Origin of the sequence: Myroides sp. WP-1, from assembly GCF_014145635.1 — a bacterium.
In the GTDB taxonomy this organism is placed as follows: Bacteria; Bacteroidota; Bacteroidia; order Flavobacteriales; family Flavobacteriaceae; genus Flavobacterium.
In genome coordinates, this window is sequence record NZ_JACHTC010000001.1 from 230687 (window position 1) to 346029 (window position 115343).

The 115343-nt window shown below is 35.2% G+C and carries 110 protein-coding genes and 1 other RNA gene (2 of these 111 running past the window's edge); 59 read left to right on the forward strand and 52 right to left on the reverse strand.

What is annotated here, in order from left to right:
• The 6 genes from H4K33_RS00995 to H4K33_RS01020 all read left to right on the forward strand — a co-directional run.
• Positions 1–9: the 3' portion of a bifunctional 2-methylcitrate dehydratase/aconitate hydratase gene (locus tag H4K33_RS00995; protein WP_182646641.1), read on the forward strand. It extends 1443 nt beyond the left edge of the window; only the last 9 of its 1452 coding nucleotides appear in the window; its start codon lies off the left edge, out of view; it ends in the stop codon at positions 7–9.
• A gap of 80 nt (positions 10–89) precedes the next feature.
• Positions 90–1586 carry a CoA-acylating methylmalonate-semialdehyde dehydrogenase gene (locus H4K33_RS01000; RefSeq protein ID WP_182646642.1) on the forward strand — a complete coding sequence of 499 codons (1497 nt, stop codon included), beginning with the start codon at positions 90–92 and terminating at the stop codon, positions 1584–1586.
• Positions 1587–1601: 15 nt separating this feature from the next.
• Positions 1602–2762, forward strand: coding sequence for an acyl-CoA dehydrogenase family protein (locus H4K33_RS01005; RefSeq protein ID WP_182646643.1), 1161 nt, complete (start codon positions 1602–1604; stop codon positions 2760–2762).
• Between the two features lie 11 nt (positions 2763–2773).
• Positions 2774–3880, forward strand: a complete 1107-nt coding sequence (locus H4K33_RS01010) for an enoyl-CoA hydratase/isomerase family protein (RefSeq protein WP_182646644.1) — start codon at positions 2774–2776, stop codon at positions 3878–3880.
• Positions 3881–3886: 6 nt separating this feature from the next.
• Complete coding sequence (gene mmsB, locus H4K33_RS01015) at positions 3887–4768, forward strand: 3-hydroxyisobutyrate dehydrogenase (RefSeq protein ID WP_182646645.1); 882 nt, start codon at positions 3887–3889, stop codon at positions 4766–4768.
• Entirely contained in the window at positions 4768–5553 is a 786-nt protein-coding gene (locus H4K33_RS01020) for an enoyl-CoA hydratase/isomerase family protein (protein WP_255493511.1), read from the forward strand. Before mmsB ends, H4K33_RS01020 begins: the two co-directional genes overlap by 1 nt.
• Before the next feature lie 68 nt (positions 5554–5621).
• Here H4K33_RS01020 and H4K33_RS01025 read toward each other — a convergent pair whose 3' ends face one another.
• Both H4K33_RS01025 and H4K33_RS01030 read right to left on the reverse strand, forming a co-directional pair.
• Complete coding sequence (locus tag H4K33_RS01025) at positions 5622–6608, reverse strand: diaminopimelate dehydrogenase (RefSeq protein WP_182646646.1); 987 nt, start codon at positions 6606–6608, stop codon at positions 5622–5624.
• 140 nt (positions 6609–6748) lie between these two features.
• Complete coding sequence (locus tag H4K33_RS01030; RefSeq protein ID WP_182646647.1) at positions 6749–7117, reverse strand: hypothetical protein; 369 nt, start codon at positions 7115–7117, stop codon at positions 6749–6751.
• Between the two features lie 354 nt (positions 7118–7471).
• Here H4K33_RS01030 and H4K33_RS01035 point away from each other — a divergent pair, with 354 nt between their 5' ends.
• The 3 genes from H4K33_RS01035 to H4K33_RS01045 all read left to right on the forward strand — a co-directional run bounded on the left by H4K33_RS01035 (position 7472) and on the right by H4K33_RS01045 (position 10272).
• Complete coding sequence (locus H4K33_RS01035) at positions 7472–8932, forward strand: S41 family peptidase (RefSeq protein WP_182646648.1); 1461 nt, start codon at positions 7472–7474, stop codon at positions 8930–8932.
• A 113-nt stretch (positions 8933–9045) separates the two neighbouring features.
• Complete coding sequence (locus H4K33_RS01040; RefSeq protein WP_182646649.1) at positions 9046–9612, forward strand: Crp/Fnr family transcriptional regulator; 567 nt, start codon at positions 9046–9048, stop codon at positions 9610–9612.
• Between the two features lie 87 nt (positions 9613–9699).
• On the forward strand, positions 9700–10272 hold the full coding sequence (locus H4K33_RS01045; protein ID WP_182646650.1) for an NAD(P)H-dependent oxidoreductase: 573 nt from the start codon (positions 9700–9702) through the stop codon (positions 10270–10272).
• 66 nt (positions 10273–10338) lie between these two features.
• On the opposite strand, the gene H4K33_RS01050 is transcribed toward H4K33_RS01045, so the two are convergent.
• The 5 genes from H4K33_RS01050 to H4K33_RS01070 form a co-directional block, all read right to left on the reverse strand.
• Positions 10339–11103 (reverse strand): M15 family metallopeptidase, encoded by a 765-nt coding sequence (locus H4K33_RS01050; protein WP_182646651.1) that lies wholly within the window; start codon positions 11101–11103, stop codon positions 10339–10341.
• A gap of 14 nt (positions 11104–11117) precedes the next feature.
• Positions 11118–11633: a DUF2589 domain-containing protein gene (locus H4K33_RS01055; protein WP_182646652.1), complete on the reverse strand. Its 516-nt coding sequence runs from the start codon at positions 11631–11633 to the stop codon at positions 11118–11120.
• A gap of 2 nt (positions 11634–11635) precedes the next feature.
• Positions 11636–11833 carry a hypothetical protein gene (locus tag H4K33_RS01060; protein ID WP_182646653.1) on the reverse strand — a complete coding sequence of 66 codons (198 nt, stop codon included), beginning with the start codon at positions 11831–11833 and terminating at the stop codon, positions 11636–11638.
• Between the two features lie 2 nt (positions 11834–11835).
• A complete protein-coding gene (locus H4K33_RS01065) occupies positions 11836–12432 on the reverse strand; it encodes a DUF2589 domain-containing protein (protein ID WP_255493512.1) in 597 nt (198 codons plus the stop codon).
• Between the two features lie 88 nt (positions 12433–12520).
• Positions 12521–13147 carry a DUF2589 domain-containing protein gene (locus H4K33_RS01070; protein WP_182646654.1) on the reverse strand — a complete coding sequence of 209 codons (627 nt, stop codon included), beginning with the start codon at positions 13145–13147 and terminating at the stop codon, positions 12521–12523.
• Between the two features lie 514 nt (positions 13148–13661).
• Here H4K33_RS01070 and H4K33_RS01075 point away from each other — a divergent pair.
• The 7 genes from H4K33_RS01075 (at position 13662) to H4K33_RS01105 (ending at position 19226) form a co-directional block, all read left to right on the forward strand.
• On the forward strand, positions 13662–14465 hold the full coding sequence (locus H4K33_RS01075) for a sensor histidine kinase (protein ID WP_182646655.1): 804 nt from the start codon (positions 13662–13664) through the stop codon (positions 14463–14465).
• Complete coding sequence (locus H4K33_RS01080) at positions 14440–15108, forward strand: response regulator transcription factor (protein WP_182646656.1); 669 nt, start codon at positions 14440–14442, stop codon at positions 15106–15108. Before H4K33_RS01075 ends, H4K33_RS01080 begins: the two co-directional genes overlap by 26 nt.
• Positions 15109–15241: 133 nt before the next feature.
• Positions 15242–16054: a helix-turn-helix domain-containing protein gene (locus tag H4K33_RS01085; protein ID WP_182646657.1), complete on the forward strand. Its 813-nt coding sequence runs from the start codon at positions 15242–15244 to the stop codon at positions 16052–16054.
• An 86-nt stretch (positions 16055–16140) separates the two neighbouring features.
• A complete protein-coding gene (locus H4K33_RS01090) occupies positions 16141–17361 on the forward strand; it encodes an NADH:flavin oxidoreductase (protein WP_182646658.1) in 1221 nt (406 codons plus the stop codon).
• A 238-nt stretch (positions 17362–17599) separates the two neighbouring features.
• Positions 17600–18127, forward strand: coding sequence for a GNAT family N-acetyltransferase (locus H4K33_RS01095; protein ID WP_220485274.1), 528 nt, complete (start codon positions 17600–17602; stop codon positions 18125–18127).
• A gap of 31 nt (positions 18128–18158) precedes the next feature.
• The gene (locus H4K33_RS01100; RefSeq protein ID WP_182646659.1) at positions 18159–18734 is read left to right on the forward strand and encodes a Crp/Fnr family transcriptional regulator; all 576 of its coding nucleotides are present in this window, start codon (positions 18159–18161) and stop codon (positions 18732–18734) included.
• Positions 18735–18797: 63 nt separating this feature from the next.
• Positions 18798–19226: an acetyltransferase gene (locus tag H4K33_RS01105; protein WP_182646660.1), complete on the forward strand. Its 429-nt coding sequence runs from the start codon at positions 18798–18800 to the stop codon at positions 19224–19226.
• Positions 19227–19273: 47 nt separating this feature from the next.
• Here H4K33_RS01105 and H4K33_RS01110 read toward each other — a convergent pair whose 3' ends face one another.
• Positions 19274–19996, reverse strand: coding sequence for an FAD-binding oxidoreductase (locus tag H4K33_RS01110; RefSeq protein ID WP_182646661.1), 723 nt, complete (start codon positions 19994–19996; stop codon positions 19274–19276).
• 366 nt (positions 19997–20362) lie between these two features.
• Between H4K33_RS01110 and H4K33_RS01115 the strand changes: the two genes are divergently transcribed.
• The 6 genes from H4K33_RS01115 (at position 20363) to H4K33_RS01140 (ending at position 30065) form a co-directional block, all read left to right on the forward strand.
• The gene (locus H4K33_RS01115; RefSeq protein WP_220485275.1) at positions 20363–26083 is read left to right on the forward strand and encodes an MBG domain-containing protein; all 5721 of its coding nucleotides are present in this window, start codon (positions 20363–20365) and stop codon (positions 26081–26083) included.
• Positions 26084–26170: 87 nt separating this feature from the next.
• Positions 26171–27034 (forward strand): outer membrane beta-barrel protein, encoded by an 864-nt coding sequence (locus H4K33_RS01120; protein WP_182646663.1) that lies wholly within the window; start codon positions 26171–26173, stop codon positions 27032–27034.
• Between the two features lie 284 nt (positions 27035–27318).
• Positions 27319–27579, forward strand: coding sequence for a hypothetical protein (locus H4K33_RS01125; protein WP_182646664.1), 261 nt, complete (start codon positions 27319–27321; stop codon positions 27577–27579).
• A 118-nt stretch (positions 27580–27697) separates the two neighbouring features.
• Positions 27698–28549, forward strand: a complete 852-nt coding sequence (locus H4K33_RS01130) for a helix-turn-helix transcriptional regulator (RefSeq protein WP_182646665.1) — start codon at positions 27698–27700, stop codon at positions 28547–28549.
• Positions 28550–28643: 94 nt separating this feature from the next.
• Positions 28644–29294: an NAD(P)-dependent oxidoreductase gene (locus H4K33_RS01135; RefSeq protein ID WP_182646666.1), complete on the forward strand. Its 651-nt coding sequence runs from the start codon at positions 28644–28646 to the stop codon at positions 29292–29294.
• Positions 29295–29555: 261 nt separating this feature from the next.
• Positions 29556–30065 carry a DUF2199 domain-containing protein gene (locus H4K33_RS01140; RefSeq protein WP_255493513.1) on the forward strand — a complete coding sequence of 170 codons (510 nt, stop codon included), beginning with the start codon at positions 29556–29558 and terminating at the stop codon, positions 30063–30065.
• 62 nt (positions 30066–30127) lie between these two features.
• Here H4K33_RS01140 and H4K33_RS01145 read toward each other — a convergent pair whose 3' ends face one another.
• The 6 genes from H4K33_RS01145 to H4K33_RS01170 all read right to left on the reverse strand — a co-directional run bounded on the left by H4K33_RS01145 (position 30128) and on the right by H4K33_RS01170 (position 36798).
• On the reverse strand, positions 30128–30952 hold the full coding sequence (locus H4K33_RS01145) for a hypothetical protein (RefSeq protein WP_182646667.1): 825 nt from the start codon (positions 30950–30952) through the stop codon (positions 30128–30130).
• Between the two features lie 249 nt (positions 30953–31201).
• On the reverse strand, positions 31202–32776 hold the full coding sequence (locus H4K33_RS01150) for a DHA2 family efflux MFS transporter permease subunit (RefSeq protein ID WP_182646668.1): 1575 nt from the start codon (positions 32774–32776) through the stop codon (positions 31202–31204).
• 11 nt (positions 32777–32787) lie between these two features.
• Positions 32788–33933, reverse strand: coding sequence for an HlyD family secretion protein (locus tag H4K33_RS01155; protein WP_182646669.1), 1146 nt, complete (start codon positions 33931–33933; stop codon positions 32788–32790).
• Between the two features lies 1 nt (position 33934).
• Entirely contained in the window at positions 33935–35254 is a 1320-nt protein-coding gene (locus H4K33_RS01160; protein WP_182646670.1) for a TolC family protein, read from the reverse strand.
• Positions 35241–35873, reverse strand: a complete 633-nt coding sequence (locus tag H4K33_RS01165) for a TetR/AcrR family transcriptional regulator (protein ID WP_182646671.1) — start codon at positions 35871–35873, stop codon at positions 35241–35243. Before H4K33_RS01165 ends, H4K33_RS01160 begins: the two co-directional genes overlap by 14 nt.
• A 553-nt stretch (positions 35874–36426) precedes the next feature.
• The gene (locus H4K33_RS01170; RefSeq protein ID WP_220485276.1) at positions 36427–36798 is read right to left on the reverse strand and encodes a hypothetical protein; all 372 of its coding nucleotides are present in this window, start codon (positions 36796–36798) and stop codon (positions 36427–36429) included.
• A gap of 254 nt (positions 36799–37052) precedes the next feature.
• Between H4K33_RS01170 and H4K33_RS01175 the strand changes: the two genes are divergently transcribed.
• From H4K33_RS01175 to H4K33_RS01290, 24 genes are all read left to right on the forward strand, one after another.
• Positions 37053–38168 carry an SPFH domain-containing protein gene (locus tag H4K33_RS01175; RefSeq protein WP_182646673.1) on the forward strand — a complete coding sequence of 372 codons (1116 nt, stop codon included), beginning with the start codon at positions 37053–37055 and terminating at the stop codon, positions 38166–38168.
• Between the two features lie 73 nt (positions 38169–38241).
• A complete protein-coding gene (locus tag H4K33_RS01180) occupies positions 38242–39330 on the forward strand; it encodes a hypothetical protein (protein ID WP_182646674.1) in 1089 nt (362 codons plus the stop codon).
• A gap of 95 nt (positions 39331–39425) precedes the next feature.
• Positions 39426–40058: a hypothetical protein gene (locus tag H4K33_RS01185; protein WP_182646675.1), complete on the forward strand. Its 633-nt coding sequence runs from the start codon at positions 39426–39428 to the stop codon at positions 40056–40058.
• Between the two features lie 101 nt (positions 40059–40159).
• A complete protein-coding gene (locus H4K33_RS01190; protein WP_220485277.1) occupies positions 40160–40741 on the forward strand; it encodes an HPP family protein in 582 nt (193 codons plus the stop codon).
• Between the two features lie 494 nt (positions 40742–41235).
• Positions 41236–41580, forward strand: a complete 345-nt coding sequence (locus tag H4K33_RS01195; protein ID WP_182646676.1) for a hydrogenase maturation nickel metallochaperone HypA — start codon at positions 41236–41238, stop codon at positions 41578–41580.
• Between the two features lie 10 nt (positions 41581–41590).
• Positions 41591–42298, forward strand: a complete 708-nt coding sequence (gene hypB, locus H4K33_RS01200) for a hydrogenase nickel incorporation protein HypB (RefSeq protein ID WP_182646677.1) — start codon at positions 41591–41593, stop codon at positions 42296–42298.
• A gap of 6 nt (positions 42299–42304) precedes the next feature.
• Positions 42305–42763, forward strand: a complete 459-nt coding sequence (locus tag H4K33_RS01205; RefSeq protein WP_182646678.1) for an urease accessory protein UreE — start codon at positions 42305–42307, stop codon at positions 42761–42763.
• Positions 42764–42773: 10 nt separating this feature from the next.
• Positions 42774–43772: an ABC transporter substrate-binding protein gene (locus tag H4K33_RS01210; RefSeq protein WP_182646679.1), complete on the forward strand. Its 999-nt coding sequence runs from the start codon at positions 42774–42776 to the stop codon at positions 43770–43772.
• A gap of 2 nt (positions 43773–43774) precedes the next feature.
• Complete coding sequence (locus tag H4K33_RS01215) at positions 43775–44785, forward strand: iron ABC transporter permease (RefSeq protein ID WP_182646680.1); 1011 nt, start codon at positions 43775–43777, stop codon at positions 44783–44785.
• Positions 44773–45564, forward strand: a complete 792-nt coding sequence (locus H4K33_RS01220; protein WP_182646681.1) for an ABC transporter ATP-binding protein — start codon at positions 44773–44775, stop codon at positions 45562–45564. Before H4K33_RS01215 ends, H4K33_RS01220 begins: the two co-directional genes overlap by 13 nt.
• Positions 45557–46063, forward strand: a complete 507-nt coding sequence (locus tag H4K33_RS01225) for a GNAT family N-acetyltransferase (RefSeq protein ID WP_182646682.1) — start codon at positions 45557–45559, stop codon at positions 46061–46063. Before H4K33_RS01220 ends, H4K33_RS01225 begins: the two co-directional genes overlap by 8 nt.
• 106 nt (positions 46064–46169) lie before the next feature.
• Entirely contained in the window at positions 46170–48311 is a 2142-nt protein-coding gene (locus H4K33_RS01230; RefSeq protein WP_370576648.1) for a TonB-dependent siderophore receptor, read from the forward strand.
• A 138-nt stretch (positions 48312–48449) separates the two neighbouring features.
• Positions 48450–49031 (forward strand): hypothetical protein, encoded by a 582-nt coding sequence (locus tag H4K33_RS01235; RefSeq protein WP_182646684.1) that lies wholly within the window; start codon positions 48450–48452, stop codon positions 49029–49031.
• A 98-nt stretch (positions 49032–49129) separates the two neighbouring features.
• Positions 49130–49333: a hypothetical protein gene (locus H4K33_RS01240; protein ID WP_182646685.1), complete on the forward strand. Its 204-nt coding sequence runs from the start codon at positions 49130–49132 to the stop codon at positions 49331–49333.
• A gap of 96 nt (positions 49334–49429) precedes the next feature.
• A complete protein-coding gene (ureA, locus tag H4K33_RS01245; RefSeq protein WP_182646686.1) occupies positions 49430–49732 on the forward strand; it encodes an urease subunit gamma in 303 nt (100 codons plus the stop codon).
• Between the two features lie 30 nt (positions 49733–49762).
• A complete protein-coding gene (ureB, locus tag H4K33_RS01250; protein WP_182646687.1) occupies positions 49763–50137 on the forward strand; it encodes an urease subunit beta in 375 nt (124 codons plus the stop codon).
• Entirely contained in the window at positions 50134–51855 is a 1722-nt protein-coding gene (gene ureC / locus H4K33_RS01255) for an urease subunit alpha (protein WP_182646688.1), read from the forward strand. Before ureB ends, ureC begins: the two co-directional genes overlap by 4 nt.
• An 88-nt stretch (positions 51856–51943) precedes the next feature.
• On the forward strand, positions 51944–52441 hold the full coding sequence (locus H4K33_RS01260) for an urease accessory protein UreE (protein WP_182646689.1): 498 nt from the start codon (positions 51944–51946) through the stop codon (positions 52439–52441).
• Positions 52442–52444: 3 nt separating this feature from the next.
• Complete coding sequence (locus H4K33_RS01265) at positions 52445–53137, forward strand: urease accessory protein UreF (RefSeq protein ID WP_182646690.1); 693 nt, start codon at positions 52445–52447, stop codon at positions 53135–53137.
• An 18-nt stretch (positions 53138–53155) separates the two neighbouring features.
• Complete coding sequence (gene ureG / locus H4K33_RS01270; protein ID WP_182646790.1) at positions 53156–53794, forward strand: urease accessory protein UreG; 639 nt, start codon at positions 53156–53158, stop codon at positions 53792–53794.
• A gap of 1 nt (position 53795) precedes the next feature.
• Positions 53796–54587 carry an urease accessory protein UreD gene (locus H4K33_RS01275; RefSeq protein WP_182646691.1) on the forward strand — a complete coding sequence of 264 codons (792 nt, stop codon included), beginning with the start codon at positions 53796–53798 and terminating at the stop codon, positions 54585–54587.
• A gap of 28 nt (positions 54588–54615) precedes the next feature.
• Positions 54616–55539: an urea transporter gene (locus tag H4K33_RS01280; protein WP_182646692.1), complete on the forward strand. Its 924-nt coding sequence runs from the start codon at positions 54616–54618 to the stop codon at positions 55537–55539.
• Positions 55540–55602: 63 nt separating this feature from the next.
• Positions 55603–56490 carry an AraC family transcriptional regulator gene (locus H4K33_RS01285; protein ID WP_182646693.1) on the forward strand — a complete coding sequence of 296 codons (888 nt, stop codon included), beginning with the start codon at positions 55603–55605 and terminating at the stop codon, positions 56488–56490.
• 395 nt (positions 56491–56885) lie between these two features.
• On the forward strand, positions 56886–57341 hold the full coding sequence (locus H4K33_RS01290; protein WP_182646694.1) for a DUF1801 domain-containing protein: 456 nt from the start codon (positions 56886–56888) through the stop codon (positions 57339–57341).
• 135 nt (positions 57342–57476) lie between these two features.
• On the opposite strand, the gene H4K33_RS01295 is transcribed toward H4K33_RS01290, so the two are convergent.
• The 3 genes from H4K33_RS01295 to H4K33_RS01305 form a co-directional block, all read right to left on the reverse strand.
• A complete protein-coding gene (locus H4K33_RS01295; RefSeq protein WP_182646695.1) occupies positions 57477–59417 on the reverse strand; it encodes an oleate hydratase in 1941 nt (646 codons plus the stop codon).
• Positions 59418–59879: 462 nt separating this feature from the next.
• Complete coding sequence (locus tag H4K33_RS01300) at positions 59880–61037, reverse strand: hypothetical protein (RefSeq protein ID WP_182646696.1); 1158 nt, start codon at positions 61035–61037, stop codon at positions 59880–59882.
• A gap of 30 nt (positions 61038–61067) precedes the next feature.
• Positions 61068–61721, reverse strand: a complete 654-nt coding sequence (locus H4K33_RS01305; RefSeq protein ID WP_182646697.1) for a hypothetical protein — start codon at positions 61719–61721, stop codon at positions 61068–61070.
• Between the two features lie 218 nt (positions 61722–61939).
• Here H4K33_RS01305 and H4K33_RS01310 point away from each other — a divergent pair, with 218 nt between their 5' ends.
• From H4K33_RS01310 to H4K33_RS01325, 4 genes are read left to right on the forward strand one after another with little or no spacing between them, the layout of a single operon-like run.
• Positions 61940–62269, forward strand: coding sequence for a DUF4870 domain-containing protein (locus H4K33_RS01310; protein WP_182646698.1), 330 nt, complete (start codon positions 61940–61942; stop codon positions 62267–62269).
• A 24-nt stretch (positions 62270–62293) separates the two neighbouring features.
• A complete protein-coding gene (locus H4K33_RS01315; protein WP_182646699.1) occupies positions 62294–62773 on the forward strand; it encodes a hypothetical protein in 480 nt (159 codons plus the stop codon).
• 12 nt (positions 62774–62785) lie between these two features.
• Positions 62786–63361 carry a hypothetical protein gene (locus H4K33_RS01320; protein WP_255493514.1) on the forward strand — a complete coding sequence of 192 codons (576 nt, stop codon included), beginning with the start codon at positions 62786–62788 and terminating at the stop codon, positions 63359–63361.
• 1 nt (position 63362) lies between these two features.
• Positions 63363–63812 (forward strand): hypothetical protein, encoded by a 450-nt coding sequence (locus H4K33_RS01325; protein WP_182646700.1) that lies wholly within the window; start codon positions 63363–63365, stop codon positions 63810–63812.
• Positions 63813–63904: 92 nt separating this feature from the next.
• Here the strand turns inward: H4K33_RS01325 and H4K33_RS01330 are convergent, their stop codons facing one another.
• Together H4K33_RS01330 and H4K33_RS01335 are read right to left on the reverse strand one after the other, a co-directional pair.
• Positions 63905–64264 carry a DUF6713 family protein gene (locus tag H4K33_RS01330; protein ID WP_182646701.1) on the reverse strand — a complete coding sequence of 120 codons (360 nt, stop codon included), beginning with the start codon at positions 64262–64264 and terminating at the stop codon, positions 63905–63907.
• A gap of 132 nt (positions 64265–64396) precedes the next feature.
• Positions 64397–64849 (reverse strand): META domain-containing protein, encoded by a 453-nt coding sequence (locus H4K33_RS01335; protein ID WP_255493515.1) that lies wholly within the window; start codon positions 64847–64849, stop codon positions 64397–64399.
• Between the two features lie 232 nt (positions 64850–65081).
• On the opposite strand from H4K33_RS01335, the gene H4K33_RS01340 reads away from it, so the two are divergent.
• Positions 65082–65954 carry an AraC family transcriptional regulator gene (locus H4K33_RS01340; RefSeq protein WP_182646703.1) on the forward strand — a complete coding sequence of 291 codons (873 nt, stop codon included), beginning with the start codon at positions 65082–65084 and terminating at the stop codon, positions 65952–65954.
• Between the two features lie 544 nt (positions 65955–66498).
• Here the strand turns inward: H4K33_RS01340 and H4K33_RS01345 are convergent.
• The 7 genes from H4K33_RS01345 to H4K33_RS01375 form a co-directional block, all read right to left on the reverse strand.
• On the reverse strand, positions 66499–67761 hold the full coding sequence (locus tag H4K33_RS01345) for a chloride channel protein (RefSeq protein ID WP_182646704.1): 1263 nt from the start codon (positions 67759–67761) through the stop codon (positions 66499–66501).
• Between the two features lie 404 nt (positions 67762–68165).
• Positions 68166–68801, reverse strand: coding sequence for an NAD(P)H-binding protein (locus H4K33_RS01350; protein WP_182646705.1), 636 nt, complete (start codon positions 68799–68801; stop codon positions 68166–68168).
• Positions 68802–68856: 55 nt separating this feature from the next.
• Entirely contained in the window at positions 68857–69768 is a 912-nt protein-coding gene (locus H4K33_RS01355) for an alpha/beta hydrolase (protein WP_182646706.1), read from the reverse strand.
• 33 nt (positions 69769–69801) lie between these two features.
• Positions 69802–70728, reverse strand: a complete 927-nt coding sequence (locus H4K33_RS01360; RefSeq protein ID WP_182646707.1) for an alpha/beta hydrolase — start codon at positions 70726–70728, stop codon at positions 69802–69804.
• 266 nt (positions 70729–70994) lie between these two features.
• Positions 70995–71504, reverse strand: a complete 510-nt coding sequence (locus H4K33_RS01365) for a dihydrofolate reductase family protein (protein ID WP_182646708.1) — start codon at positions 71502–71504, stop codon at positions 70995–70997.
• Between the two features lie 54 nt (positions 71505–71558).
• A complete protein-coding gene (locus tag H4K33_RS01370; protein WP_182646709.1) occupies positions 71559–72476 on the reverse strand; it encodes an alpha/beta hydrolase in 918 nt (305 codons plus the stop codon).
• Between the two features lie 155 nt (positions 72477–72631).
• Positions 72632–73480, reverse strand: coding sequence for an AraC family transcriptional regulator (locus H4K33_RS01375; protein WP_182646710.1), 849 nt, complete (start codon positions 73478–73480; stop codon positions 72632–72634).
• 514 nt (positions 73481–73994) lie between these two features.
• Between H4K33_RS01375 and H4K33_RS01380 the strand changes: the two genes are divergently transcribed.
• From H4K33_RS01380 to H4K33_RS01390, 3 genes are all read left to right on the forward strand, one after another.
• Positions 73995–74234, forward strand: coding sequence for an alpha/beta hydrolase (locus tag H4K33_RS01380; RefSeq protein ID WP_182646711.1), 240 nt, complete (start codon positions 73995–73997; stop codon positions 74232–74234).
• A 198-nt stretch (positions 74235–74432) separates the two neighbouring features.
• Entirely contained in the window at positions 74433–75008 is a 576-nt protein-coding gene (locus H4K33_RS01385) for a Crp/Fnr family transcriptional regulator (protein WP_182646712.1), read from the forward strand.
• A 73-nt stretch (positions 75009–75081) separates the two neighbouring features.
• Positions 75082–75945: an SDR family oxidoreductase gene (locus H4K33_RS01390; protein WP_182646713.1), complete on the forward strand. Its 864-nt coding sequence runs from the start codon at positions 75082–75084 to the stop codon at positions 75943–75945.
• A 148-nt stretch (positions 75946–76093) separates the two neighbouring features.
• Here H4K33_RS01390 and H4K33_RS01395 read toward each other — a convergent pair whose 3' ends face one another.
• The 3 genes from H4K33_RS01395 to ssrA all read right to left on the reverse strand — a co-directional run bounded on the left by H4K33_RS01395 (position 76094) and on the right by ssrA (position 77987).
• The gene (locus H4K33_RS01395) at positions 76094–76585 is read right to left on the reverse strand and encodes a GNAT family N-acetyltransferase (protein WP_182646714.1); all 492 of its coding nucleotides are present in this window, start codon (positions 76583–76585) and stop codon (positions 76094–76096) included.
• Positions 76582–77121 carry an NADPH-dependent FMN reductase gene (locus tag H4K33_RS01400; protein ID WP_182646715.1) on the reverse strand — a complete coding sequence of 180 codons (540 nt, stop codon included), beginning with the start codon at positions 77119–77121 and terminating at the stop codon, positions 76582–76584. The genes H4K33_RS01395 and H4K33_RS01400 overlap by 4 nt, the downstream gene beginning before the upstream one ends.
• 469 nt (positions 77122–77590) lie before the next feature.
• Positions 77591–77987, reverse strand: a transfer-messenger RNA (tmRNA) gene (gene ssrA / locus H4K33_RS01405).
• Between the two features lie 163 nt (positions 77988–78150).
• Between ssrA and H4K33_RS01410 the strand changes: the two genes are divergently transcribed.
• Positions 78151–79356, forward strand: a complete 1206-nt coding sequence (locus H4K33_RS01410; RefSeq protein ID WP_182646716.1) for an NAD(P)-dependent oxidoreductase — start codon at positions 78151–78153, stop codon at positions 79354–79356.
• Between the two features lie 377 nt (positions 79357–79733).
• The gene (locus H4K33_RS01415) at positions 79734–80162 is read left to right on the forward strand and encodes an acyl-CoA thioesterase (protein ID WP_002992508.1); all 429 of its coding nucleotides are present in this window, start codon (positions 79734–79736) and stop codon (positions 80160–80162) included.
• Between the two features lie 214 nt (positions 80163–80376).
• Here the strand turns inward: H4K33_RS01415 and H4K33_RS01420 are convergent, their stop codons facing one another.
• Positions 80377–80868 (reverse strand): hypothetical protein, encoded by a 492-nt coding sequence (locus tag H4K33_RS01420; protein ID WP_182646717.1) that lies wholly within the window; start codon positions 80866–80868, stop codon positions 80377–80379.
• A gap of 346 nt (positions 80869–81214) precedes the next feature.
• Here H4K33_RS01420 and H4K33_RS01425 point away from each other — a divergent pair, with 346 nt between their 5' ends.
• Complete coding sequence (locus H4K33_RS01425; protein WP_182646718.1) at positions 81215–82111, forward strand: 3-hydroxyacyl-CoA dehydrogenase; 897 nt, start codon at positions 81215–81217, stop codon at positions 82109–82111.
• A 119-nt stretch (positions 82112–82230) separates the two neighbouring features.
• Here the strand turns inward: H4K33_RS01425 and prmC are convergent, their stop codons facing one another.
• A complete protein-coding gene (gene prmC / locus H4K33_RS01430) occupies positions 82231–83070 on the reverse strand; it encodes a peptide chain release factor N(5)-glutamine methyltransferase (protein WP_182646719.1) in 840 nt (279 codons plus the stop codon).
• A gap of 47 nt (positions 83071–83117) precedes the next feature.
• Here prmC and ribD point away from each other — a divergent pair, with 47 nt between their 5' ends.
• Both ribD and H4K33_RS01440 read left to right on the forward strand, forming a co-directional pair.
• The gene (ribD, locus tag H4K33_RS01435) at positions 83118–84188 is read left to right on the forward strand and encodes a bifunctional diaminohydroxyphosphoribosylaminopyrimidine deaminase/5-amino-6-(5-phosphoribosylamino)uracil reductase RibD (RefSeq protein WP_182646720.1); all 1071 of its coding nucleotides are present in this window, start codon (positions 83118–83120) and stop codon (positions 84186–84188) included.
• Positions 84188–84820: a YigZ family protein gene (locus tag H4K33_RS01440; RefSeq protein ID WP_182646721.1), complete on the forward strand. Its 633-nt coding sequence runs from the start codon at positions 84188–84190 to the stop codon at positions 84818–84820. The genes ribD and H4K33_RS01440 overlap by 1 nt, the downstream gene beginning before the upstream one ends.
• 147 nt (positions 84821–84967) lie before the next feature.
• Here H4K33_RS01440 and H4K33_RS01445 read toward each other — a convergent pair whose 3' ends face one another.
• The 21 genes from H4K33_RS01445 to H4K33_RS01545 form a co-directional block, all read right to left on the reverse strand.
• Positions 84968–85831: an EamA/RhaT family transporter gene (locus H4K33_RS01445; RefSeq protein ID WP_182646722.1), complete on the reverse strand. Its 864-nt coding sequence runs from the start codon at positions 85829–85831 to the stop codon at positions 84968–84970.
• Between the two features lie 228 nt (positions 85832–86059).
• Positions 86060–86623, reverse strand: coding sequence for a hypothetical protein (locus H4K33_RS01450; protein ID WP_182646723.1), 564 nt, complete (start codon positions 86621–86623; stop codon positions 86060–86062).
• Between the two features lie 106 nt (positions 86624–86729).
• Entirely contained in the window at positions 86730–87761 is a 1032-nt protein-coding gene (locus H4K33_RS01455; protein WP_182646724.1) for a cytochrome-c peroxidase, read from the reverse strand.
• Positions 87762–87805: 44 nt separating this feature from the next.
• The gene (locus H4K33_RS01460) at positions 87806–88675 is read right to left on the reverse strand and encodes an MbnP family protein (RefSeq protein WP_182646725.1); all 870 of its coding nucleotides are present in this window, start codon (positions 88673–88675) and stop codon (positions 87806–87808) included.
• Positions 88676–88701: 26 nt separating this feature from the next.
• Positions 88702–90687: a TonB-dependent siderophore receptor gene (locus tag H4K33_RS01465; RefSeq protein ID WP_182646726.1), complete on the reverse strand. Its 1986-nt coding sequence runs from the start codon at positions 90685–90687 to the stop codon at positions 88702–88704.
• Between the two features lie 4 nt (positions 90688–90691).
• Positions 90692–91609, reverse strand: a complete 918-nt coding sequence (locus H4K33_RS01470; protein ID WP_182646727.1) for a hypothetical protein — start codon at positions 91607–91609, stop codon at positions 90692–90694.
• 261 nt (positions 91610–91870) lie between these two features.
• Entirely contained in the window at positions 91871–92200 is a 330-nt protein-coding gene (locus H4K33_RS01475) for a hypothetical protein (RefSeq protein ID WP_182646728.1), read from the reverse strand.
• Between the two features lie 261 nt (positions 92201–92461).
• On the reverse strand, positions 92462–94426 hold the full coding sequence (locus H4K33_RS01480) for an OmpA family protein (protein ID WP_182646729.1): 1965 nt from the start codon (positions 94424–94426) through the stop codon (positions 92462–92464).
• 11 nt (positions 94427–94437) lie between these two features.
• Positions 94438–95370: a type IX secretion system membrane protein PorP/SprF gene (locus H4K33_RS01485; RefSeq protein ID WP_182646792.1), complete on the reverse strand. Its 933-nt coding sequence runs from the start codon at positions 95368–95370 to the stop codon at positions 94438–94440.
• An 11-nt stretch (positions 95371–95381) separates the two neighbouring features.
• Positions 95382–96686, reverse strand: coding sequence for a gliding motility-associated C-terminal domain-containing protein (locus H4K33_RS01490; RefSeq protein WP_182646793.1), 1305 nt, complete (start codon positions 96684–96686; stop codon positions 95382–95384).
• Positions 96687–96791: 105 nt separating this feature from the next.
• Positions 96792–99194, reverse strand: coding sequence for a hypothetical protein (locus H4K33_RS01495; protein WP_220485278.1), 2403 nt, complete (start codon positions 99192–99194; stop codon positions 96792–96794).
• Positions 99195–99213: 19 nt separating this feature from the next.
• On the reverse strand, positions 99214–103476 hold the full coding sequence (locus tag H4K33_RS16500; protein ID WP_255493516.1) for a hypothetical protein: 4263 nt from the start codon (positions 103474–103476) through the stop codon (positions 99214–99216).
• Between the two features lie 633 nt (positions 103477–104109).
• On the reverse strand, positions 104110–105369 hold the full coding sequence (locus H4K33_RS01505) for a tetratricopeptide repeat protein (RefSeq protein WP_182646730.1): 1260 nt from the start codon (positions 105367–105369) through the stop codon (positions 104110–104112).
• Between the two features lie 21 nt (positions 105370–105390).
• Positions 105391–107934: a DNA gyrase subunit A gene (gene gyrA / locus H4K33_RS01510; RefSeq protein WP_182646731.1), complete on the reverse strand. Its 2544-nt coding sequence runs from the start codon at positions 107932–107934 to the stop codon at positions 105391–105393.
• A gap of 194 nt (positions 107935–108128) precedes the next feature.
• Complete coding sequence (locus H4K33_RS01515) at positions 108129–108926, reverse strand: ABC transporter substrate-binding protein (protein WP_182646732.1); 798 nt, start codon at positions 108924–108926, stop codon at positions 108129–108131.
• Positions 108920–109744, reverse strand: coding sequence for an orotidine-5'-phosphate decarboxylase (gene pyrF / locus H4K33_RS01520; RefSeq protein ID WP_182646733.1), 825 nt, complete (start codon positions 109742–109744; stop codon positions 108920–108922). Before pyrF ends, H4K33_RS01515 begins: the two co-directional genes overlap by 7 nt.
• A gap of 57 nt (positions 109745–109801) precedes the next feature.
• Positions 109802–110875 carry a peptide chain release factor 1 gene (prfA, locus tag H4K33_RS01525; RefSeq protein WP_182646734.1) on the reverse strand — a complete coding sequence of 358 codons (1074 nt, stop codon included), beginning with the start codon at positions 110873–110875 and terminating at the stop codon, positions 109802–109804.
• 94 nt (positions 110876–110969) lie between these two features.
• The gene (locus tag H4K33_RS01530) at positions 110970–111578 is read right to left on the reverse strand and encodes a YceI family protein (protein ID WP_182646735.1); all 609 of its coding nucleotides are present in this window, start codon (positions 111576–111578) and stop codon (positions 110970–110972) included.
• Positions 111579–111846: 268 nt separating this feature from the next.
• Positions 111847–113319: an aminoacyl-histidine dipeptidase gene (locus H4K33_RS01535; protein ID WP_182646736.1), complete on the reverse strand. Its 1473-nt coding sequence runs from the start codon at positions 113317–113319 to the stop codon at positions 111847–111849.
• Between the two features lie 142 nt (positions 113320–113461).
• The gene (locus tag H4K33_RS01540; RefSeq protein ID WP_182646737.1) at positions 113462–114304 is read right to left on the reverse strand and encodes a DMT family transporter; all 843 of its coding nucleotides are present in this window, start codon (positions 114302–114304) and stop codon (positions 113462–113464) included.
• Positions 114305–114445: 141 nt separating this feature from the next.
• Positions 114446–115343: the 3' portion of a hypothetical protein gene (locus H4K33_RS01545; protein WP_182646738.1), read on the reverse strand. The gene runs 110 nt beyond the window's last position; the window shows 898 of its 1008 coding nt (coding positions 111–1008); its start codon lies off the right edge, out of view; the stop codon is at positions 114446–114448.

A 115343-nucleotide genomic window follows, 5' to 3' on the forward strand; every position in this document is an offset into this window, starting at 1 on the left:
GTTATCTAAGCTTATAAAACAAGAGTTGATTGAAAAATCAACTCTTGTTCCTTACAAGCAACCACCAAACCAAATAAATGATGAATATTATGACACAAAAAATAAAACTATTTGTAAACGGAGCTTTTACAGAGAGTAAAACAACTGCGTACCTACCTGTAGAGAATCCAGCAACACAAGATATATTAGCAGAAGTTCCTCTAACTCAAATTGAGGAAATTGATGAAGCAATTGCCTTAGCAGGCGAAGCATTTAAAACGTGGAAAGAAGTAGCAACACCAGAGCGTGCACGTTTATTTTTAAAATACCAACATTTATTAAAAGAACATCAACAGGAAATTGCGGAAATTTTAGCCACAGAAAATGGAAAGACATTAGCCGATGCGATGGGAGATGTTTGGAGAGGAATCGAAGTAGTAGAACACGCTTGTTCTATTCCGACCTTGATGATGGGAGAAACAGTTGAAAATGTAGCTCGTGCAGTAGATACGTATAGTTACATTCAACCGTTGGGTGTTTGTGCGGGAATTACTCCGTTTAACTTTCCGGCAATGATTCCTTTATGGATGTTCCCAATGGCTATTGCATGTGGAAATACATTTATCCTAAAACCATCTGAGCAAGCGCCAATGACGGCAATGAAATTAGCCGAATTGTTTCAACAAGCAGGATTCCCTAAAGGAGTTTTAAATGTTGTACACGGATCTAAAGATCAAGTGAATCACATCTTAAATCACGAAGATATCCGTGCGATTTCATTCGTAGGATCGGTACCTGTAGCAGAACATGTGTATCGAACAGGAACACACAACTTAAAACGCGTTCAAGCATTTGGTGGAGCAAAAAACCATATGGTTGTAATGCCGGATGCAAATAAACAACAGGTAATCAATAATTTAGTTGGTGCTTCTTGTGGTGCAGCAGGGCAACGTTGTATGGCGATTAGTGTGGCTGTATTAGTAGGAGAAGCTCAAAACTGGGTGAATGAGATTAAAGAGGCATTGAGCACAATCAAACCTGGTGTTTGGTCTGACGATGCGGCAGCTTACGGACCATTAATCAACAAACAAGCCAAAGAAAAAGTATTGCGTTTGATTAAAAGTGGATACGATCAAGGAGCTGAAGTACTATTAGATGGAAGCGACTGCGTTGTACCTGGTTACGAGAAAGGATATTTTGTAGGACCAACGTTGTTCAATAAAGTAACAACAGATATGGATATCTACAAAGAAGAAATCTTTGGACCTGCTTTGTTATTAGTAACAGCAGATACACTAGATGAGGCTATCCAAATTATAAACAACAACCCTTATGGAAATGGGACGTCTATTTTTACCAATTCAGGGGCAGCAGCGCGTAAATTCCAACATGAAATCCAAGTAGGGCAAATTGGGGTAAACCTTCCAATTCCAGTGCCATTGCCGTTTTTCTCATTCACAGGATGGCGAAAATCATTTTTTGGAGATTTACATTCTTACGGAAAACAAGGCGTTCGCTTCTATACAGAGACCAAAACGATCACCGCTCGTTGGTTTGAGGAGGATGTACCTGGAGGAAAAGTAAATATGACTATTAATCTTAAATAAGGGGAAGTTCATATTATGCAATTTAATTTAGATGAAAATCAATTAGCATTTCAAGATGCGGCAAGGAGTTTTGCAGAGAAAGAGTTAGCTCCTTATGCCTCAGATTGGGATGCAAATAAAATATTCCCACGTGAAGCGATTCAGAAAGCCGGAGAACAAGGTTTTTGTGGCGTTTACACAAGAGAAGATGTAGGTGGATTGGGATTCACAAGGTTAGATGCCGCTATTATTTTTGAAGAATTAGCTGCAGCTTGTCCCTCTACAACTGCGTATATTACCATTCACAATATGGTGACTTGGATGATTGACGAATTTGCAACTGAAGCAGTTCGTCAAGCTGTCTGTCCACCATTAGCAGCGGGTATCAAATTAGGTTCCTACTGTTTGACAGAGCCTGATTCAGGATCTGATGCAGCTAGTTTAAAAACTACTGCAGTAAAACAAGGAGATAGCTACATCCTAAACGGTACAAAAGCGTTTATTTCTGGAGCAGGAGAAAGTGATTTCTTAGTTGTTATGGCTCGTACAGGAGAAGCTGGTCCTAAGGGAGTCAGTGCTTTTGTTGTTCCAGCAGATGCTAAGGGAATTAGCTTTGGTGAAAAAGAGAAAAAACTAGGTTGGAATACGCAACCCACGCGTTTTGTATTCTTTGATCAGGTAGAAATACCTGCGGAGAATTTATTGGGTAAAGAAGGCGATGGATTTAAAATAGCTTTAAAAGGGTTAGATGGAGGTCGTATCAACGTTGGTATTTGTTCTGTTGGAGCCGCACAAGGAGCTTTAAACCTAGCACAACGTTATATGCATGAACGCATGCAGTTTGGCAAATCGCTGGCTCAATTTCAGGCCCTCCAGTTTAAAATTGCCGATATGGTAACTGAACTTGTAGCCGCACGTCAAATGGTGTACTTAGCTGCTTTTAAATTGGATTCTAAAGATACCAATGCAACGACGTATTGTGCCATGGCCAAGCGTTTCGCTACAGATAATAGCTTTACTGTTTGTAATGAAGCTTTACAGTTATTAGGTGGTTACGGCTGTACGCAAGATTTTCCCGTAGAACGATTGATGCGCGATGCTCGTGTACACCAAATTGTAGAGGGAACCAATGAAATTATGAAATTGGTTATTTCAAGAAGAATACTAGAAGAAGGCGCAACAGCTGAAATCCGATAATACCAAATAAAATGAGTTTAATACTAACAGAAATAAAGAATAAAGTAGGTTTCATAACGTTGAATTCAGAAGCAACGTTGAATTCACTGAATCTGGAAATGATAGAAGCTTTAACAGCTACTATGGCTTCTTGGAAAAATTCGAGTGAGGTTGCTTGCATCTTTATTCAAGGAGCTGGAGAAAAAGCGCTTTGTGCTGGTGGAGACGTTAGACAATTGTACGATAATATTATCGAGCAACGCAAAGTTGATGCGACACAAGTACCTGCGGGTTGTTTTGATTTTTTCTCCAAAGAGTACGCTTTAAATTACGACATTCAAACCTATCCGAAACCTATTGTTGTATGGGGACACGGAATCGTAATGGGTGGTGGAATTGGCGTAATGGTAGGGGCTTCTCATCGCATTGTTACAGAGCGAAGTAAATTAGCTATGCCAGAGATTACCATTGGTTTATTTCCAGATGTAGGAGCAACGTGGTTTCTAAATCGCATGCCTTCCGCTTATGGGATGTACCTAGGATTGACAGGTGCTCGTTTAGATGCTGCAGATTGTCGTTTCTTGGGATTGGCAGATTACTATATCGAATCAACGGCCAAACAAGAGGTAGTAGATGCTTTATTACAAGCTAGTTGGACAACAGAAGTAGCCAATCAAATCGATGAAATCTTAGTAAATCTTGCTAAAAAGTATACCCTTGGTGTTTCTCAAGCAGAGGCTCACCAATCGTTTATCAAGCAGTTTGAACAGGTAAAAACGGTAGATGAATTTCACGCTATTTTAGAAAACTGTTCTGAAAAAGACAGTTGGATTGAAACAGGGGTGCAAAGTTTCATCAAAGGATCTCCTAGTTCGGCACATATAATCTTTAAACAACTACAAGATGGAAAATCATATAGCTTAGAGCAAGTATTCCAGACGGAATTAAACCTTGCTTGTCAGTGTTGTATTCATCCTGATTTTGCTGAAGGTGTACGTGCATTATTAGTAGATAAAGATCAATCTCCTAAGTGGCAACCTGCTACTTTAGAAGATGTTACGTCTGATTGGGTGGAGGGTTACTTTAAGCCACTTTGGACGAAAGAGAATTGCGTTTTAAAGAATTTAGGTAAAAACTAAAAGAGTATGGCAAAAATAGCTTTTATAGGCTTAGGAAATATGGGTGGCCCAATGGCTGCTAACCTAATAAAAAAAGGACATCAAGTAACGGGATTTGATTTAAGTGAAGTTGCTTTAAATCAGTTGGTTGCTCAAGGTGGTAAAGTTGCTAAATCGGCATTAGAAGTTGCGAAAGGAGCAGAAGTAGTTGTTTCTATGTTGCCTTCTGGAAAGCATGTATCCGATTTATATAGCCTGGAATTTATGGCTCAATTACAACCTAATGCTGTTATCATTGACAGTAGTACAATCGATGCGGTTACTGCTCGTACTGTTGCAGCTCTAGCAGCTACACAAGGACATGCAATGATCGATGCTCCAGTATCTGGAGGCACAGCTGGTGCACAAGCGGGTACCTTGACTTTTATCGTGGGTGGTGCAGCCTCAGATTTTGAGCGAGCAAAACCAATCTTAGAAGGTATGGGACAGAATATTTTTTACGCTGGTGAATCTGGAGCTGGACAAGTAGCTAAGATTTGTAATAATATGTTGTTAGCCATTCATATGATTGGTACTTCGGAAGCAATCAATTTAGGTGTACGCCATGGATTAGATCCCAAAGTACTGAGTGAGATTATGCAAAAGAGCTCAGGTAGAAACTGGTCGTTAGAGGTGTATAATCCCTATCCAGGAGTGGCAGAAAATACACCCGCATCTAAAGGATATGCAGGTGGTTTCGCTGTTGATTTAATGGCTAAAGATCTTGGACTTGCTGCAGAAGCGAGTTTAGATACAAAAAGTTCAACACCTTTGGGAAATGCTGCACTTAATTTATACAGAATGTGGAGTGAAGCAGGGAACGGGAAGTTTGACTTTTCGAGTATTATCAAATTTTTAAACCAGCAATAATGATGAATTTTGAAACTTTAATTTACCAACAAGAGGGGTATATTGGCACATTGACGATTAATCGTCCTGATGCGCTAAATGCGTTGAATGCAACGGTATTGGCGGAATTGAAATCATTTGCAGATCAAGTGAAAGAACAAGGTGATATTCGCGTTTTAATTATTACCGGTTCTGGAGAGAAAGCGTTTGTTGCAGGTGCAGATATCAAAGCGATGCAAAGTATGACTCCAGAAGAAGCAACAGCTTTTTCTTATACAGCGCAGGCTGCATTCAACGCAATCGAAGCATTGCCTATTGCGGTTATCGCAGCCGTAAATGGATTTGCCTTAGGCGGTGGATGTGAGTTAGCTTTATCTTGTGATATTATACTTGCGAGTGAAAAAGCAAAGTTTGGCTTACCTGAAGCAACTCTAGGTTTATTGCCTTGTTTTGGTGGAACACAACGTCTGCCTAGAGCCATAGGTCTTTATAAGGCAAAAGAAATGGTCTTTACAGGAGATTTTTATACAGCAGCAGCTTGTGAAGCAATGGGATTTGTAAATCGCGTTATTCCAGCTGATGAGTTGTTGAATCAAGCAAATGCAATGGCTCAAAAAATTGCTTCAAGAGGACCAATTGCTGTTGCAAAAGCAAAAGATTCTATGCATACAGGATTCGACCTTTCACTTGCTGAAGGATTGAAGCAAGAAGGTGCTTTATTTGGTACTTTGTTTCATACCGAAGATCAAAAAGAAGGAATTGGGGCTTTTGTAGAAAAAAGAACACCTGATTTTAAAGGAAAATAATAGCTTTTAGCTCAAACTAAAAGGGCATACTAGAAATAGTATGCCCTTTTTTATTGTTAATCAAATCCTTATAAGAGTTCTTTGCGCAACTGTTCGGCTGATTTTGGCGATAGATAACCTAACGGAATGTCAAATACTGTTTTTGCTCCAATGTGTCCCTCTTTAGCCATTTTTGCAATTGCACGACTAAAAGCTACTAAAACAGAGGATGTAAACTCTGGATTACTGTCTAGTTTCAAACCAAATTCTATATGTTGCTGATTGCCATTTCCCGTTTCTCCAGAACGCAAAACAAATCCACCATGTGGCATAGCGCTATGATTTCGCTTTAATTCATCTTCTGATATGAAGTGAACTGTTGTATGGTATGGTTCGAAATAATCAGGCATTGTTTTGATTGCTTGCTCAATTTCTTCCTTATTAGCTTGATCTTCAGCAACAACATAACAAACTCTTTCATGCTTTTCTGCAGCTGTAAAAGAAGGACTCTTCCCTGAACGAACTTCTTCTAATGCTTTTTCAATCGGCAAAGTATATTGCACTCCATTTTTAACTCCATCAAGACGGCGAATAGCATCCGAATGTCCTTGGCTTAATCCTTTGCCCCAAAAGGTATACGTATCTCCTTGCGGTAAAATGCTCTCGCCTAATAAACGCAACATAGAGAATAAACCAGGATCCCAACCCGTTGAAATTAAACTCAACGTTTGATTCGCTTTTGCACATTGATCTACTTGCGCAAAATAAGTCGGAATTTTGGCATGTGTATCAAAGCTATCTACTGTATTGAAGTGTGTTGATAGTTGAATAACTTGCTCTGGTAAATCAGTAGAAGATCCTCCACAAAGAATCATCACGTCAATTTTTGATTTATAATCAAGTACTTGATCTAAAGCAATAACGCGTGAAGTTGTTACTATACTTTCAGGTGAGCGTCTGGTGAAAATACCTATTAACTCTAAATCAGAATTTTGCAAAATAGCGCGTTCTACGCCTTTTCCTAAATTGCCGTAACCTACAATACCTATGCGAATAAGGGATGTTGAATGTGTCATACTCGAATTTGTTTTTACAATACGATTTGTATTGCATTCAAAGCTGCCAAAAGTAGTCAAAACTTAGGTAGATCTAAAATCTCTGCTCCACTTTATTAGGACGAGAACTAGAATTGTAAGACTGAAGTAAAATACTCAATCTATAAATAAGGTTTTTTAAATGCTGGTTCTTGGTCTTTGTGACGTATAATGCGATAACTTTTAATGTAATGGTCAAAAGTTGTAACTCCTTCCTTTTTGATTAAAATTTCCTTCTTTTCTCCCTTCCCTAAGGAAAATTGGTCTGAAACTAACTTTTCATTAAAAACAGTAACAGCTTCCAATCTGACCATTAGAAGTTTTTCATAATCGGATGACTCAATAAACTTAAAGTCTGTGTTTTTATCCATTTGTTGGGCTCCAAGATAATCCACCTGTGTTTTTTTTGTATCAACTTCTAAAGAATCTTTACTACAACTCAGTAGGGTAGTAGAAAAAATAAAGATTAAAAATAAAAGATTGTATTTCATAATAACTAATTTTAAAGAGTAAAATTAGTTGGATTAGGTTTTTTTTGAGCTGTTTTACCGCTATTTAACCGTTGTTTGTGATATATTCGACTAATGAGATCATGGAGTATTCTAACTTAATTAGAACGTTCTAGTGGTTCAATTAACTATACTAAATAGGGGTTTTAATTCTTCTTCTCATTTTCAAGTAAAACAAAAAATTTAAAAAAAGAGAAATAGGCTAATAGTGCGGCATTTTCACCTAGTGACCCATTTTAGTTTTTATTAAAGAAAAAAATAATAGAATATTATAATTCCCTGTTTTATCTAAATGATATATTTGTTTTCTTTTAATTAAAATAAATATATATCTTTATGAAATTAAATAAAACATTTTGTTTTATGGCTTTGTTTTCTTGTTTTGATGCATTATCTCAAAATGCAATTAAAAAGATAACAAAAAAAGAATACCTCGCTGATTTTGATTTTATGGTGCGAATTATAAAAGAGCAACATCCAAATCCATTTCGATTTATTCAAGAAGAAACTTTCGACAAGGAGGTAGCTGTATTGAGAAAAAAATTAGAGAAAGAACCTACTTATCCTAATTTTTGTATTGTAAATCCGATTTCTCTAATTCGCGATACTCATACCGATGTAATGCCAGACGCATTAATTTTAGATGAATTAACCAAAACGATTAGATTTTTTCCTTTTGCAACTAGTGTATATAACAATCGTGTTTTTGTTAATCAGTATACCAATGAAATTCCAATTGGAGCTGAAATTCTAACAGTGAATCAACAAAAAGTAGGGGATATCATCGCCAAGATAGCAAACAAAGTGGACGGTGATATTGAAGCAAGTACGAATAAAGACTTTAGTCAAGCTGTATCGTTGCAATTTCCGAATACGGAAGTTTATACGATCACCTATAGCGTAGACGGGGGAACAGGAATACAAAGTGTAACAACAAAATCTTTAAACTATGAAAGGTTCAATTACAACAGAAACAAAACAGTGCTTCCTTTTACACTTATAGCTTATAATTCTGGTATTTATGGATATGAAGTAGATGCAGATACCTTTGTTTTAAGTATTAAATCATTTGATTTGTCTGAAGAATATAGCTATTATATTTTGAGCAACTTATTTACAACAATAAAAGAAAAGGGCATTAAAAATCTGGTATTGGATATTCGAGATAATGACGGAGGTGCGTTATCTAATATTCCCCTGTTTTATTCTTTCATTAGCCAGGAAAAGAATTTCAAAAACATTTATAAGTACGCGACTAAAGTGCCTACAATTAATGTGAAAGAGAATTTAGTAGACGAGAATAATAAGCTTGCCAATTCAACTGATATCATCAGTCTGGATAATTTTATGAAGCAGCGATTTGATCTAAATGAGGCAGATGGGTTTTATTATGGAAATACTCGTTTGGATGAATATTATATTGAAAACTATCCTCAGGATAAAAATGCATTTACAGGCAATGTTATTCTATTACAAAACAACAATACAATATCAGCTGCGGCTTATTTTGCTTATTTATTTCAATCAAATAAACGCGGAAAAATAGTAGGACAAGAGACAAGAAGCTGTAGTAATTTTACAACAGCGGCATGGTTTGTAAATTACAAATTACCTCATACAGAGTCTGTTGTTGTTTTGCCAAGAAGTGAAATATTTTTTAATACAACGGCTAATAAAGATCGTACCTGTAGAGGTGTAATACCAGACTTTACTATTACGGCAGATCAATTTCAAAAAGGGTTACAAGATTTGCAAGATGCAGAGATGAACTTAGCACTTAGCTTAATTAAAAAATAAGACGGAGAGCAGTATAAAACCGACTAAGGGGCAAGATTTCTTGCCCCTTAGTGTGTATAAAAAAGAATATTTAGATAGATTAAATGTATTTTTACATTTTAAAAAGGATTGCTATGCTAGTTGCTTTTTTTGAGCGTTTTAATTTATTTACTGCAGATGAAATAGCAGCTATTGTTGCTTTATTTCACCCTCGATCGTTGTTTAAAAATGATTTTTTAATACGAGAAGGGGAATATTGTGAAGAAATTGGCTTTGTTGAGTCAGGTTTGTTTCGCTCTTTTTACTCCACCGACGGAGGAAGTGAATTGACCTATTGCTTTCGCTTTCCTGGTGACTTAATTGGCGCTTATTCTGCGTTTATTACGCAAGGAAAGAGTATAGAGCATATTCAGGCAATTGCACCCGCTAGGCTATGGGTGATTCAGAAAAAAGATTTAGATTATTTAGCTTGTCAATTACCGCAATGGAATACCTTTTTAAAGGTAATAGCCGAAGAACAGTATTTGGAATTAGAGCAACGCGTCATGCAATTGCAAAGAGAAACAGCACAGCATCGTTATAAAAATTTACTCCTCAATCACCCTAATTTTATTCAGACAATTCCTTTGCAATACTTAGCCTCTTATTTGGGAATTACTCAGCGTCATTTAAGCAGAATTAGAAAGGAGATTTCGTTTTAGACATTTGTCTGCTATTTCTGCGCTTGGACTCTTGTAACTTTGATCTTCTATTTAGGAAATGAAGGAATGTTCAAACAAAGTGCTACAATGAGAAAGATAGTTATTCTTAATGGTCATCCCAATCCAACTTCATTCAATGTTGGTTTAGTGGAGGCTTATGCTAAAGGTGCTCAAGCAAACGGAGCGAGTGTAAAAATAATAACAATAGGTCATTTGGTTTTTGATCCCAATTTGCGTTTTGGTTATCAAAAACGCATGGAATTAGAACCCGATTTAGTACAAGCAATTGACGATATTAAATGGGCAGATCACCTAGTTTGGATTCATCCCGTATGGTGGGGCGGTTTACCTGCTTTGATGAAAGGATTTATTGATCGTACGTTTTTGCCTGGTATCACGTACCAGTATAGAGAGAATAGCATGTTATGGGATAAGTTACTCACAGGAAAAACAGCACATATTATTACAACGCTGGATCAACCCGGTTGGTATTATCGTTTGATGTATGGCAGACCTAGTGTGAATCAATTAAAAAAAGCCACACTTCAATTTTGTGGAATTTCGAAAGTAGAGGTAACCTATATCGGAATTGTAAGACAATCTACATTACTACAACGAGAAAAGTGGTTGAAACGAGTGGAGAAACTTGCTATGCGTTGAGCAAACATCTTGCTCTATAAAACAACGCGTGGTTTGACAGCAATTGTTGTCAAACCGCGCGTTGTTTTATAATAACTGGGCAAGTTCAAAATGCATACCATCTTGGCGTGAAAAGTGGCCTCCCCAGTAAAAACCAAATTGATGAGCTAAAGGAACTATTTCGCGTAACGAACCTCTATTTCCCAGCAAAGCGGGGTTTTGGTTTAATGCATTCCATTGCATATTGAGATCAAAGGCTATTCCAAAAGCGTGATTAGAAAGTGTCGTCTTTGAACCTCGAACTAATCTTGGGGTGTAACTTCCTCCATAAGTAAGTAAAAGCGGTAATAGTTTCTTTTCTTCTATAGCCGCAAAGAAAGCGAGTAATTGTTTTACTCCTTTGCGATGAAAACGCACAGTGTGGTATTGGTTGCCAAACAATTTTTTAAATTGAGGAATTTCAACTGTTACGATGTTTTTTTGCTCGAAATCATTGAGAACAACAATATTTTCAGGATTGTTTGCATTGGGATCACTTTGGAATGTCAACAGACCAAAAAGCTCAAACTTTGTTTCTTGTTTGGTGATGGGCATGAAATTTGGTTTAAATGGAAACTCTTCCTGCTGATTTGGTGAAAACTTCATCCCATCAAGGTAGGCAGAAAGCCAAGTTTGATTGCCAATAAAGCCATCGGGGACTAACTTTTTTTGCTTTTGATAATTTTTAATAGCCTCTTCAAAAAAGGAATCATAATGATCATCAATAGGAAAAGAGTATTGACCGATTTGCTGTAAAAATTGTTTCCATTGTGCGATATCAGCCTCTTGCATGTTTGGTTTTAATACATTCATAAGGGTACTGTTGTTTAAGTTATTTGCCTTTTTAAATAATTCTCATATCCCTCACTGAGTAGTCTTAATCCTTCAGTAGTTTCTTGTGGACTAAGAGTCAGTTCTAGTTTACCAAAATTGGTATGAGGTGCTTTTTTAACGATAGATCCTGTTGGCTTACCAAAGTGAATTTGCAATTCGTCTTCAATGACTTCCATTTGAAATGCTGTGGTAAATGTTGCTTTTTTTACACCACATACCCCTAAGGGGATCATGGAAATAAGCGGAACTTCAACAGGTTCCATAAGCAGTGTAAACGAATCTTCATTTGCTGTACTTTGTTGTACTTTTTGTGGATAACTGAGTGTAACTGTTTTGGGAACTAATGTTTTTTTGTAGGTAGTTTGCCCATTAAGATCTATAGAAGGAACTTCCTTCTCCTCAAAATAGCGATCCAGCAACGTTAAGTTTTGATCTACTATTTGTTCATTAGACATTTGAATAGCTGAATGTATGGCTTGAATGAATTTTTTTAAACTTATTGATGTCATTTTTATTTTTTTACTGATTTCTTAGTTGATTCATAATCATTTATGGCCTGTGATACAGTGTCTGTACTGTCAGAAGAAAGTCCGATAAGAGCAGAACATTGACCACAGCTAAACTTAGTGCCTAATATAAGCTGAGTTACTTCTAAAGTAACAGGGGCATTACAATTGGGGCAGGATATAAGTACTGTTTTTGCTTGCATATTTATTTCATTTTAAGAGGTTGAAGATTCTTACTATAAACTTCTAAAATATTTAAAATCCCTAACGGCAAAGGCAGAGAACCTGCTTTTAAATCGATTTTTAATGCGCGTTGACTAGCTTTAGTATAGTTTTCCTGCATCGGATTTTCACTGCTATTATTAGAAATTTTACCGTTCAATTGAGCTTTTCGCTCAATAATATCATTCGTATTATTGATATAACTTGTTGTTGATGTTATATCTAAATTAAAAATAACACGCATTTTCTGTAGCGCTATTGTATTTAGTGGGACAAGAGAAATTAAAGGAATCTGAAAAATGACTTCTTGAGACGTGATTTCACCGTCTATTTTTCGATTTGAGGTCAGTATCATATTGATCATTTTTGGTCGATAGATTGTTTGAACAGATGTTGAATAGTCCTTTTTTTTCTTTTTAGTTTTAATAAAATACTGATTTAGAATAGATAAGGCTTGTCCGTTTAACATCATACTATTGGCTTTAGAAAGCGCAATTAGAGGAGCTGAAATAATCGATTCGATATTGAGTTCTGACTCTTGCTCTCTACTGTATTTGGGTAAATTGTTGTTTTGATTCATCTTTTTCTACTTTTTTATGGATTCCCTAAAAAAGGGAATCCATTTGTTACTAGATATTTTACTAAACCTGTACTGCCTTGCGCATTACTTAAGCACTTTTAGTACTAGTAATTGGGTCAATTGACTTCGAGAAGACATCAATAATAGTAGCTACGCCAGGAGGTAAAGGCAGCTGCCCTGCATGTACTTTAACATTGTACTTCGCTGAGTTGCTTTTTGAATAGTGTTGACTTTCTTTGCTCGAATCATTACTGTCATAACTGACTTTACCTGTAATTGTTGCAGAGAAAAAACCAAAGCCGATTTTGGCTTCAATCGCTGCTTCACCAGCTCTTTTTTCGCTCTTTTCCTTGCTGTTCTCTTCAGCATAGCTTGAGTTAACCTCCATATTAAACTCTACATCAACATTGTCAATACCGAGTGAATTAATGGGCATAATGGTCAACAAAGGCAAGTTAAACGTTGTCTTAACAGCTTCAATTGTTTCATCTTCTTTAATCAAAGCTCTGCTTAATTCCATCTTGATCATAATAGGTTGATAAGAAGGATCTTCTTCTGTGCCCGTTTTGCTAAAACAAGTGTCCAAAATAAATTTGGTTTGAGAGATTGACATTTTAGCGTTGGCATCTGCTGCTGCATTTAATGGCCCTCCAATTAAAGAGTCCATTGGTAATCCCAAGAATTGTTGGGAAATGTTTACTAAATTTTTACTCATGACTTATACTTTTAAAGTTCAAGATCAAAACTAATAAAGCAAAATCTGTGATTATAGAGTAAAATTACCTTCTTTTGTAGTATAATTACCTTTTTATTTTCTGTAATTTAACAATTAATATAATTATTCAATAACTGCTTTTTAAATATATTTGTTGTAGGTAAGAATTCCTTTTTTACAAAAACTAGAAGGCTGATAGGGTACTAGATGTTGGTTTGTTTGGCTTTTTTATTGGCTATATCTAACTAAAGGTTAGGTTGTTATAATATATAATATTTCATTCAACAGAACCAACGGCATTACGGTTTCTTTTTTGTGTAAGAAAAGGCACATATTGTGAAATTTTTTTCAGTGGTTATGGCTTACTATTTGTTTGCTTATAGATGGTAGTTATGCGAAGTAAGTACAAGTCTTTTGATGTTTCAATATGATTTAAAACAGAAGAACACACTGGTTTTGAGGCTATTTGATTTACTTCATTTTTAATACTCACTTAAGTTAATTTAGAATTACTATGAAAATATTATTACTAGATGCGAATTTGTCTTTGGCTAGTATTAGATGTGTTTTTTATCTCGAGTTTTGGGATGTTAAGTGGATTTTTTTCCTCTTGTTAGGTTTAAATTTAATAGCAGTAGGGTTGTTTTGTTTGCTCATGAAACTCGCATTTAATAAAAGAGTGTTTGAGAAACAAAGAGCTAGTCAGCACAGAAACATTTTATTTCAACTGCAAATTGTAACACAGGAAATCGAACGTAGACGTATAGGAAGAGATTTACACGATCGCATATCAAACAAATTGAGTTTGATCTTATTGAAGCTTAATAACGAGTATCCGACAGATCAACTCGAAACGGATATGATTCAAATTTTAGTGGCTATTCGCAACATGGCACACGATCTGAATCCGCCTTTTCAAAGTGATTCCCCCTTACATCTCATGATTATTTATCAAATTGAGAAGCTAAAACCTGCTTATAGTATTCATAAAACAATTCGAATTTATTGCAATGGAGGAGAATCAGGTAATTTTAAAATTCAGATTATAAGAATTGTACAAGAATTGATGACCAATATAGTAAAGCACGCTAAAGCAACAGAAGTTGGTGTAGATATTCGCATCAGTCCAAAAGGAATTTATTTGTCAATTGAAGATAATGGCATTGGTCAAATTCGATTGAAAGAGGGACAAGGTTACTACAATATAAAAAACAGGCTTTTTTTCTTAAAAGGAGTCTTTAAAATTAAGAAGAACAGACAATGTGGAACAAAAATAATTCTATTGATACCCCATGAAACACAGGATAACTCTAGTTGAAGATGACACCTTAATTCTTGAACTCATCAAGGACTTTTTAAATGCTTCTGAAAACTTTGAAGTGAGTTATTCCTTTGTAAATGGAACAAGTTTTTACGAATCTTTTTCGAGCATTATCCACACAACTGATCTTATCATAATGGATTTTCAATTGGGAGATACTACAGCGGAGAAATTGTTAGAGTTAATTCAACTAGAACAAATGAACATTCCTGTGCTTATCCTAACAGCGCATTACAATCAATCCCTTATTGGTTATATGCTAAAATTAGGAGTATCCTGTTATCTACCAAAATATATCAAGTTAACGGAATTTTTAATCATCTTAAAAGAAGTATTACTCAAAGGACATTATATAAGTAGTGAGCAATTTCCTTATTTAAAAGAGTCTGTTTATGATAGTTCGGGCGATTTATCTGTAAAAAAGTATAATATTTCTAAAAGAGAGGTCGATATTATTTATCTCTTAGCGAAGCAATGTACAGCGAAAGAAATTGGAAATCGCTTGTTTTTAGCGCCTAAAACTGTAGAAAATTACAAAAATACGCTTTTTACAAAAACAGGAACAAAAAGCATTGTTGGTTTAGTACTTTGGGCTATAAACAAACGCATTTTTACACTTGATCAGTTTAGTGATCTATAGCTTACTATTATGTTTGTATTTTTAAAAAAAATAGTTTTTTTATTTTTTTTGAATAATTAAATCTGTTATTATTTAAAAAATAAGTAACTTAGATTAGTTTTTAACTAATTTTAATAAATGCAACAAAAGCATTATGCAGGAAGTAATTGTTTTTAAAACCAAGAGTACATCTAAATTAGTTTTAGACAAAGGATATTTCTCGATTCTATTTATTGAAAAGGGATATTTAACCTTGCAATTAGGTGCTCAAGAGAAAACGTTAACGCAAGGCCAGATTCTAATTAGCTCACCTATTAGCACCATCAAATTAGTACATTTAAGTTCTAATTTAGAAATTATAGGATTAAAGTATACCATAGATTACTTGAAAGAGATTAAAGCACTCAATGATTTTCACCAAACATTCTCCTACTTTCAACATCAGTATCTTCCAATTTGGACTTTGTCATTTGAAGAGCAAGAAAGAATTGTAAACTTACTGATCAAGCTTAAAAATAGGAAAACACCGCTCAATCAACATATTTTTGCTCCTCAACTTTTTAATTTAACTTTTACAGAATTGTTATTGGAATTAGTTGAAATTGGAAGTAAACAAGATAAAAATATCTTCCAAAATTACAACAGAGCCGAATATCTAGCCCTGCAGTTTATGATTTTGGCTAGAGATTCCTATAAAGAACAAACGCAACTGGATTACTATGCAGAGCGATTGAATGTTACAACAAAATATCTTTCGGAGACAGTAAAAAATTTAACGAACAAAACAGCAAAAGAAATCTTGGTTGATTTGCGAATTGCCCAAGCTCGTCTTTTATTGGGAACAAGTGATCTTTCTATTACGGAAATTGCCTATGAATTATCCTATGATTCTCCCTCTTCATTTTCAAAATCTTTCAAACAAGTAGTTGGTATTTCACCTAAAGCGTATAAAGAACAATACATATAAGTGTTTTTGACATGTATTGTGGTAGTTTATCTATTCTCTAAAAGAAATTTAGATCATACCTTCATATAACTAAAAAATCAGAGATTATGTACAAAGAAAATAAGCAAGTAACAACGCCTTTTTTTAATCCCGTTCAATTAGGACCAATAACATTGCGAAATCCTGTTATTAAAGCAGCTACCAGTGAAGGACGAAGTCCTGATGGAAAAGTAACTCAAGCCTTAATAGATTTTCACAGGGGTTTTATTGAGGGGGGAATTGCAATGACAACGTTAGCTTATTGTGCTATATCTAAGGCAGGTTTTGCTGCTCCTGGAGAAATTCTAATGGTTCGAGACAATATAGAAGGCTTAAAGAAATTTACTCAAGCAATGCATGAGGCAGGCGGACTAGCTTCTGCGCAATTAGGACATGCTGGGCCAGTTGCAACAAAGCAAATTACAGGGTTTCGTCCTGTGGCCCCGTCTCGATTTTTTAACTTAACAAGTTTACAAACTTGTCGTGCAATTACGCAAAAGGAGATGCAAGAGGTGATAGAACAATTTGCTGATTCGGCAGAAGTAGCCGCAGATGCAGGGTTTGATGCTATTGAATTGCACTTCGGACATTTGTATTTAGTTTCGGCTTTCTTTAGTCCTTGGATAAACAAACGAAAAGACCAATACGGAGGGTCTATTGAAAATAGAACGCGTTTTGCAAAGGAAATTTTGATTCGCGTAAAAGAAAGCGTGAAAGATCGTTTGGCTATTATTGTAAAACTTTCTATGGATGATGGGATTAAAGGATCTATCTGGTTGGATGATTCAACGCAAACAGCTCGAATTTTGGATGAAACTGGTGCCGTAGATGCATTTGAACTAACGATGGGGTCATCTGTATCAAATCAGATGTATTTATTTCGAGGAGAAACAGATATTGAAGGGATGGCTGCTACGCAAAAAGGAATAATGAAACTAGGAGTAAAGTGGTTTGGGCGAAAGATTTTGGGAGAATACCCTTATAAGGATCTTTATATGCTTGAATCTGCACGCCAATTTAAGCCTGTTGTAAAACATGCAAAACTTATTCTCCTAGGTGGCATTAACAATTACGATCATATTAATCAAGCCTTAATGGAAGGATTTCCCTTAGTGGCTATGGGAAGAGCACTTCTTCGCGAGCCGGATATAATCAATAAAATTGAGGCAGACACCAATACAGTGGGGCTATGTATCCACTGCAACAAATGTATGTTCTCTGTATTTACCACAACAAATTGTGTGTTTACAAAAGAATATGCGATTACATCTCATGCAGCTATCAACTAGTTGTGGAGTAACTTTTCTTATCTTAGAGCTATAATGCAAATTATAGCTCTTTTTTTGTTTGCCAGTCTATCTACATAGGAAGATTTAAAACCAATAAACCGTTGTGTATACGCAACAGGGAAAAGGATAAAATCAATTAAAAAAGAAAAAATGCAAGGGTTTAAAACAAAAATAAGAAATTTACATTTCCTTACAGAAAGGAAGATCAATATAAGATTTACATCTAAAAAAGATTGAAATGATACTTAGAACAGAAAGACCGGAAGATTATGATCAAGTAGAGGAGTTGATCCGATTAGCTTTTGAAAAAGAAGAAATGAGTGATCACCAAGAACATGATTTAGTTAGACGCTTGCGTGAAGCACCCGATTTTATACCGGAGTTATCGCTGGTATGCGAAGTTGATGACCAACTAGTAGGGCATATACTATTTACAAAAATAAAAATAGTAGCTGACCACCAAACAACAGCTTCACTAGCATTGGCTCCTGTTTCTGTTTTGCCAAAGTATCAAAACAGAGGTATCGGATCAAAACTTATTGAAGAAGGACACCGTCGAGCTTTAGCGTTAGGATTTAATTCTATAGTTGTTTTAGGACATGCCGCTTATTACCCAAAATTTGGCTATCAAAAATCAAGTACATATGGGATTCAGTTGCCTTTTGAGGTACCAGATGAAAATAGTATGATTATTGAATTAAAACCAGGTTCATTGAAGTGTCAAAGTGCGAAGGTTGTGTATCCAGAAGCGTTTGGCATAGTGTAAAGAATCTTTTTTAATCTTATAGCGGGTTAGTATGTTATTAGAAAAATTAATTCATGAATTTAGTATTCCCAATAGTTTTACACAACAGGAATTAGCTTTGTTTGATACTTTTTTTGAGAAGATTGATCTTAAAAAAAATGAATTCTTAATTCGGGAAGGTGAGATAGAGCGATATAGCTATTTTATATCCGAAGGTCTATTGCGTTGTTGGGTATTAGATCAAAAAGGGAGAGCACACACCTTTTGGTTTTGTAAAAAAGGAACATTTTCCATGTCTAATATTTCATTTACCTTAGTTCAAAAGGCCAATTTTAACGTACAAGCTGTGATGAATAGTGAACTCTATCGCATTGATAAAGAAAAAACAACGGTATTGTATCAGCGTATTCCTTCATTAAAACCCGTTTTTGAGGACTTGACGGCCTTATTACTCAATCGATTATTAGATCGTCAAGTGCATATGATCAAATATTCACCCGAAGAATCTTACATACAAATGGAAAAAGAGTTTGGAAGCTTATTCAACCAAATACCACTTAAAGATGTTGCCTCTTATTTAGGAATCACACCACAAGCCTTGAGTAGAATTCGCAAGCGTATTTTTTAACTTGGGTTCAGTGTTTTTCACTTGGAAAGACTCAACTTTGTACGCATTAAATATAAAATAGATATGATACGAACAATTGATACCACAGAATTTCCTCGTTTAATTGAAATTTGGGAAAGCGCTGTTCTAGCTACGCATGATTTTTTAAAACCGGCTGACTTTGAATATTACAAAGAAAATTTACCTACTTATTTCTCTTTTGTTCAGCTTTGGGGATATGAGTATGAAGGTAAATTAGTGGGTTTTATGGGAATAGCTTCAACTAGTTTAGAAATGCTATTCATTGATGCAGCGGTCCGCGGAAAGGGAATTGGCAAGGCTTTAATCCAATATGGTATTGAGAAGCAAAACATTACGGAAGTAGAAGTAAACGAACAAAATCAACAGGCAGTTGGGTTCTATAACCATTTGGGATTTGAAATTGTAAGTAGATCTGAAGTTGATGGACAAGGAAAACCTTATCCCGTACTTCAGTTGCATCTTGTACAATAACGTGGATAAAGAAGGAGAGAAGTTGGTTTGTACTAGGTAAAGATCTTTTACAGACCTTCGATTCCCTCTATCCAGTATCCTCTCATATAAACTTTACTCGTCGTTTTATCTTTAATGACTTTTCTAAATATTTGAATTGATTTAGCATTTCCCGTAAGTAAAAATACCGCATCTTTCCACAAGGGCGAAATAATAGGAGGTAGTTGACTAATCAATTTTTCCTGGCGAAAAGTGTCCCTTTTTGAAAAAACAAGCGTATTGGAAAAACCAAGTTTTTCAGGTACACTTTTATTCTCTTCTTCCAATTCAAAAAGAAATAAAAATTCAATCGCTTGGACACTCCATTTCCTAAATAGTGCATGTGCTAATCCAATAGAGGTTTCATCACCAAAGAAAACCAACTTACTCGTAGGCAAATCTAAATAGTGGCTATTGGAACGTAGGCTATTCATACTTATTTTATCCCCAAGACGCAATTCCTTTATAAAGCGTTGTCCAGTGCCTACACTAGGATGTAAGTATACAATAAATTCAAGAAAACCTTTATTTGTATCAATAGTAGATAGCGTATAAGTTCTCGTTTGCGTATAGTTGAGTTTAAAACTCAAATAAGAACCTCCAACAATATTTAATTTCTCAAATGATCCTCCTAAGCGAATTTGTCTCATTGTTGGGGATAACTCTTTTATTTCCACAACTTCTGCAATAGGAAATTTTAGCGGCACTAAACCGATAAAATCAAGTATTCTTCTAATTGCATTTGCGATCATCTTTTTTTTACAAAATTAAAAAAAAACTAGGTAGCGATGCAGTTACAAACACAGCTGTTAATGGACAAAACGCAGATTTTGTTATTTCGTTATTTCTATTTCTTCACGAGTTGTGTTTAGAATTAATTAACACTATGCTTATGTTTGAATTTTTAACAATTTTTAAATTAGCATATAGATAGATTTTTTTTCTTTAAAGTGAGGGTATTTTAATATATTTACTATATTAGTGATTATTTGAAAATTGATATAAATTGATCTATTTATTTTAACTGACGATTCTATTAAAAATCGCACAAAAACAACCTTTAAATTAACATTAAATTCACCCATAACCAGTAAAAAACTAGTGTAACTAACCAAATAATGAATATGAACAAACAATTACTTTTTAAGCTTCTTCTGAGCTTGATGTTATTATCGGTTCAGATGATTAGAGGACAAGCTTATACGCCTCTAAGCATTACTTCCGGATTTAACGAAGATGTTATTGCAGAGAATAGTCCTGCGGATACATTTACAACAGCTGCCGTTGATGCAGTTGGGACAGGTGCTAACAATGCATTTATGAGTATAGGTTATCCTAGTGCAACAGTAGGACTTCCTGCAAATGGATTAATCACATCTATTGCAACAAGTACACCTGGATTAACGTTTCAACTTGCTGCCTATACGGCAAATAACAGTTTGAAAATTAATGCAAATGGAGGTACAGGAACTTTTGTAATTCAAAATGCTGTTCCTGTGATGAACCTTTTCATTTTAGCGACATCAGGAAGTTCTTCTTCTACCTTTACGGGTACGATAACCTTTACAGATGGAACAACGCAAGCGATTGCATCTCAATCAGTTCCAGATTGGTATCAAACAGGAACTCCACCTGTAGCCATTCAGGGAATAGGAAGAGTATCTCGTAGTGGAGGTAATCCGGATAATAATAGTTCAAATCCAAAACTATTTCAGGTTCCTATAGCTATTAGTACAGCCAATATGTACAAGACAATTCAGTCGATAGCGTTTACTAAAACGAGCTCTACAAGTGGTTACTTGAATATTTTTGCTGTTTCAGGAGAGACTACGCCTTCTTGTTTTAAACCGACAGCGTTTACTCGTGGAGGCATTAGTGCTAGTACAGCACAGCTAAGCTGGACAAGCACGGGTACTTCTTTTGAAGTAAAATATGGGGCAACTGGTTTTGATGTTGCTACTGCAGGTACGACGGTTACAACTACAACAACAAGCCATACTTTGAGCGGTTTGACTCAAGGGCAAACGTACGATGCTTATGTTCGCAATAATTGTGGAGAAGAAGATGGTTTTAGCGAATGGACAGGTCCTGTTACATTTACTCCAGAAAATGTTTTTCAAATAGGAGAAGGAACAGAAACAGGTTCAGATGGTTCGAATATTCCGATTACAAATTATGATTATAATTACAGTCAACAAATCATAACGGGTTATGAATATAACTCAGGAGGAGGAGGAGCTGGTCCAATTACTAAAATTCGCTATTACGTTACGAATGTAAATAATTTAGATAAATGGAAAGCATGGACTGTTTATATGGGGCATACAACCAAGTCATCTTTTGATTCTCTAGAAGATTGGATTCCAATGACCCAATTGACCCAAGTTTTTAACGGTGAGATTACAGCAACATCAAATAACTGGTTTGAAATTACACTTGATACACCTTTTAATTATACAGGTGGTAATTTTGTTGTTGCCGTATATGAAAACTCGCCAGGTTATTCTTCACCATCTTTTAGAAAGTATAGAGCTTCGGCTAATCAAGGGATTTTATATCGTGTGGATGGGGTTGCTAATAATCCAAATCCAGCCTCGCCACCTACAGCGAGTAGTTTACAAAGCAAATTGCCTCAACTACAGTTTGTGGGTACCCCTGCAACCTGTATGCCAGTTATTAACTTAGCGGCTCAATTGAATTCATTTACATCGACTACTTTATCATGGAATGGACCAGGGGGAACTGTTACCTATGAATATGCGGCTACTACATCACCTGCATCACCTACAGCATGGGAGACTACGTCCAATACAAGTGTCACATTAACTGATTTGCTACCAGAAACAGAATATTATTTTCATGTCCGTATAAAATGTTCAAACACGAATGTGAGTGAAACAGGAATGATCAAATTCTATACAGGTTATTGTATTCCTAATACCGATTCTACATCTACTAGCTATAAAATTAAAGGAGTAAAAACAACTGGTGGATATACCAATATTGAAAACTTAAATAATGGCACAACAAATTGGTATACAAACTATTCAGATAGTAAAGTTACTCAATCACCTGGAGGAACAATTAACTACGCGATAGATATCCCAGGTTATACTATTGTGAAGGTTTGGATTGATCTTAATCAAGATTTTGCCTTTAGTGATGATGAGTTAATTGCAAACTTTTCAGATTATGATTGGTCTGACGTAACGAGGACAGGAACGTTTACTCTTCCGGCGGACATGCCTTTAGGTGATTACCGCATTAGAGTTCGCTCAAGTTACTATTATGGCTTAGCAGCAATTGGAGCCTGTGATGATTGGACAACAGGAGGAGAAATTGAAGACTACACACTTTCAGTTGTGGCTGTGCCTACTTGTGTTGCTCCAAATACACTTACTTCAACTTATGTTAACCGTAATAATTATAGGTTAGGTTGGACAAGTGATGGAAGTCTATTTGATGTTGAGCTTATCAAGATATCTGCAGGAGAGCGTGCTACAGGTATTCCAACACATACGGGAATTACTACAAATTCATTGGTTGCCCCATTAGATTTTTCTTCTACTTACGGTTTCTTCGTACGTAAGAATTGTGGAGAAGAGGAAGGAGCTAGTTTATGGCAAGGACCTTTTATTTTCGAAACTCCATTGACAACACCTTCACCTTGGCGTGAAGAATTTACTGACATAGACAACCTACCATTAGGTTGGAAAAGTATTCAAGGTAGTTGGTACCAAGAAAGCTTTTCACCAGAAACAGGAACTAGTTTACGCGTTAATATTTATGGTAGCTATTATAATGTTGCCAGTATATCGACCATAGCAGTAGGACCAATCTTAAATGAAGATACTTTTTCATTTAAATTTATGAATCTTGATTACTATAATGATACCCCAATTAATGCAGGTATTGTTAGTATAAAAGTTGATTTTTCAACAGATTTTGGCGCTACTTACTCAACAATTGAAACTGTAACTAATGATGGTTCTGATACTTGGCAAGAGTTTGAGTATGATATGACTCCTTATGCAAATAAATATGTTACAATAAAAGTAACAGCAACTTTGTCACGAAGTTCATCAGATTTGAACTTTATTATCGATGATTTTGATATTTCGGGTGGAGTTCCATGTTATGAAATTACGGATGCTAGCGTAGATGTACTTAATAGTAATGGACCAACGTTGACGATTGAGTCAGAAGCGGCTAATTTTGATGTTGAATATGGTCTTGAAGGTTTTGAACGAGGAGAAGGTACAGAAGGAACAGCAGTTACTAGTCCATATCTTATCCCTGATTTATCTGCTGATACAACGTATGATATTTACATTCGCGGACAATATTGTGAAGAGTGGTATGGCCCAGTGACGTTCACTGTAAATGCTGCAGAAAGACAGACAATTACAGTTGAAGATACTACTAAAGCATACGGTGATGAGCCATTTATCGTTGGAACAGCTACGAGTGAGTTACCGTTAACTTATACAGTTGAAGATCGAAATGTTGCTATTTTTGAAAATGGAAAACTTGTCATTAAAGGTGCAGGAGAAACTGTAGTAACCGCAAGTCAAGCAGGAAATGGGTTGTATTTACCAGCAGAAGATGAAACGTTTACGTTAACGGTTACAACCGCTGAATTAACTGTAGATGCAAACGAAAATCAGAAGAAGTTCTACGGAGATAGTGATGCCGTGTTAACTTATACAGCAACTGGATTTAAATATACTGATACTGTAGCTCTTTTAACAGGAGCACTAGAGCGTGTCGAAGGCGAAGATGTTGGTTCTTATGCTATAAATATCGGAACTCTTGCTTCAAATAACAATTATACGATTACTTACACAGGAGCGGATTTTGTTATTGAACACACTGAATTAACAATTGATGCAGATGCTAAAACTAAAGTATATGGGCAAGCAGATCCCGCTCTTACTTTTGTAGCTTCAGGGTTTAAAAATAATGATACAGCCGAGACACTTATTACAGGAGCCTTAGCTCGTGTAGCGGGTGAAAATGTTGCAACTTATGCGATTAATAGCGGTAGTATTGCATTAACAAATCCAAACTATACGTTGATCTACAATGAAAGTCAATTGGTAATTGATCCAGCCTTGTTAAGTGTGTATCCGTCAGCCAATATGACTAAAGTATATGGACAAGCGGATCCTACTTTAACTTTTGAAATTACAGGATTCCAATTTAATGACACTCGTGAGGGAGTTATTCGCGGTTCAATTGAAAGAGCAGGAAGTAACAATGTTGGAGAATATAGATATTCAATAGGTACTTTAGCTAGTACACCTGCAAACTATATCTTTACCATTGCTAATCAAGAGAAGTTTAAAATTACACCAGCTCCAGTAAATGTTGTCGTAGCAGCAAATCAACAAAAAGTTTATGGACAAGTAGATCCTACTTTTAATTATACTGCAGAAGGATTACAATATAACGATCATGCTTATGGTGTATTTACTGGTAGTTTAGTACGTGAACCGGGAGAAGATTTAGGAATTTATAGAATTAATCAAGGAACATTAGCTCCAAGACCAAACTATTACTTAGTTTCTTTTACAGGTGCTGATTTTGAAATCGTAAGTGGTCAGATTGATGGTTTAACCCTTCCTTCAGCTACTTATGTATACGATGGAACAGCAAAATCACTTGTTGTACAAGGAAATTTAGCTGAAAATGCAGTAGTTACTTATACAAACAACAATCAAACGAATGTGGGTACTTATACAGTAACTGCCCTTGTTGATTATGGTTCTAATTTTGAACCTACTACATTAGAAGGAGTACTAACGATAACGAAAGCTGATCAAGCTATTCGTTTTACCACACCTACACAAGTAATATTGGAAGAAACTCCAAGTTTACAACTTAATGGTGTAGCATCTTCTAACTTAGTAGTTACGTATACAGTGGACAACTCAGAAGTTGCAACCGTTGATGCTTCAGGGGTGATTCGCTTCCTAAAAACAGGATTTGTTACTGTAACAGCACATCAAGAGGGTGATGCTAATTATAATGCAGCAACACCAGTAGAGAAAAAGATTGAAGTGATTAGCAAAAATGCATCCATTCTAAACTTAATTGTAGATGGTGTTCCTTACGGAAAAATAGAAAAAGAAGTTTATGTTATCATTGGTTGTGAGCATTCACAAGATATAGTGGTACTTGATGTTGAAACAGAAGAAGGAGTAGTAGTTCTTCCTTCCAATCACATTGAAGTTGCAGTTCCAAATTATGGCATCTACGAACAATTAATTACCGTAGTTTCTCCGTATGGAACAGAAGAAATTTACAAGGTAATCATTGAAAAACGCATGCCTTCTGAATTAATCGTACACCAAAAGTATGGAAATGTCCTTCTTGTAAATAACAATAAAGAAACAAATGGTGGTTACGTATTTACTGCTTATGAATGGTTTAAAAATGGAGAATCTGTGGGTAAAAAACAAGCTTACTCTGCAGGAAATGAAAGTTCCAATAAACTTGAACCTGGAGCAACTTACCACGTAGAGGTAACGTTACACAATGGCAAGAAAATAATTACTTGTCCTATCGACATCGAGAATGAAGAAGAATCAAACTTAGCTGTTTATCCAAATCCAGTGAAGAAAAATCAGGTGTTAAATATTACAGCTGATCGAATGGATCAAGAAACAACAAGCTATGTAATTTACAACGTAAAAGGACAAGCTATCCTTAATGGAGTATTACAAAGCGGAGCGATGCACATTGAAATTCCATCGTCTATTGCTTCTGGTTCTTATTTCTTAATGATGAAAATAGAAGGTAAACAAAAAAGTGTTCAATTTATTGTCAAAGAATAATCAAAACTAGTTTTAACTATAAAGTAGGGTTCTTTTTAGTAGAACCCTACTTTTTAAAAAAGTGGTTTTTAATCAAATTTGTTTAAAATGAAAAGATATATAGGTATTTTAACGTTAGGACTCATATTAGGAGGATATCAACAGGCACAGGCACAATTCAATCCTTATTACTTTAAGAAGCATGAAGTAGCAGTAAGTGCAAAAGCGGGTTTACTCCAAAACTATGGTAGTTTACCGGATCAGATTTCCGCAGATTTAAAATTTAATACTGCTATTGGTTTACAATATGACTATTTTTTAAATCGTCAATGGAGTATTGGTATTGGTGCACAGTATGCTATGTATACCACTGATTTTACAGCAAGTAATCTAAGCGGACAAAGCAACGAGATTGATTCAGAAAATGAGAAATTCATTTTCTCTTATGACGGAAGAGAATTTAAAGAGCAATGGAAAGTAAATCAAGTAAATATACCTTTAACGGTACAATATGTTGGTGAAGCAGAGACAGCACTTTATGTACGTACAGGAATTCAATATTCTTTACTAATGAGTAGTAAACCGACGGTTACGTGGAATAATTTGCAAACGTCAGGATATTTTCCTCAATATAATTTATTGTTTGATGAAGATCTATTATATGCAGGATTTGGCTTCCAAGAAAAAGTTGAATTCAAACCAGATTTAGAACTAAAAGATCGTTGGGCATGGATTGCTGAAGTTGGGGTAAAACACAACGTGAGAGAAAATCAAAATCTATACGTAGGTGTTTATTTTGATTTGGGGTTAAATAACCAAAAACCTAGCGTTAAAGAAACAAAAGAAAGTATTTTAGAGTATAATGCTGAGATAGATAATAGCTTGAAGTATAACAGTATTCAAGAAAGTTCTAAAGCTGTATTTAAAAACTATAGTTTTGGAATTCAGCTGCGTTACGGCATAGGTTTATAAAAGTAGCTTTATAAATAGCAGTTTAAAACTTGACTCATAGTAAAAAAGAGCGATTGAATGAATTAATTCAATCGCTCTTTTTATTTAATCCGTATTTATCACAGTTTGGCTATGTTTATTTTAGCTTTAAAACAGTTGATTATTCTATTTTAAAAAAATAACATATATACTTAAAAATCTTTAAAAAAGACTGTTTTTTTACGATATATTGCTATTTATTTCATTTGTTTTACTTTTTTTGCATCTTAATTTTAAATACAAACTCTTTTTTAAACAGAATATACATGCGAAAAAAAATCACAATAGATGATCTCAATCAAATAGCACTAGAAGCGTCTCAAAAAAAATATAGTTCAATCTTAACTAAATTAGAAAAGAATGCTCATAAGGGAAGGAATAGCATTAACATAGCAGAGCTTTCTGACGTTTTAATAAAAAAATTGAGAATGGATGGTTATACGGTAATCCCGCATTTTAAAATAAAATCTAACTTCTTGTTTCAAAGAAAAATTGTAAAACACTATCAAATACGCTTTAAAAAATAAGTTTTGACAGGAGTTTTTCTTTTTTAGCTCAAAGGTGTAAACTAGTTTATCTCTTTGTTGAACGGACTTTAATGAATTACTTTTATTTCTTATCTTGTAAGCACTTTATGCCTGTGTTATGTCTCAAGATAGTATTATAAAGACCTATCGTTTTAATCCGGCCGTAGTTGAAATAGAACTTAAAGATTTGAGTTTTATTCAACAACTACCTCATCTTTTAGGTAGGCCACATCGGGTTGCATTTTATCAACTTCTATGGATTAAAGAGGGAGTCTTTGTTTGTCAAATTGATTTTGAAAAAGTGCATTTAAAACCAGGTGAAATGCTGGTCATAACGCCTGGACAAGTTTGTGCATTTGATATAGTCAACGATTATAAAGGTTCTTTAGTTTTATTTACTACTTCCTTTTTTTCAAGAACAGAAGAAGATACTCATTTTTTGTATACCGCAGAAATTCTAAACCCTGCTGTATTAGTAAAAAAAATAGCACTTTGTCCTGAACTATTGACGAATTTAATTACGCTATTAGAAAACGAATTAAACAGAAAGAAAGAAAAACTCCATTCGGCTATTGCTCAAAATTATTTGCGCATCCTTTTACTTGAAGCAGAAAGAGGAGTCAATACTGTAGATTTGAAGGTGAATACAACCTTAGTTAGGGATTTTTATCACGCGGTCGAGATTCGTTTCAAGCACAATAGAAATAGTAACTTTTACAGTAATTTACTTGGTGTTTCGGAGAAAGTATTGACTAAAATATGCAAAGATTTTATTGGAAAAACGCCTAAACTATATATTGATGAACGAATTATATTAGAAGCCAAGCGGTTGTTGAGTTATAGCGATCAAACGATTAAGATGATAAGTTTTGAATTAGGTTTTGAAGAGCCTACAAATTTTATTAAGTATTTTCGCAAGCATACAAAAGAAACTCCAAAGAATTTTCGCGAAGCACAAAAAAGAATATGAAGGAGGTAATTTACCCTATTTTGGACTAAATGTATTCCTTTGTTTTCTGCAATAGAAACTACTTTTGTTTTAGATAAATTAAAAATCAAAAAATATGAAACATATAGTATTAATAGGTGCTAGTGGATTTGTGGGTACAGCGCTACTTGCAGAAGCTTTAAATCGCAATATACAGGTAACAGCTGTGGTTCGCAATCCGGATAAAATTCAAACAAAACATGCAAATCTTACTGTAGTAAAAGCAGATGTATCTAATCTAGAAGAGCTTGCTGCGATTAGCAAAGGTAAAGATGCTGTGATCAGTGCATATAATCCAGGTTGGTCACGAACTGACACATATGAAGAAACATTAAAAGTATATCCTCTAATTTTAGAAGCAGTAAAGAAAGCGGGGGTAAAACGTTTATTAATCGTTGGAGGAGCGGGAACTCTTTTTGTTCAACCAGGACTTCGCGTTGTAGATTCAGGAGCAATTCCACAAGAAATTATGGGAGGGGTGAAGTCTTTAGGAGAGTTTTACCTGAATACCTTGATTCAAGAAAAAGAAATTGACTGGGTATTCTTTTCACCTGCAGCTCACCTTGAACCAGGAACTAGAACAGGAATATACCGCTTAGGTAAAGATGATTTACTTACAGATGACCAAGGTGAAAGCAAAATATCTGTTGAAGACTACGCTAAAGCAATGCTTGATGAATTAGAGTCCCCACAACATCATCAAGAGCGATTTACCATTGCGTATTAATACAACAAAAGAAGACTTGCTTTTTTAACTGCCAAAGTTGGTTGATTTAAAAGCAGTCGTTGTGTTTCTAATGTGAGTGTTAGCATTTTACTTTTTTACCTAAAAACAAACATTTTATCGCCATCTTTTATGCAAAAAAAGGAGCGATAAAATTGTATCTTCGTTTTTTATTTCATCCAATCCTAGATTTTAAGTACTTGAATAATTTAGCACGATTCATTACTAGTAAATAGAATTAAATCTGGATTAGAATTACTATAAATGATGACATATACATGTGAACAATGTGGACAGGAACATGAAGATTGGCCTGCCTTAGTTTTTAAAGCCCCGGATCCGTATTTAGCCTTATCAGAAGAGGATAGAGAGAAAGCCGAATTGACCAAAGAAATCTGTTGTATAGAAGAGGAGGATGGAACTAATCAATGGTATATTCGTGGCGTATTAACGCAATATGTTTACGATGCCTGCCAATATCTTGATTATGGCGTATGGGTAAGTTTAAGTGAGGCAAGTATCAAAGATTACTATGAGCATTATGAAGACAAAACATATAAAACCACTTATTTTGGCTGGCTTGTAACGAATCTTCCCAATTATCCAGCAAATACAACCTTTGGTCTGCCAACAAATGTAGAAGTTGATAACAGCAAAGGAATTCCGACAATTCTTCCACACAAAAAAGGAGATTCCATTTTTATTGAAGAGTTTTACGACGGTATTTCTACAGCAGAAGCATTGCTGAGAATAGAGGCGATCATCAATAAATAATGATGTTTTTAAAATAGAAAAAAGAGGCTTATCAGCCTCTTTTTTTATTAGTTCGCATGATACTAGTTTTCTTTTAATTCGACTCTAAAGTCTTGTGGTGTAGAATAGGCTTGTAAAACATAATCTTGTCCTGCATACGTAAAACTCACTTTGCTAGGCATTGGTGTAGTTCCATTTCCAATAACTATTTCATACGCATGTTGTGGATTGGATGGATTAATAGGAGTAGGCGTATGGATATATACTGGATCATTAGCAGGTCCGTGATTTCCAACATATCTCCAATCACCAAAGGTTGAAGGTGGAGTAGGTTTAGTAGGATGTAAAAAATTAAATTTTAAAAGACCACTTGTTACAATATTCCCCCCATCATAAATATCATATGCAATAAAAAACACTTTTCCATATTCATATAAAAAGGCTCTCTCAACAGGCGTAGCCGTTTTTATATCAATAAAGTATTGACTTAAATTAGGCGATCCAGATGTCAGGATAGGTGAATTGGCTGTATGAGATAAATTACTTTGAGGAGGTACAACAGTTGCATTTGTACTTGGGATAAATCTGATATACGGTTGACTAATATTGGGAAAAATGTTTGGTAAATTGTTCATATCCCATCCATTGTAGAATCCAAAAGAATTGAGATGAGCAATACCGCGAGCAGGACCAACAAAAGAGCCGAATTTCAACAAAAGATTGGTCCTATTGGCAAATCGATAAGGTCCAGTTGCACAACATGTTCCTCTAATCGGTGATTCATAAGTGATTCCTGTACTAGAATCGATAGTCGTGATTTCTTTATTTGCTTCTTGCTCTTTGTCCATACTATCAGTTGAACATGAATACAGCATTACTCCTAGAAGTACTAAAAAAACTCTTTTCATATGGTTTGTTATTAAAATTAATTAACTTAAAATTAAAACAAAAACTCTTACGATTAACATAAAATTAATAAAAATATAAAAATTATTTACCCTATATTCCTATTGGATTATAAATCAATTCGTCAAATATGGTTTACTTAATTTTGGAGTGGTTTTCTGTTTAAATAAAAAGAATCATACTGAGGAAATCAAATAGCTGAAATCAAATAAAAAACAAAGGAGGATCTTTTTAGATCCTCCTTTGTTTTATTAATGTCCTGCGCCAGCGATAATTTTACCTGCTCCTTTTTTGATAAGGATGAGGATAAAGGGAATACAAATCAAGAATAGTACACCTAAGAACATAAAGACATCCATATAGGTTAGTACAGTTGCTTGTTTGGTAACCCCAAGATCTAACAGGGTATAGGCTTTCTGCAGTGCTTCATCTGTTGTAAAACCTTTGGCTATAAAACTTTGCTGTAGGGTAGCTACGCGATTTTGCACTTCTAAGGATGCCGAATCTAAGTGACTAACTAATGCCAAGCGGTGGTTAACCGTCCAACGAGAGATAAAAGTTGTAATTAAGGCAATACCAAAAGATCCACCTAATTGACGCATCATCCCCGTGAAGGCAGCTCCTTCGCCAATTTGTTTATTTCTCAAGTTAGAGAGCGAAAGCGTTGTGATAGGTACAAAGAGCAATCCTAAACCAACACCACGTACAACTAAAGGCCAAAAGAAATGTTCACTTCCTGTGTCAGGAGTAAGAATATTATGTGCCCAGAAACTGTATACAAAGAAGACTAAAAACCCAGCAGCCACTAAGTATTTTGGAGGTACACCTCGTTGTAACATCCTCGCAATAAAAGGCATCATCAAGGCCGTCATTAAAGAACTTGGCACCAGTAGCATTCCTGCATCAGTTGCTGTCCAACCTAAGATTGATTGAGTATAAATCGGAATAATAAAAGTCGATCCATATAATCCAAACCCTAAGATAAATGATAATACTGTACCAATAGCTAAGTTAGAATCTTTGAGCACCCGTAAATTAACAATGGGTTTCTCGCAAGTTAATTCTCTCCAAATAAAGAAGAAAAAGCCCAAAACAGAGGTAACAGATAAGGTTAAAATAGTCGCATTTTCAAACCAATCATCTTGTTGTCCGTGTTCTAGTACATATTGCAAAGATCCTACAGCAATCGCCAACAAGATAATACCGAGAAAATCCACTTCATTCAACCTGCTTTTTTCTGCATACCTTGGACTTTTAACATAGAGTAGAGTAAGTACAGTTGCTATAATACCTATAGGTACATTAATATAGAAAATAAAAGGCCAGGAATAATTATCTATAATATATCCTCCTAATGGTGGACCTAAGGTAGGACCAACAATAACTCCCATACCGTAAATTGCCTGCGCAATACCTCTTTTTTCAACGGGATAACTTTCAGTTATAATAGTTTGTGAGGTAACCAATAAAGCACCACCACCTAGACCTTGTATAAATCGAAAGAGTATAATTTCCCATAAAGTAGTAGAATATCCACACAAAAAAGAGGCAACGGTAAAGATGATTATAGAAGCTGCAAAATAGTTGCGTCTTCCAAATTGCTGTGAGAGCCAACTCGTCATTGGCACTACAATTACATTGGCAATGGCGTAGGCGGTAACCACCCATGCAATATCGGTTAATGAAACCCCAATACTCCCTTTCATGTCATTCATAGCTACATTGACAATCGTGGTATCCACGATTTCAAGTAGCGCACAAAGAATGGCTGTAACTGTAATGATGATGCGACGATAGCCGTGTTCTACTAAGCTTTCTTCACTCATAATTGTTTTGTTTAGCGTCCGCTTTTAATGTTTACGTCAATATCTACATTCATTCCCGGTTTAACGTGAACTAACATTTCATCTTGTGGATTAGTAAATGTAATTTTCACAGGAATACGCTGTACTGTCTTAACAAAGTTACCTGAAGCATTATCCGGCGGAAGTAAAGCAAACTTTGCTCCAGTAGCGGGCGACATTGAGTTTATAATTCCTTCAAACTTGTGTTTTGGGAAAGCATCTACTTTGATACTTACTGTTTGTCCTTCGCGCATGTACTGCATTTGTGTCTCTTTAAAGTTGGCTACAACCCAAATATTATTTTTTTGAACTGTATTAAAAAGACCTTGACCAGGTTGAATTAATTGTCCTGCCTGCAAGTTAATTTTAGAAACCTGACCATCTTCTTTAGCTGTAATTACAGTATACGACAAGTACAATTCGGCGTGATCTAAATTGGCTTTCGCTTGCTCTACCATAGCTTTAGCAGCATCAATTTGAGATGTTGAAGCAACCGCTTGAGATTTGCTAATATTCACTTGTTGCGCAACAGCATTCGCTTGTTTTTCAACAGCTTTCAATTGCTCTTTTAAAACAATAACTTGTTTCTCTGCTGTTTCTTTGGCTGCCAAGGCTTGTTCATATTGTTGTTTGGTAATTGATTGTGTTTTAAACAAACGATCATAACGATCATAGTCGTTAGTTGCTCTCCACAATTGCGTTTTAGCCGCTTCAATATTCGCTTGTGCGGTAGCTACATTGGCTTGTGCAGTTGAAGCACCTGCTTGAGAAGACAATACTGTTGACTGACTCGTTGTTTGTCCTGCTTGTGCTACTTCTAATTGACTCAATGCTGCCTGATAATTCGCTTTGGCTTGTTGAACTTGAATTGCATATTCGGTATCATCCAATTGTATTAAAGTATCTCCTCGTTGAACGACTTGATTGTCTTGGATATAAATCTTTTTGATATAACCCGGAATTTTTGAAACGATCGGTGTGATTTTTGTTTCTACTTGTGCATCATCGGTTGTTTCATGAGATAATGCATGGATGTATTTATAAACACCAAATCCACCTCCAAATAGGACAATTGCTCCTAAGGCAAGAATGAATTTTTTGTTTAGTGGTTTTTTATACGGTTGATTATTTGTTTCCATCTTAATTTTTTACATCTAAATTGTCTACTAGTTTACCTGTTTTATAAGCGTATTGATACAAGGTCAACATTTCATCTGCCTGACCAAACATGTGATCAATTTGTGCTTGTAGTTGTTGTACATCGGCTTCTAATAACTGATCCGTATCTGTTAAGCCATTGTCGTATTTGTCTTTTACAATGCGGTAATTTTCATTAGCTTGTACCAATGCTTTTGCCAATACAGCATTCTTTTTTAATACAAGTTCATAAGCATTGTACGCTTCTTCAATTTCAACTTTAGCACCATCTGCAACAAGTTGTGCTTGATAATCTAATTCAAGTTTATTAGCTTTTGCTTTATTAACTTCTGTCTTGTTTTTAAACAACTGCGTTAAATCATATTTTAGTCCAACACCAACACTGGTTGCATTAGTGATAGTTACAACCTTATCTAACTGTATGGCTGAGTAACCTGCAGTTAAACCAATAGAAGGGTAATAATTTCCCCTTGCAATTTGAATAGCTGTTGTTGCAATATCTTCCATTTGCTGGCTGCGTTGAACATCTTTTCTTCCCATATAATCACCATCTTTGGTAGGAAAGATTTCCACTGCTTGTGCTTTCTGTACGACAGGAATTTCACCTTGAGGCAAATCCAAGAGTGTGCGTATACGAGAAATAAGATTTTGCAAGGTGTTTTTTGTTTCTTCTAAGGATAACTCTACATTAGCTTCTTGAAGTTGAGTGCGCAAGAAGTCATTGCGAGCAATTAAACCATTGTCTAAAAAATGTTGAAAATCTTCCGTACGTTGATGGGCGCGTTTTAGATTTTCCGTCAATAAAACAATAGATTCTTGTGTTTTGTACAACGCGAAGTAGAGGTTAATTGTCTGATAGACTACATTTTCGGTTGTTGAGGCTTCGGTGAGTTGTGCAAGTGCATAGTACTGCTTACTTTGCTTCACCGCGTTGGTAATTTTAAACCCACTAAAAAGCGGGAGATTTGCTTTCGCTTGAGCAATCATCATATGCTCGGGTTTTACTTCAGGCATCTGTTTCCCTTCTTCAGAAGGCAAGGCGACTTTTAGATTAATATCTGTGCCATCAAAAAGTCGATTGTATGAGCCTGATACTTCTAATTCGGGATAGCGCATGTTTTGTGCACTGTGAATTTGAAGTTTAGCAGCCTCCGTACTTGCTTTTACCTTTTTTATCTCTTTGCCATTTTGTAAGCTTAGTGCAATTGCCTGATCCAAGGTGAGTGGCGTTGGAGTAGGAGCCTGAGCAAATACTTGACAAACAAATAAGGAAGCAAGTAAGGCGTAATTACTTCTGTTCATTGTAGATTAGTATTGATTTAAAGGATTGAATTAAATAAGGATATATATGTTGTTTGATGTACAAACTATATGCTTCGTGATCAGGTAAATTCCAATAATCGGACAACATTTGTTCATGGTGAATTAAATAGCTAATAATTCCCATTGCAAATACGACAAAAACAATAGCATCAGGTTTCGCCAAGAACAATCTTGTGGCATAACCTTCTTCTATAAATTGGTTGATATTCTGAAGAATTTCTCGTTTAAGTAGGGTGATTCCTTCCGATATGGCGGGTTGATTTTCTTTTCGTGTCAATTGATTCATTAACAAAATATGGAAGTCCGAGTTCTGGAGTTGAACAGCCATCATGTGCTCTACAAAAGCCAATAACTTTTCCATGGGATTGAGTTCTACATTCCCCGTTAAATCGACTAATTTCTCACGCGTTCGCGTTAATCGGATTTCAAAAAGAGCACCCACCATGGCACTTTTTGATCCAAAGTAATAATTAACCATGGCTACATTAATCCCCGCTGCTTTGGAAATATCGCGTATACTCGTACCATCAATTCCCTTTTGAGAAAATAGTTCTTCTGCTATAAGTAAAATCTCCTTTTGCTTGTCATTCAATGCCATGATACATATTTAAATAGAGCACAAAATTAAACAAACGTTTAATTGAATTTTATATTTTATTCATTTTTTTTCATATAAAATGATTTAAATTCATTGAAATCTATACTTAGGTGAATTTAATGTAATTGTAAGTTTTTGATTTACTGTAAATTAGAAGTTTTAGGTATATTCTAAAAATATAGCACTAGTAGTAAAGCTCAAAAGGATTCTGCAATTCAAACGACTATACGTGTGAATTTATACGTTGAATAAAAAGTTATAATGTAGATAAAGGGTGAATTGAGAATAAGAAAGGAAGATTATTATTCTACCCTAAACGGTATAGCGCTATCCTAGAAGCAATTTATGATCTTACAAGTTTTGAGCATAGTTAGAAGAAGTTATGGCGAATACCTTGAAATATTAGAGAAGAGAAGGAATAATAATTTGAAGAATAGTTGGTTTTTGCTTAGCTACTCCAATAAATAAGAGTACAGAATGGCTAGATTTTGATAATTATTGTTTTATAATAAAAAAGCACCCTTAATTAAAGGGTGCTTCTGGAATATTAAACTTAAAATCTATCTACAATAAGGTCAGGATCCTTTATTAAATCTTTGTCAAGAGGAGTAGTAAATATTGAACTTCTTGTAATGCTTATCACATAGAAATAGTCTGTATATCTATCTGTAATTCTTCCATATTGGCAGATCTGGTCTCTTAATCTGTCGTGTACAAAATCTGTAACTCTTGGTTTGGTAGGCAAGTTTACAGGCACTGATACCATTACTTCATACTTTACATAGCGAAAATCATTAGGATTGGTAATCTCATTTCCATTAGAGTCACAAGTGTAGTACGTAAACATTTTCCATTGATATAATTGCTCAGGAGGCATAGGGTAGAACTCTGTCTGAGCAAAAGCTCCCATAGAGCAGAACAGCACAAGGAATAAAAATAATTTTTTCATAATATTTAATATTTATTGTTGGTTTGTTAAACTTAATTAATAAAAAATTACAAAAAAAACAAACAAAATTATATTTAACAAAGCACATAGTTTTGCTCCTTTTATTCTTAAAATAAACTTAATTTATTTCCCCATCCAAAGAAAAAAACTAAAATTCAATTAATGAAAAAAATTAGATAAAATCTGTTATTTTTACATACAATACACGTCTAATAGGAAAAAGAAAAAATATGAATTTGTTTAAGCGATTAACCAATGAATTCATTGATATCATTGAATTCTTAGATCCAACTCAAAATACAATTGTTCACCGTTTTGAACGTTTTCAAAATGAGATAAAGAACAATGCAAAGCTTATCGTTCGCGAAGGGCAAATGGCAGTATTCATCAACGAAGGTCAATTGGCGGATGTTTTTCGTCCAGGTACATATACTTTAAATACGCAAAACCTGCCTATTTTAGCAACCCTAAAAGGCTGGAAATACGGATTTAACAGTCCTTTTAAGGCAGAGGTATACTTTGTAAATACCAAGACTTTCATTGATCAACGTTGGGGAACTAAAAATCCAATTATTCTCAATGACAATCGTTTTGGTATGATTGAGGTACGTGCTTTTGGAACGTATACTTTTAAAATTTCAGATCCAGGGCAATTTATCAGAGAGATTGTCGGTACAACAGGAACTTTTACTACAGAATTGATTACTGAACAATTGAGAAGCGTGATTGTTACGCGTTTTACGGACTCCATTGGTGAGGCTAATCTGCCTATTGAAAATTATGCAGCCAACCTCAATGAGTTATCATCTGCGATTTTCAACTATATGCGCGACGATTTTGGTGTGTATGGCATGGATGTAACTAAGTTCTTAATTGAAAATGTATCGATGCCTGAAGAGGTGAAGAAGGAAATTTTCGAATTAAGTCGTTTGAACCATATTGATTTGAATAAATTCACCCAAATGAAAGCAGCTAAGGCAATGGAAGCAGCTGCAAATAATCCTTCTGGAGTTGCAGGAGCAGGAGTGGGCATGGGGGCAGGTTTTGCGATGGCCAATCAATTTGGACAAGCAATGGCTCAAAATCAAGCTGCCGCTCAACCAACAGGAGCAACTACACCACCACCTTTACCAGGCACTGCAGTTGTTCAGTATTTTGTTGCTGTTAATGGACAACAAACAGGGCCGTTTGACAGCAATACGCTGCAACAATTAGTAACGCAAGGGCAATTGAATCGCGATACGTTAGTGTGGAAAAACGGAATGAGTAATTGGGAAAAAGCAGGTGATCAGAGTGATTTGAATGCGCTGTGGGGTCAAACACCTCCACCATTGCCAACAATGTAGTTTTAATAGACTTTGATTTATTAACCAAGGAAAGAGTATTCAATCAATAAACTGTTTTTAATCTATTCAAACCGTGATATCGGAAGAAAATAAACACAATATAGCAGAAGCAAGTTCTTGTAATTCTTGTGGTGCATCTATGACGTATAAGCCAGGATCTCAAATGCTTGTTTGCGACTACTGTGGTAGTACAAAGAAAATAGAAACTGGAGGTGCTAGTATTAATGAACGAGATTTTCTCAGTTTTATGCAAAACTATGAGAAAGAGAGTTTTACCACGACAAAAGTAGTTGAGTGTTATACTTGTCATGCAAAAACAACAATCAATGAACATCTAAAGTCTATGAGTTGCCCGTATTGTTCGAGTCCTTTGGTAGAAAAGAACATACATGAAGAGCGTTATATTAAACCCGAATATATTGCGCCTTTTATCGTAGATAAAGGTCAAGTGGCTCATTTATTACACGGTTGGATCAAAGGGTTATGGTTTGCTCCAAATAAAATCCAGCGCGGACTGTTTTCTCCGGAGAATCTCAAAGGCGTCTATGTACCCTTTTGGACGTATGACATGCAAACGTATACGCAATATAGTGGAGAAAGAGGAGATGCCTACTACGTCACAGTTGGCAGCGGAGAAAATAAAAGAAGAGAGCGTCGTATTTCTTGGAAAAATGTACAAGGAACGGTCTCTTATTTCTACGATGATCTTTTAATTTCTGGAAATAAAACCCTGAAAGCTGATTTGCTTCAATCAATTTCATCTAGTTGGAATCCCAAGGCTATTCAGCCGATAAAAGAGGATTATTTAAAGGGCTTTATTACAGAAAAATATCAAATTGATATCAAAGAAGCATATGATCAAGCCAGAAATATCGTCTATCAACACGAAAGAGAACGTGTACGTAGAGCTATTGGCGGTGATCAACAACGCATCCATCGCACAGATACGGATTTATCTCAGATTACCTTTAAACATATTCTTTTACCTCTCTATGTCAGTACGTTTACTTATAGAAATAAAAAATATACCTACTATGTCAATGGTGTAACGGGAAAAGTTAGTGGGGAACAGCCTTATAGTGCTTGGAAAATTGGCTGTACAACAGTTCTGGTTATTCTTGTGCTAATTCTCTTTATTTATTTCATTTCAAATAGCAAGTAATTTATATAAATCACGGAGCATGAAGAGTATATACTCTTCATGCTCCGTGTATTGTAATATTTAATTTAAACGAATCAAATTTACCACAATCTCCAATGAAAGTTAAGTTACTCCTTCTTGTTGTTTTTTTGTTGATTACTGGGGCTTTATCAGCTCAAATTCAAACTTCTACTTATTTTCCAGCAGACAAAAAGTACAGGGAGTTTATTGATGAAACGGGTAATCCATTACCTGGAAATCCAGTGATGATTATTCAATCGTTTGTGCCTAATTACGGTAGTTATGTTTGGTATCTCAATGAAAATAGAGCAAAAAAATCCTCTTTTTTAGATGCTGATCCAAAAGATTTATTTGGTGGAATTTACCTTGAAGATCACGGTGGATTACTGGAGCAAATTACCTTCAAAGATTTTGCACAAGGTTTAGCTCAACCTATATATTTACTTTCTTTTTGTCAAGTAACTGATGCAGACCACAATGGTTTTCCAGAGTTTTATTTAACCTATTTTGAGGAGTCAGACGGCTTAGATGCTAAGCCCTTAAAAGTTCTTGTCTATACTCAAAATAAGGATAAAAAAATTGTAAAGGCAAAGCTTACGGGATGGATTGCCTATCAAGAAGAAGATTCTTATCGAGAGGAAGAGGATGCGAATTTTAAGCAATTGTCACAAGCTATTCGCCTAAACGCACAAAAGCTCTTAAAGAGCGCACAACAAACGCTTAATTAAGAAAAGGATATTATTCAGTAAAAAAGTACACATTAGATCATGTAATTTTTGATTTTCCATTTTGAGATGCACTATATTTGCATGCCTAAAAAATCAAATTCATGTCACTGAAAAAGAATAAAGTGTACCGTAGAACACGATATTTGCTGTACAAAGAAACCTTAGTGGATTTTAAAGAACACTGTTGGGCCTTTATTGGTTCTTTTATTGGTTTAGGAACGATTTGTTACTTGCATTTTGAGACTTTCAACCACTATGATTTAACGCTCTTAATTGGTTCTTTTGGAGCAAGTTGTGTTTTAATTTATGGGGCTATTGGAAGTCCACTAGCTCAGCCTAAAAATTTATTCTTCGGACATTTAATTTCTGCAATTATTGGTGTTACAATATATAAACTTCTTGGAGACTATATTTGGGTTGCAGCCCCTTTAGCGGTTTCTTTATCTATTATTGGTATGCAAATGGCCAAATCGTTACACCCGCCGGGAGGTGCTACTGCGTTAATTGCAGTAACAGGAGGGAGTACAATAACAAATCTTGGTTATAGCTATGTATTTTCTCCTGTACTAACAGGGGTAACAATCTTATTTATAGCCGCCCTCATTTTTAATAATATTCCGCATAAGCGTCAATATCCCGTAAAATCTTTTATTCGCTTCCACAAGCGAAATAAATTACAATAAAAGCTTATAAACGCCCCATCTAACATCAGGTGGGGCGTTTATTTATCACTGCTTTGGTCATTCTACCAGTTTGTTTAATGGCCCTACTGCAATTAAACAACTAAGCAATTGAATTTTATCCACAAAAGAAAGATAAATCCCTTATTTATGGTAGAAAATTCAAGATTTGTGCTATTTTATATAAACTACTCTTTTTACTTTTGTGCCGTTAAAAGGATCAATATGATTGATAGTTAAAGCATTTTTAATTATTTCAAGGTGATTATTCAAATGCATATTTCTTTAATGTGTTTTGTCAAGAAAAGTGAAAGTAGGAGAATCTTAATTCACAAACTGTACTGACGTAATCAACCTTAATCAATACACTACTAAGATGTAGTTTACTTGTAATGAATTCCTTCAAATTCTCAAGTAAACGAAAAGAAGTACAGCTAAAAAGTGTAGATTCCTTTTGGAGTTAGATAAGAATAAGTATAGAGTAAAGACCGTAAGCGATGCATGAATTGTCAATCGTGAAGGATATTTTTGCTACACTGGAAGAGCATTACAAAGCTAAGGTAGAAGATATCCAAAAAGTAGAAATTACAGCAGGGTTGTTGTCGAATGTACAACCTGTTTTAATACAAAATGCCTTTGATGCTTTTATTACAGAGCATCAAATGTACAAGCATATGGAATTAGAGGTTGTTGTACAAGATATTTTGGCGCATTGTACCAGCTGTAATCGAGATTTTAAGGTGGAGTACCACCGGTTTGTCTGTTCCTGTGGAACACCTTCTACAACAATTGTACAAGGCAATGAACTCTATATTTCAAAAGTAATAGTACGAACAACTTAAAAAAACACGTATGGCATCAAATCCAAAGAGTTTAGGTAATCGCGTGGGTTCCTTACAATGTGATAACACGACATTACATTTATTAAAAGCCAATGATTTTGTGGCGAAAGCAATTAGAGAACGTCTAAAGGACATTTGTGTAATTAATGTTTGTTCTTCCCCCGGATCTGGCAAGACCACTCTGATGCAAGAGACGGGAAAGCGTTTGGGAAAAGAGTTAAATATTGCTGTTTTAGTTGGAGATCCGGAAACAGATCGCGATGCAGCTCGTATGAAAGAAGTAGGATTAAATGCTCTTCAAATTGTTACGGGTGGCATGTGTCATATTGAAGCTCAAATGATTCTTCAGGCTTTAGATCATATTGATTTAGAAGGAGTTGATTTGTTGTTTATTGAAAATGTAGGGAATCTATTATGTCCTTCTGCATTTGATTTAGGCGAGGATTATCGCGTAACCTTACTTGCTACAACAGAAGGCGATGATAAACCTAAAAAATATCCGCGCATGTTCTTGACCAGTGAGTTAATGTTAGTTTCAAAAGCTGATCTATTACCTTATGTTCCTTTTACTGTAGAAAATGTAACGCAAGATGCTAGAGAAGTTAACCCTAATATTGAGGTATTGACTATTAGTACCTTGAATGGAGAAGGCATTGATGCTTGGTGTAACTGGTTAAAAGAACGAGTGAAAGCAAAAAAAGCAAACATCGGACAATAGGTAACCATGCAGCAAGTAATTTACATTGATGCTGTCCAACCTCAAGATACGCGCATCACAGGTGTTGATCTATTGGAAATCGAATGGTTCGAAATAGAAAAACACTTGTTTAAACGCTCAACTCTTGGAGAGAAGGTTATTCATTTAGAACGAGAATCAAATCGCGATTGGCAACAGGGTGATGCACTATATTCCAATGGGAAATTAATTGCTCAACTTGAGATAAAACCTGCATTAGCGATTCAGTTTACCTCAGATAGTGGAGAAGAAATAGCTGATTTTTCATTTTACATTGGCAATCGACATTTACCTGTATTTATAGCAAAGGAGGGTGAACATCTTTTAGTGCCTTATGATGGAAATCTATACGAACAATTACTCGCTAAATTCCCCACTCAAATTACTTTAGAAAAAAAACAATTACTAGCGTGCATGCTTTTGAAAAAGAAGTATAGCAAACCCTAATTTCCCCTGTATGAAAGCAAAATATTTAGTTTCTATTTTCTTGTTTATTAGCCTTTTGCAAGCTTGTAAGCAAAATACAAGTTCTAGTGTAACTACCCCCTCAGATACTGCTGTTCAAGCCACAGATAGTCGAGGTAAGCTAATTACTTTAGCAAAACCCGCCACCCGTGTCATTGCACTATATGAAGCTTTAGTTGATGATGTTTTTATGTTAGATGCACAAGATAAGCTAGTTGGCATTCCACAGCAGATTTACTTAAATGAAGATACCTATGCCTTCTTGTCTACTTTAGATCATCGCATGGCTAAAAAAGAAATCGCGACACCAACCTTTGGTGGTGGTTCATCTAATGTGGAGTCTATTGTGAGTTTACAACCGGATTTGGTTCTTACTTTTAATCAAGATGCAGATGCTGTAGCACAGTTAGAAAACTTAGGTATTGCTGTTTACACCATTGCAAGCGAAGATGCTGCCGGAATTATCCGCGAACTAGAAGGAATAGGGGTATTACTTGGAAAAGAAGAGAGAGCTAAAAGTATTACCGCCTATATTCAAAAGGAAATAGCAACAATGAACGCCACAAAGATTGACAATCCAAAGAAAGTATACTATGCTTGGTCTAAAGGACGTGTTCTCTCTACTTCTGGTAAAGGAACATTAATGGATAGTGCTATTACACTTTCGGGAGCTATCAATGCTTGTCCGTTAGAAATGCAAGCCCCGAATATTGGTGCGGAAATGTTGTACAAGTGGAACCCAGATCTTATTCTCTTGTGGAATTCAGATGAAAGCGATGTTTACGGACTAAGTGAATTAGCTAATTTACCAGCAGTAGTCAACAAGCAAGTCAAGGTAATGAAACCTTCTTTTTTATATGATCCTCATACGGTAAAATTTTTGCTATTTGCTAAACAAGTCCGACAGTGGAGTTATCCGACATACACAGCAAAAGCTTTAGAAGCCGATCTGATGGAAGCTATGCAAAAGCTATATGTTACTAAAAAGTAGTTATGGAACAGAAGATAAAAGTGCGGTTTAAAATTACCTTGTTGTGGGTGGTTCCCCTTATATTGCTTCTTGGATCCTTGCTATTGGGAACAACAGCAAATCTCACTCCAACAGAATTAGTTCATTATATTGCACAAGTTTTTACTGATGTAGAACACACAACAGATCCAATCCAAACTATTTTATGGAAAGTGAGACTGCCTCGCATTATCTTAACTTTTTTAGTAGGAGCGGCTTTGGCTGCATCTGGTGGGGTATTACAAGCTATTTTTAGAAATCCTATCGTCGATCCTTTTACCTTGGGCATTTCCTCTGGTTCGGCTTTTGGTGCTGCCTTAGCGATGTTGTTTCCCTTTATCTCTGTTAACCTATCTGCTTTTGTTTTTGGAGTTTGTGCGGTACTCTTGACTTATATAGTTTCCTATGCTGGTCAACAAACATCTATCGTAAGCATGGTACTAGCGGGAATTATCGTTTCGGGGGTATTTACAGCCTTGCTAACTTTATTACAATATTTAAGTGATCCCTATAAATTACAAGCTATCGTGCAATGGACGATGGGTAATTTACACACCGCATCTTGGGCAAAAGTACAAACTGCCGCTGGGCCAATCTTAGTTGGGTTAGTTGTTATTTTGCTTTTGCGATGGAAGTTAAACCTTTTAGCTTTAGGAGATAACGAAGCCTTAGCTGTTGGGGTAAACCCTAAATATTTAAAACTAATTCTCATTGGCGTAGCCACCATGATTACAGCTTCTGCAGTGGCAGCTGTTGGTGTAATTAGTTTGTTTGGTTTAATTGTTCCTCATATGAGTCGAATGATTTTTGGTCCCAATAACACCATAGGAGTATGGGCCAATATAAGTATAGGCGGTTCCTTTTTGCTGCTCATTGACGATTTTTCACGTTCAGTTATGCCATTTGAGATTCCCGTTGGCGTATTTACTATGTTAATCGGGGCTCCAATCTTTATTTATCTAATGAAAAAGAGTTTTACTCCATGGAACGCTTAAAAGATTTTATTCGCTTACAAAAAGTATCATTTGCCTACGATAAGAATAATAAGCAATTGGTTTTAAATCAGGTAAATGCTTCCTTTGAAAAAGGAAAACTATCCATCATTTTAGGTAGAAATGGCAGTGGAAAGTCTACCATGTTTACTATTTTGGCTGGTTTAGAAAAGAAGTATGAAGGAGAAATATACATTGATGGTTTATCGCGTAAAGAAACTAAAACACCGTCCATTCGGCTTGGTTTTCTAAATCAATTTCATCAAACCACTTTTCCCTTTACTGTTAGGGAGGTAATCTTAACAGGGCGAGCGTCATTCTCCTCTTTTAAGCCTTCTACAGAAGATCAGAGAGAAGTAGAGGCAATTATTGCTCGTTTTGATCTATCACACCTCATAGATAAACCTTATACCGCATTATCAGGTGGAGAACGTCAGCTGGTTTTACTCTGTAGGGTTTTAGTCCAAAAACCGGATATACTCATGCTAGATGAACCGACAAATCACTTGGATTTACATTATCAGGTAGCAGTGCTACAATGCATCAAACAACTAGCAAACGAAGGAACTACTGTTCTTTGTGTTATGCATGATCCCAATCTCGCTTTTATGTATGGAGAGCGTTTTTATGTTATGCAAAACAACAAACTCGTTGATATACAAGCACTCTCGAGTAATGAAGTACATTCTCTATTAGAAGAAACGTATCAACTGCCTTTACATCTTCTTGATAATCAAGGAAAACGAATGTTTATGCCTTTAATTCAATACAATCATGTCTGAGATTAAGATAACCCCGGTAGGAGCCAATCAGGTAGAAGAAATAGTTACTTACGTTCGCAATTTTCGAAAGGATTTATTTCCCATGCTTGACCATACAAAAATACCCCGTGATGTACTTGAATTCAAAGAAACCTATGTAGATCATCCCCAAGGGTGTTTTTTACAGGCTCACAATACAGAAGGAAAACTAATTGGCGTTATCGGTATGATGCCTTATGACCATCGATTTGAGTATCTCAATTATCAAAATCAAGTAACCGTAGAAGTGGCTCGTCTTTTTGTTGAACCTGCTTACCGTAGAATAGGCTTAGCTACGCATCTATTTCAAGCACTTATTCCAATAGCTCAAAACAAAGGGATTGAACAGCTCTATTTGCATACACATCCTTTTTTAACTGGTGCTTTTGACTACTGGCAAAAACAAGGATTTAAACTCGTAACGACAACTATCGATGGCGATTTTACAACTTTACACATGGATAGAAGTCTCTCGCTGTAAAAGAAAAAGCGAAATCTACTTCTGCACTTAAATGAACACAATATTTATCATGAAAAAATATGCAAAACCACTAGGAATTGGGACGTTATGTCTTTTATTTCCAACTATGTTAATGGCACAAACCCAAGAACATCCTGATAATCAACTGGATGAAATTGTCGTTACCTCAAGAAGAGACAATTCATATTTAACGAATTCAACCGTTTTAGGTGGAAAGTACAAAGGGAGAATTAAAGATTTACCACAATCGATATCAATTGTTTCCAGTGAATTAATGGAAGATAAGCAAGTCTTTCAGGTTGCTGACATTATTCCAGATTTAGCAGGTGTTACACAAGCTTCTGTTTATGATGAGTTTGTAATTCGCGGATTTAAAAGTGGTTATGACAGTGGAATACGCTTAATCAATGGTATGCGTTCTGCTTATGGTTTTGGAGAAAGTTATTATCGCTCTCCTATGACAGTAAACTTTGAAAGTATTGAAGTATTAAAAGGGCCAGGTGCTTCTTTATTTGGAGATATTGCTCCTGGAGGAACTATTAATATGGTTACTAAAAAGACTTTAGAAGAACACAAAGGTTTACTCCAATTTTCTGCTGGAAGTTTCGAAACACTACGCACAACTATAGATGTAGGAGGACCTTTAGATAGCAATAAAAAAATACTATATCGCCTCAACGCTGGTTATGAAAGTTCTAAAACCTTCAGAGATATTAACAACCGAAAAAACGTTGCCATTGCGCCTTCCTTTACTTTCAAACCAGTAGAAGGAACAACTATTGACGTTGATTTGGTTTTTGATCAATTTAATGGTTACCTAGATCGTGGAATGAGTACAAAAGGAGGCGATTTATACGCTTTGCCTCGTACCTTCACTTTAAGTCAGCCCTCAGATTATTTCAAAACAAAAACGACAACACTTAGTGGACGATTGACACAACGCTTGGCTGCTAATTTTATGTTGCATGTCAACTATATGAAGTCAATTTACGAAGAGGATTTGAATGAACACCGTACGCTAAACACGTATGCAAATCCAGAACAAACCGTTGTCAACCTTCGATTTTTTGATCGTCATGGCAAAGAATATACAGACAATTTAGTTTCTTATTTCAAATGGGATAAATACGGGGAAAAAATAGATCACCACGTCGTATTCGGATTGGATTATGCACAATACAAAGGAGACAAAAATAGCTACCAACGAGAAGCGAGAAGCAAAACGGTGAACGGTGAAACAGTAGCGCTTACTTTTGATATGAATAATCCAATCTATCAAGGCGCTGATATTTCAACCTATGTTTGGCGTTCGAATTCAGCATATCCTTTCATGAGTCCTTACAAGAGTACTGGAATTTATGTACAGGATCAAATTTCTGTTGGAGATCGCTTAAAAATGGTTTTGGGTGTTAGACACGAGCGTTATGAATCAGAAAGTACAGATGCAAAGAAAACGTATACGGCTACCCAAAATGTTTGGTTACCGCGTTTTGGATTAACCTATCTAATTAACGATCAAATCAACTATTTTGCCAGCTATTCACAAGGTTATGTTCCAATAGCCGCAAATTTTGTTTCAAATTATCAAGAGTACGGAGCAGATCGTCCATTTAAATCAGAACGCAGTTTTCAAATTGAAACAGGAGTAAAGACTGGTTTCTTTGCAAATCAGCTCCAAGTAGATCTTGCTTTATTTCACATCGAAAGAAAAAATATGTTGATTGGCACCGGACAATTAACGGAAGCAGGATTACCTGTATACCGTCAATCAGGTCGTGTATTATCACAAGGAGTAGAGTTAGATGTTCGAGGACAAATAACCAAAGAGTTTCAGATTATGGCTAATTATACCTTCAATCAAACCAAGGTGAAATCATCAGCTATTGCTGCAGAAGAAGGTGAATTACTTCCTGGTGCACCGAAAAACTCAGGTAGTATCTGGTTGAAATACGTATTTTCAACTACAGCGGTGAAAGGTCTTGGATTTGGAGTAGGGATGTACTATGTCGATCAAAGAAGGTTAAGTGAAAGTATTGGCAAAGATGCCGCAGGCAATGCACAGTGGGGATATCTACCAGCTTATACTACAGCAAATGCGGCCGTTTACTATCACGTAGACAAATTTAAAATTGCCGTAAACATCAATAATATTTTTGATAAATACTATTTCTTAGGTGGTTTCGATTATACGCGTGTTTTTGCTGGAGCACCACGCAATGTAATGGTAGCCTTGAGTTATGCGCTTTAATTAATCTGTTGTTATTATTCATAAACACCCTCAACTAATTCTTGAGGGTGTTTTTTTATGAATGAACCTGTATTTTTTCTAAACCTATAGAATATTGTTTATCTTTATTTTTCATTGTAATAGGTTCAACTAAATCTAATGTTTACAGAAAAAGACAATCTATATTGGAAGGCATTTAGTACATCAATTGATGGTTCTTTTGTAGAAAGAAGTTATTGGTATTCACCCAAAGCAATTCATACCTATAAAAATTTCACCATTGTATTTGATAATTATTGCTTCACAAGTGCTGTTAATACTAGAAGTTATGAATCTTTTATTACTCGAATATATTGCAAGTTTAAGCATCATGAACCGCTAAAGATTAGGATAGAAAAGGCTAGTTTTCTAAATCGTCTGATTAATTTATTTGAAGGTCAGCTATTAAAAACAAAAGATTCTTTTTTTAATAAACGCTATCATATACATGCACATAAAATTGAATCTTTAGCTTTCTTGCGTCCCGAAATTAAGAAAAAAATAATTAATCTAAATATAGAAGGCCTTTTTATAGATCAACAAGAGGGGATATGGGGAGAACCTTTGATTGGAAATAATTATGAAATAGGTATTTATGTTGAATCAACTCGACTAGAACTTGGTGAACTACTAGCTCTCAAAAAACTTTTTGAACAAATAATTGATGCTTTATGCGATACTTATGCTATTCAAAGTTCATAATTCCCTATTTTATCCTAACATAGTCAAGATTTGTGCTATTTATCCCAAGGTATTGAAGTTATCTTTGTTCAGCAATTAAAACTAGGTGTTAGACTATCATGAAAGCATTATTTCGACTACTCGTTTTGTGTTTTTTTCTTTTAAATTTAGGTTTGGCATGGGCTAATCCACATGTAAAAGAAGAATGGTTTTCTATCAAATCGGATTTAACTTTAAAATCCGTACAACCAAGTAAAAAAGGAATACTTCCTAAAGGACATTGCGGTGATTTCTTGTGTTTTTGGCCAGACATAAGTAATTGATATTCAAAAAAAACAACTCATTTTTTTATTGCAAACTAATCACGTTAAGCGGGTTAGCTCGCTCGTGTATTGTTCAATTTTAATTAAAAAATATTTATGCATTTATTACCGAGAGAAACGGAAAAGTTGCTTTTGCATTTAGCTGGTGAATTAGCGAAGAAACGCAAAGCGAGAGGGTTAAAATTAAATTACCCCGAATCCATTGCTTATATCAGCAGTGAGCTTTTGGAAGCTGCACGTGATGGAAAAACAGTGGCTGAACTCATGCAATATGGTGCAACCCTGTTAACGCGTGAGGATGTAATGGAAGGCATTCCCGAAATGATTCACGATGTTCAAATTGAAGCTACTTTTCCTGATGGTACTAAGTTGGTAACGGTGCATAATCCTATTCGATAACCTTATTTCATAACCGAAGAATTAAAAACAATGGTACCAGGAGAATATTTTATTAAAGAAGAAGATATCATCTGTAATGAGGGCAGAGCAATCACAACTCTTACAGTTGTAAATAAAGGAGATAGGCCTATTCAGGTTGGTTCTCATTATCATTTTTTCGAAGTGAATAAAATGATGGAGTTTGATCGGGCAGCTGCTTTCGGCAAACGATTAAATATTATTGCAAGCACAGCGGTTCGCTTTGAACCAGGAGAAGAAAAAGAAGTTGATCTAGTAGTTTATGCAGGCGCACGTAAAATATACGGACACAATGACTTAGTAAATGGAGAGACAATTTCTGAAGAGGCAAAAAAAGCGGCTGTAAAAAGAGTTGAAAAGCAATACTTTAAAAATAAAGCTTTATGAGTTTAAAAGTAAATAGAGCCAATTATAGTGCCATTTTTGGTCCAACAGTTGGTGATCGCGTTCGATTAGGTGATACCGAAATTATCATAGAAATAGAGCAAGATTTCGCTAGTTATGGTGATGAAAGTAAATTTGGAGGAGGAAAAACAGTGCGTGATGGAATGATGCAATCTTCAAATCACTTGAGTCATGAAGGGGTATTGGATTTTGTTATCACGAGTGCTATTATTATGGATCACTGGGGAATTGTAAAAGGCGATATCGGAATAAAAGATGGAAAAATTGTAGGAGTAGGTCGAGCAGGAAATCCAGATACGATGGATGGAGTTAGCCCGAATATGATTATTGGCGCTTCTACAGAAGTACACGGAGGTGCGGGTTTTATTGTAACTGCGGGAGGAATTGACACGCATATTCACTATATCAGTCCTACACAAATTGAAACAGCGTTGTATAGTGGTGTTACCACGATGATTGGAGGTGGAACTGGTCCTGCGGATGGAACAAATGCCACAACAGTAACACCGGGAAAATGGAGCATGAAACGCATGATGCAAGCTGTTGATCACTTACCGATGAACTTTGGGTTCTTTGGCAAGGGAAACGTAGGAACAGAGGCTCCTATTATTGAACAAATTGAAGCTGGAGCACTAGGTGTTAAAATTCATGAAGACTGGGGAGCGACTCCAGCTACTATTGACAGGGCTTTATCCGTTGCGGACAAATACGATGTTCAAGTGGCAATTCATACGGATACCTTAAACGAAGGGGGATTCTTAGAAGATACAATGCAAGCCATTAATGGTCGTGTAATCCATACCTTTCACACCGAAGGGGCAGGAGGTGGACACGCACCAGATATCATCAAATCTGCGATGTACCCCAATGTTTTACCTGCATCGACGAATCCGACACGTCCATTTACCAAAAACACAATCGATGAACACTTAGATATGCTGATGGTTTGTCATCATTTGAGTAAAGACATCCCTGAAGATGTTGCTTTTGCAGATTCTCGTATTCGCCCAGAGACAATTGCCGCTGAAGATATCCTTCAAGATCAAGGTGTATTCAGTATTATGAGTTCCGATTCTCAAGCCATGGGACGCGTAGGAGAAGTTGTTACACGAACTTGGCAAACGGCTGATAAAATGAAAAAGCAATTAGGTAGTCTATCTCAAGATGAAGGCTCTGGTAATGATAATTTCCGCGCTAAACGCTATGTAGCCAAATATACCATTAACCCAGCAATAGCTCATGGTGTATCACAGTATATTGGATCAATAGAACCAGGTAAAATAGCCGATTTAGTGATTTGGAAGCCAGCCTTGTTTGGTGCAAAACCGGAGATGATAATCAAAGGAGGGATGATTGCCGCTTCAAAAATGGGTGATGCCAATGCTTCTATTCCAACACCGCAACCCATTATTTTGAGAACAATGTATGGTGGATTGGGAAAAGCTGTAACTCAAACGTGTTTTAATTTTGTTTCTCAAGTTTCATTAACCAAGGGAATTCAAGAAGAATATGGCGTTGCACGCACGTTGTTACCTGTAGTGAACTGTAGAAACATCTCCAAAGCTGATATGATTCACAATCACGCTACACCAGAAATAGAAGTTAATCCGGAGAATTATGAAGTGAGCATTGACGGCAAAAAAATTACCTGTCAACCCATAGACGAAGTTGCTCTAGGACAGCGTTATTTCCTCTTTTAAGCAAGCATAGAAACAACAAACAAATAAACCATTTACCTGAGAATACGGGGAAGGAAACAACCTTGTATTCTCTCTTTTTACTATCCATATGGTGATAACCCAAGTGATTCGAAATAGTACAGCGGTAGATGTACGACAAACGATCGACTATCTATATATCGAATGGTACCAAACTACGAAACGACTTCAGCGTCTAACAACGATGCAGGGAGAGGCCGTTGCTATTCGATTTTTGGGAAAAGGACAGGTGCTCAATGAAGGCGATATTCTTTTTGAGAGTGATGAAAAGGTAATTATGGTATCTATCTTGCCTTGTGAGGTTATTAGCCTACAGCTACAAACTAAAATTGAAATGGCCTTAATTGCCTATGAGATAGGTAATAAACACGTTCCTCTTTTTGTTGAAGATTATAGTTTATACATGCCTTATGAACGACCTATGTACAATTGGTTGAAACACCAAGGATATGCTCCTATAATCGAACAAAAGGCATTGCGCTTTCCCTTAAATGCCAATGTAGATTTTGATCAACACAAGAAATTTTCATTTACACTGCCCAAAAAGGGGCTGGTATTAAAAGTATAAATTATGCTGGAAGCATTTTTAGGAAGGTTATTGCACTTAGCAGACCCAACCTTGCCCATAGGAGGATACACACATTCGAATGGACTCGAAACCTATGTACAACAGGGATTGGTTTCTGATAAGGAGTCTGCGGATCAATATGTGCGTCATAACCTATGGTACAATTTAAAATACAATGATGCTGCTTTGATGAAATTAGCATATGACGCTACAGTGCTACATGATATCACTACACTGAGGGAGTTAGATCAGGAGTGTAATGCATTGAAAGCCCCACGCGAAATTCGTCAGGCTAGCCAAAAATTAGGTCTTCGCTTGTATAAAATATTTAGCCGTTATCAGCAAACACATCCCTTGGTTACTGCGTGGGAAACTTGTATCCAACAGAAAGAAGTTTACAGCCACTACTGCATAATGTATGGTCTTTTTGCTGCAGTGATGCAAATTCCACTAGTAGAAGCTATGCAGGCTTATTATTACAATGCGGCCATCGGAATGGTAACAAATGCAGTTAAGCTCGTTCCATTAGGGCAATTGGATGGTCAAGATATTTTATACTATTTACACGAAGATTTAGTACAACTTAGTGAAGAATCACTAAACATGGATCGCAATTTAATTGGTCTATGTACGATCGGTTTTGATATTCGCTGTATGCAACATGAGCGCTTATATTCAAGACTTTATTTATCCTAATAAACAGAGAATAACATGATGGAAAACAGAAAATACGTAAAAATAGGAGTGGGCGGACCTGTAGGATCAGGGAAAACTGCACTTTTAGAACGATTAAGCCGTCGTCTATTAAACGAATATGATCTAGCTGTGATCACCAACGATATCTATACCCGTGAGGATGCTGAGTTCATGGCTAAAAACAGTTTACTTCCAAGAGAACGCATTATTGGAGTAGAAACAGGTGGATGTCCACATACAGCCATTCGAGAAGATGCGAGTATGAACTTAGAAGCAGTAGAGGAATTAGCGAATCGCTTTCCAAACTTGGATTTGATTTTAATCGAAAGTGGCGGGGATAACCTATCCTCAACGTACAGTCCTGATTTGGCAGATATTACCATATTTGTGATTGATGTTGCGGAAGGAGAGAAAATTCCGAGAAAAGGAGGACCTGCCATTACCCGTTCAGACTTATTGTTAATTAATAAAATTGATCTTGCACCTTATGTTGGGGCAGATTTGAGCGTTATGGAAAACGATGCCAGACGCATGCGAAAAGGAGCGCCTTTCTTATTTTCAAACTTAAAAACAGGAGAAGGACTAGAAGAAATTGTAGGCTGGATTAAAAAATATGCTTTACTAGAAGATATCGATGAACCGAATTTAGTGCGATAGTATGATTTCTCATTTAAAAATAAAAGTTGAGCAACGTGAGGGTCAGTCTTATTTAAAAGATGCTTACGTTACTCAACCTTTTCGAATTGTTCCCGTTGGTCAATACAAACGAGATAAGGCGGCCTATTTGATGATTATGAGTTCGTCACCAGGATTATTAGACAATGATGATCATCAAATTGAAATTACCCTGGCTGAAGATACCAAGTTGCAACTGCAAACTCAAGCGTATCAACGTCTTTTTCACATGAAAAACAAGTCTACACAAACAACTGTAATTCACATGAAAAAGGGGAGTGCTTTTGCTTATGTTCCACATCCTGTAGTACCACAAAAATCGGCTACTTTTATCAGTCGAAATAGCGTGAATCTCCAAGCTGATTGTCATTTTTTACTTGCTGATATTATTACTTGCGGTCGAAAATTATCAGGAGAAGAATTCGAATACAATCACTTTCAAAATTTGACCGAACTCTATGTAGATGGAAAGCTTCAGCTCAAAGACAACGTCTTATTACAACCTGATTTAATGCCTATTCAAGGAATCGGCATTCTTGAGGGATTTACGCATCAAGGAACGCTGATTTACTACAATACAGCTCAAGTTAACGCTGTTGATTATATCGAATATTTTTTTGAGCAATATGCCGAAGTAGAAGGGATCGCCTTTGGAATTAGTGCATTAGAGGGGGATGGTTTTATCATTCGAGTATTGGGACAAGGCGCAGAAAAATTGTTCGGTATCTTTCAAGCAATCCAAGAAAAACTTTGGCGAGAACTCATGTTAAGCTAATATCCCCTAAAAACTAAAAAAGAAAATAATGAAAGCACTAATTATCCATTGTTTTAATGCCTTTTTTAAAGGATTTGGGCAAATTATGTTACAAGCCAATGCACTTACGGGAATTTTATTTTTAGGTGCAATCTATTATGATTCAACAGATATGGCACTAGCTGCCTCTTTGAGCAATGTTGTTGCGATTTTAACGGCTAAATTACTTCAATACGATAGAGCGGAAATAGAAAGTGGATTATATGGTTTTAATCCGTGTTTAATTGCTATAGCCTTGATGTTTTACTTTCACCCAAGTCTTTGGGTATACTTGCTAATTATCGCTTCTTCTGTGGGGTCAACCTTACTGATGCATTGGGCAACCAAACGCGAATTACCTGCTTATACCTTTCCTTTCATTATTTTTACTTGGATATCCTTATTCATATTGAGTATTCCCGATTTAGCCATTCGTTCTATTCCAGAACATTTTGTTGACATTCAAGAACTCGATGATTTTCTGATTCAAGGACATGCCTTTGGTCAAGTGCTCTTTCAAGGAAGCTTTGTCGCAGGAGTTGTTTTTTTCTTAGGCGTTTTTATTAGTCGCCCCATACAGGCGTTATATGGATTCGTTGCTGTGATTGTAAGTGTGTACATTTCCCACAGTAATCATGCTTCTAATGCCTTAATTAACGAGGGTGTTTTTAGCTTTAATGCAGTACTTTGTGGTATCGCAATGGGTGAAGATAAAGTACGCGCAGGGATGTATGTGTTAATTAGTGTGATTATCTCAACCTATTTTGATATCTTCATGATCCAATTCGGATGGACCACCTTAACCTTTCCTTTTGTATTCGCCATGTGGGTAATGTATCCCATTAAACGACTAGACAAATGGATTGTTAGTAAAATAGAAGAATTGGGATTAAATAGACTATGGAAGCAATTCGTTTCGTCCAATCAGGAATAAACGACTTTTTTCTATCTAATGGTATCGTTTTTTATAAACTTTGTTTTATTTTTTAGATTCAACATGTCAAAACCTTCTATTGAAATCATAAACAACTACCAGTATAAAAAGTTGTTTTTACCTCATTTAGCAGATAGCTATTTAAAAAATGACAGTAAAATACAAGTCTATCGCTTAGAAGATTATTTACGAGGTATACTAATGCCTGTTATTCCGTATCGTACTACGTTCAATTTTTTAATTTTATTGACGCAAGGCGATATGACGCAGTATTTAGATAGTGGTGCTTATACGTTGGCAAAGAATGAAATTATCAATGTAAAGAATGGCAATATTACAGCAACCTTATCCATTTCAGATGACATTCAAGGTTATTTTGTTGTTTATGAAAATGAAGTTATTACTGATATCTCTCTAGGGGCTACTGATTTAAAGTTTTTTACGATGAATCCCTACGTTAAATTAAACGATACCAATGCCAATTGGGTGAGCCGAACTTTAGATTTATTGGAGGAAGAAAGCTTGAGTGAACAACGCGACATTGAGATCTGTATCGCGTTGTTAGAAACAGTTCTCATGAAAGTTATTCGCGTCGATATGGAGAAGAAAACCCCTATGAGCAGACAATTGGATATCGCTTTTCGCTTTCGAGAGTTCGTGCAGAAATTTCATATCGATCACAAAAATGTACTGTTCTACGCGAATTTGCTCCATATTTCTGAGAATTACCTCAATAAATGCGTCAAAGAAGCGACCAATAAACCACCCAAGCAATGGATCAATGAAATAAGTATTTTACACAGCCAAATTTTATTGCAAGATAAAGCAAGAGACATTGCCGGTATTGCCTTTGAATTGAAATATAATTCACCTTCGTATTTTACGCGTTTGTTTAAGAAAACCACAGGATATTCACCTAGTGATTATCGTCGACATAAATTTAATTTATAGCGCAGATCACCTGAATATTTTTTCTATTTCTTGCATCATACTCTTTCATAGAATCCTATTTGTTTTAACAACACTTGAATGTAAAGATAATCGAGTCTTGGAGCATGAGCTCTGTTAATATGAACATCATACCAGATGTCAAAAGGAAATAAAAAAATAGAGGTATAGTTGAAAATGAAAGTAAAATAGAAACTATATTTGTAGGAGATGATTAGATTGAGGAAGTAAATTACGAAATTGTTCAACGAACGGAACCAACTTTAATTCTTCAGTGCAAAGTGGCTTGGTATGACCGTTGATCTTAGAGAAGCCTTTACTGAAGATTGCCTGTAACAAAAAGTAATTCAATTCGATATAATCCTAAAAATCGAGTTTTAATTTAGTATATAATCGCTATGAAAGCAGTAGGAAGTACAGTAGAGGAAATTTTATCTCAGATACCTGCAGAACGTGCAGAGGCTTTTAATAAACTTCATCAAACCATTGTAGACAATTTACCCGAAGGGTTTGAAGCATCTATTAGTTATGGAGGTTTAGGGTATGTAATTCCACATCGTTTATATCCTGCAGGGTATCACTGTAAACCAGCTGAACCACTGCCTTTTGCAGGACTGGCGTCTCAAAAAAATTCCATCAATTTTTACCACATGGGGATCTATTCTGATCCAGAACTGTTGAATTGGTTTGTGACTGAATATCCCAAACACAGCAAACAGAAACTAGATATGGGTAAAAGTTGTATTCGCTTTAAAAAATTAGAAGAAATACCGTATGATTTAATCGGAGCACTGATGCAAAAAATGAGTGCACAACAATGGATTGATCGTTATGAAAGTATTTTAAAAAAATAGAGTAGTTGTATCTACAGACAAAAAAAGAGCCTTTAAAAGGCTCTTTTTTATCTCGCTTTGTGTCATTCCTCTAAGATTGCAGAAGGGCTGTCTATTTAATCTACAGCGTTATACATCTACTTGCATCAAAGGAGCTTAACCCAGAATTTTCTTAAACCAATCTTTAGCCTTTTCATATTGTTCAACAAAGAACGAATCATGTTCTGCTTTGTTTTTTTCTACCACAGGGAGGATGTGTTCGTAATAAGTACCTTGTAAAAATTTACGCAGTAATCCTTCTCCTACAATAGGTTGATCATCATTTAGAGCATGTGCTGCTTTGAGCAGATGTCTAATATCATATTGAAGCGGAAAAATATCAGGTACTTGTTTATTTAGATTCAGCAATTGATATACGGCTTGTCTACCTGTTCGAACTGAGCTTTCCATGGTAAAAACAACGTCGTTATGGGTCTCCACAAATTGACCGACAAGACCTAAATTCAAACAACCTTGAGGCACAACTTGAGGGCGATCTCCTTGAGCACGAGGCATAAACATAGATGTTATGTAAGGCATATAAGCTGTTCGAACAATTGTATTTTCAACTACTTGATCGAGGTGGTCAAGGATACCTAAATGATAACATAATTCAGCCAAAATCTCATTTCCTGTACAGGCAGGCATTGTTTTCTTAACATAATTTCCTTCTTTATCCATAAACAAAGCATAGACCCACAAAACAAGGATATCATCGGGTTGCGTAGGGAAGTGCGGTTGACGATTACAAGTAAAACTCATCAACCACTTAGAGTCTGTAATTGTTATAATTCCGCCAGTAACCGTTTTTCCAGAATACGGATCATTAATACTAAGCTCTTTTAATTTGTCAATTAATGGTGAGGGCTTACAAGTTAAGGTAGCAGATTCCCATGAAGATTTGTCAATAGTAGAACAGAATTTCTCTGGATGTCCAAAAATTGGTGATTTGGCAGCCAAATTTTTCCACAAGGTCCATCCTGGGCTTTTTCCGCTTGCAGTAACATCTACCTTTTGAATAGGAACCGTATTATTGGTTCCATAAGCTGTATCTTCAGTCATAGATCCTGTTGTAATGACCACAAAATCCTGTTCATTCATTGGAATTCTCGTTTCTTTTCCATTTTGTTGAACCAGTAAACCTTTGACTATTTTCCCTTCCGTTGTACTGTGTAATTCAACATCTTGCACTAATGTATCTAATTGAATCTGTACACCTAATTCAACCAAATGCTTGCGAAGAGGAGTAACAAAAGTATCATATTGGTTGTATCGTGGGAAAACTAGAGCAGATAAATCTTTTAGTCCATCAATGGCATGCAAGAAACGATGCATGTATAGTTTAAACTCCAACAAACTATGCCAATTTTCAAAGGCAAACATCGTTCTCCATAGTGTCCAGAAGTTGCTTTCTAAAAAGGAAGGATTAAAGTATTGTTCAATGGTAATATCATCTAATTCTTCTTTCTTTTTTAACAAGAGTTTGATCAAGGCCATTTGGTCTTTTTTAGAAAGCCCAAACTTGCTAAAATCCTGAACTTCGCCGAGTTGATGAATAAATCGAGCTTTAGAATAGTTAGGATCATTATCGTTAATTAAACGGTATTCATCGAGTACGCTGTAAGGTTTTGGAAGTTCTAAGGCTGGTATATCTTGAAAAATATCCCATAAATTTTCATACGTCATATCCATTTCTCGTCCTCCGCGAATGATGTATCCCTCTTGGGCATTACCAGCTCCATCTAAAGACCCTCCATCAATGGATAATTGCTCTAGGAAGGTAATATTTGAGGCGGGAATACGACCATCGCGAATAAAGTAATACGCTGCGGACATACCAGCAATTCCGCTTCCTACGATATATACCTTACTTTGACTAAAATCTTTTCTTGGAAGACCAATATTGCGTTGGTAATTGCCTGGCTCATCTGCAAAAGGCATTGACCGTTGAGGCGTGTTAATTGGAGGTTCCGTATTGCCATTAGGAGCGTGATTCACTTGCCCATAAGCAGAGGATGACTCTAATACTTTATCAAATTTTCGAGTATCTACTTTCATTTTTTTTGGTTTTATTAATAGTATTTATCTTTAAAATTACATAAAAAACTCTCATTTTAGGTGTTAATAAATCAATAAATTACAATTAATTTAAAAACACAGTCGCAGTAAAAAGAGAATACTATTTAAAATAAAAAGAGCGTTTTTAGTTATAAAAACGCTCTTTTTTTCAACTTTACTTTTTATAAATTTGTGGTAGTAGGTATAAAATCGATAACTCTTACATAATCTGGAAATTGATTGAATACACATAAGTATTCTTGAATCAGTCTGATCATTTGATCGTAAGTCATCGTATAGGTAAAATAACCACAAATTTCAAGAGAGTATATACCGTGTACTTTTTGATAAATACTAACTTTTATGGGACAATCTGGTTCAAAATTAGTGAGATAAACACATAACATGGGTTAACTACAATATTTATAAATTTTAGTAAAAACAAAAAATATAAAAAACAAACTACCCTAATTGTTTTAAGAATCCAACTAAATCCGTTTGTGCATCTAATCCAAATTTTTGTTTTAAACGATACTTTGTCATTCGAACACTTTTAGCTTCAACATGCAATAGCGTGGCAATTTCTTTTGTCTCTAAATCAAGATAGAAATAAGCACAGTATTTCTGGTCTAAAGGTGTCAGTTTTTGTTGGGCATGAGCCGTGATATTTTTCAAAAACTGAGGGTGAACTTGCTCAATTCTAGCTTGTGTTTTTTCAAAACTCGTGGCTGTGATTTGCTCTTCGCGTAGTATTTGTTTGATATCTATATCTTGTGTACGATTTAAATTTTCTTTTACTTGTTTCAATACTTCGCTTTTATGTTGTAATTGCAGTTGACTAGCTAACATTACAGTTTCTAGCTGCTGTTGTTTTACTTCTAATAAATCTTGTTCTGCTTTTAATCGAGCTTGTTCCTCTTCTTGATACTTAACTTTAAGGTTTGCTTGATTATTTTCTGCTTCTAGTTGTTTTTCGCGAGCTAAGGAATACCGCAGATTATAGTGATACGAACGAAACATAAAAAATCCTCCTATGATACCTAAAGTGATTATACCCAATAAAAGCAATTTCTGTTTCTGTTTACTTTCTACGGTTTCTTGTAACATCTGTATTTCTTGCTCTTTCTTTTTTAATTCGAATTGAGCTTCTAAGCGATTTACTGTGGCGGCTGTTTCTTCGTTAAACAACAGGTTGCTATAGGAAGTAGCTTCTTGCTGGTAGGTTAACGCACGTTGATAGTCGCCTTTTTTAACTTGAAGGCTAACGAGTGAATTGATGATATTAATCAGGGTGTGATAGTAGGGCTTTTTCTTTTGAACGAGTAAGAGATAAGCCTTGGTAAGATAAGCTTCGGCTGTAGCTAAATCGTTGTCTTTCATGCTCAATTCACTGAGTATTCCATAACAACTAGCCAATGCCACATCATTGGTATTAGGGACGATGCGAATAGCTTCGTTTACATGTTCAATAATTGCTTGCTTAATCATTGGCTCTGTTGCATCATAATACTTGAGATAGTAACTAGCTTTGTTGTTGAGAATATATGCATAAGTATTAGCAACAACCTCTCCAGGATAAGCTTGATATAATTCAAGGGCTTGATCTAATGCTTGCATCATCTGATCTCTTTTACTTTTATCTCCTGTTTTTTAATATTGAAAAGAATAAACGACGGCCAGTGCACTATATGCATTAGCGACGATGTTCTTATTCTTTGCTTTTATAGCGTATTCTAAACTTTTATTCGCATAATTCAATGCTTGGGCTTCATCATTCCATTCTGTATATACCCCATAAAGTAAATAGTAAATTCGAGCCATTAAATCCGCTTCACTTTCTTGGCCATCAAGCTGATTTAGGGCTTTATGTAGCCATTGAATGGTCGCTTTATTGTCAAACAATATCGTATGTAACACTGCTTTTGCATAATAGGCATACGCCAATCCTATTGGATCTTTCTGTGTTTCGGCTGCTTCTAAAGCTTGATTGCTATACAATTGCGCCTGATCAAAATCTTCAATATTAGCATAAATATTGGCGAGTATCCAATTGGCTTTTACAACATCAATACTATGAGGATTTTGAGCTAAGACTAACGTTAAACAATCTTGGGCTAAGGTTATTGCCTCTTGATATTGTTCATTGATGCGATAGCGGTCAGATAATCGCAAGCCAATTGCCATTTGTTCACTAGGTTGTTTAGCTACCTGTAAACGTTGTTTCAGACTATCTTCATAGTTTGGCTGTGCGACTAGGGAAAACCCATAAAAAGCGAATAGAATAAAGTATATATATCGTTTCATTGCTACAAATGTATAAAAGCTGTCGTTGTTTTTATATGAATAGTTCTCATTTATGCATATGCTTTTTTATTTCAATACCTTGATTTATAAGCTATGACAAAAAGTTGTAGTCGTTTTGTAGTCATGTAAAAATTTCTTGTAGTTCTTATGTAGTAGATAATTTCTTTTTCAAGAGTAAAGGATAACTCACCTTTGCTTTGAATTAAAACCATAGCATTATGAATACTAAAACATTATCAATCGTTTCTTACCTTACTATCATTGGATGGTTAATTGCTTATTTTGGTGGTAAAGAAAATGCAGATGACTTATTAAAGTATCACCTGAAACAATCCTTAGGTTTATTTTTGGTGGGGCTAATCTTTAGCGTTGTCTTAGGTATTTTAATCTTTGTTCTGCCTAGTTCAATAGGGATACTATTGAGCTATATTAACTATATCTTTTGGATATTAGCAATTTTCGGAATAATCAATGCCGCTAATAGTGCTAAGAAATCAGTACCCTTAGTAGGGAAATTTTTTGAAGATAAATTCAATTTTATTGATTAACTAAGATTTCTAAATTCCTATTGAATGCAAATGAAAGACTTTAAGTACTTGCTAAAAGAGGAGAACAGTTATGCTATAAAAAAGAGAATTTCTGTTCTTCATCTTATTTTGTTCGCTTGGATTGGTATTGGACTCGCTTTGATCATCTATAGCAATTATCTTAAAACGGGACTAATTCTAACTTTTTTAGCAACTTTGTTGCTTGTTTTAGGGCGATTAAACCCTGCTAAAACGAAGCTTTTCCCCGAAACAAAGAGCCTGTCTGTTTCTACAGGTATAAGAGGAAAAAAACCTGTATTATATTCTTTTTCTTCGTGTAGATATATTGACTTACAAGTTATTAAGCTCTTTTTCGGTCTTCCAATTCACGCTACACTGTTTATGCATTGCGGCAAAGATGGAAATAGTGTACAGTACGAAATTGCTGCTTCTCTAAGTCCTAAAAAAATGAAAGCATTGAAAAGGGAATTAGAAGAGATTATTTATGCATCTACCTCCAATTAAATCCATCAATGAATGAAAAACAATTGTTTAATTTTTATCTTATTCGGTTTATTGTTCTCTATCATGTCTTGTGACTTAGGGAAAAAAAGCTATGCTGAAGAAGTTTTTGAAAAAGTAAAACTCAATAGCAATAAGATTCCCGATGGCTTTAAAATTCATTTCAAAGAAATACAAGCTCAGCTCAAAGCAGGGAGTTTGGTTCTAATTACTCCAGAAAATGAAGTGAAAAAAGTCAATGCAACAGAATATGTCAAAGGGCGTTATGTACCGATGTTTGATCAAGATATTGAAGCCATTAGAAATATCGAACCCAATGAAGAAACGCTGCTCATTTTAAAAGCAGCTTTAGATTTATTTTATTATGCTGATACTATTTACAAATTTGATTTTCCTCACATTGCTCGCATGATAGACGAGGGGAGACCCCAAGAAGAAATTGACAGGGCTATTGCGGATCTTGAAGCAAACAAAAATGAAATAGTAAAGGAGAAATATAACCGCGTTCACGATCTGATTATGCCTTATGCCGATAAACACGATGTAAAGTACAAGTTAATTGAAATGCCCAAACCCATTCGCTATAATTAAGATGAAATACTTTGTACAACAGGGAGATTGCTATGTAATGAAACCGCAATACAACTTAGCTATACTTGTTTTTTCGGGACTTTTAGGTTTTGCTTACGCAAGTTATCTCGTTGAATTTACGTTACTTGCCATTTCAATTCTTATAGTAGCGGTATTAACGCTGTGGTCGTTTATATCAAAAAAGATATACGTGGATATCAAGCGTAAATATATTTATGCAAAAATAGGATTTATACATCCAACTGCGCAAATTCCCTTAGATAAGATAGTACATTTTGAATTTCATATATTATCTCAAAACCTAATTCGAACAAATGCAGAATTGGTCTTGCGGTATAGTATTCCAGGAGGAGAAAAAACGGTCTTAATTGCCCAAGGCTTTACCAAGTCAACTATGGAGTCTATACTCAATGAATTACAAGAAATCATAGCGCTTACAAAAATACAGTAGATCCCCACAATATTGCTTATGGGCAATACAAAAGCTTATCCATTTTGGATGAGCTTTTTATTTATGGTTGCGATAGCTATTGCTATAGTTCTTTAAACCATGAGGATTAGCTGAATAAAACCTGATACGCCTGCACCTAAAATCAAAGTCCAAGAAATCCAGTCTTTAAACTCGTTGAGTTTGTGTTTTAAAAACAAGAGATGTAGCCCAATGTGCACAAGCGTAAAAATACTAAAGCCCATGATAAACGGTTGTGGATCCTCACTGTGATTCAAATACCATAATACTAAAACAAACAAGGGTAAATGAGCAAAAAGGAAGATCATATAGCCCACCTTATCACCTAAAGAAGCAAGTCCAGGAAAGATTCTCCATTCTTTACATCGAACGGCATCAATTTCGTGCATAATCATAAACGAAAGACTAAAGTAGAAAAAAAGACTATCCATCATAATGTAAATTAACGTGCTTAATAAGGAAGCAAATATAACGGTTTTCAATCTCTTCCCTTAAGAGATAACAAAAAATAGGAGGGGAAGATTACCGATCTCGAATAGACTTAATTCAAAAAAAAAGCAGAATAATTATTCTGCTTTTAGTTTTGCAATGATTTCTTGGTTTTGGTCCTCTAACAGTAGGATATCTTTTTCAATTTTAAAACTCTTTGTTTTCGCTAGTATTTCGACAAAATTTTGTTCAATTTCTAGATTTGGACAAGCCATTTGCGTTGAGGCAATTTGTTGAATGGTTAATGCATTATTATCCATTAGGTAGTTTGAATTAAAGTTATTACACCCTAAATTACCTGTAAGATTATTTTCTTTAGTAAACGATAATTTAGGAATAGCAGGGAAGTTCTTGTCTAACTCAACAGCTTGACCTTGTAACTCCTTTAAAATCCAAACAGAGGAAGTAAGATCTTTTGAGGATAATTCAGTTTCTGTTTGCTCTTGTTTTTGTTGTGCGACATTCTCTTTTTTGCTACTACACGATACCGCGATAATAGAAAAAGCCATAATTAAAGTGATTTTCTTCATTTTCTTTTTTTTAAGAAGCAATCGATACACAGTACAATTGCATTTTTAATTCTCAACAAAGTGACAACAACTACTAAAAACAAACAATGTATAAATGCGAATTTTTACTACAGATTTTACTCTAATCTATTGGATGTATTTTAACATATTTACGAGTATTTTGAATCTAATTTAATAAATAGTTGGTTTATTTTAGCCTTTTTTAATTTCTAAAGAAAATACTAGCACATACATGGATAAATTAAGTATAGAACATTTTCATCATAGAGAGACTAACAACTTATACATTAATTGCAAAAATTTAAATGAACTCATACAAGAAAGAGGAGAAACTATTTTTGAGCCTCATAAGTTGAGTTTTTATTGCATTCAGTTGTTCTCAAAAGGAAAGGGAAGATATACCGTTGATTTTAATTCTTTAGCTATCCACGAACAACAAGTATTGATTATTTCCAAAAATCAGATCGGTCAGTTTAATAAACCTATCGATTATGAATCCAACGTTTTAATATTTACAGAAGATTTTTTTTGTATCGATGAGCTTCACTTTCAGTTTTTTTATACTACAGATCTCTTTAATTTGTCTGCGCAATTAGCTGTTTTAACTGTAGAACGGCATTTTGAGGAACTGAAGCTATTATTTGATTTAATAAAGCGAGAGTTAGATAAGGCTAACTACATCAAAAAACAACAAGTCCTTAATAACTATTTATTCAACGTTTTACTACTACTAGAAGATTGTATTGATCAATCTGAATTAAAAAAACTCAATGTTTCACATGAGAGACACGTAGTCTCAAGCTTTAAAGCTTTAGTTAACAACAAATTAGACAAAAGCATAAGTATTAAAGATTACGCTGCTGAATTAAATTTGAATGTTAGAACGATTCAAAATGCCTTCAAGAAAGTTGAGAATAGAACACCTTACGATTGGATCTGTGAACGAATTATTATGGAAATTAAAAGGTGTTTACTGTATAAAAATATCACTATTAATGAAATTTCTATTTTTCTAGGTTTCAAAGAGCCTAATCACTTAACTGTTTTTTTTAAGAAACAAACGGGCATGACTCCCGTGTATTTTAAGAACAACTTCAAACATTAACCTTATTTATTGAAGATATGTAAATTTTGTTCGCAAATGTATAATAGTTGTTTCTATTCAATTGAATAATTTTGATGTTTAACCTTATGTACTATTTAGTAAATAACAAATCATACACAATAATACAACAAGAAAGTCACTTTGTTATAAATAGAAACGTGGGGACGAAGATTGTTAAATGATTAATACTATATTTTTAATAATTTACTAGGTATAACTTAATGCTTTTTTCAAAGCAAGTGACTTTTTAAAATAGCGAAACAACAAACAACAAATCTATTTTCAAAGTTATCCAACCTGTAGGATATCAAACAAAACAGTGTTAAGCCCTTAAGAGCATCTTTATTTAAAAATAAGGATGCTTTTTTATTAAGGGAGGTATATCAACATTTTTTAATGATTGATCTTTAAAGTTCTAGGAAGTTGTTGCATTAAATGAACTCTTTATAGACAACTTCTACATAACTTGGAAAATATAGTCACCAGTAGGTCAACTTTAAAACAACATCAATCACTTCGTTGTATGCGTTTAAAACAGGTGTAATTAGTTTTTAGTTAAATAAAAATCATACGTGTAAACGTTATAAGGTAAGATTTGTTTTGAAAAATAATTCGCTGTAAAGCTACCTACTAATAAGGGAATAAATAGTTGATAACCATTAGGAACTAAGTTACAAACTAAAATTAAAGCTGTTAAAGGTGCATAGATTGATGCAGATAAGGTTGCTGCAGCTCCAACCAATGCAAAATTTAAGGGAATAAGTTGTAAATCAAATTGAGCATTACAAATCTGTGCGAATAAAAGTCCTAAAAACGCTCCTGCTACAATACTTGGTGCAAATACACCGCCATCACCTCCAGCACCAAGAGTTAAAGATGCGGCCAAGGGTTTTAGTAATATTAGGATAGCTAAAGTATAGAATGTTATAGCTTGTGGATGGTATAAAATTTCTTTTAATCCATGGTAACTATCACCATACAAAGCAGGAAATATAAATATAAAAAGTCCCACAGAAATCGCACCAAGATTTACGCGTAAAAAATTATTATTTATGTTTCCAAATATTTTTTTCATACGAGTGGTTAATAAAGTGAAGTACACAGAAAGCAAACCACTCAATAACCCTAATATTAAAAATAGAGGTAGAGCATAACCATGCCATCCTTCGACAGGAAATGAAAGTAATGGTTTATAATCTAGGAGTAAAATAAACAGCCAAGCCAACAAAGCAGCTGTACCACAACTTAAAAACAAAGACTTACTTTTTTTTCTTGCTATAACTTCTATAGCAAATAGAAAACCTGCTAAAGGGCTTGCAAATAATAAGGCAACAGCAGCAGTAACACCAGAACAAATTAGTTCTTTTTTAAAAATATTAGCAGAAAAATGTTTGTTGTGTATCATATTTCCAACAGTAGCAGTAGCCACCACTGATGAAACTTCTATTCCAGTTGAACCACCTGAAGATACAGTTAAAAAACCATTGATTAAATGAGATGGAATTTTAAATGCAGGTAAGTGATCTTTTCGTTGATCTAGCGTTTTATAAATCTCTGTAATCCCTTTATTTTTACGCCCCTTAAAAAGTAGTTTCCTTAAAAAATAAATAGCTGTAATACCTATTGTAGGTAAAAAAACAAGAAATATTTTTTGCGTGCTTGATACAGTTTCAAAAATAAAATCTTCAACATGTTCCGTTGCTTGTTGTGTAATAAAAACTAGAATCAAACTGCAAAAACTAACAAGTGCAGAGGCTACTATTAATTTGAAGTAATTGTGATAAGTGATTTGCTTTCTAAGGTTCATCGTTTAATTCTTATGAGGTACTTTTAGCTATGATTTCTTTTAATATTGAGAGATATTGCCTACAAAAATAAAAAATAGAAAGTATATATAGCCTTGCGAAATAGTTTTTTAATCTAATTATTACAGACATTACATTTACTAGGCACGATAGCCAATTAATCTTTGTACAACGTTGAAAGAGGTTATTTTAGCATCTATTTTTTTAAGTTATTCGAGTAAACAACCAGTGTAATGATATTTATTAAAATATAAAAACCTATAAATTTACTAATTTATAGGTTTTCTTTTCTTTAAAGACTTTTTAAAACAGCGGCTAAATGAATATTAATAATTTAAATGAGCGATATAAGAGTGCATGAATCAATAAAAACATTTTTTGGGTGTCCTGTTTTTATTGAAAATAATTAATAGAATGATGGTTTATCTCCATAAACACCTGGTTTGTTTACGCCTACGCTTGCCTTTATATCTTGAATAGGGTTTTCGATAACATTTGTAATATATGCAGCTACTGCTTTTCTGGCTACTTCAGTTCCAATAAAAGGTTCACCTTTTTGAGTAGTTTCATAATCAGTTTCATCGTAATCAGTCAACCAAGATGGACGCACAATCGTATAATCTAAATTTGATTTTTCTATAAAATCAGCTGCTTTACTATAAGGTATTAGTTCAGAAGCGATCATTCTTTCATTCCACTGTCCAAACTTACCTGCTACTTCTTTGTAAATACCTAAAGAAGTGACAAATATTAATCTTTTTACATTGTTAGTCTGCATTGTTTCAACAATAGCTTGTGCCATTTTATCTACAGCTCCAGAGAGATTGGCATAGACAATATCTTGTCCTTTAATGGCCTTAAGTAAATCGTTTTGGTTTAATACATCACCTTCAATAATTGTAGCTGAGCCTTGAAGTTGATTTAGTGGAGTTATGTCTCTTGCGAATAATGTTAACTCGATACTCTTATTTTGGCTCAAAAATTCTATAGTGTGTTGTGCAATAGCTCCATTTGCACCTAATATTAATACTTTTGTATTCATTTTTTATTTGTTTAGAAAGCTATCGTTACTGTGTATAGCAACGATAGCCTGTTTATTAAAGATTTTCTTTGAAAAAAGGAATTAATTTATCTAATGCCAGACCAACAGGTTCAGGTTTGTCATACAGGTCGTAATGTGACCATCCTTCAATGACAACTAGTTCTTTTTTCTTGGAAGCAGCACGACGAACGATTTCAAAACCGTCTCTGTATGCTCCAAAACCACCAGGAATACCACCTACAATTACTAATAAGGGTTGAGTTAATAACTTTTCAGCCAGATTGTATGCATCCCAAGTGATTGCAGTTGCATTGTGTGAAAATAAAGTTTTGTTTACACCATTTTTACTTTCACCACGTGAAGTACGGTAGTATTTTGTAGCTTCTAAAAGGTCAATGTTAGCCTTGTCAGCCTCAGCTGCTTCAACAGTTGGATACAACCCTTGGTCAACTCGTAAAGCAGCACCTCTTGCCTCAGCAGTTCTTTGCTCAGCAATAGCTTCCAGGTTAGCAATTGGGTCACCAAACTCACGCATTACACGTCCATAATTGGCTCCTGTAAGTGTCGCAACAGCTTTGATACGACGTTCTTTCATCGTTGCATTGATAGAATAGCCACCAGCACCACAAATACCTAGTACTCCGATACGTTTTTCATCAACAAATGGAAGTGTTACTAGGTAATCACATGCATAACTGTAATCTTCTACACGGAATGAAGGATCTTCTAGAAATCTTGGTTCACCACCGCTTTCACCTTGAAAAGATGCATCAGGAACGAGTACTACAAATCCTGCATCAGCTAGGGCTTGTCCATATACATTGCCTGAAGTCTGTTCTTTGCAACTTCCAATAGGGTGGGTGCTGATAATAACTGGATATTTTTTGTTTTCATCAAAACCTGCAGGGAAAATCAAATCTGCTGCTATATCCCAATAAAGGGCTTTAAATTTTACTGACTTTTTCATTTTTTTATATTGTTATAAGGTTTGAGTGTTTTGTTAATTGTTTTTGAGTACCGTTTCAAAAAATGAAGAGATTTTATCAATAGCTTGATCTACATATACAGATATATCGTATAAATCAAAATGATTGGCTCCATCTACTATAAATAGTTCTTTTGTTTTACTAGCTGCATTTTCATAGAGAAAATCGCTATTCCATTTTGAAAGTGCATTGCTACCTACTACCACAAGTAAAGGCTGTGTAAGCAAGGTATCTATGCGATCAAATGCATGAAAAGCTATCAGTGCAGGTAAGTCCGTTAAAAGGTATTCACCTGTAGCGTTAGGGTGTTGTGCTCTTGGTGTTCTGTAATAATCATATCCATCTGTTGCTTCTTTACCCCAAGCTTCGTTTCTTTCGCCAACCCAGTTTAAATATACAGGAGTTGCTCCATTGGCTTCTGCAGTTCTTTGATTGTTTGCAGAAGTTAATGTTTCTAAAAGATTAACGGTTCCACCTTGTCCATTCCAACCTTTATGATACATTTCGCCAATATCAACACCACTTACCGTTGCCAAAGCCTTAATACGATGATCTTGTTTTGTAGCTGCCACAAAGTAACCACCACTGGCACAAATACCGATACCAACTATTTTGTTGTCATCTATATAAGGCAGGGTTGTTAAATAATCAACAGCAGCTCTGACATCTGCTACTCTGAAATTGGGGTTTTCCTGACAGCGTGGTGTGCCTTCACTATCACCTTGATAAGAAGCATCAAAGGCAAGAGTTACAAATCCTTTTAAGGACATTTTTTTTGCATAAATTCCAGCAGTTTGTTCTTTTACACCACCAGCAGGATGTCCTACTACAATAGCTGGGTATTTTTGATTTTTACTAAACCCTTCGGGGAAATTAATAATAGCAGACATCGTAATGTTAGTATTATAACTGTTTTTGAAATTGACTTTTTGCTGTGACATAATATTGAATATTTATGTTATTATCTTTTTACAGTACAAAATTAAGCTAGACAAAAGAGTGGAAACGAAAACGTATAACTCTAAAAATGAAACATTTTACGGATTTAAAGGGGGCATAAAAAAAGCAATCTTAAAGATTGCTTGTAAAATCAAACCAAATAATGAAGTTGGTTATTGATTGCGATTTAATGCTTTATTAAATATAGACGCTGTAATACATTGGCTGGCATCTTTTTTATATTTGATCTCTCTTTTCACTATGTGAACTATTTCCTTGTATAATGAACTTGCAAGATTTCTGATGTTAGCATTTTTTTCTCTTTCACAGAAAACACTGTGCTGAGATTTTCAGATTCGCCCAATATACCACCATTACCAACTAGTATGGGAATATAGTTAAAGATCAAATCTGTTACTAATTCTTGATCTAAAAAAAGATTATAAACTGCTGTACCACCTCCAACAAGAATTTCCTTAAAACCTTTATCTTTTAAATATTTCATTGCTTTCGCTGCAGAGTTTACAACTTTAAGATCATTGATAGAAGGGATTGATTCTGAAACCATAACTACTTCTGCATTAGGAAACACTTTTTTAGTGCTACCTGGTATTCTTTCTAAAACATCATACGTTTTTCTTCCAATAATAATATTTCCTATTTGGTTTGCATATTGGATAAAGAATAATAATGCCTCTCTTGGTTCATGATAATTTGTGTTATTCGTTAGCAACACCTTTCCATTAGCTGATATATTTGCTATTAATGTTACTTTCATCTTTTCTGTTTTTTTATACAATATTGATTCCCTTTATAAGCATTAAGTTATTGATTAAAGCTTGTCTTTAAAGAAGGAAGTTAACTGATTCACAGCTTCATTTACATAATTTTCAACGTCATATAAAGACATGTGGTTTGCACCTTCAATGATATACTTTCTTTTATCAGTAGTTGCTACGATGTTTAGTAAATCATCACTCATCCATGCACTTCCAGCTACGCTTCCTACAATAGCCAATAATGGTTGTGTAAAGAATGCTTCTGCTTTGTTATACGCATCATAAGAGATAATTTGAGTTAAGCTTCTAGCAGTGGCAAAACCTGGTGCTGTTGGATACTGGCAACGCTCAGTATGGTAGTATTCCCATGCTTCTCTTAGTTCTTCGTTAGGTGCATCTTCTTCTTTCATTGGAGCTAATGGGATAGTTTGGATTCCTTCTTTTATATCAGCAGTTCTTGCAGTAGATCCTGCGATTAAATAAGGAAGTGCATCTGTATCCTTCACATTATTTTCCCATCCGTTACGGAACATAGATCCGATATTTACTGCGCTTACCATGCCTACAGCTTTAATACGGTGATCGTTTATGGCAGCATTGGCAGTATAACCAGCTCCAGCACAAATTCCCATTGCTCCAATGTTTTCTGTATCTACATATGGAAGTGTAGTTAAATAATCAATCACTGCACTTACATCCTCTGTTCTGATGTAAGGATTCTCTAATTGACGAGGTTCGCCTGTACTTTCGCCCTGATAGGACGCATCGTAAGCGATGGTCAAAAATCCTTGATCAGCTAATTTCTTAGCATACAAACCAGCAGTTTGTTCTTTTACACCACCCCCTGGGTGTGAAACTACAATAACAGGATATTTTTTGTTTTCACTAAATCCTTCTGGGAAATTAATAATACCAGACATTGTGATATTGTCGTTATTACTGTTTTTGAAATTGACTTTTTGCTGTGACATAATATTTTGTTTATACCACAAATTACGTCAGAAAGAAAGGAGCAAACGAAAACATATTACGCCAAAAACTGAAACATTTTACAGATTTAAAGCGTATTCAAAAAACAACAACCTTAGAGATTGCTTATGAAAATTATATACTGAGGAAAATATGTTTATTGATTTCTGAATAACTTAGGAGAGATTCCTGTTTTCTGACGAAAGAATTTTGTGAAGTAAGTAGGGTAGTCAAAGCCTAAACTATATGCAATTTCACTCACAGAAAGTTTTGTATGTCTCAATTTATTTTTGGCAATTTGAATAATTCCTTCATGGATATGATCTAGGGGAGAAGTACCTGTGAAATGTTTAATTAGATCACCAAAGTAATTTGTAGATAAGTTTGCCTTTTTTGCAAAATACAGCACAGATGGAAGTTCGTTAATACCTTTAGGATTATTCAAAACCGCATCTAATTGTTCATAAAAATCAGCAACCACTTTATTATATACTTTGCTTCTAGCTTCAAACTGACGTTCATAATAGATTTGGGTATAGGAAAGAATAAGAGTTGTATAGGAAATTAATACTTCTTTAGAATAGTTTTCTTTTTGATACTCTTTATAGGATTTGGAAAACAAATCATATAAAGTATCTTTCTCCTCTGGAGTCAAGAATAAAGCTTCATGCCTATCATAGTTAGCAAAAGAGACATCCTTAATAGTTTTGCTTAAAAGCTTTTGATTTACAAAGATTGCATATCCAGAAAAGGGATGTTTTAAATCCCATTCTATTGTATTTCCAGGTTTATCAAGGAAAAGATAAGAATCTGACATACTTTCAATAGGTGATTGTACTTCGATCTGATCTTTTAAGGCCAATAAATAAAAGTCGATTTGAGTAGGAGGTGACTTTAATAAAATATCCGAATGTTCATTGTAGTGAATGATTTGTATTATATCACTATCCGAACCTTTTATATTGAGATACTTTAAAAAAGAGGGGATGTTGTATATTTTATCCATTTATCGCTATGATCTATTTTGTAAGAAGGTACAAAATTATACTATACTTAGTTTAACTCCTGAAATTTTTAACCTTAAAAATGAAACATTTTACGGTATACAATTTGAATTATAGAAAAACTAGCGCAATGATTCACCTTTAGGACGATATGTGACGTCTTGAATAATGTAGTTGTATTTCGAGCCCATATAAATATATGAAAGTATAATTAAACTATTCACGTACATCTAACTACTATTTAAACGGACAACAAAGATCTGTTAAAATAAACACAATGATGATAATTATTAAGTTCCATTTAATTAAGTTTATTTCCCTAAAGAGTGAAATAAATATAAAACCTAAAGAATAATTAACGATGAAGATACAATATCTCGAAGCTTTTCTTTTACTAGTGCCCCTTTGTTTCGGCCAAAATGCAAAGACAACACATATACATCTAGGCGATTTGATCGTTTTCGCTATGCTACGTTTCCTAGCTATAGAAGCTTAATAAAAAAGGATTTTGAAAAAATGTATGCCGCTATTGATGTTCCTGTGCTTTATATCATTGGTACCAATGACCTAATTGTTGAAGCAAAAGCAGAGGTTGAAAAACTAAATTCTTTGGGAAATAAAAACACAACTATCAAAGTTATGGATGGATTGGACCATTTCTTAACCACAGAAACAGAACTTATACAGAGTAAGGAGATCTATCATATTGATTCAAGCGCAAGTGATGCCATCATCCAATGGATTAAAGCGATTTAAAACTATTTGTTCCTCTTTCATTGTTGCACGTCATGATTGTTTGTGACTGCATTGGATGAACGATGCTTGTGTATTGTATATGTTTTTGTCATTTCACAGTGCATAATCAATGAAATAAAAATAAGAAATTATCATGAATATAAATATAGTATTGGTATTTTAGATTGATAAAGAATTGTTTTTTATATCTGCCAATTTATGATTTCTAAACTTATTGATTACATTCAGTTATATACACCTTTGACATTGAAAGAGCAAGCTTTCTTAAAGGAGGTTGTTGAGCTTCATTCTTTTACTAAACACGGAATTATTTTTCAGGAAGGGGATATTTCAGATGCTATTTATTTCGTATTAAAAGGCTGTGTCCGTTTGTTTTATACTGTTGAAGGGGTTGATAAAACAGCTTTTTTTTATACAGAAGGACAGTTTATCTGCGTGGGAGATAGTTATACGTTTAATAGGCCTGCGCAAGAAAATTATGAAGCATTAGAGCCCACTATTTTAGCTGTTTTTTCAAAAAAGTCAATTGAACAGCTTTTAAAGCAATCTATCACTTTTGAACAAATAGCTCGTATTGCGGTGGAAAATGAACTATTAACGGCTCAACGTTTGATAGCATCTTTTGTTACAAAGTCTGCAGAGCAAAGATATGTTGATTTGCTTGCTAATCAAGGCGATTTGTTTCTTCGTGTGCCTCAACACTATATTGCAACGTATTTAGGTGTTTCTCCTGAAACGTTAAGTAGAATCAAACAACGTATAGTTAAAGGGTAATTTCTTGACGATTGTCAAGGGTTTTAGTCTGGTATATCCTATAGTTTTGTTGTAGTAATAATTCGTAAGCGTTATGATAAATCAACAAATAAGAGTGTTAGTAGCAGGAGCTACGGGATATTTAGGAGGTTATATAGTAAGAGAATTGAAACGAAATGGTTATTGGGTACGTGTCTTAATTCGATCTGAAAATCAAAAAGATAAGGTACCTTTGGCGGATGAAATTGTGATAGGTGAAATAACTAGACCTGAAACGATAAAAGGGTGTACACTAACTATAGATTGGGTGTTTTCTACTGTGGGAATTACCAGACAGAAAGAGGGATTAACTTATATGGATGTAGATTATCAGGGAAATATAAACCTTCTTCAAGAAGCAGTAAAGACAAAAGTAAAGCGTTTTTTATATGTTTCAGCCATTCATGGAGATCAATTGAAACATTTAAAAATATTTCAAGCAAAAGAGGGATTTGTGGATCAATTAAAAGCATCTGGATTGGATTATCGCATTATTCGGCCTAATGGCTTCTTTTCGGATATGCTTGATTTCTTAACAATGGCTCAATCAGGTCGAGTTTATTTATTTGGTAAAGGTGAGAAGAAACTGAATCCAATTGATGGTGAAGACTTAGCGCAATTCTGTGTTGAAAAAATGCAAGGAACCGATAAAGAATGCGCAGTAGGAGGTCCCGATATTTTAAGTCAAAAAGAATTAGCGCAATTAGCACTAGATACTTTAGGAAAAAAAAGAAAAATTACGTGTTTGCCAGATTTTTTGCGTGTTCTTATTATAAAAGGGCTTCGTTTGTTTACAACATCAAAAACATATGGTCCTTATGAATTTTTCTTAACGGCAATGGCAAAGGATAATGTTGCTCAAAAATATGGAACAAAACACTTGAAAGACTTTTTTAGAGAGAAAACACAAGGACTGTAAGGGCAATAAAAGAGTTTTATATTGAACTTCGATCTTGATTAGTTCAAAAACACAGTAATTTTTAAACAAGCTAATTTTGCTTAAAAGTTTGTTCTAAACGCTAGATATTGTTTTATAGAGATTGGAGACTATTAGAAGAATCCGTTTTTTAGTATAATGCCTTTTCATAACAGTTAAACACTCCTTTTCTAAATTGTACTATACCTACTAAGGTGTATCCCTTCTTTAGATAGACTGCATTTGCAGTATTGTTTAGCGAGTAAGCATCAAAGCGGATAGAGGCGTATTTATTTGTCTTGGCATATTCTTCTGCATATTGTATCATTTGGCTTGATATACCTTTTCCTTGAGCGGTAGGTTTAACGAATAAACGATGAATAACTATAAATGGAGTAGGAGTACTCCAGTTCAGGTTATCGTATTCTATATCGTACTCTTCGTTTAAAACCATATAGGCTAAGATCTGTTCATTTTCTGTATAGATATAAGCTTGCTTCTTTTGAATGTCATTAGAGATAATATCTTCATTAGGATAAAATTCATCCCATTGATCAATACCTTGACTGAGCATATATTGTTTTACTTCTTCTAATACTTCTAAAGTTTGAAATAAGTCGGTAATATCAATTGGTTTTATCATTGCTTTTTACTTGTGTTGATTAGCTCAATAAAAGAAGAGATGAAAACACCTAATGCTTCTTTTGTTTGTGTATCTGTTACTTCATTATGCATGTTTGTTTTGCCTTTTACTCCGCGAATTAAGAGTGTTGTATCTGAAGTAAAAACAGCCATTAGTGTTTGCATAATGAGTTGTAGTTCTTCATGTCCCTTTTCTCCATTAGCTGATGCTGTAATTATCCCTAAAGGCTTATGCATAAAAGTAGGTGAAGATACACACCATTCTAAAGCATTCTTTAATCCACTCGGAATGCTAAATATATACTCAGGTGTAGAGATTAATACTCCGTCAGCTTGTAGAATTAGCTCTCTAAACTTAGTGATTTCAATAGGGGTACTCTCGTCAGTAAGCATAGGGTCAAAGTGAGGTAGCTCCTTTAGGCTGTCATAAACTGTGATGTTTAGTTCAGTTTTTACTTGTTGTTTAATGTAGTTAATCAATGTATGGTTAGAGGAATTAGCACTTGCACTTCCTATAATAGCAACTATGTTTTTCATTTGTAATAAATCTAATACAAAGCTAGTTAATTGTAACAAAAAAGTTGTTCTGATTAGATTGTAGATTGTTAAATATCTTTTTTATTATTATTCCTATTTTTTAATTGTTTTAATCATACAAATGTGATTTAATTAAAGCCTAAAATAGGGTGAATTTGAAAAAATGGTACTTTAAATTTCCCGAAATGCAATTTAATCATAAGAAGGTGTTTGAAATTATGCGAGAGTTAAATATTCGCAAAGGAAAAGAAAGCTGAAGAAGATAAAGCAAAGAGGGTGGAGCGAGAGCAGTTTGGTTGGTGGGGGATAATCTCCTTTATTGTGTTGTTATTAATGATTTTATTCTTTCTTAAAAAGAAGAAATTAATCTAGTGTATAAAAGTTAAAAAATAAAAACTGTACAAAAACTGTACAAAAATAGCCTACAAAAAAAACAACCACCTGATTGTCAGACGGTTGTTTTTAATTTCTGTGGAGTCGCCGAGAATCGAACTCGGGTCCAAACAAGCAATCAGAGAGCTTTCTACACGCTTAGTTTCAACTTGATTTTTCGATCAGCAGCTTGGTTTGAAACAACCACTACTGACTTAGTCTCTAAGATTTCGGAAGATGTCCGAGACACTAACCTTCCTAGGTTTATTTTACGGTTCCCCTCAACAAAGCGCCACAAACCAAGGCTCTTAAGGAGAATCTAGCTCTTCCACCTGGTGGAAACTAAGGCAATCTTACTATAATTCAGATTATGCAGCTAAAGCGTAATTATTTTCGCCGTTTAAAAAGTTCGTTGTCTGATATTTACGAGCAAAACAACAACGCTCGACGTGCTTACTGACTAATTCCACTCGCTGTCAAAACCGATCGACCCCTTGTACAATTAGTTTTAAGAGGTTGCAAAATTACAATTTTAAAATAAAGAATACAACCTTTAATGCTGAAAAATCTTGGCTTTTTTGGAATAACAGAGAAATACAGCTATATTTGCAAGAACCACCCTCAAAAAAACGAAACAACTAATTTATATAACATATTATGAAAATTGGCATTATTAAGGAACGTAAAAGTCCTCCTGATAGACGTGTTGTGTTTACTCCTGAAATTCTTGCAAAAGCGTTGCAAACGTATGATAAACTAGAAGCAGTAGTAGAGCCTTCAGCTATTAGAATCTTTCCTGACCAAGCTTATTCCGATAAAAACATTACACTAAGTGAAGATTTAACTGATTGCGATGTTTTAGTTGGAGTGAAAGAAGTTCCCGTAGAGGCTTTAATTCCAAACAAAACCTACTTTTTCTTCTCTCATACAATCAAAGAACAAGAATACAATAGGAATATTCTACAAACATGCTTAGCGAAAAACATTCGATTAATTGACCATGAAACACTTGTGGATCAAAACAATAAACGATTAATTGGATTCGGCCGTTATGCTGGAATTGTAGGAGCATATAACACACTGCGCGCTTTTGGTTTGAAGTATGAACTTTTTAACCTGAAGAAAGCAGAACACATGTTACATACTGAAGACCTTATTGCACAGTTGAAAAAGCAATATTTTCCGCCGATTAAAATTGCAGTAACCGGAAATGGAAAAGTTAGTCATGGTATCATGGAGATCTTAGCAGGAATGAAAGCAAAGAAAGTATCTATTGAGCACTTCTTAACTCAAAAATACGATGTTCCTGTATACACACAATTGGAAGTGATGGATTACTATAAACGCAAAGATGGAAAAGAAGCGTCTAAAGCCGATTTTTATGCAAATCCTGAGCAATATGAAAGTAACTTTGAACGCTTTACTAAAGTAACAGATGTTCTTATTACAGGACATTTCTTTAAACACGGATCGCCTAAGATCTTAACTCGTGACATGCTGAACGCTATAGATAACAAAATTCAAGTGATCGGCGATGTTTCTTGTGATGTAGATCACGGACCCATTGAAAGCACATTGAGAGCGTCTACAATTGCAGATCCTCTATATGGTTATCATCCAGGAAAACACGAAGAAGTAGCCTTTGATCATCCTGCTGCTATTACAGTAATGGCCATTGATAATTTGCCTTGTGAACTACCTAAAGATGCTAGTGAAGGATTTGGAGAAGTATTCTTAAACGTTATTTTACCCGCCTTTTTTGATGGGGATAAAGATCAAATCCTTGCACGTGCCACAGTTACACAAAATGGAAAGTTAACAGAGCGCTTTTCTTATTTACAAGATTACGTAGACAGCAAATAAAATAAATTGGCATACAGCCAACAAAAATTGTTAACAGTATGCCAAATTCAAATATTATTTGAAAAATTCACAATAAAATAGTTTTACTCCGTATATTTGTTGCGGAATTTACAATCTCAGAAGAAGACAAACTAAGAATAGTAAAGCAATCTGTTCTATCTTTTGCGAATTTTTATTTCAACCTTTGGTTTGAATGAAAAATAAGTAATAAATAGACGATTTTTCTTGAAAGGATCTAGTTGTTTGTGTGCATAGAATTGGAGTAGGGGCTTGGTTTAATTAAAAAAATCACAGCACAAACAACGAAATAAAAGCAACGCGAGAAGTGTAGGTTTTTTAAACAACAAGCCTATTATTTAATTGTTCAAAATAAAACTATGGAAGGTGAATTAACAAGCAAGGAGCTGCGTATTCAAAAAAAAATTAAAGATTCTGAAACTCACGTGTTCAGAACGGTATTTCCAGGACAAACCAACCACCATGGCACAATGTTCGGTGGAGCTGTTTTAGCTATCATGGATGAAATTGCCTTTATGACTGCTACTCGCTTTTGCCGTAAACCAATTGTAACTGTTTCTAGTGATAAAATCGACTTCAATCAACCTATTCCTGTAGGTACATTAGTTGAATTAATTGGAACAGTTGTACGCGTAGGTCGTACGAGTTTAGATGTTCGAGTAGACGTTTTCGTTGAAAGTATGTATAGAGAAGGTCGTGAGAAAGCAATTTCGGGTAACTTTACTCTTGTTGCGATTAACGAAAGTAAACGCCCTGTACCTGTAATGGATGAAATAGAAACCTTCTAAGGTTTTTTGGTAATAAAACTAAAAAGCTACTGTGCAAGCACAGTAGCTTTTTTTATATAATCAATTCATTTGCCGTACATCCCCCCTTATATTTAAATGGAACTATCCTTTAAATAGGATATACTGCCAGAATGAAGCTGATTACTTTTAAAATCACTTATAAGTTCTTCTCCTTCTAAAAACAGTGGAAAAAATAATATATCTAGGCTATTAACTAAGAAGAATGGGGCAGTAGGGCCTCCAATTTTGTATAATCAATCTCTAGTTCATTATCATACACTACCTGATCTAACGAATGGATATACAGTTGACTAAATTCTGTCTCATTCCTGTGGATTAATTTTAAAAACTCTGCCTCAAATTGTTCTTTCCTCACTCTTAAACTTATTGTTTGATCTCCACCTATATAATACAAGGGGTAGTTTAGACCAATTTGTTGAGACATATCACAAAGTAAATCATCCATATTCGTAATTGCCACAGTATAAATGTCTATGTGCGATCCGTAGATTTGAATGATATCTTGATATCTTGCTAAGATATCATTTGCTATGTCACAATTTGGATTCCACAGTACAACGAAAGAAGGCGTGTTTTTTTGTTCAATTTTAGCGTATAAATCCGCCGCAGTTAATCCTTCTGGTTTAATTTGTGCTTGCAAAAAACCTGCAAAGAATCCAAATGCCAATAAAAATATTTTTTTCATTACTTATAATTAATACGAAATAGGTATACTAAATGCATAGGTCGGTTTGCCTTGAAGAAATCATTGTCAATTGACAATATTTTTAACAATAGATGTATTTTGCTTTAGGGACGCTAAATATTTAGCTAATATACTTTAATTATTTAAAAATACAAGTTTACTACAGCATATTTTATCTTAAATTTTAGAAAACAACAAAGTAGACGATAAACATAATCAACAAAAAGAACTCAAATTGAGTAGATAAAAGGGAAGGAGTACTTCGTTAAATTTGTTAATTGATTCGATTTTCCTTATATTTAAAGAACTGATAATAGTTATCAACTCATACTAAATACCAAAAAATATGACGATAAAGAATGTTACCGTAGCTGGAAGCGGTGTTTTAGGCTATCAAATAGCCTTCCAGACAGCCTTTAAAGGATTTAATGTAACTGTATATGACATCAGTGATGAAGCTATTGAAAAGGCTAAAGCAAAGTTTGAGCTCTTAAGTAAGAAATACCAACAAGATTTAGGAGCTACGCCAGAGGAGTTAACACAAACCAAAGCAAACTTATCTTATTCAAGTGACCTACAAAAAGCGACAGCTCACGCAGATTTAATCATTGAAGCTGTACCAGAGAATCTCAAAATTAAAATTGGATTTTATAATGAGTTGGCAAAAGTAGCACCTAAACACACCATTTTTGCTACAAACTCATCCACTTTACTTCCAAGCCAAATAGCAGAAGCTACAAAGAGACCTAAACAATTTTTGGCATTGCATTTTGCCAATGAAATTGGAACGCATAATACAGCTGAAATTATGGGGCATGCGGACACAGACCCTGCAATTTTTGATCAAATCGTTCGTTTTGCGGAAGAAATAGGCATGATAGCGCTACCTCTACACAAAGAACAACCCGGATATATTTTAAATACGCTTTTGGTTCCTTTATTAGAAGCTGCAACCCATTTATTAGTTAACGAGGTAGCGGATGCACCTACAATTGATAAAACGTGGATGGTTGCGACAGGAGCCCCCATAGGTCCTTGTGGTATTCTCGATATTATTGGAATTACTACCGCGTATAACATTATTAAAATGACGGCAGACGCAACCAAAGATCCCGAAAAAGTTAAGACAGTTGAATATCTAAAAAGAGAATTTTTAGATAAGAATAAACTAGGAGTCGGAACGGGAGAAGGATTCTATACGTATCCCAACCCAGCTTTTAGAAAAGAGAATTTTCTAAAATAACCACGCTATTTTGACTGTAAAAAGCCTTGATAAATCTCAGTTTGTCAAGGCTTTTTTATATTAAAGTTTTACTTTAATTAATATTATGTAAAACACATAATTAAAGCTATTTACACATATTAAATATACGATTTAGTCATGCGATCATTACCAAGAAGATCTCGACGTAATTCACTATTTTTAAATCCAATAGCATCCAATAATTCAACCATTTCTTTTCCTAAGTATTGATTGATTTCATAGAATAACAATCCCTCTGAATTTAAATGTGTATAGGCCAATTGAGCAATCTTGCGGTAGAAGATCAACGGATCCTGATCTTCAACGAACAAGGCTGTATGGGGTTCATAATCCATTACATTGGGTTTGATTTCTACTTTTTCTAATTGGCGAATATAAGGGGGATTAGATACAATAATATCATATTTTTGTTTCAATTCTCCTACAGCTAGGATATCTTGTTGAATACAATCAACGGATACCTGCATAGCGGACGCATTTTCCTTAGCCACAGCTAGTGCATCTGCAGATACATCTAAAAGTGTAACTTTACTTTGAGGTAATTCTTTCGCTAAAGTTAATCCTATACAGCCGCTACCTGTACCTATATCTAAAATTTGAAGAGGGTGATCAGGGGAAACGGATTGAAGAATCCACTCTACCAATTCTTCCGTTTCAGGGCGTGGTATTAAGGTATGCTCATTGACTTTAAAGGTGTAACCATAAAAATAAGCTTTACCAAAAATATGCTGAACAGGCCTTTGTTGAATAAGATCTGCTAACACCTTCAACCATACTGCTTCTTTCGCAGTAGTTAATCCTGGATTCATAGCTAAATCCAAGCGTCTTTTCCCTTCGAGTTCTTCCAAACAAAATAGAAATAACTGTTGGGCTTCAAGCTCATCATAAATAGGAGTCAATTGAGCAATATATTGGTCTTGTAGTAATTTTATCAACATAGTTTAAACGCTAAAATCCCTAGTAGATTAGCTAAAAAGAATTAAATTTGTTCAAAGATACAGTTTTATCAATTTTGGAAAAAGACGAATACTATATTTCTCGATGCATACAACTGGCAAAACAAGGAACTTTTGCTGCTCTACCTAATCCATCTGTTGGAGCTGTGGTTGTACATAACGATAAGATCATAGGAGAGGGGTTTACCTCTGCTTATGGAGGCTCACATGCTGAAGTCAACGCTATTGGCCAGGTCAAAGATCAGGCGTTATTGAAAGAAAGTACCCTTTATGTTAGTTTAGAACCCTGTAGTCATTTTGGAAAAACACCTCCTTGCTGTGATTTAGTTATTGCCAAGCAAATTCCTCGTGTCGTTGTGGGTACGATTGATCCCTTCGCTAAAGTTTGTGGAATGGGGATCCAAAAGATGAAAGAGGCTGGTATTGAGGTAAAAGTTGGTGTTTTAGAAGAGGAGTGTCGAGAAAGCAATGTTCGCTTTTTTACTTTTCACCAAAAGAAGCGCCCCTATATCATCCTCAAATGGGCAGAAAGTCAAGATGGTTTTATTGCGCCTCTTCAGCGAGATATACAAGCACCTGTTTGGTTGTCTAATGCTTATGCGCAACAACTAGTACACCAATGGAGAAGTGAAGAAATGGCTTTTCTTGTAGGAACCCAAACGGTAATCGATGACAATCCTTCTTTGACTACGCGTTCTTGGTATGGCCAAAACCCTAAACGCATCTATATTGATCGAAAGGGCGTGATTACAGATGCCTATGCAATCAACAACCAAAATGATGCAACGATCTGTATTACAGCAAATAAAAACGCTAAATCAACCAAGCATATCACGTATTATTATGCTGATTTTGACTCAAATCTAGTGCAACAAATTTGCGCTATTTTATATGAACTTCAACTTTTATCTGTAGTGATAGAAGGAGGATCACAAACGATACAACACTTTATTACGGCGGATCTATGGGACGAAGCTCGTATTTTTAGTAGTGAAATACTGTTAGGAGAAGGAATTACCGCTCCGCATTTTAAACAGCAGTATGCCGCCACACATTTTACAATTGCCAATAATGAACTACGCATTTTACACGCCAAATAATGACGGAAGAAAAAGATTTTTATAAAACAATTAGTCAACCTACTGAAGAGGTGTTATACAAAGAAAAAAACAGCAAATTCTTTGGATATGCTTTCCCTATTAAAAAGGAAGAGGAGGTAAAAGAAATACTGGATCAAATTAAAAAAGTACACTACAATGCCCGTCATTGGTGTTATGCCTTTCAACTAGGTACTGATCCTGTATATTATCGAGCAAATGATGATGGAGAACCGAGTAACACAGCTGGAGCTCCCATTTACGGACAAATTCAATCCTATGATTTAACGGATGTGCTTATTGTTGTTGTTCGTTATTTTGGAGGAGTAAAACTCGGAGTAGGTGGTCTGATTACAGCTTATCGCGCTGCTGCACAAATGGCATTAGATGAAGCGGAAATTATCGAATGTACTATTGACAAAAAGTTTAAAGTGCGCTTTGATTACAAAGACATGAACAACGTAATGCGTGTTATTAAGGAGCGAAACCTCAATTTAGTACAACAAAAACTAGAAATGACGTGCGAAATTGAATTATCTATTCGAAAAAGCGAGTATCAACAAGCATTAGATGCTTTTGTTCCGTATTATGAGGTTAAAGTAATAGAGCCTTCTGCAGAAAATTATCATTCTTAGTAAACAAAAGCTATTACGTCTTTGAATAAAAAGGGGTATCTTATAAAAAGATAGCCCCCTCAAGTAATAATACAATAAAAAATAATAACTATCTTCTATTTATAACGAGTGATGTTCTACTTTCGTATAGCAACAAATCAATTTTTATTATCCCAAAGAAAAAACAAGCAAAGAAATAGCGCAACCCGCTAATATTAAGCCTATTATATTTTTAAATGAAAGCTTTTCTTTAAATAAACTATAGCCTAACAACGTTCCCAAAAAGATAACACCAAAGTTCATTCCCGCAAATACAATAGTTGGGTTAGAGGAGAAGTGTTGATGCGCTTTCATATAAAAAATTATATTGATAAAATTCAATCCACCAATAAAAATACCAGAAGCGAAATTGAGTCTCGATACTTTAAAAATATTCTTTTTATTACCAAAAGTATAAGTCAATAGACTCAAAAACAACGCTGTTGCAAAAACGTAAAACAGACTTTGCGTATAGGGAATCGCAGCATATAAAGCCAATTGCTTAAAGCAAATATCGATAATTCCAAAACCTAAAAATGTACTCAATAAGTAAAATGAGCTTTTTGTAGACGATTCAAACTGCGCTGTATTTCCTTTATTCAAAATAAAATATACCGAAAGTAAACCAAGTCCCAAAGCAACATAACGCATCGCATTTAATTCTTCTTTAAAAATAAAAATAGCAGCTATTATGGGAATTAATAAAGATAATCGCTGTGCAATATCTGTTTTAATTAAACCAGCGTATTGAATCGATCTAAACTGAGCAATAAATATTGAAGGTAACAAAACGCCCAAAGCCGAAATAACACCCCAAGGCATTGTGGTTGAAATTTGCGTAAAATCAACTTTAAAAATAAAAAAAGATAATACGGAAGTTACAACGTAGTTGAGAATAATAATTTCAAAGATATTAACGGAGAATCTTTTGATATACTTAAAAAATACACCAACTGAAACGCTACCAAGAATACTGCAAATTAAATAGATCATACGATTTTGAATAGAGCGTTACAAAAATAGAAATTTAAGGAAGATCCCAACTCGAAAGGGGGTTTTAATTTTTCTATTTTACATAATATTAATTATAATATAATTGATATATACTGAGAAGAAGGACTTCTCATTCATAAAAACATCCTTTAACTCACAAATACTCATCTACTGATAACCTTCAATTATTTCATAAAAAAAGCCACTGTTTGTACAGTAGCTTTTTGTTCATTCTTTTATAAAATCTTTTCGCTTGATCACCTGTAAATCTTTGCTTACAATAATTCCTAAGGTATCCGTTTTTATCGTGTGTGTTGCTGTTTGAACTTGTAATAATGCACTTACTTTATACGCTACAAATTGTTTAGAATCTGCCAATTTCTCTTTGGCGATAACTTCTTCTAATTCTTGTATCATTGGCGCTGCTTTTGCTTCGAGTTCGCTGTATTCTCGAACAGCCTTGTCAATTTCGTCTCTAACGTTTTTAATTGGATGAATTTTGTACAACAACATATACTGATTCACCGCATGTTGTTGTAGCTCAATAAAAGGCAAATATCCAATTTGTAATTCTTCGAGTAAATCTTGTCCTTTTAGCTGCAATCGATCTTTTTCTGTTAGGGTATCAATTCGAACAATCGTCAATTTATTTTCTTCCTTTTTTAAGTCAATTCCCAATTCGGACTCTACATATGGAGTTACCGCTTTGCGCATACGGTCAGGCAACGACTCTTGTAGAGCAAAAGACGACAAAACAACAAAACCAATAACAAGGAATAATACTCTTTTCATTTGATGTATAGACTATAAATTAGGGTGTAATTTACACCTTTTGCACTAATTATTAGCCTCCCTCCTGCCAATTATTACCTTTTTTACAGCACAGATACAACTTCTTTTACTGTTTGCTGAAATTGTAGTCGCTTAATGTTAGCATAAAAGCAATTAAGGCCTCTTTTTCTTCTTCGGTTAACGCCAATCTGTTTTGATTTTCTTTAAAAATAGGATCTAAATTGGCACTGTTAATCACTCCTTGATCCATATAGTCTAAAACTTCTTTCAGTGTTTGAAATTGTCCAAAACTACCATAAGGGGCTGTAAATTCAATATTTCTCAAAGAAGGTACACGAAAACTCATATAGTCGTTTAGATCACCTGTTACACGGGCTCTTCCAGCTTCATTAGTATCCCGGTTAATTGGAAAGCCAATGTTTCTAAAGGTTTGATCCGTAAATAATTCTCCGCTGTGACAATTGGCACAATGCACTTGAAATAAATAATATCCCTTGCGTTCTTGTTTTGTAAATTGCGCCTTATTTTGCTTGACCTGATCGTACTTACTTTCTGCTGAAATTAAAGTATATTCATACTGGGCAATACTTCGATAAATTCGCTCCGAAGTAATAGCTCCATCTCCAAAAGCTTTTTTAAACAGGCTTTGATAATCTTGATCTTCCTTTATTTTTCCAATTACCTCAAGCATAGAGGAATGCATTTCTTCAGGGGTAATTATCGGTACTATAACTTGCTTTTCCAATTGGCGTTTACTACCATCCCAATTATAAAATTGCATAAAAGCCAGGTTTTGAATTGGCGGTACATTGCGCAAGCCTATCTTTCCTTCTATTCCAACTCCTTGAGTTTCATGGTCGGCATATGCGGAAGCTTGTATGTGACAAGTGGCGCAAGCAATCGTATTATCTCGGCTTAAACGCGGATCAAAAAACAGCTTTTTCCCTAGTTCTACACCAAACTTCGTCGGTTGATTGTTGTAAAAAGCGGAATTAAGCGCAGGAAAATCAACAGGAATAATCAAATCTACTAAAGGATTATCTTCTATAGGTTCATAAGACTCGTCTGAACTACAAGAAACTAATCCCAAAGAAAAATATAAAATACTGATTTTTATAATTTTATATAATTTTTTCATAGCAAATGAAGGGAGTTGTTCCTACAAACAACTCCCTGTGGTATTTAATTTTTAACTTCCAAAATAGAAAACATCCCGCTTAAATCGCTTGTTCCATTTCCTCCTAAATTGTCAACAAACTTGGTCATCTGTACCGCCGTGTGAACATTAGGTGTTGCATTGTCCTCTGATCCTGTACCAGAACTTAGTGTAATGGTATTAGACTTTCCGCTTAACAAAGCATTAAAATCGGCTTTAATAACAATACGAGGTGATGATTTTCCTACTTGAGCTAAAACAGGTAAATCTAAAGTTACATCTCTATAAGCATCAACTCCTTGTACTAAAGCTCCTGTATCATCATCTTCTACTGTACTTCCTGTGTGAATTGATAAGGTTTTGTGATCTGCTTCATAAAATCCTTCAATTTTGGTAAAGCGGTAACCTGTTCCCCATTCCCACATCATTTCAGTATCATTCGCACCTGCTGCGGCATAAAAAACAGGAAATTTAGCTTCGTTAAGTACATTTAAATCACTTCTAACACCTAACCCAAACTTAATTTGTTTATATTCTCCTTTTGGGATATCGCGTAATACATAGCTTAAACTACTTACTTTCGCCTGATTGATTACGGTAGCTCCTTGATCTAAATCATTGATGTGGTACGGGATTTCTTTTCCGTCATTTTTTACTAAACGAATGTTGCTAATTACATATTTTGCTTCGCTAAAGTGATGTACTTGTCCCTCTACAGATGTGTTTACTGTTGCGATTGTTGAATTTGCATCTCCTAAAACAAGAGGCTTATCGCCAAATGTATTGGCAAACTCCAAGGTAACTTTATTAGCCACAGCCTTGTTGTCGTCACTTGAACAAGAAACAAGAGCTAATGTAAGAATGGATAAGGCGAAATATTTTGTTGCGTTTTTCATTTGTATTTTTCTTTATAAGATTTTGTTTAAAAATTTAATTTTAACGACGTAAAAAAGTTACGTCCCATTCTTGGTATATTGCCCCAATCGGCATATGTTGAGTAGTATTCATTGAGTAGATTCTCTGCTCCAATTTGTAAGGTAGACTTCACTCCTTTTACGTAAAAGTTATAGGCAATAGAAGCGTCCCAAATGGCATAAGAAGGTGTTAAACGTTCTCCATACTCCGGACTATAGTCCCGTTGTTTTCCATCCCCATGCACCATTGTTTGTACACTGAAATCGCGGTAGCTATAATGCAAAGAAGTTTGATAGCTAAAAGGGCGAATAAAAGGTAAATTTCCCTTGTCGTTATCTTGTCCTCGAGCATATGTTATGCTCCCTTTCCAATGTAAATCATCTAAAATATGGTAATGTCCTGTCAAGGAAAAATTGAATAGCGTTGCGTATGTTAATGAAGTATACCCCTTTACTCCTACAGATTGATAGTTCATCGGGCTTCCTAAACTCAGAATGCGCCCAATGATGTAATCTTGGATGTAGAAGTAATTCGCTTGTGCTACTAAGTCAAATCGCTTGCCTTTATATCCAATACTCGCTTTAATTTCATGTGATACCTCATTGTCCAGATCAGGATTTCCTATATAATCATAACGGTCATAACTATTGTAGATATAATATCCGTAAGCTTCTGAAACAGAAGGTGCTCGATGACCATATCCCAAACCGAAAACAAAATTAAATCGATCAATATCTAGCTGATAACTTGCATGTAAACTAGGTAATACTCGTGTTTTTTCTTGAGCTGCACCAGGGTGAAAAATCCAATTGAATTCAATGTACTTGGCTTTGTTGTAATTCACTCCCAATCCACCACCAAAAACAAGTTGACTATGGTCTGTAAGCTTTACTTCATTGTTTAGAGATAAGCCTGTATACGTCGTTGTTACCCAAGGCCATGTATAGGCAAACATGGTTTGCTTTTCGCGATCTTGCGGATACATACGCATTTCGGCAATCGATAGGTTTGTATAAGCATTCAATTGCAATTCAGAGGAATAAATCCCTTTTTTAAAATCCGCTTTAGATAGTAATCCATAAGTCGTACTCCAACCTGGCATGTCCATATGGACTAAATTTTCAGGGCGTGTGGTATCATCCATATAATGTTCAATAGCATTAAAATACGCTTTGGTATCCCAAAATTTAATCCACTTGTCTTCAAATAATTGCTTGTACGACAGCGAAGTAATAATTGCACGTGACAACCATAAATCCATCGGCAACGCTGGATAGCCCACATCTTTGGCTACATCGAAGATGGCATCAACACGTACAGCAGATAAGTCACTTGTTTTGTATGCTATCCCCAAAGATGTATTAAATTTTTTGTACTGTGAATATGCCACTTCTCGATTATTTCCATCCTTGTAGTTTTCTGCGGTGCGGTAAGCTATACTTGCATCAGTTACCCATTTTTTACTTGAAAAAGACAGATTTCCCAAATTGTACACTTGTTTATTATTGAATTCAAAACCACTTTGAATTGCCGCATTCCATTGATTATAAGGACTAAATACACTATTTTTTCGCTTTAAATCAATGCTTCCTGCGATGGTAGATCCGTGCATTCCTCCTTCTTGTCCAGATTGGATATTTATTGTCTCTAAGTTGTTACTTTCAACATAAGAGGTAATAGGATCCATTTTATCCGTACAAGCGCCAAAAATATGCATACCATCAATGGTTAATGTAGTGCGTTCTGTACTCATATTGTTCAATAGGGGTTCCCAGGCATACGCTCCTCGTTTAATGAAACTAATCTGCTCAGAAGATGCTAAAAATTCATCTACTGATACTGCCATTTTCAAATCTGTACGTATTTTTTCTTTCGCTTGTGCAAGCACGGCGATTTCATCTAAAACCGTCGAAAGACTATCTTCTGTTATCACTGGTTGCTGTGCAACAGCACTTAAAGCAACCAAACTAAATAAAATAGAAAAGATTCTCATACGCTTAAAAAAGGATATCTATAAACAATTCACTTTTTACTCCTGCGACACCTGGTGTAAAATCTGTAGGAACTTTTGTTCCTTTAACTAAGCGTCCTTTATCATTTTGTAGAATAAAATTCAAGGTCCAATTCCCCGTCATGGTATAGTTGACTACTCCGTAGTACAATTCATCAGCTCCTTGTACCAAATCTTTGTTATTTGGAGAGGAATGATTACCCATTGACGGCTCAGGCATACGCGGATCTAAAAACAGTTTATAATCCGTTACACTTGAATAAGCAAATTGCAATTGCGTTAAATCTGACTCTACTTTGTCACGGGTATTATTGTACTTAAAAATACCAGCAACCAATTGATTCTCGGCTACTTTTGGCTTAATTGGTGCAACAAGTGCAATGATATAACGCTCTTGATCGTTTCCGATAAAAGAAGTCATGTTTAAATTCATATTGCCTTGTGGAAGTACTGTAACCGGATGAACCTGTTTAAAATGTTGTCCTTCAACACTAAAATCGAAGATAACTTCCCATTGACCTGTTGTGCTTTCTTCTGTAAAAACACTATATCCCTTATAATAATGCTCTTGAGATTGATACTTGAGCTGATAACTATGAGGACAAGTTTCTTTCTCACCTGTTGCTTTTGTTTGAACAGGCAAAAAGGTAATCGCTGCGTCCTCTACTACTTGTTTAGTGCTTATTTGCACAAGATGCAAGCGCACTTCGTTATAACCTTTGTATAATTTTCCGTCTAATGCCTCCATATGGATACGATACGGACCTTGTTCAAATGAAATAACTTCTTTGAACTCGTGATTATCTGGTACAGTAGTATTTCCTTCAGATTCATAATCTGTTTTATCTATTGTACAAGCCGTAACAACAAGGAATGCTGATACGAAACAAATAAATTTTTTCATTGTTTGACTGGGGTGCCTTCATGCATTCAAAACGAACAAGTATGTCCCTTCACTATCACAAAAGACAGGGACTACATGTTGGATTAAATGGTACAAAAGGCCTCTAGTGCTATTAAACTATACATTTAATAGCCGCGGTTTACAAATAAGTGAATTGAATACAGGAGTGATTAGATCAAAAAGTAAAGCATAGCTAACTCTTACTTTAGGGGTTTTCCCAAAAGCAATCCATAGGTAACTTTCTCCAATAATTCCTCATTTTTAGCAAACAGGAGGTCGAAACAGTAGGGTAGAAAAAGAAAAGCTATAGTGGTCTTCAACACTTACCATCGGTTTGATGTAATACGTGTAATTAACCGTACAATTAATCACAGTTATAGCTTGATAATAAATTAATTGAATCTCTGCAGAGGCAAAATGGGTTCTGCCTTTATCGGTATCGGTATCAGAGGCATTTGCTAGTTCTTTGGTAAGATGACATTTCCCATTACATGCTAGTTCTGGTTTATCTTTATTTACACAAAGTTCATTTTTGATATAATCATATAACACGACGTACTCCACAACAGGCAATACCGGTTTGAAGAACATAAATAGAGATAATATGATTGTCGCAATTTTCACCTTACAAAGGTCTGTTATATTTTCAAAACAACAAAATTTGAGCATGTTTCTGTGAATTATTGGATTGAAAAAGTAAATAGTCTGGGTATTGTTATCGTCTTTTCTTTAGATTCTATCAAAAAAAAGGACCAGCAAAAAGCTGGTCCCTCTCAATCTAAAAAGTTATGCTAGTTCATGTTTCCATTCACTGCAAAGATTAAGAAAAAAGATTTTTAGTTGATTTTATTCTTAATTATTTGAAATAATAAACTCACTTCGTCTATTGGCTTGGTGTTCTGCTTCTGTACACTGAACCCCATTTCCACAGTTATTGGTCAACTGTGTTTCTCCATATCCCTTACCTACTAATCGGTTAGCATCAATTCCTCGACTTACCATCCATTGAATTGTTGACTGTGCTCGACGCTCAGATAATCTTAGGTTATATGCATCATTTCCTCTACTGTCTGTATGTGTATTGACTTTTAACGTTAGATGTGGATACTGTAATAATACTTCAACAATTTTCATCAATTCAATTTGAGCATCTGGACGAATATTTGATTGATCAAAATCAAAGTATATCGGTTCTAATTTCAATTTCTTGAACAAATCATCTCCCGATTCAATTTTCGTCCCATCAGGCTCCAATACTACATTATGGCGTTGTTGATGTTCTCGGTTAGTCTCCACAGTAAATTCACGCGTAAAATAACCCGTGTGCATAACGCGAATGCGGTATTGTTTTCCACAATCTAACTGATCGATGGTGTAATATCCTTCTTGATCAGTTAACACATGACCAATCGGATTTTGTTCCGCATCAAAGTAAATAACCTCTACTCCTTCAATTCCTTGCTGTGTTTCTTGATCAAGAATCAATCCATCAAGGGCTTGATAACACGGCGTTTCGACAAACAAATAAATATCATCTCCGCCTTGTCCTTCTTCGCTATTGGAGCTGACAAATCCCTTTTTAGTTGCGGTGTCAATGTACATTCCAAAATCGTCAAAAGCAGTATTGATATCTGGACCTAAATTGGTAGGCACACCCATTGTTCCATCTCGATTTATTTTGGCCTTAAACAGATCCAATCCCCCAAAACCGGGATGTCCATCACTCGAATAATACAACATATAATCACTGGAAATAAAAGGAAATGTTTCGCGACCTGCTGTATTAATTTGACTTCCTAAATTCTCGACCGAACCAAAGCGTCCTGATTCGTAAACACTCACTCGAAATAAATCTGATTGCCCTATAGTCCCCTGACGATCTGAAACGAAATACAACCATTGTTCATCGGGTGTTAAAGCTGGATGCGCAGTGTTGTATTGGTCGAGGTTGAAAGGCAGTTCTTCAACTGCTCCCCAAAGTCCATCTAACTGTTTACTAGCGCGATATATTTTCAACAGTGAGGTTTCCTCCTCATTGAATTGCGCGCGTTTATTACCTCGTGTAGATCCGTAGTTACTCGTAAAATACAACGTCTTTCCATCTTTAGTCACTACGGCAGTTCCCATATTGCGGTCACCTGATGTAATTTCTTTCGCAAACAATCTGGGCTCACTAAAAGCTCCATCTTCACTTATGGTTGACGTATACAATTTTGTATAGTTTTGATTGGTCCAATTGTGCACCTTGTTCTTCATCTCTTCACTGATACGCGCCGAGGTAAAAATCAATTGATTATCTACTAACGTAGCCCCATAATCTGAGTATTCGCTGTTGAGGGATAAGTTAATCTTACTGAAACGAGAGGCAACTAATGTTTTACGAACCAATTCATCATTTGTCATAAGTAATTGAGCTCTAGAATCTGATGATTTCAACGCCGCAAACTCTTGTAAAATAATATCCGCGCGTTCTACTTGATTCATCGCTTTGAGCGTTTGAGCATACCGATAGTAATACTCTGTATCAATGTTTGCTAAATTCTTATCTTGATAATTCCCTTGAAATAGCTCGTCATACCATTTATACGCTTCAACAAATTTTCCATTAAAGTAATAGGAATCTCCAAGTTTACTTAAGATTGACGTATTAATAAATCCTTTTTTAGCCATGTTTTCATACACTTTAATTGCATCGACATAGGCGAAATTTTCATATTCTCTATCCGCTTTTCGCTCTTTCCTGTTTTGTCCAAAGCCAATTACACTGGAAAACAAGAAAAAAAGCAATACGCTTGTATAGCAATATTTTCTTTTCATAATTGCTTGTTTTAGAAAAATCGAGGTGCGACTTTTCGTCTGTTATTTTTAAATAGCTCAAACTTCATGAAGATCTCATGAGAACCTGAATGATAGTTGGCCAACTTGCTTGTATCTGCATCATAGGTATAGCCGATAAATAATCCTTCACTTACCTGGAAACCAGCTAATCCACTAATTGAAGCATCCCAACGATAAGCGGCTCCAACGGTAAATTTTTCATGGAACAAGAAGTTTGCGGTTACATCTACTTGAAGCGGACTTCCTGTCATTACTTTGACTAAAGCAGCGGGTTTGAACTGAATATTGTGATTCAAATCAAATACATAACCTCCCATCAGATACACATGTGCTTTCTCTTTCATTACTTTATAATCGTTGTCATTATAAATATTACTCGACAAAATCATAGGTACTGAAATTCCAACATAGGCTTTATCTGAATATAGATAGGCTCCAGCTCCCACGTTTCCAGCAAACTTATTCTTGATATTATCTTCAGAAATGGGATCTGTACCGTCGTAAATGTGGAGTTTATTGTAGTCGACATCTAAAAGCGATCCTGTCCCCTTTAATCCAAAAGCAAGTTTATAGGAATAATTGAGCGCTACAGTGTAAGCGAAATCGATAGATAAACTATTTTCATCCATCACACCTAAATGATCATTCTTGAAGTGGATTCCCATTCCTACCCCATTATCTGTCAAAGGAGTAACTGCAGACAAATAAGCTGTTTTAGGAGCTCCTTCTAAGCCTACCCACTGTGTACGGTACAATCCAAAGAATTGCAAATGATCTACACTACCTGAATAAGCAGGGTTTATCGTTGCAGGATTATACATATATTGGGTGTATTGTGGGTCTTGCTGTGCATGGGCTTGAACGATACTCATCAAGCTTAAACTAGCTAATATAAAAGCTTTTACATTGTTTTTTCTTATCATTGCTTCCATCTTTAGTTCGTTTCAAGGTGTAAGTTCGCCGCCTTTTTAATCATGCGACTGCCATTCTCATCTTTGTACTCATAGCTAACTACATAGTAATAGGTACCACTAGGGAGTTTAGTTCCCTTGTCTACAGTTGCTTTCCCTTCAGAATAACCTGTAAAAACGTTTGTACTACCATTGCCAAGCGGATCATATCCCTTAGTTTCGTATACTCGCGTTCCCCAACGATTAAAAATTTCTACTTTGTTATTCGGATAATTCTGGATATTGTCAATGATGAAATAATCATTTTTTCCATCTCCATCTGGTGTCACTAAATTATAGATCACAACATCGCCGTCTAAAATCCAGTCTTTTTTAACTGTCGCAAGCGTAAAGAACCCATAGCCTTTTACAGTCGCAATGGTTGTTACTTCTTTAGCTGACATATCTACCACTCCTCCTTCATCAACCCAAATTTGCGCTTTTGGATCCCATCGCACAATATGCAAGTCTTCTTCTGGACGAACTAACACTTCTGGAGAAGTTGTTTCTTCATCCCAACTCAAGGTTAGCAATACATCACTTGCGTTATTTTCAGCTTTGTCTATTAACCAGTATTCTGTAGTATTTAAGTTTTTAATTACCCCTACAGTATTTGTACGAGCGTTGAAAAAATTTTCATCTTGATACCTATATTGTCCAATGAAAATATCCGTCTTTTCTTTTGGTGCAGAAATACGGGCATAACGATATTTTTCTTTGTTACCTGTTGGATAAGTGAAAATATCATTTCCTATTTTTTCTACAACCCCCTCAATATGAGAAGCATTGTCTGTATTAATAGCTTTCGCCCCCTTTTGAAAGGTAAACATACCATATGATACCTTTGTTATAGGGTTATAACTAGAATCAATTGCGACAATTCCATTTTGAAAATCTACTGTGCCATGTGCATCCAGGTTATTCTTTAAATCAAAAGCTACTTGACTAACTGGACTGTCAAACACAATATTGTAGAAAGAGGCAAACTGATTTCCTGCTATTTTTTTCGCTTCTAAAGGATCTCCTTCTGTTCTAAAGATGGTTGTTGAAGTTGTGCTGTTTGTTGTAATTCCATAAGCCCCATCATTGAGAAAATGCTGCAAATAAATCATTTTTCCATCATTTGTCACCTTCCCAGATTCCGTGTTTTCAAAGTTAACCCCCATGGATACAACATCATCTGATGACACAGAAAATATACCTTCATTGGTAAATTTAACCTGTGCCTGTGCATATATACTATTTGCTAATGCAAGAAATAAACACGCTTGTATTACTTTATTTTTCATCATTTTGAGTGAATAAAATTAATACTCTATTAAAATGCTAAACGCCTTTTAATCTTTTGTTTAAACAATGAGTTTAGCATACAACTAAACTCATTGTTTTGAAAACTATCTTAAAGTATAGTTTACATTGGTATTTTCTTGTGCGTATTTAATTGCCCAAGTAATTGTATTCGCATACATAATACTATTGTAAACCAATACTCCTCTATAATAGCTCTTGGCAATTGGAGTACCTCCTGCTGAAATAGCTGCTGGCCAAATATTTGAATGACTGCTTCTTGCATCTCCAGCTGTCCATCCTCCATCTCCAATAAACACATATCCCAATGAGCGGTGTTTCAAGAACCAAGCACGTGAGGCATCGTCTTCTACATGTGATAAACTTATGAACTCGTTGGAATATCCAGTTACGTAATACGAGTTGTTCACATCACTTCCTGCACTTCTTCCTCTAATATCTCCAAAAGGACCGTTTAGGATTGGATCATTTAGAGTTACCAATGGGTTGATATACGTTGATCTTGTACCAGAAATTGAGGTGCCTGAAGAATAGGAAATAGCATTCATTAAATCCACCGCTAAATTGTAAGAATTCTCTTGTGCATGGATCAATACTCCTTTTTTGTTTTTAACAAAGTCTTGTAAAACTTGGGTTGTCTGAGCATTTGGCAAATAATTATACCCAATTATTACAATGTCAATTTTATTGCTATTGATTAAATTTCGAAGGGCACTTCCTTGATTTGTACCACCATTGACAATGTTGATTTGATCAATTTTTACAGTTCCATTCGGTCCAAAGTTACCAGCAGCTTGTAAAATTACTCTAGATGCTTCTGTATTTGAAGCTGTACCTGCCTGATATGCACCGCCTCCGAGACCTAGAATATTCATTTTGCGGTATACAAACTCAATAGCTGCATTACAATTATTTCCACCCATTGTACTATTTGTCGTTAGGGTAAAATGGTGTAATCCTCCATTTAATGGCATACCATTTCCTCTTAGTATCACTTCCTGTAAACCAGCATTACTAAATGTTCCACTTGCAGTAAAGGATACCCCATTCACTGTATTCGTTGTAAGGGTATAATCTCCTACATACTCAACATTTACATTGATTGAAATAGTATTTGTTGCATTCATAGGGATATTCGGCGCGTAATCTCCTCTAACTATCAGTGAATTACAAACTAGATTATATGCAACTGGTTTTTTCTCCACTTCAATATTAAAAGTACATGGACTAACTAAGCCTGAGGTTTGATTCAAGGTATACGTATGAGTACCAGCAGCTGTTGGTGTTCCAATTGCACTTAACACTACTTCTTTACGCCCAAGTTCTTCAAATGAAAGTGGTCCTGATGAGAAGTAAACTCCTCCTACTGTATTGGTTTGTATGCTTGTGTCTCCAGTAGCTTCAACGTTTACAGTTAGTGTTACTGTATGAGCTGAGGTAACTGGTTCATCTTGTTTGAACACTCCATTTACCACTGCACTAGTACAATCTACAGTAAAACGTATTGGCTCAACAACTACCGGGATAACAGAACAATTCGTTGCTGTATTCGCATTAGCCGAAATATTAAATAAATCTGTACCTGAAGTTGTTGGTTTTCCTGTACCTAATAGCTCTACTGTTTGTATACCTGTTGTTGTAAAAGTACCTGAACCTGTAAACGAATATCCATTTACTGTATTTGTCGCTATATTCCAGTAACCAGTTGCGTTGACATTAACTTCAAGCTTCATCTTGTTTTCAGACTCAAGCTCTTTTCCTGCATAATATTTACCTTCTACTGTAATCTTAGAACAATTCAATACAAAGTCTACGGCAGCTTTTTCGACGAATACGTATTTATCCTTACACGTACTCTCTTTGCTGTTTAATGTGATTTTTAATAAATCTCCATTTTCCCCTGTATTGTACCCAACATTTGGCGTTCCTACACCTTCTAAAAGTAAAGTATAGTTACCTGATGAAGGGAATGTTCCTCTTGTCATGAAGTAATAGCCATTGGTTGTACTGGCAATAATTTCATACGTTCCCGCTTGTGTAACGGTTACAGGTATGGTTAGATAGTTGCTTGTATTGAGGTAAACTCCTTGTTTGTAAATTCCTTGTGGTGTAATATCCTGACACTGAATGGTTGTAATCTCAAACACTGCTGGTGGCGGTGTACCACAAATACTCAACCAATTGTCTTGTGCCACACTCCAATAGTTAAAACAACCTGTTGTTTTGTTGTAAATTAATAAACCATCCGTTTTTGTTCCTATGGCATCTCTTTGCTGTGTCGTTAATCGAGGGGTCAAAAATCCTTTGTTTGCACTCTCTAACTCAAGAATAGCTCCTAGACTCGGAACAGCTGTTGTTCCTGAAATAGTTCCATCCTTAATCTTTGTCATATTTGTTTGGGCGATACTGGAAAAAACTCCTAGAAATAGTATCAATACTAATGAAATCATTGATTTCATTCCCTTATATATAGTTGTATTATTATACATAATTTATCCTTTTAAAAAGTTAGTTTTTTTGCATTAAGTCCAAAATCAATCGCTCTAGTTGCTCTATTTTGTGCACCATTTCTTGATTTTGTTGTGCGGTTTGTGTTTGAAGCTCCTGATTGCTTCTTTCTAACTGTTTAATTTTTAATTCCTTTTCTTCTAACTCATTTTTTTGATCAATGATGTGTAGATACAATTCTTCTGTTTTTTCAAGTAATTGAATAGACAATTCCGAAATGTTTATCGCATACCCTTCATCTGACTTGGTTAATTCGTGAATCGGAGTGATTCCTGGTAAGTGTCGATTCTCTTTAATATATGCCTCAACAGCATCTAAGCTCTTGAAATCATACTCGTATTTTAGTGATGAATAACCATCAAAATAATGATCAAATACATAATCTGCATAGTAACTATTGATCGCAGAAATGCTTCCGTTTACTCTTAATCTTTCACCTGGAGCACCAGAAGGCTCGGTGAATCCAATTCCAACCCACCCTTTGGTATATATGTCTGCGGTATTTGAAGTAGCTACTTTTTGCGTTGTTGTATCGTACCAAGGGTGCTTGTTAATTGAGGCTAATTCAATCTTATGAATGCTCTTGTTCTCGTCTGTAAACAACAAACTATTTGTACTTGGATCAAATTCTAATTTGGTTAATGATTCTGCATCCCCAACTAAATCAGTTAATTTGAAGACACTGCTAACTCCTTCTTCATCAGTATATCTCAATACGTGATCTATGGGATCATACGTTAGTGTTGTTAATGTCTCATTTCCTTTTACTAGTACATTGATATCAATCGGATGTAACGTACCTTTTTCATCTTTATAAGTCAATGTGTACAAATCAAACTCCTGTCCGTGTTCATCAGTTTCTTTGGTAACTACATTTTCAAGACTTGTCAATGTTTCATACAGGCGTACAGCCTTACCTAAATCAATAACTTGCTTGTTGTCTTGATCATCGTAGTAGTAGAATTGATTATTCACAACATCATAGCTAACATTGCCATAAGTGTGTTCTAACTCTTTGATAATGTTCTCAATAAACTCGTTGTTATTTGTAATCTGATTGATGAAATCAATGTTATCTCCTAGTTTGGTGATGAACTCCTGATTCTCAACCAATTCCGTTACAAAAACATCATTATTTGCGATTACTTTTCCTAAGTCATCAATTGATACGCTAAACGCAGTTCCTTCTGTATCAACAATCGTTAAATAATCAGCGTTTACAGTAAAACTCGCAATCTTTGTATTGCCTAACAGATCCCAGCTAATAGTCACGGGTTGACCATTTTCGTTATAGTAAAAGAAAGAATTACTAACGGTATCAAAACCTACGTTTCCGTATTTTCCCTTTAACTCGTTGATAATGTTCTCAATAAAATCGTTGTTATTTGTAATCTGATTGATGAAATCAATGTTATCTCCTAGTTTGGTGATGAACTCCTGATTTTCAACCAATTCCGTTACAAAAACATCATTATTTGCGATTACTTTTCCTAGGTCGTCAATTGATACGCTAAACGCAGTTCCTTCTGTATCTACAATCGTCAAATAATCAGCGTTTACGCTAAAACTCGCAATCTTTGTATTGCCTAACAGATCCCAGCTAATAGTCACGGGTTGTTCATTTTCGTCATAGTAAAAGAAAGAATTACTAACAGTATCAAAACCAACGTTTCCGTATTTTCCTTTTAACTCTTTGATAATGTTCTCAATAAAATCGTTGTTGTTTGTAATCTGATTGATGAAATCAATGTTATCTCCTAGTTTGGTGATGAACTCCTGATTCTCAACCAATTCCGTTACAAAAACATCATTATTTGCGATTGCTTTTCCTAAGTCATCAATTGATACGCTAAACGCAGTTCCTTCTGTATCAACAATCGTTAAATAATCAGCGTTTACAGTAAAACTCGCAATCTTTGTATTGCCTAACAGATCCCAGCTAATAGTCACGGGTTGACCATTTTCGTTATAGTAAAAGAAAGAATTACTAACGGTATCAAAACCAACGTTTCCGTATTTTCCTTTTAACTCTTTGATAATGTTTTCAATAAACTCGTTGTTATTTGTAATCTGATTGATGAAATCAATGTTATCTCCTAGTTTGGTGATGAACTCCTGATTTTCAACTAACTCCGTTACAAAAACATCATTATTTGCGATTACTTTTCCTAAGTCATTAATTGATACGCTAAACGCAGTTCCTTCTGTATCTACAATCGTTAAATAATCAGCGTTTACAGTAAAACTCGCAATCTTCGTATTGCCTAACAGATCCCAGCTAATAGTCACGGGTTGACCATTTTCGTTATAGTAAAAGAAAGAATTACTAACGGTATCAAAACCAACGTTTCCGTATTTTCCTTTTAACTCGTTGATAATATTCTCAATGAATTCATTGTTGTTTGTAATCTGATTGATGAAATCAATGTTATCTCCTAGTTTGGTGATGAACTCCTGATTTTCAACTAACTCCGTCACAAAAACATCATTATTTGCGATTACTTTTCCTAAGTCGTCAATTGATACGCTAAACGCAGTTCCTTCTGTATCTACAATCATCAAATAATCAGCGTTAACAGTAAAACTCGCAATCTTCGTATTGCCTAACAGATCCCAGCTAATAGTCACGGGTTGTTCATTTTCGTCATAGTAAAAGAAAGAATTACTAACGGTATCAAAACCAACGTTTCCGTATTTTCCCTTTAACTCTTTGATAATGTTCTCAATAAACTCGTTGTTATTTGTAATCTGATTGATGAAATCAATGTTATCTCCTAGTTTGGTGATGAACTCCTGATTTTCAACTAATTCTGTTACAAAAACATCATTATTTGCGATTACTTTTCCTAAGTCATCAATTGATACGCTAAACGCAGTTCCTTCTGTATCTACAATCGTTAAATAATCAGCGTTTACAGTAAAACTCGCAATCTTTGTATTGCCTAACAGATCCCAGCTAATAGTCACGGGTTGACCATTTTCATCATAGTAAAAGAAAGAATTACTAACAGTATCAAAACCTACGTTTCCGTATTTTCCTTTTAACTCGTTGATAATGTTCTCAATAAACTCGTTGTTGTTTGTAATCTGATTGATGAAATCAATGTTATCTCCTAGTTTGGTGATGAACTCCTGATTTTCAACCAATTCCGTTACAAAAACATCATTATTTGCGATTACTTTTCCTAGGTCGTCAATTGATACGCTAAACGCAGTTCCTTCTGTATCTACAATCGTTAAATAATCAGCGTTTACGCTAAAACTCGCAATCTTCGTATTGCCTAACAGATCCCAGCTAATAGTCACGGGTTGACCATTTTCGTCATAGTAAAAGAAAGAATTACTAGCGGTATCAAAACCTACGTTTCCGTATTTTCCTTTTAACTCGTTGATAATGTTCTCAATAAACTCGTTGTTATTTGTAATCTGATTGATGAAATCAATGTTATCTCCTAGTTTGGTGATGAACTCCTGATTTTCAACTAACTCCGTTACAAAAACATCATTATTTGCGATTACTTTTCCTAAGTCATCAATTGATACGCTAAACGCAGTTCCTTCTGTATCTACAATCGTTAAATAATCAGCGTTTACACTAAAACTCGCAATCTTTGTATTTCCTAACAGATCCCAGCTAATAGTCACGGGTTGACCATTTTCGTCATAGTAAAAGAAAGAATTACTAACGGTATCAAAACCTACGTTTCCGTATTTTCCCTTTAACTCGTTGATAATATTCTCAATGAATTCATTGTTGTTTGTAATCTGATTGATGAAATCAATGTTATCTCCTAGTTTGGTGATGAACTCCTGATTCTCAACCAATTCCGTTACAAAAACATCATTATTTGCGATTTCGCTTATTGCAAGATAAATGCTGTGATTTTCTGTATCTGTGATAATTAACGATTCTTCGTTGTTTCTGTTTGGATTAGCACCAATTGTAAAGGTATTATTCATACGATCCGTTACAGTATCACCAGAAAGAAGAGGTGTCCAAGTATTATTTCGCCAATAATAGAATCCAGGCTTAATATTATTCTCACCTGTATGATAAATTAACAAACTTTCAATTTTTTCACCTTTGATCGGTTCAAAATTTGTCAAGTCTACAAGTTTAACTCTAGGGATCAGTACCCCTTTATGATCTGCAAGAATTTCTAATTGTGCTGAACTTGCAGCTCTCTCAGTACCAATACCAACTTGTGCCATTGCTGCACCACTAAACATAAGTGCAAATAGAGGAATTACTTTTCTTTTCATAATTTATAACTTTTGGGTATATAACATTTAAATATTATACTCCAACAAAGCTACAACCATTTAATATTTAATAACATTAAAAGAAAATTATTGCAAATAATAACATTTTATAACACAATTAATGATTTATAATTTCATAAATTATGTAAAAAAAACATTAAATAAAAAGTTAAGAGTATTATAAAATTTCGCAAATAATCATGTTACCTCACCTTAGACCTTACAAATTTGGATATAGCCATTCAGGTAGAAGTTGTGCTAATAATCGAATCGCAAAATGAGTATAAAAATTTTATTAAAATAAAATTAATTTTCCTCAGGTCACTTTTTGTGGATTTTAACACAAACTGAGAACTAGGAGCCCCAAAAAAGGGAGGTAAGCTCACAAAATAAAATAATTCGAGCAAAAAAGGCGTTATATCTTCTCATTACATGAAGAAAAGCTAATAAGTAGAAAATAATACACTTTTTGAAAATATTGCATAAGTAATTTACCTATACATGCATGTTAAGCGATTTACTTAGCCATTTTGACCTGTAAATTAGGCGAAAAGCAGAACAAATGAAATGCAAAAAAAAGAGGCAGAAACATGCGTTTCTACCTCTTACTATTTAAACAATTGATTTGTTCTATTATTTAGCTTCTAAAGCTTTTAATTTATCATTCATCTCAAGTGCTCTATAAATGTTTTTCAACGTATTGATTGCCTCATCATTTGTAGGATTAATAGCCAATACCTTTTCTAAATCATTCATTGCATCGCGATAAAGTGCTTTTTTCTCTTTTTGCAATTGCTCATATTTTTTATTATCAGCAGCAGACATTCCCAAGCTATTCATTTTGTTGGTAATTTCTTCGTCTGGTTGCAATTTAATGAAAGCCATGTTTAAGTATGCGTTCTCATTTTTAGGATTGATGCGAATTGCTTGCTCATAGTATTTTTTAGCATCTTCTACTTTACCTGCTTGGTAACTCGTAACACCTAAATTATACAATAAAACGTCGTCATTCGGGTTTTTAGATAAAGCTTCTTTTGCGATCTCCTCGTATTTCCCCATGTTGTTAGACTTTAAATACAGATCCATTTGTGTCAACATTAAGTTGGTATCATTAGGATTTGATTTTCTAGCCTCAATTACTGCTTTTTCAGCCTCGTCATATTGTCCTTCTTGGTAATAGATCAACGCTAAGTTTTTGATAATTTCAGGACGTTTAGAATCTTCTTTTACAAATTTAGGATCGCTGTGAGAACCTTGTTTCACAAGTACATCTCTCATCTTAGCATCTTTCCCAAAATTTTGTACCTCTCCTGTTGCTTTATCTACAGCAGTATAGTATGATTCATTTCCGTTGTATCCTAAATCAATCAACTCCTTATAATACGAAGTTGCAGTACCATAATCTTTTGAACTAATTGCTGTTGAAGCTGCATAGTATAAATAGATCGTATCTTGTTTATTGATATCGTACGCTTGCTTGAACTTTTTAGTAGCTCCTTTATAGTTTGATGAGTTATTATCCTCAATCGCTTTGTTGATTACTTTTGACGCAACAAGACCTAATTCTTCATTTGCTTGTTTAGCAAATTTATTATTCTTGTCAATCGCTTCAATTGCTTTATACGCACTTACCATTTTATCTACGTTAGCATCAAAATCTTGATTTTTCTCGATTTGTTGGTAAGCTAAGTTTGATTTTAAATAGTAATATTGAATTTTTTGCTCATTAGTTGCTGCTCCTAATACTGCTTCAACTGCGTTTAATGCTGTTGTAGCTTCAGTAACATTACCTTTTTTTACAGCTTTCTCAGCGTCTTTTAACTCTTTCTTTTGAGCCATAGATAGCCCAGAAATCATTAGGGCTGCCGCTAAATAAACATATTTTTTATTCATAACTCTGTCGTTTTTATTGTTTTATTCTTGATCTTGATCTTCTTCTGTTTCTTCGTTTACCTCTTCAGTAACATCCAATATGGTTCCATCAATTTCCACGAATTCTTGGTCTTGTTCATCTTCATCCTCCTCTTTCATCACCTTACAAACTGCAGCAATTGAATCATTTCCTTTGATGTTAATCAAACGAACCCCTTGTGTAGCACGTCCCATTACACGTAAATCAGATATACGCATGCGAATCGTTAAGCCTGATTTGTTGATAATCATTAAATCATCTGCATCAGTAACCACGTTAATTGAAACCAATAATCCAGTTTTATCACTGATATTCATGGTTTTAACACCTTTACCTCCACGGTTTGTTTCACGATACTCTTCTAAAGCAGAACGCTTCCCATATCCATTTTCAGAAACAACTAATATTTCGCTGTTCAAATCACTAACAGATACCATTCCGATTACTTCGTCTTTTTCATCTGCTAAAGTAATTCCGCGAACACCAGAAGCCGTTCTTCCCATTGGACGAGTTTTCTCCTCATCAAAGCGAACTAATTTACCCGATTTCACAGCAATTAGTACTTTACTCTTACCGTCTGTTAATTTTGCTTCTAGTAATTCATCATCTTCTTTGATGGTGATAGCATTAATTCCGTTTTGTCTCGGACGTGAATATTGTTCTAAAGGTGTTTTCTTCACTTGACCTTGCTTTGTCGCCATGATCACATAGTGATTATTGATGTACTCTTCATCTTTCAAATCTTGAGTACAAATAAACGCCTTCACTTTATCGTCATTCTCGATATTAATCAAGTTTTGAATTGCACGACCTTTACTTACTTTAGTACCTTCTGGAATTTCGTAAACTCTCATCCAGAAACACTTACCTTTTTGAGTAAAGAACAACATATACTGGTGGTTGGTAGCCACGTACATATGCTCTAAGAAATCTTGATCTCTTGTTCCTGCCGACTTTTGTCCTACTCCTCCTCTATTTTGAGTTTTGTATTCAGAAAGCGGTGTACGTTTGATATATCCAGCATGTGAAATAGTAATTACTACTTGTTCATCTGCAATAAGATCTGTAATACTCACATCTCCACCTGCATATTCAATGATTGAACGACGTTCATCACCAAATTTATTTTTTACTTCTGTCAATTCTTCTTTAATCAAGTTCATTCGCATTTCTTTGCTTGCTAATAACTCTCTTAAATGATTAATTAACGTCATAATCTCTTCGTATTCCGCGCGTAATTTATCTTGCTCCAGTCCAGTTAACTGACGTAGACGCATTTCGACAATAGCACGTGCTTGAATTTCTGACAGTGAGAAACGCTCAATTAATTTAGCTCTTGCTTCATCCGCATTGCTAGAAGAGCGAATCAAGGCAATTACTTCATCAATATTATCTGATGCAATAATTAATCCCTCTAAAATATGTGCGCGTTCTTCCGCTTTTCTCAATTCAAATTGCGTACGTCTAACTACCACATCGTGTCTGTGTTCAACGAAGTGATAAATTAACTCTTTAAGATTTAAAGTTTGTGGACGTCCGTCAACCAATGCGATATTATTCACACTGAACGACGATTGCAATTGTGTATATTTATAAAGTGTATTTAATACAATGTTTGGAATAGCATCGCGTTTTAAAACGTAAACGATACGCATTCCCTTGCGATCAGATTCATCACGAATAGTTGCAATACCCTCAATTTTCTTTTCGTTTACTGCTTCTGCCGTTTTCTTGATCATTTCGGCTTTGTTCACTTGGAACGGAATTTCCGTTACAATGATACACTCTCTTCCATCAACTTCTTCAAAACTGGCTTTTGCTCGCATAACAACACGACCACGACCTGTTTTGAATGCCTCTCTAACTCCTTCATAACCATAGATAATACCTCCTGTTGGAAAGTCAGGTGCTTTGATGTGATTCATCAATTCGTCAATCTCAATATCGTTATTGTCGATATAAGCTAATGTACCATCAATGACTTCTGAAAGGTTGTGTGGTGCCATGTTGGTCGCCATACCAACAGCAATACCTGAAGCACCATTAACCAATAACGTAGGAATACGCGTTGGCATTACTTTTGGTTCTTCTAAAGTATCGTCAAAGTTTAATTGAAAATCAACAGTTTCTTTATCGATATCGGCAAGAATCTCTTCAGACATCTTCTTCATTCTAGCCTCTGTATAACGCATTGCTGCGGGGCTATCTCCATCTACAGATCCAAAGTTACCTTGTCCATCTACAAGCAAATAACGCATGCTCCAATCTTGAGCCATACGCACCATGGCGTCATATACAGAACTATCACCGTGTGGGTGGTATTTACCCAAAACTTCCCCTACAATTCTGGCAGACTTTTTATGTGCTCTATTAGACATCACGCCTAACTCATACATACCAAATAACACTCTACGATGCACAGGTTTTAAGCCATCTCTAACATCGGGAAGTGCTCTAGACACAATCACAGACATTGAATAATCAATGTAGGCTGATTTCATCTGTTCCTCAATGTTAATAGGAATCAACTTTTCTCCTTCAGACATAAGTATATTAAATTTAAATTGTCATTATTAAACGTGCTAATATACAGATTTTATCGCGTTTTTCCATACTTAAAAGGCATGAAAAACACCTTTTTTTTAATAAATATTGTTTAAAAAAGAAATGTTCAACTCCAAGTGCTATATTGCCCTAGACCCCTACAAAAAAATCCCATCAAAAGTGATGGGATTTTTTGTTATAATCGATTGTGTATCTGTTTAAAATAATCAAAAGCCTTTGCTACGGATGTTCCATACCAGGAAAACATTTCTCCTTCAACAAAGATCGTTTTTCCGTGATGTGTAAAACGCCCTATTTCAAAAGCATCTTCTTCTTGAAAAGCATAGGGAACCGAAGGCAAAAAGACCAACTCAGGATCTCCTTGTATTCGAATCTTTTTAATCTCCACTTCGGGATAAGTCTCTACTCGATTCGCGTAGACATTCTCGAACTGATTTAAGGTCAACATTTCTTGTATAAACGTCCCTTCTCCAGCTACTGTATGTGGATCTTTTCCTACAAAGTACGCTACTTTATAACCGGGTTTACCGCTTACAAAATCCATCAAATCTCTTTGACCAAATTGTATTTTATCTATCCACTTACGCGCTTCTGTACGCTTATTAAACAATTGCCCTAAAGCTTCTATCATTTGAATATTTTGATCCATTGTACGGACATCTGAAAGCCATACGGGACAAATTCCCTGTAGTTGTTCAATTCCCTCAATAGTATTCTCGTCTACATTAGCAATAATAACGTCAGGATTCAACAACTTAATCTGTTCGACATCTACCTTTTTGGTTTCTCCAACTTTTGTCTTCGTTACTTTCAAGTGATATGGGTGTATACAAGCCGTTGTAATCCCCACTAATTCATCCTCAAGTCCCAAGTCAAAAAGCGTCGCTGTAAGCGATGGAACTAATGAAACAATGCGCTTTGGCGTATGTTCAAACTTGTGTTCACGACCAAGCTGATCCTTTAGTATTAGCATAATTTCTCTTTTAAAATCTCTTGCATTTCTCTTTGCATCTTCAAGGCTTCTTCTCTAGCTTTTTCTGCGAAATCTGCTTGATTTGATGCATATATAATCCCTCTTGAAGAATTGATCAACAACCCTACATTGTCTGCTAAACCATACTGACAAACTTCTTTTAAACTACCTCCTTGTGCACCTACACCAGGCACTAATAAGAAGCTATTAGGCACCACTTGACGGATATCTTTAAAATACTCTGCTTTTGTAGCTCCCACCACGTACATTAACTGATCTGCGTTTTTATATTGCTGGGAAGTTTGAATTACTTTTTTATACAGCGGTTCGCCTTCTATCATTTGTGTTTGAAAATCAAAAGCCCCTTCGTTTGAAGTCAACGCCAACAAAATAGTGTGTTTGTTCTCAAAAGCCAAAAAAGGTTCAACAGAATCTTTTCCCATATAAGGAGCAACAGTAACGCTGTCAAAAGCCATATCTTCAAAGAATGCTTTTGCATACATCGAAGCAGTGTTGCCAATGTCTCCTCGTTTTGCATCTGCAATGGTAAAAAGTGTGGGATAATTCTCTTTGATATAAGCAATCGTCTTTTTTAATGATTCCCACCCTTGTATTCCATAAGCTTCAAAAAACGCAATATTGGGTTTATAAGCTACGGCTAAATCATGAGTGGCATCAATAATAGCCTTGTTAAAACTAAAAATAGGATCCTCTTCTTCTAACAAAAAAGCGGGAATTTTAGTCAAATCAACGTCTAAACCTACACATAAAAATGATTGCTTACGCTGAATTTGCTCTAGGAGTTGTTGTGTTGTCATGCTTTACTATTTGAAAAAAACCACACTGCCTAGTGTGGTTTCTCTTTATCTTGCGGTTTAATAAACTTCGCTTTCTTTTAATTTCTCTGTATTACTTACCAACTGTAGTTCTTCTACAATTTTTTGAATCCCTCCATTCATAACACCATCTAAATCATATAGCGTTAATCCAATGCGGTGATCTGTAACACGTCCTTGTGGATAGTTATACGTTCTAATTTTTGCAGAACGGTCTCCACTACTTACCTGAGAATTACGTTTCTTCGCATCTTCTTCTTGCTTTTTCGCCAATTCCATTTCATATAAACGCGAACGCAATACAGATAAAGCTTTGTCTTTATTCTTGTGTTGTGACTTTTCATCCTGACATTGCGCTACTAATCCTGTAGGAATATGCGTCATACGCACTGCAGATTTAGTTGTATTTACCGACTGTCCTCCAGGTCCTGATGAACAGAATAAATCAATACGCACATCATTCATATCGATATGAACGTCAAACTCTTCTGCTTCTGGCAATACCATTACCGTAGCGGCCGAAGTGTGCACACGTCCTTGTGTTTCTGTCTGAGGTACGCGTTGTACACGGTGAACTCCAGCTTCAAACTTCAACGTTCCGTAAACATCTTCTCCTGTTACTTCGAAAATAATTTCTTTATAACCTCCGGAAGTTCCTTCGTTAACGTCTACTACAGAAGTTCTCCATCCTCTTGACTCACAGTACTTCGTATACATTCTGAACAAATCACCAGCAAAAATACTAGCCTCATCACCTCCAGTACCAGCGCGAACTTCAACCATTACGTTTTTCGCGTCTTCTGGATCTTTCGGGATCAAAAGAAACTTAATTTCCTCTTCCAATTCTGGTAAACGACCTTTCGCTTCATCCATCTGCATTTTGGCCATTTCAACCATTTCAGCATCGCTTCCATCGGCTAATATTTCATTAGCTTCGGCTATATTTCCTGTCAGATTTAAATACTCCGCGCGTTTTTCAACTAGCTGTTTTAAATCTTTGTATTCTTTGTTTAATTGAACATAGCGTTTCTGATCAGCAATAACATCTGGTTGAATAATCAAATCAGAGATTTCGTCAAAACGTTGTTTTATAATTTGTAATCTATCTATCATATCTTGAAAAGAGATAATTTAATTGGATTGCAAAGTTAAAAAAAAAGAGGAATATATCCGCATATTCCTCTTGATTTCGTGTATTTATCTCTATTTATTTTTTAATCTCTACTGCGATATCAACATCTGACCATGTTTTCCCTTCGTGCAAAGCATTACAAGCTTCATGTAAGGCATTGAATGCGTCTTTTGCTGTAAAATCTGCTAAAATATCAATTGACCCATTTAATTTCACTCCGTTTTCTGTTGCAACATAAGTAAATTCTTTTTCTTTTGTCACACCGTTTAACGTTAAGTTTACTAAAACTTTTCCGTCTTTAAATTCACCAAAGAAACCATTGATATTACCAACTAGTTTACTAAAAAAGTTCAAACGCAAAGTCTCATCTCTTGCAGGATCTCCAGTACTTGCAGAACTCGTTACAATAGCAAACTGAGCCCCTTTCAACCCTTCTTCTAATGTAGCAGCCTCTTGATTTACCTCAGCTAATTTTATCTCGTCGAATGTTCCTTTCACCCCTACTTTTGCAGGTGTTTTGAATGCAGTCCATTCTACAGTATACGTCAATTCTTTTTGTTTAGGCGCTTCTGTTGTTTGTTCTACTGCTTGCTCTGGTGCCGCAGGTGTATCTGTTGATTTTTTATCTCCACATGATATAGCAACGAAGCTTACTAAAGCCAAGGCTAAGATAGATTTTTTCATAATGTTTTTGAGTTTTGTTTTTTTTTCTTAAAGCAACTAAAGTACAAAAAGCATTTTACAATTCAGCTTCTTCAAAAATTAAAATTTCCTTAAAAAAGTTAAGAACTCTTCTTGCTTTATCCATCATATATCCAAGTCATTACCGTTTATTCGCAATTATAAAACACATTGTCAGTATTTCAACCATACGTGAAACTACGATAAAGCCTTAACAAAAAAAAGCAGTAAACGATGGTTTACTGCTTTCCTATCTTGAAGATCTAATTACTTAGTTTTTTACTGGGATCTGTTTTAAAATCTCTAAAACAAAGTTCCAGAATTTTTGTAGTGATTCGATGTTTGCACGTTCTGCAGGAGAGTGAGCTCCTTTGATTGTTGGCCCAAAAGAAATCATATCCATTGTCGGATAATGTGTTCCTAAGATTCCACATTCCAAACCTGCGTGACATGCCACAACATTAGGTTTCACTTGGTGTTGTTGCTCGTAAATATCTACAAGCACATCCAAAATTTCCGATTCAGGATTTGGACTCCATCCTGGGTATGAACCTGAGAATTCAACTTCACATCCCATCAATTCAAAAGCAGAGCGCAAGCCATTCGCTACGTCCATTTTAGATGACTCTACGGAAGAACGCGTTAAACACTTCACACTCAACTGTCCATTTCCTACTTCTACTTTGGCAATATTATTTGATGCCTCTACTAAATCATCAAAATCAGGACTCATACGGAATACACCATTATGAGCTGTATACATTGAGCGAACAAAGAAATACTGTGCCATGGATGGCATTACTTTTTTCGGAGTTTCAGCAGGATCTAATTTGTCAAAAATGATTTCTAAGTCAGGATCTACTGTATGTAATTCTGCTTTGATTTCCTCGACAATTTGAGTCATATCATACACAAACGCTTCGTCGTACATTTGAGCAATTACAACTGTTGCCACGCTTTCACGTGGAATAGCATTGCGCAAGCTTCCTCCTTTTATCGTCGCAATTTGCAGACCAAAATTATCAAAAGAATCAAACAATAGACGATTCATGATTTTATTGGCATTCCCCAATCCTTTGTGGATATCCATTCCCGAATGTCCTCCATTCAATCCTTTTACAGTAATTCTATATCCTACTGCATTTTCTGGTGTATCTTCTTCATCGTATTCTGCAGTAGCAGTTACATCAATACCTCCAGCACATCCGATATCAATTTCATCGTCTTCTTCTGTATCAAGATTTAAAAGGATTTCTCCTTCTAACAATCCACCTTTTAAACCTTTAGCTCCTGTCATTCCCGTTTCTTCATCAATCGTGAATAAAGCTTCAATTGCCGGATGTGGAATATCCTTACTCTCTAGGATTGCCATAATAGTAGCAACTCCTAATCCGTTATCTGCACCTAAAGTTGTTCCTTTTGCACGCACCCAACCGTCTTCAACATACATTTCGATACCTTGAGTATCAAAATCAAAATCAGTGTCGTTGTTTTTTTGGTGAACCATATCCAAATGCGATTGCATAACAATCGTTTTTCTGTTCTCCATTCCCGCTGTAGCAGGTTTTTTGATGATTACGTTTCCTACTTCATCTTGGATTGTTTCTAGTCCTAATGACTTTCCGAAGTCTACCATAAACGCAATTACACGTTCTTCTTTTTTAGATGGACGCGGTACTGCATTTAAATCAGCAAACTTATTCCATACTTGTTTAGGTTCTAAGTTTCTTATTTCTTGGTTCATAATTTCAATATAGATTCTTATTATTCCTTGTTCTTCAAAGGTAAACTATTCTCTTTAAAAATGAGGCACTACATGCGATTTTGTTCCTAACGGTTCGTTTACTTCTCAAACAAACATAAAGTAAAACATCAAACAAAACAACCTAACTTACTTTAGGAGAGGTTATTGTAGTCCCTATACTTGCAAAAACGACACAAGCTACTGACAGCCATTGTACAATAGTTAAAGCTTCTCCCAAAAACAACAAACCACTTAATGCAGCGAAGGCAGGGTGTAAACTCGTTAAAATACTAAAGCTCTTAGCAGGAATGCGTTTCATTGCAACTAAGTCGAGCGTAAATGGCAAGGAGCTAGATAAAATAGCAACGGCTAATCCCAAAAAGAAATACGGCCATGTCAGGTGGATCAATCCTCCTGACGCAATACCAAAAGGGACAATAATCATAGCTGCAAACAAAGTTCCGATAGACACCGCGGTACGACCATCGATTAGCTGGGTTACTTTACTGCCCATAACAATATAACCTACCCAAAACATACCTGCCATAAATGCCATTCCCAACCCAAGTAAATCCACGTTATCGCTCTTCCAAGGTACAATTAATAAAATTCCAATACACGCCAATAAAGCCCACAGCACATCCAATACTCTTCTAGACAAAAACAACGCTAAAAGCAAAGGACCAACAAATTCAACCGTAACTCCCAATCCTAAAGGCACTCGTTCAATGGCAAAGTAAAAGAGTAAATTCATCCCCCCTATGCTACATCCGTATCCTAAACAGCAGAGCCATTGTTTTTTATTTAATGATTTTAGATTCGGTCTATTAATAAGTAGCAGTAAGATAGCTGATAGACCAATGCGCAAGGAACTTGCACCAGCTGGTCCTAAGACAGGAAACAGCCTTTTTGCTAATGACGCACCACCTTGAACACACATAATAGAGGTTAAAGCAGCCGAAATAGCAGTTCTTTTTTCACTCATTTCAAACGATTAAACACCTAAACATTACGCCTTACAAGGGCTAAAGTTTATATTTCTCGCAAAAGTACTGCTTCAAACCAACTATCGCAATGGAAAAAACGTATTTATTTTAGTAGAAAAGCGCATTATACACAAAAAAATCTAGGGTGTTCTAAAATTGGCGTGTTGCGTTGCTGTAAAGAAATCGCAAAAAATTTGATAGATTGGTTGATCGACTTGCGTGCCTTTAATCCCCAATTGAACATAAACCTGTGTGAGGTATAAAGTTAGTCGCTCTACCAACTCAACGCCAAAACGATGAATATCGTCTTCAAGTTTGGGTGAGACAACAGCACCTAGAGCCAATACTTGTTCTATTTGACTTGCATACTTCAACGTTTGTTGCCATGATTTTTCAATTTCCACTATTGCCTCTACTGACTTAGCGTGTATTACATGCTTTTGCGCCTCTTCCATGAAGTGATGGGCCATTCCTATATAATTAACCAGTAAAGTTAGATCAGCAAAAACGCGAAAGGGAATTTTCGTTACGATATCTTGCGTATAAAATGTATCATATACAAAGTGATGATCTGCAGGAATAGTCACCTGCTCGACTTGAAAAGAGAACGTTCCAGTTGCCTTCATTCCCATTGATTTCCAATTGGCAATAACCGTTACTTGATCTTGTGCTACAATGAACGAGCGAACCACAGGATTTCCCGTGTCATCTAACAACTGCTTTCCCTGTTTCAATACATGTGCATTGAGTGTAAAGTGACTCAAATAGGGAGCGCCCGTAGCATAGTGCCATATCCCATTTATTGTATAACTACCATCCTCTTGTTCATCCGCTGTTCCGCCAATCATACCACTTCCGCCAAAACAAGTGCGTTCCTTGCTAAACAGTTGCTTCGCGATTTTTGGTTGCATATTGCGAGAAAAATAATTAGCTCCGGAACACAAGGTCAACATCCAACCTAAACTCCCATCTATCTTCGCCCATTCGTACAAATGTGAGAGTCCTGTTACAAAATCACATCCCAATCCTCCATACGTT

Bases quoted from the DNA above. Each gene is read 5' to 3' on its own strand.
- H4K33_RS01000 (WP_182646642.1), top strand. From the start codon at position 90: ATGACACAAAAAATAAAACTATTTGTAAACGGAGCTTTTACAGAGAGT.
- H4K33_RS01005 (WP_182646643.1), top strand. From the start codon at position 1,602: ATGCAATTTAATTTAGATGAAAATCAATTAGCATTTCAAGATGCGGCA.
- H4K33_RS01010 (WP_182646644.1), top strand. From the start codon at position 2,774: ATGAGTTTAATACTAACAGAAATAAAGAATAAAGTAGGTTTCATAACG.
- mmsB (WP_182646645.1), top strand. From the start codon at position 3,887: ATGGCAAAAATAGCTTTTATAGGCTTAGGAAATATGGGTGGCCCAATG.
- H4K33_RS01020 (WP_255493511.1), top strand. From the start codon at position 4,768: ATGATGAATTTTGAAACTTTAATTTACCAACAAGAGGGGTATATTGGC.
- H4K33_RS01025 (WP_182646646.1), bottom strand. From the start codon at position 6,608: ATGACACATTCAACATCCCTTATTCGCATAGGTATTGTAGGTTACGGC.
- H4K33_RS01030 (WP_182646647.1), bottom strand. From the start codon at position 7,117: ATGAAATACAATCTTTTATTTTTAATCTTTATTTTTTCTACTACCCTA.
- H4K33_RS01035 (WP_182646648.1), top strand. From the start codon at position 7,472: ATGAAATTAAATAAAACATTTTGTTTTATGGCTTTGTTTTCTTGTTTT.
- H4K33_RS01040 (WP_182646649.1), top strand. From the start codon at position 9,046: ATGCTAGTTGCTTTTTTTGAGCGTTTTAATTTATTTACTGCAGATGAA.
- H4K33_RS01045 (WP_182646650.1), top strand. From the start codon at position 9,700: ATGAGAAAGATAGTTATTCTTAATGGTCATCCCAATCCAACTTCATTC.
- H4K33_RS01050 (WP_182646651.1), bottom strand. From the start codon at position 11,103: ATGAATGTATTAAAACCAAACATGCAAGAGGCTGATATCGCACAATGG.
- H4K33_RS01055 (WP_182646652.1), bottom strand. From the start codon at position 11,633: ATGACATCAATAAGTTTAAAAAAATTCATTCAAGCCATACATTCAGCT.
- H4K33_RS01060 (WP_182646653.1), bottom strand. From the start codon at position 11,833: ATGCAAGCAAAAACAGTACTTATATCCTGCCCCAATTGTAATGCCCCT.
- H4K33_RS01065 (WP_255493512.1), bottom strand. From the start codon at position 12,432: ATGAATCAAAACAACAATTTACCCAAATACAGTAGAGAGCAAGAGTCA.
- H4K33_RS01070 (WP_182646654.1), bottom strand. From the start codon at position 13,147: ATGAGTAAAAATTTAGTAAACATTTCCCAACAATTCTTGGGATTACCA.
- H4K33_RS01075 (WP_182646655.1), top strand. From the start codon at position 13,662: ATGAAAATATTATTACTAGATGCGAATTTGTCTTTGGCTAGTATTAGA.
- H4K33_RS01080 (WP_182646656.1), top strand. From the start codon at position 14,440: ATGAAACACAGGATAACTCTAGTTGAAGATGACACCTTAATTCTTGAA.
- H4K33_RS01085 (WP_182646657.1), top strand. From the start codon at position 15,242: ATGCAGGAAGTAATTGTTTTTAAAACCAAGAGTACATCTAAATTAGTT.
- H4K33_RS01090 (WP_182646658.1), top strand. From the start codon at position 16,141: ATGTACAAAGAAAATAAGCAAGTAACAACGCCTTTTTTTAATCCCGTT.
- H4K33_RS01095 (WP_220485274.1), top strand. From the start codon at position 17,600: ATGATACTTAGAACAGAAAGACCGGAAGATTATGATCAAGTAGAGGAG.
- H4K33_RS01100 (WP_182646659.1), top strand. From the start codon at position 18,159: ATGTTATTAGAAAAATTAATTCATGAATTTAGTATTCCCAATAGTTTT.
- H4K33_RS01105 (WP_182646660.1), top strand. From the start codon at position 18,798: ATGATACGAACAATTGATACCACAGAATTTCCTCGTTTAATTGAAATT.
- H4K33_RS01110 (WP_182646661.1), bottom strand. From the start codon at position 19,996: ATGATCGCAAATGCAATTAGAAGAATACTTGATTTTATCGGTTTAGTG.
- H4K33_RS01115 (WP_220485275.1), top strand. From the start codon at position 20,363: ATGAATATGAACAAACAATTACTTTTTAAGCTTCTTCTGAGCTTGATG.
- H4K33_RS01120 (WP_182646663.1), top strand. From the start codon at position 26,171: ATGAAAAGATATATAGGTATTTTAACGTTAGGACTCATATTAGGAGGA.
- H4K33_RS01125 (WP_182646664.1), top strand. From the start codon at position 27,319: ATGCGAAAAAAAATCACAATAGATGATCTCAATCAAATAGCACTAGAA.
- H4K33_RS01130 (WP_182646665.1), top strand. From the start codon at position 27,698: ATGTCTCAAGATAGTATTATAAAGACCTATCGTTTTAATCCGGCCGTA.
- H4K33_RS01135 (WP_182646666.1), top strand. From the start codon at position 28,644: ATGAAACATATAGTATTAATAGGTGCTAGTGGATTTGTGGGTACAGCG.
- H4K33_RS01140 (WP_255493513.1), top strand. From the start codon at position 29,556: ATGATGACATATACATGTGAACAATGTGGACAGGAACATGAAGATTGG.
- H4K33_RS01145 (WP_182646667.1), bottom strand. From the start codon at position 30,952: ATGAAAAGAGTTTTTTTAGTACTTCTAGGAGTAATGCTGTATTCATGT.
- H4K33_RS01150 (WP_182646668.1), bottom strand. From the start codon at position 32,776: ATGAGTGAAGAAAGCTTAGTAGAACACGGCTATCGTCGCATCATCATT.
- H4K33_RS01155 (WP_182646669.1), bottom strand. From the start codon at position 33,933: ATGGAAACAAATAATCAACCGTATAAAAAACCACTAAACAAAAAATTC.
- H4K33_RS01160 (WP_182646670.1), bottom strand. From the start codon at position 35,254: ATGAACAGAAGTAATTACGCCTTACTTGCTTCCTTATTTGTTTGTCAA.
- H4K33_RS01165 (WP_182646671.1), bottom strand. From the start codon at position 35,873: ATGGCATTGAATGACAAGCAAAAGGAGATTTTACTTATAGCAGAAGAA.
- H4K33_RS01175 (WP_182646673.1), top strand. From the start codon at position 37,053: ATGAATTTGTTTAAGCGATTAACCAATGAATTCATTGATATCATTGAA.
- H4K33_RS01185 (WP_182646675.1), top strand. From the start codon at position 39,426: ATGAAAGTTAAGTTACTCCTTCTTGTTGTTTTTTTGTTGATTACTGGG.
- H4K33_RS01190 (WP_220485277.1), top strand. From the start codon at position 40,160: ATGTCACTGAAAAAGAATAAAGTGTACCGTAGAACACGATATTTGCTG.
- H4K33_RS01195 (WP_182646676.1), top strand. From the start codon at position 41,236: ATGCATGAATTGTCAATCGTGAAGGATATTTTTGCTACACTGGAAGAG.
- hypB (WP_182646677.1), top strand. From the start codon at position 41,591: ATGGCATCAAATCCAAAGAGTTTAGGTAATCGCGTGGGTTCCTTACAA.
- H4K33_RS01205 (WP_182646678.1), top strand. From the start codon at position 42,305: ATGCAGCAAGTAATTTACATTGATGCTGTCCAACCTCAAGATACGCGC.
- H4K33_RS01210 (WP_182646679.1), top strand. From the start codon at position 42,774: ATGAAAGCAAAATATTTAGTTTCTATTTTCTTGTTTATTAGCCTTTTG.
- H4K33_RS01215 (WP_182646680.1), top strand. From the start codon at position 43,775: ATGGAACAGAAGATAAAAGTGCGGTTTAAAATTACCTTGTTGTGGGTG.
- H4K33_RS01220 (WP_182646681.1), top strand. From the start codon at position 44,773: ATGGAACGCTTAAAAGATTTTATTCGCTTACAAAAAGTATCATTTGCC.
- H4K33_RS01225 (WP_182646682.1), top strand. From the start codon at position 45,557: ATGTCTGAGATTAAGATAACCCCGGTAGGAGCCAATCAGGTAGAAGAA.
- H4K33_RS01230 (WP_370576648.1), top strand. From the start codon at position 46,170: ATGTTAATGGCACAAACCCAAGAACATCCTGATAATCAACTGGATGAA.
- H4K33_RS01235 (WP_182646684.1), top strand. From the start codon at position 48,450: ATGTTTACAGAAAAAGACAATCTATATTGGAAGGCATTTAGTACATCA.
- H4K33_RS01240 (WP_182646685.1), top strand. From the start codon at position 49,130: ATGAAAGCATTATTTCGACTACTCGTTTTGTGTTTTTTTCTTTTAAAT.
- ureA (WP_182646686.1), top strand. From the start codon at position 49,430: ATGCATTTATTACCGAGAGAAACGGAAAAGTTGCTTTTGCATTTAGCT.
- ureB (WP_182646687.1), top strand. From the start codon at position 49,763: ATGGTACCAGGAGAATATTTTATTAAAGAAGAAGATATCATCTGTAAT.
- ureC (WP_182646688.1), top strand. From the start codon at position 50,134: ATGAGTTTAAAAGTAAATAGAGCCAATTATAGTGCCATTTTTGGTCCA.
- H4K33_RS01260 (WP_182646689.1), top strand. From the start codon at position 51,944: ATGGTGATAACCCAAGTGATTCGAAATAGTACAGCGGTAGATGTACGA.
- H4K33_RS01265 (WP_182646690.1), top strand. From the start codon at position 52,445: ATGCTGGAAGCATTTTTAGGAAGGTTATTGCACTTAGCAGACCCAACC.
- ureG (WP_182646790.1), top strand. From the start codon at position 53,156: ATGGAAAACAGAAAATACGTAAAAATAGGAGTGGGCGGACCTGTAGGA.
- H4K33_RS01275 (WP_182646691.1), top strand. From the start codon at position 53,796: ATGATTTCTCATTTAAAAATAAAAGTTGAGCAACGTGAGGGTCAGTCT.
- H4K33_RS01280 (WP_182646692.1), top strand. From the start codon at position 54,616: ATGAAAGCACTAATTATCCATTGTTTTAATGCCTTTTTTAAAGGATTT.
- H4K33_RS01285 (WP_182646693.1), top strand. From the start codon at position 55,603: ATGTCAAAACCTTCTATTGAAATCATAAACAACTACCAGTATAAAAAG.
- H4K33_RS01290 (WP_182646694.1), top strand. From the start codon at position 56,886: ATGAAAGCAGTAGGAAGTACAGTAGAGGAAATTTTATCTCAGATACCT.
- H4K33_RS01295 (WP_182646695.1), bottom strand. From the start codon at position 59,417: ATGAAAGTAGATACTCGAAAATTTGATAAAGTATTAGAGTCATCCTCT.
- H4K33_RS01300 (WP_182646696.1), bottom strand. From the start codon at position 61,037: ATGATGCAAGCATTAGATCAAGCCCTTGAATTATATCAAGCTTATCCT.
- H4K33_RS01305 (WP_182646697.1), bottom strand. From the start codon at position 61,721: ATGAAACGATATATATACTTTATTCTATTCGCTTTTTATGGGTTTTCC.
- H4K33_RS01310 (WP_182646698.1), top strand. From the start codon at position 61,940: ATGAATACTAAAACATTATCAATCGTTTCTTACCTTACTATCATTGGA.
- H4K33_RS01315 (WP_182646699.1), top strand. From the start codon at position 62,294: ATGCAAATGAAAGACTTTAAGTACTTGCTAAAAGAGGAGAACAGTTAT.
- H4K33_RS01320 (WP_255493514.1), top strand. From the start codon at position 62,786: ATGAAAAACAATTGTTTAATTTTTATCTTATTCGGTTTATTGTTCTCT.
- H4K33_RS01325 (WP_182646700.1), top strand. From the start codon at position 63,363: ATGAAATACTTTGTACAACAGGGAGATTGCTATGTAATGAAACCGCAA.
- H4K33_RS01330 (WP_182646701.1), bottom strand. From the start codon at position 64,264: ATGATGGATAGTCTTTTTTTCTACTTTAGTCTTTCGTTTATGATTATG.
- H4K33_RS01335 (WP_255493515.1), bottom strand. From the start codon at position 64,849: ATGAAGAAAATCACTTTAATTATGGCTTTTTCTATTATCGCGGTATCG.
- H4K33_RS01340 (WP_182646703.1), top strand. From the start codon at position 65,082: ATGGATAAATTAAGTATAGAACATTTTCATCATAGAGAGACTAACAAC.
- H4K33_RS01345 (WP_182646704.1), bottom strand. From the start codon at position 67,761: ATGAACCTTAGAAAGCAAATCACTTATCACAATTACTTCAAATTAATA.
- H4K33_RS01350 (WP_182646705.1), bottom strand. From the start codon at position 68,801: ATGAATACAAAAGTATTAATATTAGGTGCAAATGGAGCTATTGCACAA.
- H4K33_RS01355 (WP_182646706.1), bottom strand. From the start codon at position 69,768: ATGAAAAAGTCAGTAAAATTTAAAGCCCTTTATTGGGATATAGCAGCA.
- H4K33_RS01360 (WP_182646707.1), bottom strand. From the start codon at position 70,728: ATGTCACAGCAAAAAGTCAATTTCAAAAACAGTTATAATACTAACATT.
- H4K33_RS01365 (WP_182646708.1), bottom strand. From the start codon at position 71,504: ATGAAAGTAACATTAATAGCAAATATATCAGCTAATGGAAAGGTGTTG.
- H4K33_RS01370 (WP_182646709.1), bottom strand. From the start codon at position 72,476: ATGTCACAGCAAAAAGTCAATTTCAAAAACAGTAATAACGACAATATC.
- H4K33_RS01375 (WP_182646710.1), bottom strand. From the start codon at position 73,480: ATGGATAAAATATACAACATCCCCTCTTTTTTAAAGTATCTCAATATA.
- H4K33_RS01380 (WP_182646711.1), top strand. From the start codon at position 73,995: ATGTATGCCGCTATTGATGTTCCTGTGCTTTATATCATTGGTACCAAT.
- H4K33_RS01385 (WP_182646712.1), top strand. From the start codon at position 74,433: ATGATTTCTAAACTTATTGATTACATTCAGTTATATACACCTTTGACA.
- H4K33_RS01390 (WP_182646713.1), top strand. From the start codon at position 75,082: ATGATAAATCAACAAATAAGAGTGTTAGTAGCAGGAGCTACGGGATAT.
- H4K33_RS01395 (WP_182646714.1), bottom strand. From the start codon at position 76,585: ATGATAAAACCAATTGATATTACCGACTTATTTCAAACTTTAGAAGTA.
- H4K33_RS01400 (WP_182646715.1), bottom strand. From the start codon at position 77,121: ATGAAAAACATAGTTGCTATTATAGGAAGTGCAAGTGCTAATTCCTCT.
- H4K33_RS01410 (WP_182646716.1), top strand. From the start codon at position 78,151: ATGAAAATTGGCATTATTAAGGAACGTAAAAGTCCTCCTGATAGACGT.
- H4K33_RS01415 (WP_002992508.1), top strand. From the start codon at position 79,734: ATGGAAGGTGAATTAACAAGCAAGGAGCTGCGTATTCAAAAAAAAATT.
- H4K33_RS01420 (WP_182646717.1), bottom strand. From the start codon at position 80,868: ATGAAAAAAATATTTTTATTGGCATTTGGATTCTTTGCAGGTTTTTTG.
- H4K33_RS01425 (WP_182646718.1), top strand. From the start codon at position 81,215: ATGACGATAAAGAATGTTACCGTAGCTGGAAGCGGTGTTTTAGGCTAT.
- prmC (WP_182646719.1), bottom strand. From the start codon at position 83,070: ATGTTGATAAAATTACTACAAGACCAATATATTGCTCAATTGACTCCT.
- H4K33_RS01440 (WP_182646721.1), top strand. From the start codon at position 84,188: ATGACGGAAGAAAAAGATTTTTATAAAACAATTAGTCAACCTACTGAA.
- H4K33_RS01445 (WP_182646722.1), bottom strand. From the start codon at position 85,831: ATGATCTATTTAATTTGCAGTATTCTTGGTAGCGTTTCAGTTGGTGTA.
- H4K33_RS01450 (WP_182646723.1), bottom strand. From the start codon at position 86,623: ATGAAAAGAGTATTATTCCTTGTTATTGGTTTTGTTGTTTTGTCGTCT.
- H4K33_RS01455 (WP_182646724.1), bottom strand. From the start codon at position 87,761: ATGAAAAAATTATATAAAATTATAAAAATCAGTATTTTATATTTTTCT.
- H4K33_RS01460 (WP_182646725.1), bottom strand. From the start codon at position 88,675: ATGAAAAACGCAACAAAATATTTCGCCTTATCCATTCTTACATTAGCT.
- H4K33_RS01465 (WP_182646726.1), bottom strand. From the start codon at position 90,687: ATGAGAATCTTTTCTATTTTATTTAGTTTGGTTGCTTTAAGTGCTGTT.
- H4K33_RS01470 (WP_182646727.1), bottom strand. From the start codon at position 91,609: ATGAAAAAATTTATTTGTTTCGTATCAGCATTCCTTGTTGTTACGGCT.
- H4K33_RS01475 (WP_182646728.1), bottom strand. From the start codon at position 92,200: ATGTTCTTCAAACCGGTATTGCCTGTTGTGGAGTACGTCGTGTTATAT.
- H4K33_RS01480 (WP_182646729.1), bottom strand. From the start codon at position 94,426: ATGAAAAGAAAATATTGCTATACAAGCGTATTGCTTTTTTTCTTGTTT.
- H4K33_RS01485 (WP_182646792.1), bottom strand. From the start codon at position 95,370: ATGATAAGAAAAAACAATGTAAAAGCTTTTATATTAGCTAGTTTAAGC.
- H4K33_RS01490 (WP_182646793.1), bottom strand. From the start codon at position 96,686: ATGAAAAATAAAGTAATACAAGCGTGTTTATTTCTTGCATTAGCAAAT.
- H4K33_RS01495 (WP_220485278.1), bottom strand. From the start codon at position 99,194: ATGTATAATAATACAACTATATATAAGGGAATGAAATCAATGATTTCA.
- H4K33_RS16500 (WP_255493516.1), bottom strand. From the start codon at position 103,476: ATGAAAAGAAAAGTAATTCCTCTATTTGCACTTATGTTTAGTGGTGCA.
- H4K33_RS01505 (WP_182646730.1), bottom strand. From the start codon at position 105,369: ATGAATAAAAAATATGTTTATTTAGCGGCAGCCCTAATGATTTCTGGG.
- gyrA (WP_182646731.1), bottom strand. From the start codon at position 107,934: ATGTCTGAAGGAGAAAAGTTGATTCCTATTAACATTGAGGAACAGATG.
- H4K33_RS01515 (WP_182646732.1), bottom strand. From the start codon at position 108,926: ATGCTAATACTAAAGGATCAGCTTGGTCGTGAACACAAGTTTGAACAT.
- pyrF (WP_182646733.1), bottom strand. From the start codon at position 109,744: ATGACAACACAACAACTCCTAGAGCAAATTCAGCGTAAGCAATCATTT.
- prfA (WP_182646734.1), bottom strand. From the start codon at position 110,875: ATGATAGATAGATTACAAATTATAAAACAACGTTTTGACGAAATCTCT.
- H4K33_RS01530 (WP_182646735.1), bottom strand. From the start codon at position 111,578: ATGAAAAAATCTATCTTAGCCTTGGCTTTAGTAAGCTTCGTTGCTATA.
- H4K33_RS01535 (WP_182646736.1), bottom strand. From the start codon at position 113,319: ATGAACCAAGAAATAAGAAACTTAGAACCTAAACAAGTATGGAATAAG.
- H4K33_RS01540 (WP_182646737.1), bottom strand. From the start codon at position 114,304: ATGAGTGAAAAAAGAACTGCTATTTCGGCTGCTTTAACCTCTATTATG.